This window comes from Devosia sp. MDV22-iso42 (assembly GCF_058629155.1).
On the sequence record NZ_JBZVWR010000013.1, the window covers coordinates 1 to 110747 of the forward strand.

The window sequence follows — 110747 nt, forward strand, 5'->3', positions numbered from 1 at the left end:
AGTCCGGAGCCGTTCGGCGCCGCGCCCTGAAGCGATGACCGGGTTATAGGGGCGGCCCTTTTGCCTGTAAACCCCTCAAAACGACAAAACCGTCATTTTCTGATTTGCCGGTCCTGGCCATGTGGAAAACCGGGCTGAACCGCCCGCAATACGGGAGTCGGCGGACGGCGCACACTGGCTGGCGGCAAAGAGCCCTTTGCCGGCAACCGCCGGTTTAGACCCGGCGCCGGCACCAATGGGGTGTTCCCTCGCCTCCTGCCCGGCCGGTCCTGCAGCCCCCGCCCTCGCCGCACACGCAGTTTTGCCGCATTTTCCTTAGATATGAACCGGCCGGTTGATATAGACTCCGCGCACATACGTGAGCGCGAGCGACACCAGGGGCATGAGCCGGCACCAGACCGGCAAGGGGGATCTGCATGACAGACCAAAGGATGGGGCGTTGAACGCAGCGCAGAGAAACCGCCATGCCGCCCTGCTCAAGGCCACCGGCTTTGAAGACAGTCCGGCACTGACGGTGCAATCGACCGACGGTGAAATTCCCCATGGCCGCGAGCTGAGCTTTGCCTGGCTGACGGGCACCGTGATGACCGGGCTGACCAGCGTCATGCTGATGGGCGCCGCACTCTATGTGTCCTTCCAGGGCCAGGGCACCTTTTCCACGGCCTATGAGGCCCTGCAGCTGTCGCGTCCCAAGCTCGAGGGTCAGGCCGTCACCGACATGCTGGCCAAGTCCTCCCGCATCCGGCCGGTCGCCGCGACCCGCTCCGACCTCGAAATCATCGAGGCCTCGATCCGCGAAACCGTCGACGGCCGCGACATGATCCGCAACCAGCCCTTCATGCGTATCCGGGCGACGCTGGCCACGGCCGCCACCTCGCTGTCGGACGGCATTGCCGAATATGATCCGGTCGCCATTCTCAATGCCACCCAGCCCATTGCTGCCGCCGCCGACGCCGTCGCGGTCAATACCGACGTCTATGGCGCCGAGGTCGAAGGCGAGGTCGCCGTCCACCTGGCCGACATGCCGGCCGCTTTCGTGCCCCTCCCATCCATCACCGACCAGTCTGCCGCCGAATTCGTCCGCCGGCTGATCGAATCCGACACTTCCATCGATGGCGGCGCGCCGGCCCTGGCCTATGCTGCGCTCGGCCCGACGGTGCGCGACCTCGGGCGCCTCGCCGATGGCAGCACCATTGGCGGCGTTGCTGAAAACGTGACCGTTATACCCAAGACCACCACGGCCTCCGAAGCCGGGCTGGGCCGCTCCGAACGCTTCCTGACCCTGCGCGACGCCGCTTCCCTGCCCGACGTGCTGGGCCGGAACGGCTTTTCCGCCAATCAGTCGGCCCTGGTGATCGACGCGCTGCGCAATGTACTGCGCACCACCGACCTGCCGGCCAAGACGCGGCTGCGCATTCTCTATGGGCCGCTCAGCCGCGAGGCGACTAGCCTCGTGCCTTATCGCATGAGTCTCTACGAGCCCCGCGAGGATGGCAGCTACACCTACCAGGCCACTGTCGCCCTGACCGATACCGGTCAATATGTGCTGGGAATCGAGCCCGATTTCGTTGAATTCCCCGCCGAGGATACCGAAGAAATCAACGTCGCCAACCTGCCCACTGTCTATCGCTCGATCTGGGAGACCGGCCGCAAGCACGATCTGGACGACGCCACCATCGAGCGCATCATCGGCATGTATGCCTATGACGTCGACATGACCAAGCGGATCACGGCCGGCGACGGCATCGAGATCCTGGAGACCGTGCCCGAGGCCGGTCGGCCGGCCGAACTGCTCTATGTTGCGCTCACCCTGGGAAGCACCACCCGCAAGCTCTACCGCTTCGGCACCGAAGACGGCGTCATCGATTTCTATGATCCGGACGGCGAAACCGGCAAGCGCTTCCTGACGCGCCGGCCGCTCGAAGGCGGCGGCGTGTTGCGTTCGCGCTTCGGCTATCGCATCCACCCCATCTTCAAGACCCGCCGGCTGCATACCGGTGTCGATCTGGCGGCCCGTTCGGGCACGCCGATCTATGCCGCTGGCGATGGCGTGATCGACTATTACAAATGGCAGTCCGGCTATGGCAACAAGGTCGAGATCAAGCACGTCAACGGCTATGAAACCGCCTATGGCCACATGTCGCGCTATGTCGACGGGCTGTCGGTGGGCAGCCGGGTGCGCCAGGGCCAGATCATCGGCTATGTCGGTTCGACCGGCCAGTCCACCGGACCGCATCTGCATTTCGAGATCAAGATCAACGGCAATCTGGTCGATCCGCTCAGCGTCAAGCTGCCCAAGGACAACATCCTGGCCCAGCAATATCAGGGCGAATTCGCCCGGACCATGGCGCAGATGGACGATCTGATGCAGCGCGAGGCAGCCCCGGTCGCCGTCGCCCAGGCCAATTAGCCTGGGCCGGCGTTTTCGGACGCGTCAGCCGCGTCCTAGCCGCGGCTGATCCAGACAGCCAGCTCATTGCCGCCCGGTTCGCGGAAATGAAACCGCCGGCCGCCGGGAAAGTCGAACTGCCCCTGCGTCATCACCCCGCCCGCCGCCAGGACGCGACGCTCGGCATCATCGAGGTCATCGGTGCGCACGATGGCCATTGTGGTGGCAACCCTGCCCTCGGCCTGATCGACCCCGCCATCAATGCCGGCGCCTTCCAGCCCGTCATAGTCGGCCCCATAGCCGACCCGACCCCAGCCAAAGGCACTGGCGAAGAACGCGCTGGTGGCCGCCCGGTCACTGGAGGGAAATTCGATATAGTCGATCTGTTCAACCATGCGCCGCTCCTTGTTCGTCTTTTGTTCTAATCAGCCATCGGCAGACTGACAAGAAAAAAGGCCGGTCTTTCGACCGGCCTTGCTTGGTCAGGCAGCCTGGTTGGCCAGGCCGCCGGGATGCAGCACGATCCCCGCATCATTGGCATCGACCACCACCCGGCTGCCATCGCTGACCCGGCCGGCGAGGATTTCGTCGGCCAGCCCATCCTGCACTTCGCGCTGGATGACCCGCTTGAGCGGCCTGGCGCCATAGGCGGGATCATAGCCCTCATTGGCCAGCCAGGCGCGCGCTGCCGGTGTCAGCTCGAGGCCGATATCGCGTTCCTTGAGCAGTTCCTGCAGCCGCCCGAACTGGATGTCGACAATGGCGCCCATATGCTCGCGACCCAGGCGATGGAACAGCAAGATCTCGTCGACCCGGTTGAGGAATTCCGGTCGGAACGCCGCCTTGACCATGTCGAGCACCTTGCCGCGCACCAGCTCGACCGATTCGCCGTCCTTGAGATCGACCAGATACTCGCTCCCCAGATTGGAGGTGAGGATGATCACGGTATTGCGGAAGTCCACCGTACGCCCCTGCCCGTCCGTCAGGCGGCCGTCATCGAGCACCTGCAGCAGCACATTGAACACGTCCGGATGCGCCTTCTCGATCTCGTCGAACAGCACGACCTGATAGGGCCGGCGGCGTACCGCTTCGGTCAGCGCCCCGCCTTCCTCGTAACCGACATAGCCGGGAGGCGCCCCGATCAGCCGGGCCACCGAGTGCTTTTCCATATATTCGCTCATGTCGAGCCGCACCATGGCGGTCTCGTCATCGAACAGGAACTGCGCCAGGCTCTTGGTCAGTTCGGTCTTGCCCACACCGGTTGGTCCGAGGAACATGAACGAGCCGATCGGCCGGTTCGGATCCTGCAGCCCGGCGCGCGAGCGCCGCACGGCACGGGCGACGGCAGCCACGGCCTCGGCCTGGCCGATCACCCTGGCGCCCAGCGAGGCTTCCATATGCAGCAGCTTCTCGCGCTCGCCCTCCAGCATCCGGTCGACCGGGATGCCGGTCCAGCGGCTGACCACCTGGGCGATATCGCTGGGCGTCACCACTTCGGCGGCCATCAGCGCATCGGGCTTGCCGTCGCCATTGCTGTCTTCGGCCGTGGCGATGCGCTTTTCGAGGCCGGGAATGACGCCATAGGCGAGCTCCCCGGCCTTGGCGAGGTCGCCCTGGCGCTGCGCGATTTCGAGCTGGCTGCGCGCGGCATCGAGCTCTTCCTTGAGCTTCTGGCTGCCCTGCAGGCGTTCCTTTTCCGCCAGCCACTTGGCCGACAGACCCTGGGCCTGCTCCTCGAGCCCGCCCAGTTCGGTTTCCAGCCGCTCCAGCCGCAGCCGCGAGCCGTCATCGTCTTCCTTGCGCAGCGCCTCGCGCTCGATCTTGAGCTGCATGATGCGCCGATCAAGCTCGTCCAGCGCCTCGGGCTTGCTGTCCACGGCCATGCGCAGGCGCGCCGCCGCCTCATCCATCAGGTCGATAGCCTTGTCGGGCAGGAATCGGTCGGCAATGTAGCGGCTGGACAGCGTCGCCGCGCTGACCAGCGCGGAGTCCGAAATGCGAATGCCGTGGTGCAGCTCGTACTTTTCCTTGAGCCCGCGCAGGATCGAGATGGTGTCTTCCACCGTCGGTTCATCCACGAAGACGGGCTGGAAGCGCCGGGCCAGAGCCGGATCCTTTTCCACATGCTTGCGATATTCGTCGAGCGTCGTGGCGCCGACGCAGTGCAGTTCGCCCCGCGCCAGAGCCGGCTTGAGCAGGTTGGACGCATCCATGGCGCCATCGGACTTGCCCGCGCCCACCAGCGTGTGCATTTCGTCGATGAAAAGGATGATCTGACCGTCCGAGGAGGTGACCTCGTTCAGCACGGCCTTGAGGCGTTCCTCGAACTCGCCGCGATATTTTGCGCCGGCAATCAGCGCGCCCATGTCGAGCGACAGCAGCGACTTGTTCTTGAGCGATTCAGGCACGTCGCCATTGACGATGCGGATGGCGAGGCCCTCGGCGATAGCCGTCTTGCCCACGCCGGGCTCGCCGATCAGCACCGGATTGTTCTTGGTGCGGCGGCTCAGCACCTGGATGGTGCGACGGATTTCCTCGTCGCGGCCGATCACCGGGTCAAGCTTGCCTTCGCGCACATCCTGCGTCAGGTCGCGCGCATATTTCTTGAGCGCATCATAGCTGTTCTCGGCAGTCGCCGAATCGGCACTGCGGCCCTTGCGGATTTCCTCGATGGCGGTGTTGAGCCCCTGCGGCGTCACCCCGGCGGACGCCAGAATCTTGCCGGCATCGGTGTCTTTTTCGACCACCAGGGCCAGCAGCAGCCGTTCGACCGTGACATAGCTGTCGCCGGCCTTCTGCGCCGCGCTCTCGGCGGTGTCGAACACCCGCGCCAGTTCGCGCCCGAGATAGAGCTGACCGGCATCGCCGGAAACGGTCGGGATCTTGGCAATGCCGGCCTCGACGCCGGCCCGTGCCGCCTTGGCGTCGCCGCCGGCGCGCCCGATCAGGCCATTGGCCATGCCCTGATCGTCGTCGAGCAGCACCTTAAGCAGGTGGATCGGCGAAAACTGCTGGTGGCCCTTGCCCAGCGCCATGGTCTGGGCACTCTGGATGAACCCGCGGGCCCGTTCGGTATACTTTTCGATATTCATGCAACCATCCTTTAGCCGCGCGCGAGGCCGTCTCTAAAGCACGTCACTCACGCCGAAAGTGTTCCCTGTTCCCGCCCGATCAATATCAGCACGAGACTGGTTGCTCATGATGTAGGTCAAAATTTGCCAAGGAAAAGGGCGCCAAGCGAAGTTGCAGGTCTTTGCTGCCGACACAGCCGCAAGGGCAAACAAAAAGGCCGGACATTGCTGCCCGGCCGTTTTGAAACTCTTCGTTGCCCTATTCGGCTGCCGTGGTCGAACCGGCCGTCAGAAAGGCCGGCAATTCGCCGATATCGGGCTGGTCGGCACTGGCCGGGTCGGCACCGCCATCACCACCGGCGGGACGGCGGCGACGGGGCCGGCGCTCGCGCGGCTTGCGGACCTCGCCATCGTCGGCAGCAGCCTCGACGGCAGGCGCATCCTCGTCCTGGCCGGCACTCTGCCTTGCGGCAGGCGCCTCGTTCTCGCCCGCAGCAGCGGCAGGACGGTCACGATCGGGCCGCTCGCGATCCGGGCGGGGCCGGCTGCGGTCAGGCCGCGGGGCGCGTTCGGCCTCGGGACGCTCCTGGCGCGGCTGGCGCTGTTCGCCATCGCCCTGCTCATCGCTATCGGGCGACTGCGGCTGCGGTTGCGGCTGGGGCGAAGCGAAGCGCGAGTTCATCTCGGGCATATCGTCGTCAAAATCGCCATCGTCCTGGCCGTCGGGGCGGATGCCGTTCTGGGCCTGCTGGGCGCTCGAAACGATGCGGAAATAGTGCTCCGCATGCTGGAGATAATTCTCCGCCATCACCGAGTCGCCGCTCGACTGCGCGTCGCGCGCCAGCTGCAGATATTTCTCGGCGACATGGGCCGCGTTGCCGCGCACCTTCACATCCGGACCATTGCTCTCGAAATTGCGGGACAACGGATTGACGTGCTTGCGTCCGCCGTTCCGGCCACGCTGCCGGTTTTTGTTGTTCTGGTTATTGGGTCTCATCTGGTCGCTTTATCTAACTCTAGAAAAATAAGCGTCACACTGCTGGCGGACCGGCATCTTGCCTGATCGGGCAGCTCCCCGCGAAGGCCGAAGCCTGCAGTCGTAGGGCTCTAATTGGCTTCATGAAGACCGAAACCGTCTGACGGCGTTTCCAGAGCCGTCCTGCGTTATTCCAGCCTCTGCTGGAACCGCGCTGCCGCTTGCAGCATCCGGACGTTTCGGGTGGCATGTCGCCGTGGCGCTCATGAAGCGCCTTTGACAGCACGGGCAAACTATCGTGTTCGGGTTCGCTTTGCCAGCATTAATTGCGGGTCGCTCTCAACCCGGCCTGACGATGTCGTTAACATGGTGCGCCACCACCACCCGATCAAGCCCGGCCAGATCCCGATGCACGCTGACTTCCTCAAAACCGGCCTCCAGAAACAGCTCACTCACGGCCGCCCCCTGGTCATGCCCGATCTCCAGCACTATGCGTCCACCCTCGGTCAGCCAGGCATCGGCTTGCGCGGCAAGGATACGATAGGGCGCCAGCCCGTCGGGCCCGCCATCGAGCGCCAGTCGCGGGTCGAAATCCTTCACCTCCGGCGCCAGCGTCTCGACCACGGCCGAGGTGATATAGGGCGGATTGGAGACGATGATATCGAACCGCTGCGGCGCAAGCGGCTCAAACCAGCTGCCTGCCAGCAGGGTGAGCCGATCCGCCACGCCGTGGCGGGCCGCATTGCAGCCCGCCGCCTCGAGTGCCAGCGCGCTGAGATCGACCGCCACCGCGCTGATATCGTCCATGTTGGCCAGCATGGCGATGGGAATGCAGCCCGTCCCGGTACCCAGATCAAGCAGCCGCCCGCCTGCCGTCATCATGCCCAGGGCCAGGTCGACCAGCAGTTCGGTATCCGGCCGCGGTTCCAGCGTCGCCGCATTGAGGCTGAACGCCAGGCCATAGAACTCCCGTTCGCCGATGATCCGCGCCACCGATTCCCCGGTCAGCCGCCGCTGCAGAAGGGCCGCGACGCGCTCGGCACCCGCCGGATCGACGATCTGGTTTTCGCGTGTCGCCAGGTCCAGCGCATTCAGGCCCAGCCCGTGCTGGGTGAGCAACTTGGCGTCCAGCGCCGCAGTCTCAAAGCCCAGCCGGCTCAGCACATCGCGCCAGCTGCGCCACAGCGCACCGATGGTGGGCGGATGGCTCAGTTGGGCTGCTCCATGGCGGAGAGCTGGGCCGCCTGATTTTCGGTGATCAGCGCCTCGATCAGCTCATCCAGCGCTTCCCCGGTAATGACCTTGTCCAGCTTGTAGAGCGTCAGATTGATGCGATGGTCGGTGACCCGACCCTGGGGGAAATTATAGGTGCGGATGCGTTCGGAGCGGTCGCCTGAGCCCACCTGCCCCTTGCGCTCGGCCGAACGGGCAGAATCGCGCTCCTCGCGCTGCATGTCATAGAGCCGCGAGCGCAGCACCTGCATGGCCAGCGCCCGGTTCTGGTGCTGGCTCTTCATCGCCGAGGTGACGACGATGCCCGAGGGAATATGGGTGATGCGCACCGCCGAATCGGTGGTGTTGACGTGCTGGCCTCCGGCGCCCGAGGCGCGCATCGTATCGATGCGGATGTCTTCGGTGCGAATTTCGATGTCGATGTCCTCCACCTCGGGCAGCACGGCCACGGTCGCTGCCGAGGTATGGATGCGGCCCGAACCTTCGGTGGCCGGCACGCGCTGCACACGATGCACGCCGCTTTCGAATTTCATGCGTGCATAGACGCCCTTGCCCGAGACATTGGCGATGATTTCCTTGAAGCCCCCCATTTCCCCCGGACTCTCTTCCATCACGGTGACCTTCCAGCCGTGATTGACGGCATAGCGCTCATACATGCGAAACAGGTCCCCGGCGAACAAGGCCGCCTCGTCGCCGCCCGTGCCGCCGCGGATTTCGAGGATAATCGACTTTTCGTCGGCCTCGTCCTTGGGCAGCAGCAGCACCCGCACCGCCTGGAAAAGCTCTTCGATGCGTTCGTCCAGTTCCTCGATCTCGGCCTGGGCCATCTCGGCCATTTCCTTGTCGCCGCCCTTGAGCAGCGCCTCGGCCTCCTTGCGGTCCTTGAGGGCCTTGGAATAGGCGCGGATCTGCTCCACGATCGGCGCCAGTTCGGCATGTTCCTTGGAGAACTTGACGAACTCATCGGGACCGGCACCACCCGACAGCGCCGCTTCAACATATTGAAACCGCGTCTCGAGGGCGTCGAGCTTGTCCTGGGGAAGGGAGGCCATGGTTGTAAAAATCCTGTGCGGGCAACGCACCGCGCTGTCAAAAACTCGGTGTCATCCCGGCGCAGACCAGGCTCCATCCTGAGAGCGCACTGTCGGCGCAAGATCGGGGCACCGGCAGCGACATCTCAGGATGGCCCCCGGCTTTCGCCGGGTGACACCGTGCCTGTAATGGCCATGACGATCAACTTCAAGCGCCGCCCTACATGGGCAGGTTTTGTTTCTCTATCCATTCCTGCAGCAATTGCCGGATCGTGATCCCCTGCGCGCCATCGCTGAGCGCCGCACCCACCGATTGCTGGATCGGCTTGAGGTCCAGATTGAGCACCAGTTCCTTGATCGGCCCGATCGATGCCGGCCCCATGGAGAGCCGGGTCATGCCCACCGCCATCAGCGCCAGCGCCTCGAGCGGCTTGCCGGCCAGCTCGCCGCACATGGTGATGGGGATGTTGTAGCGCCGTGCGGCGTCCACGACGAGCCTGATGGCGCGCAGCCGCGGCATGCCGATCGGATCGTAGTTCTTGGCGACGCGCGGATTGGCGCGGTCCGATGCCGTCAGGAACTGCACCAGATCATTGGAGCCGATGGAGACGAAATCGGCCAGCGGCAGCAGCTGGTCGAGCTCGAACAGCAGCGAGGGCACTTCCACCATCACCCCCAGTTCGAGCCGGCTCGGGACCGGCGTGCCGGCGCGGCGCAGGCGCGCCACTTCCTTGTCGACGACCTTGCGGGTCTGCACGAATTCGAACGTTTCGGTGACCATCGGCACCAGGATCTTGAGTGGCCGGCCATTGGCCGCCAGCAGCAGCGCCCGGATCTGCGTGCGCAGCAGCCCCGGCCGCTCGAGGCCAAGGCGAATGGACCGAAACCCCATGGCCGGGTTTTCCTCGGCCATGGAGCGCTGATAGGGCAAGACCTTGTCGCCGCCGATGTCGAGCAGCCGGAATACCACGGGCCGCTCGCCGGCAATGGCCATGGCCTCGGCATAGAGCTCGGTCTGCTCACCCAGCTTGGGCAGCTTGCTGGCAATCATGAACTGCAGTTCGGTGCGGAACAGCCCCACCCCGGCGGCGCCGGTATCGTCGAGCATGGGCAGGTCTGCCACCAGCCCCGAATTGTGCAGCAGGGTGATGGCCACCCCGTCCCTGGTGATGCTTGGCTTGTCCTTGAGCGCGGCATAATGCGCCCGACGCCTGGCCGAGACCTTGACCTTGTCGGCATAGGCCTGAACGATGTCCGGCGTCGGCCGCAGATGGACGAGCCCTGCCGTGCCATCGAGAATGATGTCGTCGCCGCTTTCGCACATCGAGACGATCGATTGCGCCTGCCCCACCGCCACCATGCCCAGCGAGCGCGCCACGATGGCGACATGCGCCGTCGTCCCGCCCTCTTCGAGCACGATGCCGCGCAGCTTGGTCCGGTCGTATTCAAGCAGCTCGGCCGGGCCCATATTGCGGGCCACGAGAATCGCATTGTCCGGCAGTGCCTTGTGCGCGAGCGCATGGCCGTCCCCGGTCAGCACCCGCAGCAGCCGGTTGGCCAGGTCGTCGAGGTCATGCAGCCGGTCGCGGATATAGGGATCGGTCTGGCGCAGCATGCGGGCCCGGGTATCGTTCTGCACCCGCTCCACGGCTGCTTCGGCGCTGAGCCCATTCTCGATCGCCTCGGTCAGCCGGTGCACCCAGCCCCGGTCATTGGCGAACATGCGATAGGTTTCGAGAATCTCGCGATGATCCGTCGGGCCGGCCATGTCGCCATGGTCCAGCATGGCATCGATCGAGACCCGCATGGTCTCGAGCGCCGTCTCCAGCCGCACCTTTTCGAGGTCGGTATCTTCGGCGATGAAGTTGGAGACCACCACACGCGGATCATGCAGAACGACCGTGCCCAGGGCGATGCCGTCGGTAAAACTGACGCCGGTAAACATGCGGGGTCGCCTGAGATCGATATCGGACCCCGGCTTGATCAGATTGTCAAAATCGGAGGTGGCGATCATCTCGGCCAGAATTGTGGCCGTAGTCAGCATCGCCTCGGTTTCGTCTTCGCCGTAGTGGCGCCGCTCGGCATTCTGTACCACCAGCACGCCCAGCGTCTGGCCGGCCCGCAATACCGGCACGCCCAGAAAGGCATTGTAGCGCTCTTCGCCGGTTTCCGGACGATAGGCAAAGGCAGGGTGGCTGGTGGCGTCGTCGAGGCTGAGCGGCTCGGCCTCTGCTGCAATCAGCCCGACCAGGCCTTCGCCCAGCCGCAGCGTCGTCATGTGCACCGATTCGGCGGCTAGGCCCTTGGAGGCAAACAGCTCGAGCGCACCGTCGTCGCGCAGCACGTAAAACGAGCACACATCGGCATGCATATTGTCGGCGATCAGGCCGACGATCTTGTCGAGCCGCGCCTGCGAAGCCAGCGGCTCCGCCATTGTCTCGCGCAATTGCCTGAGCAGCACGCGTGGGCCGCCTGTGGTCGTGACCATCTAACCCTTAGGCGGCCCGCAAAGCCGCCCCCCTTTGGTGGACGCGGCTCAACCCCCTCGAGCGAGCTTATGCGTCCTTCTTGTCCAACCCGTAATAAGTATGCAGGGCCCGAACCGCAAGCTCGGCATATTGCTCGTCGATCAGCACCGAGGTCTTGATCTCGGATGTGGTGATCAGCTGGATATTGATGCCCTTGTCCGCCAGGGCCTTGAACATCGAGGAGGCTACACCGGCATGACTGCGCATGCCCACGCCGACCACCGAGACCTTGGCCCCGCCCTTGGAGCCCGAAATGCGGGCATATTCGATACGGTCGCCGGCGTCTTTTAGGGTCTTGATGGCCTTATCATACTCGCTGTCGGGCACCGTAAAGGTAATGTCGGTGGTGGCCCCGTCATCGGCGATATTCTGCACGATCATGTCCACGATAATGCCTTGGTCCGCAAGCGTACCAAAGATCGCGGCCGCCACGCCCGGATTGTCCTTGACGTCGCGCAGGGTGATCTTGGCCTCGGCCTTGGCGAGCGTCACGCCCGAAACGATCTGCTTTTCCATGATCTCATCCTCATCGCATACGAGCGTGCCGGGAACCCCGGGGGAACCATCGGGCGCCAGCTGCGGCGCATCCGGATCGTCAAAACTGGAGCGGACCAGCAGCCGCACCTTATAGGCCATGGCCATCTCGACCGAGCGGATCATGAGCACCTTGGCGCCCAGCGAGGCCATTTCCAGCATTTCCTCGAAGGAAATTTTGGTCAGCCGCTGCGCCTTGGGCACGATGCGCGGGTCAGTCGTGTAAACGCCGTCCACATCGGTGTAGATATCGCAGCGATCCGCCTTGATCGCCGCCGCCACCGCCACCGCCGAGGTGTCCGAACCGCCACGACCCAAAGTTGTGACGCGACCATGCGGCGAGATGCCCTGAAAGCCGGTAATCACCGGCACCCAGCCATCGCGCAGGCGCTTGTCGAGTTCGGTCGGATCAATGTCGGTAATACGCGCCGCGCCATGCGCGTCATCGGTATGGATGGGCACCTGCCAGCCGGCAAAGGAACGCGACTGGATACCCATTTCGCTCAGCACGATGGCCATCAGCCCGGCCGTGACCTGCTCGCCCGAGGCGACCACGGCATCATACTCGCGTGCATCATGCAGGGCGCTGGCCTCATTGACCCAGCCGACCAGCTCATTGGTCTTGCCACTCATGGCCGAAACCACCACGGCAACCTCGTGACCGGCATCGACCTCGCGCTTGACGTGCCGCGCGGCCTGGCGAATACGCTCAACGGTAGCCACTGACGTGCCACCAAACTTGACGACTATACGGGCCAAGACCCTACCCCGTTCCTCCGGCCGAACCCGCCGGTACGCTCTATTTGGCGCCGGACATACGACAATCCATGCGGCCGATCAACTCTGATCCGCCGCCCGCGACGCCACGTACCTTGCCTGTGCCACACCGACTGGGTCATATGGCGCCACAAGGAGTGCCACGCCATGACCGAGACCACCATCAATGATGCCGAGATCGCCAAGTTCACCGCGATGGCCGAGCAGTGGTGGGATCCCAAGGGCAAATTCAAGCCGCTGCACAAGTTCAATCCGGTGCGCCTGACCTATATCCGCGAGCACCTGCTGGCCCATTTCGGCCTCGACGGCGCCGCCATGCGGCCCTTTGCCGGCCTCAGCATCCTTGACGTCGGTTGCGGCGGCGGCCTGCTCTGCGAGCCGCTGGCGCGCCTGGGCGCGACCGTTACCGGCATCGACGCGGCCGAGCGCAACATCACCATTGCCCGGCTGCACGCCGAAAAGTCCGGCCTCGCCATCGACTACCAGGCCACGACCAGCGAGGCCCTGGCGGCCCAGGGCAAGACCTTTGATCTGGTGCTCAACATGGAAGTGGTCGAGCATGTCGACAACGTGCCGCTCTACATGAAAAGCTGCGCCGACCTGGTCAAGCCGGGCGGGCTGATGCTGACCGCCACGCTCAACCGCACGGCGCGCGCCTATGCCCTGGCGGTCTTTGGCGCCGAACGCGTCCTGCGCTGGCTTCCGGTCGGCACGCATGACTGGAACAAGTTCCTCACCCCCGACGAGATCAAGACCTTGATCACCCGCAACGGCCTGACGGTGACCGCGGAAACGGGTGTGGTATATCACCCGCTGGCCGACGAATGGCGCCAGTCGCGGGACATGGCGATCAACTATATGGTGATGGCCGAGCGCCCTGCCGCCTGATCACCCAACTTAACCGCTACAGCCATTCCCTGATGGGCTATGTCTGCCATCCTCACCCCGCCGGAGCCAGCATGCGCCATACCGTTTTTGCCATCACTCTCACTGTCGCCCTGGCTCTTGCAGGCCCTGTCCTCGCCCAGAGCGAAGAGGACGTCATGGCCAGCATCGAGAACATCCACGGCAATGTGGATGGCTTCAACGAGGTTTTCGCACTGATTCAGGACGCCTTCCTGTTCGATAACCCAACCGCCATTGCCGATCTCGGGCTCTACCCCATGACGGTCAATGCCAATGGCGAGGTCTATGACATCTTCGAGGCGCGGGATCTGGTCGACAATTTCGACAGCCTGCTGACCGAGGAGACACAGGATGCCCTGGCCGGCCAGGACTATGCCGATCTCATTGTCACCAGCGAAGGCGTTGGCTTGGCCAATGGTGCCCTCTGGATAACCAATATCTGCCTGGACGACGATTGCGCCGACACGCAGTGGGGCATTTTGAGCATCAATAACTAGGCGTCGCGCTCGGCTTCGATGCCGGCGGCCAGGGTGTAGCTCTCGTCGGGCGACAGCCCGGCCGCGCTGATGTCGCCGATCGGCTCCTTGTCGATGGGCGCGCTGCGCAGCCCGCCCCAGCTCTCGTCCCAGTCGAGGCCTTCCTGCAGCACCACCACAACCTCGCGAAAGCCATGCAGTGCCCGCGCGGCCTCTGCAGCGGCGAACGCTGCGTCCAGGTCAGCATATTCCGCCTCGTCGCCATCGATATCGGCAACCGACTCCCACCATACCGCCGCCTTGTGCCCGCCTTGGTCATCGCGCTCGATGCCGACGGTGACCGCCAGCGGATTCTTGCTGCCCACCGCGACCTGCCGGTAACTCTTGCGTGTCTCGTCCATCACTGCCTCCGGGCTGTTCGGCTTACAACGCCCCATCCGCAGCTTAGATGCAAGGCTCCACTCTTGCCTCGACCGACGCTTGCCGTACCGTACGGTACGGTTCTGCATTGATCGCCGTCTGGAATGGGTCTAAACACAGGGTAATCGCGCCAGTATGCAGGCGCACACGCTTACCGAGGACAACCATGCCTGTTTATCGCTCCCGTACCACCACTCATGGCCGCAACATGGCCGGCGCCCGTGGCCTCTGGCGCGCCACCGGCATGAAGGACGGCGATTTCGGCAAGCCCATCATCGCCGTGGTCAATTCCTTCACCCAGTTCGTGCCCGGCCATGTCCATCTCAAGGATCTTGGCCAGCTGGTGGCCCGCCAGATCGAGGCCGCCGGCGGCGTGGCCAAGGAGTTCAACACCATCGCGGTCGATGACGGCATCGCCATGGGCCATGACGGCATGCTCTATTCGCTGCCCAGCCGCGACCTGATCGCCGACTCGGTGGAATATATGGTCAACGCCCACTGCGCCGACGCCATGGTCTGCATCTCCAACTGCGACAAGATCACCCCCGGCATGCTCAACGCCGCCATGCGCATCAATATCCCGGTGATCTTCGTCTCGGGCGGCCCGATGGAAGCCGGCAAGGCCATGCTTAAGGGCAAGTTGCAGGCCCTCGACCTGGTCGATGCCATGGTGATGGCCGCCGACGACCAGTATAGCGACGAGGAAGTCCAGGCCGTCGAAGAAGCCGCCTGCCCCACCTGCGGCTCATGCTCGGGCATGTTCACTGCCAATTCGATGAACTGCCTGACCGAAGCCCTCGGCCTCAGCCTGCCCGGCAATGGTTCGACCCTGGCCACCCATTCAGATCGCAAGCACCTGTTCGAGGAAGCCGGTCGAGTCATCGTCGAGATCACCAAACGCTGGTACGAGCAGGACGATGCCTCCGTGCTGCCCCGCTCGATCGCCACCAAGGCCGCTTTCGAAAACGCCATGACCCTCGACATCGCCATGGGCGGCTCGACCAATACCGTGCTGCATATCCTGGCGGCCGCCCATGAGGGCGGCGTCGATTTCACCATGGATGACATCGACCAGCTCAGCCGCCGCGTGCCGGTGCTGTCCAAGGTCGCCCCGGCCAAGGCCGACGTGCATATGGAAGACGTGCATCGTGCCGGTGGCATCATGTCCATCCTGGGCCAGCTCGACCGCGCCGGTCTGATCAATCGCAACGAGCCCACTGTCCACATCGCCACTATCGGCGATGCCCTCGACAAATGGGACATCTCCCGCACCAACTCCGAGAGTGTCCGCCAGTTCTATATGGCCGCACCCGGCGGCGTGCGCACCACCCAGGCCTTCAGCCAGTCCAACCGCTGGACCGAGCTCGACCTCGACCGCAAGGACGGCGTCATCCGCTCGGCCGAACATGCCTTCTCCAAGGATGGCGGTCTGGCCGTGCTCAAGGGCAATATCGCCATTGACGGCTGCATCGTCAAAACCGCCGGCGTCGACGAATCCATTCTCAAATTCTCCGGCCCGGCCCGGGTGTTCGAGAGCCAGGACGACACCGTCAAGGCGATCCTGACCAACCAGATCAAGGAAGGCGACGTGCTCGTCATCCGCTATGAGGGCCCGCGCGGCGGCCCCGGCATGCAGGAAATGCTCTATCCGACGAGCTATCTCAAATCCAAGGGCATGGGCAAAGCCTGCGCCCTGCTGACCGATGGCCGCTTTTCGGGCGGCACCTCGGGCCTCTCCATCGGCCATGTCTCGCCGGAGGCCGCCGAAGGCGGCACCATCGGCCTGGTGCGCGAAGGCGATATCATCGAGATCGATATCCCCAACCGCTCGATCACCCTGCTGGTGACCGATGACGAACTGGTGCAGCGCCGCCACGATCAGGACCAGCTCGGCTGGAAGCCCGCCCAGCCGCGCAAGCGCAATGTCACCACCTCGCTCAAGGCCTATGCTGCCTTTGCCACCTCCGCAGCCCGCGGCGCCGTGCGCGACCGGGAGGCCATCGACAAGCTCTGGAGCTGAAGCAAGACCCTGCACCCGGCCGCGCCAAGGCGCGACCGGGCGGGGATAGCGCGCGGTGGCCTGGTCCGATTGCCCGGATTGAGGGCAGACGCAAATAGGTCGGCTCCCCCCGATTCAATCACGACAAACGCGTGACAAGCCCATCAGCCGGTGCTAGACGCTCGCTCAGCCGAAGGCGGTCTGCCAAGATTGCCCGCTGGTTAGGTTCGATGGCGGGGATTCCACCCTCCCCATCGAGCCGACCTACCCCCCCCCAGACATCGATATCGACTGACCCGGCGCAAAAGCGAAGGCCGGCAACGCTGTACGCCGCCGGCCCTGGTCAGTTCACGGGCAGAAGGTCAGGCCGTCTTGCCGATCTTGTCGAGCGTCGCGAAATCGTCGTCGCTGAGCCTGATCGCGGCGGCTGCCACATTGTCTTCCAGGTGCTTGACCTTGCCGGTGCCCGGAATGGGCAGCATGACGGGCGAGCGCTTGAGCATCCAGGCCAGGGCGATCTGGCTGGCCGAGGCCGCGTGCTTGTCCATGATGGCCTTGAATTCGGCACTGGTGGATTCCAGATTGCCGCCATCGATCGGACGCCAGGGGATGAAGCCGATAGTGTTGGCTTCGCAGAATTCCAATACGGCTTCCGCCTTGCGGCTGACCAGATTGTACATGTTCTGCACCGTGGTCACCTTGAAGTACTGCTGCGCTTCCTTGATGTCCTCGACGCTGACTTCACTCAGACCCACATGGCGGATCAGCCCGGCCTTCTGCATGTCGGCAATGGCGCCGAACTGGTCGGCGCGCGGCACCTTGGCGTCGATGCGGTGCAACTGCCAGAGATCGATCACCTCACGCTTGAGCCGCCTCAGGCTGGTGGCCACCAGCCCTGGCGCAGGAATTCGGGCCGCGCCAGCTGATGCCATTCGTCCGGCCCGGTGCGCGTGAGCCCGCTCTTGGTGGCGACAATGGTGCCCTTGCCATAGGGCGCCAGTGCCTCCCCGATCAGCTGCTCGCTGACATAGGGCCCATAGCTTTCCGCCGTATCGATGAAATTGACATTGAGTTCAGGCAGGCGGCGCAGCGTCGCCTTGGCCTGCTCGGGATCCTCCGGCGGACCCCAGATACCCTTGCCGGTAATGCGCATGGCGCCAAAGCCCAGGCGATTGACCGTGAGGTCACCACCAATGGCAAAGGTGCCCGAAAGGGCTGCGTCGAGTGTGCTCAAGATGTTTCTCCGTTTGACTGCGCCGGGAATGGCGCGCGGAATCGGAACCGGGCCTGCCGGTTCGGAACTGGATCAGTTGTGTTCTTCGGGCAGGTCCGGCAGCGGCATGAAGTCGATGCCCTCTTCGGCCAGCGCCATCACGTCGTCGCGGCTGGCCTCGCCATAGATGCCGTGTGGTGCCACTTCCTCGAAATGGATCTTGCGGGCCTCTTCGGCAAAGCGGTCGCCGACATAATCGGCCTCGCTGATCACCTTCTGCCGATAGGCCCGCAGCATCTGGCGGATCTGGGCAGCATCGGGCTGCCCGGCGCTGAGCGAAGCCTGGCCCTTGCCGCTGCGCGCCACCGCCGGGGCCATCAAGGCCTTTTGCACGCGGGCATCGCCACACACCGCGCAACTGACAATGCCGCGCGCCTGCTGCTCCTCGAACGCGGCGGCGTTCTTGAACCAGGCGTCGTAGTGATGGCCATTTGAACAGTACAGGGCGTATTGAATCACGAGGCGTCTCTGGAGCCCGATGGCTCGTTGTCACTACCGATATAGGTCAATGCACTAGCCCTGCAACGGCAGCGGGGCGGCAAAGTTGCGGGCATTGGCCAGCGCCGGAATGCGGCTGCGGGCCTCGGTGACCTGGTCGGGCGCGATCTCGGCCAGCAGCACGCCGGGTTGGTCGTGATCGAGTTCGGCCACAATGCGACCCCAGGGGTCGATGATGATGGAGTGGCCATAGGTCGCCCGGCCATTGGCATGTTGGCCGCCCTGGGCCGCAGCGATCACATAGGAGCCCGTCTCGATGGCGCGGGCGCGCAGCAGCACATGCCAGTGCGCCTGCCCCGTGGGCACGGTGAAGGCGGCCGGCACCGCAATCAGCCCGGCCCCGGCCCTCGCCAGCGCGTTGAACAGCGGCGGAAAACGCATGTCGTAGCAGATCGCCATGCCGAGGATAAATTCGCCCAGCGGCGCCGTTACCGCACGATCCCCGCCCCGATAGGTCTCGCTTTCGCGATAGGCATTGAGCCCGGCAACATCGGCGTCAAACAGATGGATCTTGTCGTAATGGTCGATGATGGCGCCATCGGGCCCGAACAGTACCGAGCGATTGGCGAAGCGGCCATCCGCCAGCGGCACGGCCAGGGAGCCGATATGGATATGGATGCCATAGTGCCGGGCCAGTTCACCAACCCGCTGCAGCTGCGGATGATTGTCATAGGGCGCAGCGACAGCCACCAGGCCGGCGCGGTTTTCCGCAAAGGCCATGGTCACTTCAGGCGTCAGCACATAGCCTGCCCCGGCCTCCGCCGCCTTGGCCAGCAGCGGCTCCAGGGCGGCCAGATTGGCGACCGGGTCTGGGCCCGAGCGCAACTGGATGGCGGCAATTTTCACCCTGTGGCCTAGCGCGCCAGCAGTGGATCGAGACCACCGCGACGATCCAGCGCCGCCATGTCGTCATACCCCCCGATATGGGCGTCATCGATGAAGATCTGCGGCACGGTGCGGCGGCCATGGGCGCGCTGCGTCATCGTCTCTCGCAATGCCGGGTCGAGCACGGTGATCTCGGTATAATCAGCGCCCTTGTCGGCCAGCAGCGTCTTGGCGGCATGGCAATAGGGGCAGGTCGGGGTGGTATAGATCTCGATAGTGGCCAAGAAAATTCTCCCATCATTACGGGTGTTTGTACTTATATGGGTAAGTCATCGCCAATGACAACGCGGGCAAAAGTCACGACATCGACACTCTTGACCCCGGCCCTGATCAAAGCGCGGGTGACCGCCTTGGTCGTGGCGCCGGTGGTAAAGACATCATCGACCAGCACCACCCGCTTCCCCGCCGCGCGCGCCAGGACATGCGGGGAAACGGCAAAGGCACCCGCCACGTTCCGCTGCCTTCCATCGCCGCTTAGCCCAACCTGCTGGCGCGTCTTGCGAATGCGCTGCACCAGGCCCGCATCGACGGACAGGCCGGTAAAGCGGCCCAGCATGACGGCCAGTTCATGGGATTGATTGTAGCGCCGTGCCCGCTGTCGCGCGCGATGCAATGGCACCGGTACCAGAACCGGCTTTTCCGCCCAAAGCTCATGGCCGGCCCCCGCCATCAGCCGCGCACAGAACCGCGCCAGTTCGGGCCGGTCGCCATATTTGAGCCGGGACACGACGGCGCTGGCCACCGGACCATAGACCACGGCCGCGCGGGCGCGCCCGAAGGGGGGCGGATCGGCCAAGGCCTCGGCCGAGAGCACATCATCGCCCATCCAGACGGCAAAGGGCAGACCGAGCCGCGGACAGAGCGGCGCGGTGATCGGCCGCAACCGGGCAAAACACGCCGCACACAGCGTATCGGGCGTTGCCACCGGCGCGTCACAATGCAGGCAGACCGGGGGATAGAGCAGATCGAGCAGGCCGCGACCCAGCCCCCGCGCCCCCTCCGCCAGGCCGCGGCGCCACATCCCGCTTTTGACAAGCCCTTCGGCGCTCTCCATAACGCGGGCCATAGTGCCATTTCCACAACCGGCCGCAAGTCACCATGAGCCAGCCACCGTCCATCTTCGATACCGCCCTGGTCGCCCGGCATCTGGCGCGGCGCCCCGGCGGCGGCGACTTCGTCACCGATCTGGTGCTGGCCGACCTTGAGGATCGCCTCGCTGCGCTGATCCGGGCCTTTCCCCGCGCCGCCATCATCGGTCCTGACGTCGACAAACTCCCCGCATTCGGCCAGACCGCCAGCACCCGCTTCCCCTTCGAGCGCCACGCGGCCTTTGCGGGCAATGATGACATGCCGGGGCTGGCCGGGGATAATTATGACCTGATCGTCTCGCTGCTGCACCTGCAGGCCGTCAATGATGTGCCCGGCTATCTGGCGCGCCTGCGGGCGCGCCTCGCGCCCGATGGTCTGCTGCTGGTGGCCGCTTTGGGCGGCGAGACGCTGACCGAGCTGCGCGAGGCCTTTCTGGCTGCCGATTCCACGGTTTCCGGCGGCGCCTCGGCCCGCGTCGCCCCCATGCTGCAGGTGCGCGATGGCGGCGCCCTGCTGCAGCGGGCGGGCCTGGCGCTGCCCGTCGCCGATGTCGAGACCCATATGGTGCGCTACCCCACGCCCTTTGCCCTGATGGCCGAACTCAAGGCACTCGGCGCCGCCAATCCCCTGGCCGACCGCTCGCGCCGCCCGGCCACCAGGGCCCTGCTGGCCGCCGCGGCGCAGAGCTATGCCGAGCGTGACGCCGACCCCGATGGTCGCGTCCGCGCCACGCTCGAAATTGTCTGGCTTTCCGGCTGGGCGCCCCATGAAAGCCAGCAGCAGCCGCTCAAGCCGGGCAGCGCCACCACGCGCCTGGGCGATGCCCTGGCCCGCCATGGCGGCAGCGAAAAGGACTAGCTCCCGACGCGAAAATGCGCGCAGACTGCCCGCCTCGACAGGCGCAACTTGGGGAGCAGCAGATGGCGCAGTGCAGGGTTATCCGCGGGGGCGCGGGCTTTCACGGCAAGCAGGGGATGGACTATTTCGCCGGCATATCGGCCGAAAGTGCCGGGTCCACCGGCATCTGCATGCACATGCTGGTGCTGCCGCCGGGCGGCAAGGCCAAGCCGCATTTCCACGAAAGCCACGAAACCGCGATCTTCCAGCTCGAAGGCTCGACCTCGTTCTACCACGGGCCCAATCTCGAATTTCTCGATCAGGTCGAGGAGGGGGATTACGTCTATATCCCGGCCGGCGTGCCGCACCAGCCGTTCAACCCGACTGACCGCCCGGCCCGGGCGCTGATCGCCCACACCGACCCCAATGAACAGGAAAGCGTGGTGCTGCTGCCCGAGGCCATGAGCCGGCTCTAGCCGTCACACCCCATTCGATCGCTCGTCCCCTTTTGCGCCAAAATGCTATCAGACTGCTAACCGGGCAGGTCACCTTTTGGGCAAACAAAAGGGCCGGTGTGTCCACCGGCCCTTGCACTTTTGGAACATGGAAGAGCGCCTTAGGCGGCAGCTTCCTCGTCGCTGTCGGCGGCGGCATCCTTGCTGCGCTTGGGCGACTTGGCGAGGTTCTTTTCGATCAGCTGCACGGCTTCGGTCAGCGTCAGGCGATTGACGACGCCGATCTCGCGGCTCATGCGATCCATGGCCTGCTCGAACAGCTGGCGTTCCGAATAGGACTGCTCGGGCTGCTCGTCGGAGCGATAGAGATCACGCACGACTTCGGAGATGGCGATCAGATCGCCCGAATTGATCTTGGCTTCATATTCCTGGGCCCGACGCGACCACATGGTACGCTTGACGCGGGCGCGGCCGGTCACGGTGGTCAGGGCCTGCACGACCATGTCTTCTTCAGCCAGCTTGCGCATGCCGACGGACTTGATCTTGGCGACGGGGACGCGAAGCGTCAGCTTGTCCTGCTCGAAGCTGATGACGAACAACTCAAGGACCAGACCGGCAACTTCCTGTTCTTCGATCGAGACGATCACGCCGACGCCATGCGCCGGGTAAACAACATATTCGCCCGTCTTGAACCCAAGCCGCTGCTGTGTCTTCTTGGCTACCATATTCACGGCACTCCTTGTTAACGCCCCAAATGGACAGTTCCCGGCGGATAGGACCGTCCACTCCTACTTGTTGGCGTTCAAACGGAACGCCGCGCGCAAACAAACCCCACGAGCACCAGGTCCGCTTCTTCCCGGTGTGCGTGCATCCTGCGATGTTGTCAAAAAAATCGTGCCTTGGGGCACGGGCTGGGTGACGGGCTTAACTGCATTGATCAAGACCATAGCACAAAAATACAGCAAAATCAAAAACTACGAATCAGTGACCGATCCGCCACTATCGCCGCCGGGATTCACTGTGGCCATGCTGTGGCGCTGCCTGTGCGCGCTCACTCGGCCAGGGCAAATTCGAGCAGCAGGCTGCGCTGCCAGTCGTTGAAATTATTGTCCGAACCGATGAGAATCCGCGTCTCCCCGCCGGGCGCGGTATGCACCGCCAGGGCCTCCATATTGTCGATGGCATTGCCGCTGGCCGACAGCAGCAGGCCACCTTCCATCACCTGGCCGGGCCGCACCTCGGCCGCCGGGACCAGCCGCACGGCCATGTTGAAGGTCAGCATGGACAGGCCGCGCTCCAGCACCAGCAGGTCGCCATTGGGCAGGAAGGCGCAATCGGTGGGATAGACCCCGGCATGCGCCTGATAGCTCAGCGCGCCCTTGTCGTTCTGCCCCAGCAGCCAGGCGCTGTGATTGCCGGCGCCGTCATCGCGGTCCTCGGCCAGCAAGAGCGTCGAGCCGGCAATGGGCGAGGCGGGCGGGGCAATGCACACCGATTCGAGCGAGGCATTGGTGCGCAGCTCGCTCAGCCAGTCCGGCAGCGCCACCTCGCGGGCCGGGCCGCCCGGAATGCCGGCGCTGAGGTCGAAATCGGCCACCCGCGTCAGGTGCTCGAAGGCCACCCGCACCGCCACTGCTTCGCCATTGCGGTAGATGGTGTCGATACCCTCGGCATCCTTGGCATATTGCCGCGGCAGGGCCGCGCCCTTGGAATTCTGCATCGGCTCGACCGTGACCCCGATCAGGCCGAACAGCCGGTTGGCATCGTCATAGGCCAGGTGCCCGGTGACGAAGCTGCCGCGATCGGAAACGAAGCTGACCTGCTGGTTGCGGCCGGTAAAGGCCATGCCCGAAAGGCCGCCAAAGGTGTCGTCCTGCGCCACCAGCGCCACCCCGCCGCGAAACACCAGCCCGCCGACCGGGGCATCGAGGGCCACCTCGCCGAAGGAGGGCAATTGCGTGGCGGTGACCGCCACCTCGGCCGCCTGGAGGGGCTGCCACCCCGCCAGCAGGACCAAGGCAAGCGTGGCCGGCCGCCGAGTCATCACCGTCCGCGGCGACGTGTCTGGGCGGGCAGTTCCTCGTCGAACAATGCCGCCAGCTCGTCGGTCAGCGCCCCCGCCAGTTCCTCGGCATCGAGCAGCGTCACGGCACGGCGATAATAGCGCGTCACGTCATGGCCGATGCCGACGGCGACCAGCTGGATCGGCGAGCGCGTTTCGATATCCTCGATCACCTGGCGCAGATGGGCTTCCAGATAATTGCCGGCATTGACCGACTGCGTGCTGTCATCGACCGGCGCGCCATCGGAAATCACCATCAGGATGCGCCGGGCTTCCGGGCGCGCCATCAGCCGCTTGCGCGCCCATTCGAGCGCCTCGCCGTCGATGTTTTCCTTGAGCAGGCCTTCGCGCATCATCAGGCCCAGATTGCGCCGCGCATGTCGCCAGGGTTCCTCGGCCGCCTTGTAGATGATGTGGCGCACATCGTTGACGCGGCCGGGATTGGCCGGCCGGCCGGCCTCGAGCCAGGCTTCCCGGCTCTTGCCGCCCTTCCAGGCGCGGGTGGTAAAGCCCAGGATTTCCACCTTGACGCCGCAGCGCTCCAGCGTGCGGGCGAGAATGTCGCCGCAAATGGCGGCAATCGTAATAGGTCTGCCGCGCATCGAGCCGGAATTGTCGATCAGCAGCGTCACCACGGTGTCGCGGAAATCGGTATCGTTCTCGACCTTAAAGCTGAGCGCCTGCATCGGATCGGTGACCACACGGGTCAGCCGCGCCGTATCGAGCAGGCCCTCTTCGAGGTCGAACTGCCAGCTGCGGTTCTGCTTGGCCATCAGCCGCCGCTGCAGCTTGTTGGCCAGCCGCGCCACGGCGCCAGCGAGGTTTTCCAGCTGCTTGTCGAGCAAAGCCCGCAACTGGTCGAGCTCGTCGGGCGGGCACAGCTCGCTTGCCTTGACGATCTCGTCGAACTTGTTGGTGAAGACCTTGTAGTTGAACTGGTTGGAGAGCTCGGTGCCGCCATCCTTGCCGGGGGGCGGCATGGGTGCATCCTCGCCGGCATCGGCCGCAGCGTCGTCATCGGTATCGGCCATGTCCGATTCCATGCCGTCGACATCGCCGGTTTCCTCGCTGTCGCCGGTCTGCTCGTCCTGCTCGCTGTCCTGGCTGTCGTTCTCGCCCTCGCCCTGTTCGGGCGCCTGGTCGGACGCATCACCCTGGTCGGGCTGCTGATCGTCGCCATCGTCCTCGTCGGCATCGTCGGGATCGTTGAGCTCGCTTTCGGGCACCAGGTTGAGGTCGCGCAGCAGCGCCTTGGCGGCGCGCGAAAACTCGTCCTGGTCCTCATAGCGGGTCAGCAGCGCGTCGAGCGACTTGCCGCCCTTGTCCTCGATCTCCTTGCGCCAGAGCTCGACCAGCGCATGGCCCGAGGGCGGAATGGGGACACCAGCCAGCTTTTCGCGCAGCAGCAGGCCCAGGGCCTCGGCAATGGGGGCGTCGCCCCTGTCATCGACCTCGGCGAAATTGGCGCGGAAGAGACGATCCTCCAACATTTCCCCGATATTGCCCACCATGCCGGGCATGCGTACGCAGCCCAGGGCCTCGACACGCGCCTGCTCGAGCGCATCGAAGGCGGCGCGGGCCGTGGCATCCATCGGCGCCCGCTTGCGATGGGCCTCCGGATCGTGGCTGGCCAGACGCATGGCCATGGCATCGCCCTGGCCGCGGGCAATGGCAATGTCGCGCCGCGTCGGCAGCCGCGGCAGATTGGCCAGCCGGGCCTTGTCGGAGGTCAGCAATGGCCGATCGGCGGTGAAGGTGACCTCGAGATCGGGCTTGGCCCCGATGGCGCGCACCGTTGCCCCCATGGCGGATTTGAACACCTGGGTCTGGTCGGGCTTGTTGGCTTTGCTGCGCGGTGGTTGTGCCATGGTCTACCGGTTCAGTGCCCGCGACCCCATGGTTCGACAAGCTCACCATGAGGTCTACGGAACATCGCAGAATTCACAGTAGGCCTCGTGGTGAGCTTGTCGAACCACAAGGCCGTGCGGGCGGTGCCTGGAGCGTCTCACCGTTTCGCTGAACGGCGAAACACTCCAGGTCCCTGGTTTGTCGCGTTTTCGAACCGCAAAAGTGAATGCACTTTTGCTGAAAACGCTCTAGGCCGTGACGGCCAGGTTGGCCGAGCTTTCCGGCAGATCTTCGCCGAACACGCGCTGATAGAACTCGGCCACCACGGGACGTTCCAGTTCGTCGCACTTGTTGAGGAAGGTCAGGCGGAAGGCAAAGCCGATATCGCCGCCAAAGATCGTGGCGTTTTCCGCCCAGGTGATCACCGCACGCGGGCTCATCACCGTCGAGAGGTCGCCATTCATGAAGGCCGAGCGCGTCAGATCGGCCAGCCGCACCATGTTGGAGACCAGCTTGCGGCCCTTTTCGGTCTCGGCATAGGCCTTGTTCTTGGCCAGCACGATGCCGACTTCCTTGTCATGCGGCAGGTAGTTGAGCGTCGTCACCAGGCTCCAGCGGTCCATCTGGCCCTGGTTGATCTGCTGGGTGCCGTGATAGAGCCCGGACGTATCGCCCAGGCCGATCGTATTGGTGGTCGAGAACAGGCGGAACGCCGGATGCGGCACGATCACGCGGTTCTGGTCGAGCAGGGTCAGGCGACCGGCGACTTCAAGCACGCGCTGGATCACGAACATCACGTCGGGGCGACCCGCGTCATATTCGTCGAACACCAGCGCGACATTGTTCTGCACCGCCCAGGGGAGAATGCCGTCGCGGAATTCGGTGATCTGCTTGCCGTCCTTGAGCACGATCGCGTCCTTGCCGACCAGATCGATGCGGCTGACATGGCTGTCGAGGTTGACGCGCACCAGCGGCCAGTTCAGCCGGGCCGCGACCTGCTCGATATGGGTCGACTTGCCGGTGCCGTGATAGCCCTGCACCATGACACGGCGATTGAAGGCAAAGCCGGCCAGGATGGCCAGCGTGGTATTGCGATCGAACAGATAGTCAGGATCGATCGGCGGCACATGGCTGTTGGGCACCGCGTAACCCATCACCTTCATGTCGGTATCGATGCCGAACAGCTCCCGGGCCGAATATTCGGTGTCGGGCAGATTGGTGTACTCGGTCATGGCAGGACTCTTGGCGAAAAAACGAGGCGGGAAGGGCAGAAAGCTCGGCGGCTCTATAGCAGCATTGTGATGGCTGTGGTAGCCACCGCTCCGGCAAGCCTAGGTGCCGACAAAGCCCATTTTCTTGAGGTGGCTATAGGCCGCGATGATGGTGCGCAGCCGTTCTTCGGAGCTCTTGTCGCCGCCATTGGCATCGGGATGGTGGATCTTGACCAGCGTCTTGTAGGCGCTCTTGATCTGCTCGGTCTTGGCCGGCCCGATAATGCCCAGCGTTTCGAGCGCCCTGCGGTCGTTCTCGTTGAGCGGCTTGACCCGCTCCTCGGCCGGCTTCTGCGCCTGGCGATGCCGGTATTTGGCGAACACGCCGAACGGATCGCCATAGCGGTCGCCCGGGCGCATGCCGGCCGTGGCCGCGGCGCGTGGCCGCACCCCGGGATTGCCGGTGGCAAAGCTCGAACGGCTCTCGGCTTTGGGCGGCTGGGTCAGCGCCACGTCGAGCTCGTCCTTTTCCATGCCGGCAAAGAAGTTGAAGGCCGTATTGTAATGGCGCACATGTTCCAGGCAGAACCGGTGATATTCACCCTCGGTCCGCTTGGCCTCGCGGCTCTTGCCCTTGGGCGCCTTGTACTCGCCGGCCTTGTTGCAGCCTTCCCACTCGCACATGTGCTCGATGGGCGCGGGCTTTTCCTCGCGGCGCGGCCGGATGCGGATGGTATCGAAGATCTTGGATTGCGGTTTCATTGCGCCTAATTACTTGCCTCAGATCATTCAGAAAGTGCCCGACCGATGTCCGTCAAAGACACCATGACCGCCAAGCTCTCCAGCAGGTTTGCCCCCGCTTTCCTCGATGTGATCGACGAATCGATGCTCCATCATGGCCATGCCGGCTGGCGCGAAGGGGGTGAAACCCATTTTCGTGTCAGAATCGCGACCGCCCATTTTGACGGGCTCAGCCGCATCGCGCAACACCGCGCGGTCATGGAAACCCTTGATGCCGAACTCAAGGACCGGGTGCATGCCCTGGCCATCGACGTCTTGCCGTCGGCAGGGCCATATGACTTAGCAGACCGCGCTTAGCCATGTCGCTCAAAATCATGCAACGGCGGCCAGCAGTCTGCATTGGCGGTTGCACGGCTGAAGGCTGAGCGGAAGCGCTAGGCGCCGGACGGGGCCGGCCTCAGGGGGCGAATCAGCACCCGGGCGACTCTTTGCCGGTCGCGCTCGAGCACCTTGAAGTGGAAATCGTGGGCGATGATTTCCTGCCCCTCAAGCGGGATCATCTTGGCGGCATCGATCACCACACCGGCCACGGTATGGGCCCGGTTGTCGGGCAACTGCCAGCCCAGCGCGCGATTGACGTCGCGCACCGACAGGCTGGCATCAAGGATGAAGCCGCCGCCGGGCAGCCGGCTTATGCCGCTCATCAGCTCGTCTTCCGGCTCGTCATGCTCGTCCGACATCTCGCCGACGATTTCCTCGATAATGTCCTCGAGCGTCACCAGGCCTTCCACCGCGCCATATTCGCTGAGCACGATGGCCATATGCTCGTGGCGCTTGCGGAACTGGGCCAGCTGGGAATGCACCGAGGTCGACTGCGGCACGAACCAGGGCTTGTAGACGATCGCCTTGACGTCCACCGCCGAGACATCGCCAAGGCTCTTGGCCATGGCCCGCAGCACATCCTTGGCATGCAGCACGCCCACGATATTGTCCGGGCTGCCCTCATAGATGGGAATGCGCGTATAGGCGCTGGCCAGCACCTGCTCGACCAGTTCCGCCGGCGGCAGGGCGCTGTCCAGCGTCAGCATCTGCATGCGATGCACCATGACGTCGGCCACCTTGAGGTCGCGCAGGTCGAGAATGCCGCCCAGCATGTCGGCATCGTGCTTGATCACATCGCCTTCGGCCCGCAGCAGATCGACCGTGCCCCGCAACTCGTCATGGCCGGAGCGGCCGTCATCGGCATCGGTATCGACCCCGACAAGACGCAGCATGCCCGCCACCAGCCATTGCACGGCCAGGGTCACCGGCGAAAACACCAGCACGATGATATTGATGACCGGCGCGACAAAGAGCGCAAAGCTGTCCGGCCGCGACAAGGCCAGCGTCTTGGGCATCACTTCGGAAAACACCACCACCGCCGCCGTCATGGCGAGCGTGGCATAGACAATGCCGGCCTCGCCGAAGATCTGGATCAGCAGGCTTGCGGCCAGGGTCGAGGCCAGGATGTTGACGACATTGTTGCCCAGCAGGATGGCGCCGATCAGCCGTTCCTTGTCGGCAATGAGCTTTTCCACCGTCAGCGCCCGCTTGTCGCCACTGCGGGCCAGCTGGTGGATGCGCGCCCGGGAGGCCGCGGTCAGGGCTGTCTCGGAACCGGAAAAGAAAAAACTCATCGCCAGCAGGGCGACGATGGCAAGCGCAGTCAACAGCATGGGTTAGGCAGACCTCTGGTGATCAAGGAATGCTCGCACCGCTTCGGGCGCGACATTCTTCTCGATGAACGCCCGGCCGATGCCCCGCGTCAGGATGAAGGTAAGCGCGCCGCGCACGACCTTCTTGTCCTGGGCGATGGCCGCCATCAGATTGTCGGTCGAACCCAGCGCACCCGGAATCTCCCCCAAAGTGGTGGGCAGACCAGCCTTTTGCAAGTGCGCCACAATGCGGCCGGTATCCTGTCCGGGCGCCAGCCCCATTCTGGTGGAAAAGCCATGCGCCAGCACCATGCCGATGGCCACGCCCTCGCCATGCAGCAGGCGGTCGGAAAAGCCGGTATCCTTTTCCAGCGCATGCCCGAAGGTATGGCCCAGATTGAGCAGGGCCCGCACGCCCTGTTCGGTCTCGTCCTCGATCACCACCCGCGCCTTGTGCGCGCAGCAGCGGGCAATGGCTTCGCCCCTTGCCGGCCCGCCGGCAAAGATCTCGGCCTGGTTGGCCTCGAGCCAGTAGAAGAACTCGGCGTCGTCGATCAGCCCATATTTGACCACCTCGGCATAGCCGGCGGCGAACTGGCGCGGCGCCAGCGTATCGAGGGTGGAAAGATCGGCCAGTACCAGTCTTGGCTGATGGAAGGCGCCGATCAGGTTCTTGCCAAAAGGCGAATTGATCCCGGTCTTGCCGCCCACCGACGAGTCGACCTGGGCCAGCAGCGAGGTGGGCATCTGCACAAAGCCCATGCCCCGCCGGACGATCGCGGCGGCAAAGCCGGCCAGGTCGCCGATGACCCCGCCGCCCAGCGCGATGACCAGGTCGCCGCGCTCCAGCCGGGCCGCCAGAATGCCCTCCACCGCCTGCCCCAGATGGGCCCAGGACTTGGTGGCTTCCCCCGCCGGCAGGATGATTTCGCTATGCGCAAGCCCCGCCGCATCCAGCGAGGCCAGCAGCCGCGGCAATTGCGCCAGGGCGACATTGTCATCGGTGATGATGCCATAGCGCCGCCCGGGAAAGCGTTCGGCGAGGATGGCGCCGGCATCGTCGAGCAGGTGCGGGCCGATCAGGATGTCATAGGCGCGATCACCCAGGGCGACGTGAACTTTGTGCGCAATGGCGGTCATCACTTGTCCTGCTGCTTGAGAAAGGCCAGCACCGCATCGACCACGTCGGCGGCCACCGCGTCCTGCGGCACGTCGCGGCTGATCACCGTCACATCGGCCTCGGCATAGATCGGGTAGCGGTCATCGATCAGCTTTTGCAGCGTGGCGCGCGGATTGGCCGTCTTGAGCAGCGGCCGGTTGGAACGGCGCGAGACGCGCTCGAACAGGATATCGATCTCGGCCTTGAGCCAGACCGAAATCGCCTCCTCCTTGACCAGCGCCCTGGTCTCGGGATGCACGAAGGCCCCGCCGCCGGTGGCCAGCACCACATTCTGCGTCTTGAGCACGCGGGCAATCACGCGGGTCTCGCCGGCGCGGAATTCGGGCTCGCCGCGCTGCTCGAAAATTTCCGGAATGCTCATCTGCGCCGCCTTCTCGATCTCCTCGTCGCTGTCGAGAAACGGGCGATTGAGCCGGGCGGCGAGGCGGCGGCCCACAGTGGTCTTGCCGGCGCCCATCATGCCCACAAGCACCAGGGGCCGACCGGCCAGGCGCTCGGCAAGGTCCTCGGCGCGGGCCTTCCGCAATGCCGGATCGGGTCGGGTCACAAAGGGACACTCCTCATATGGGGGCTATCAACCCGCCCCCGCGGTTCCTGTCAAGAACTTGCGCGTCCTTGCCTAATCCCTACGGAAATGAAACCATTTGCCCCCATGTTTGAAGCAAATGCTGCAATGCCCATGCCCACTGGTGGACCCTGATGCCGACCCTGATCCGACTCATCATTACCCTGGCCTTCCTGGCGGGGCTTGTTTACGTCGGCATGTTCGCTCTGGTTGCCTTTGTCGAACCCACCCCCGAGCCGGTGACCATCCGCATCCCCACCCGCGACCTGCTGGGCGGCGGCGCGCCGGCTTTGCCCGGCAGCACGCCGGCAGCACCGGCCACAACCGAGGCCACCCCCGCGAGCGCACCGCAATGAGCGCCAGCCATCTGGTCGGCGCCTTTCTTGAAATGATGAGCGCCGAGCGCGGTGCCGCCAAGAACACCATTGATGCCTATCGCCGCGACCTGACCGACTATGCCGATTTTCTGGCGCGTCGTGGCCAGACCGCCCTCAATGCCGACCGGCAGGACGTCACCACCTATCTCGACGGGCTTTATGCCCAGGGCCTGGCGGCCAGTTCGAGCGCCAGGCGCCTGTCGGCCATCCGCCAGTTCCACCAGTTCCTCTGCGCCGACAACCTGCGCGGCGACGACCCCACCCGCATCGTCGCCAGCCCCAAGAGCCGCCGCGCTTTGCCCAAGGTGCTCTCGGTGGCCGAGGTGGAAAAGCTGCTGACCAGCGCCGAGGCCGCGGCCAATGCCGAAGGCACGCCGGGCGAAGAGGCCGGCGCCCTGCGGCTTTATGTGCTGCTCGAACTGCTCTACGCCACCGGCATGCGCGTCTCCGAGCTGGTGAGCCTGCGCCGCGCCGCGGTGATGCGCGACACCAGCTTCATCACCGTCACCGGCAAGGGCAACAAGGAGCGCATCGTGCCGCTCAATGACCGGGCCCGCGACGCCATCAAGACCTATCTGAAAACCCTCGAGCCGGGCCCGTTCCTGTTCCCCGCCTCAGGCGCGGCCGGCTATCTCAGCCGCCAGGTTTTTGCCCGCGACCTCAAGGGCCTGGCCGGGCGGGCCGGCATCAGTGCGGCGCGCGTTGCGCCTCATGTTCTCCGGCATGCCTTTGCCAGTCATCTCCTGGCCGGCGGCGCCGATCTGCGCGTCGTGCAGATGCTGCTCGGCCATGCCGATATCTCGACAACGCAGATCTATACCCATGTGCTCGACGAGAAGCTGCGCACGCTGGTGGAGACCCACCACCCGCTCAACCAGCCCTAGCAGACACCCCCAATTCGGTGAGCAGACTGTTAGCATTGACACCCACTAACAGGGTTTCGCGGTGACTCCGCTTGACTTGCCATTGCGCCATCGTCACTTTCCGGCCACTTTAGGGCGCAACAGCAGCGACCTGATGCACGGGTCCAGCAATGCGACCCCTAACGGGCAGGTGCAATGCAGTCTTATCTCGATTTCGAAAAGCCGGTAGCCGATCTTGAAGGCAAGATCGCCGAGCTCAAGTCCATGGCCGCGGCCGACCAGGCCGTCAGCATTGACGAGGAGGTCTCCCGGCTGTCCAGCCGCGCCGATGAGGCGCTGGTCGAAATCTACAAGCGCCTGACGCCCTGGCAGAAGACGCAGGTGGCGCGCCATCCGCAGCGCCCGCACTTCTCCGACTATATCAAGACGCTGATCACCGAATGGCGACCCATGGCCGGCGACCGCAAGTTTGCCGAAGACCCTGCCATCCAGGCCGGCTTTGGCCGCTTCAATGGCCAGCCCGTCGCCGTGATCGGCCAGGAAAAGGGCAATTCCACCGAAACCCGGCTCAAGCACAATTTCGGCATGGCCCGCCCCGAGGGCTATCGCAAGGCCGTCCGCATCATGGAAATGGCCGACCGCTTCAATATTCCGGTGATCTCGCTGGTCGATACCGCCGGCGCCTATCCCGGCATCGGCGCTGAAGAGCGCGGCCAGGCCGAGGCCATTGCCCGCTCCACCGAGAAGTCGCTTGAACTGGGCGTGCCCAATATCGCCATCGTCATCGGCGAAGGCGGCTCGGGCGGCGCCATCGCCATTGCTACCGCCAGCCGCGTGCTGATGCTCGAACACGCCATCTATTCGGTGATTTCCCCCGAAGGCGGCGCCACGATCCTCTGGCGCGACGCGGCCCGGGCCCAGGATGCGGCCACCAATATGAAGATCACCTCGGCCGACCTGCTCGGCTTTGGCGTGATCGACGGCATCATCCCCGAGCCCACCGGCGGCGCCCACCGCCACCCCGAGACGGTGATGAACGCCACCCGCGACGCGCTGGCCAAGTTCCTCGCCGACTTTGCCGGCAAGAGCCGCCTCGAGGTCCGCGAAATGCGCCGCGAGAAGTTCATGGCCATCGGCACCGCGCTCTAGCCTCCCGGACCAGGCCTTGGCGACGATCCCCTGCGGCGGGCAGGTCACACATCTGTGTGATATTTGCCCGCTGGAAGGCGATTTATCGCCATGGTAACACTTCGTTCACCAGCCATTCTCATGCTTGGGTAACCACTGGTGCATCAGTGGATCAGCGTCTGTTCCTGCAAGTGGGCCGCCCCTCGTGACCGCCATCGTTCTGCGCAAACTGTGTTCCGCGATCATCCTGCTCTGGGTCGTGTTCGGCTTGGTCGCCTGTGGCGGCTTTCTCCCCAAATCCAACAGCAACCGGCACAACCAGCCCTTGCAGAGCGGCGTCGTCGCCGCCCTCAAGGCCATGGGCTCCTCGCCCGGCGAGGCCATGGTGGTGCGCATCTTCAAACAGGAAGAGATGCTCGAAGTCTGGAAGCGCACCGCCGGTGGCCAGTTCAAGCTGTTCAAGACCTACGAGATCTGCGCCTTTTCCGGCGATCTGGGCCCCAAGATCAAGGAAGGCGACCGGCAGAGCCCGGAAGGCTTCTATACCATCACCCCGGGCCTGATGAACCCGAAGTCCAACTATTACCTGGCCTTCAATACCGGCTTTCCCAACAAGTTCGACCGCGTCATGGGCCGCACCGGCTCCCAGCTGATGGTGCATGGCGACTGCTCCTCGCGCGGCTGCTACGCCATGACCGACGAGGGCATTGCCGAAATCTATGCCCTGGCCCGCGAAAGCTTCAAGGGCGGCAATGCCAGCTTCCAGCTGCAGATCTTCCCCTTCCGGATGACCCCGGCCAACCTGGCCAAGCAGGCCTCCAGCCAGCACCTGCCCTTCTGGAAGGACATCAAGGAAGGCTATGACCTGTTCGACCTGAACAAGCAGCCGGCCACCTGGGATGTCTGCGAACGGCAATATATCTTCAATGCCGGCGGCGCCGGGGCGCTCAACCCCATGGGACCCTGCCCGGCGGTAATCCAGACCGCAGCTTTGGTGGAAAAGCAGGCGGCGGACGAAAAGGCCTTTGCCAATAGCCTGGCCGCCGAGGAGCGCAAGGTGGCCGAGGCCGCGGCCATCAAGGCGCGCGGCGAAGCGGTGAGCGGCGTGGCCAGCAATCTGCTGGGTGGGCTGGGCAGTCTCTTCGGTGGCGGCGAGCAGGTGACCATGGTGATGAGCGGCAAGACCGCGCCGGTGCCGTTTACCCGGCCCAGGGGCTAGACCCGGCCGGCCCGGGCGATCAGCAGCTGACCCGCACCTCGGCAAAGCCGCTGAGGCCATCGCCCTCGCTGGGCATGACGCCGAGCATGCACTGCGTTCCCGGCAGGCCCACCGTGCCGCCCTGGGCGATGATGGTGCCATCCGAGAGCGTCACATAGCCATTGTCGACCGCGGCAATGGCCACCGTGCCGGTGGTGCCGCAGACCGGATAGCTGTCGCCGGCCGCCATCATGAAGCGCGTGCCCACCGGCAGGCAGTCATCACCCGTGGCGACGGCGCCGCCGCCTGCCGCATCGCCGACCGGTAGGGCCGGCAGGCTGGTGGCTGCCGATATCGCGCTGGCCTGATTGGCCTCGAGCAAAGCCAGCCGGTTGGCCAGCGCCTGCAGTTCATCGGCGCTGCTGTCGCTGCTGGTATCCACCGCAGCGCCGCCGGCAGAAGCCTGCTGCTGGCCAAAAAGCTCAAGGCTGAGCCTTATCTGCGCAATATCGGTCGAGACGCGTTTGATCTCGCGCTGCGTCTCGGCATAGAGCCAGGCCGTGGCCCCCAGCGATATCAGGGCAATGACCCCGGCGGCGATGCTGAAAAAGCTGGTGCGCGCCCGTGGCGGCGCAGAACCGGCAAAGGCAGGCGGCGCAAAGGCCAGCGGCGCGTCGCCGTCCGGCACCGGGCGGTCATCGGCCCGCGACACGCCCTTGAGAGTCCAGTTGTCTGCCACGGCACGCGTCTCCATTGTCCCGGTTCTAGCACGGACCCATGCTGGCTTGGCCGCAGAATGCGGCCCCGGTGTGATCGCTCAGGCGGGAAAGCGCCGCTCCAGCCAGTCCACCGCAAAATCCACCATGGCCGGCGCCTCGACCAGCACGGATGGCGCCTGCCCGATCAGCCCGCGCCGTCCGCGTCCGGTGGCGAGGAAACCCTCGACCAGAATGTCGAAATAATCATCATCGAGCCCGGCGACAACGGGGTTGGCGGTGTCGAATTCCTCGAACCGGCGCCAGACCACCTGCCCATCGACCAGGATGGGCGTCTCGTAGCGGCGGACGCGCTTGCTGGCGATATCGGCCAGGTGCTCGGCATGGTGCAGCAGCGTCATGGTGTCGAGCGGCGCCCCCAGCATCAGCACCTTGCCGCCGGCTTCCACCAGCTTGCCAAAGGGCGATTGCGGGCCATAACCATAGTCGAGGGCGTGGTCGGCGACGAACCAGTCGGCCTTGCCGCCCAGGGCGGCGCAGGAGGCACCCGGGCTGGCACTGCGGCGCGCGCCGGGCGTGGTGCGCAGCAATTCGGGAAAGGCGCCATTGTCGCGGGTTGCACGGGAGGCCTGCGGATCAAAGGGCGGCACATGGACCCGCAGGGCCGGATCGGGCAGATCGCGGTCGTCATAGTTCCAGTCGCAATAGGCCAGGATGGTGCCGTCCGGCCCGATGGCGTCACGCAGGGAGCCGATCAGCGCATCGGGGCCGCCCAGCAGGGGGCCGACCGAGCGCAGCCCGGCATGCACCAGCACCGCGTCGCCGGGCACGAGGCCAAGCGCGGTGCAGTGCTGCGCCAGCGCCTGCCGCGTCCACATGGCCTAGCTGCCGACATAGGCGACCTTGCGCGGCTCGGCCGCTGCCGCCACCGCTTCGCTGCGCGCGTCATAGATGGCACGGGCATCCATGATCGAGCTGTGATTTTCCGAGGACCAGTCCCACAGCGCGCTGATCGGCTGCTGCAGCGTCTTGCCCAGTTCGGTCAGGCCATATTCGACGCGCGGCGGCACTTCGGGATAGATGGTGCGGGTGACCAGGCCATCGCGCTCGAGATTGCGCAGCGTCAGGGTCAGCATGCGCTGGCTGACGCCATTGATCAGCCGCTTGAGCTCGTTGAAGCGCAGCGTGCCCTGGCGGCCCAGCATGCCCACCACCATGACGCTCCACTTGTCGCCGATGCGGTTGAGCACATCGGACATGGCGGTGCAGTTGGAATGGTTGGAGGTGTCTTGCAATGACATTTCTGTGCCTTATCGTCGGGTACTCAGGCACTAATATAGACGTAGTTCCCTTCTGTGCCTAGGGGGCGATCGTCGAGACCCTCTGCACCGACCCGACCGCCGCGGCATTTTCGGTCCGCCGCGCCGCCAAACGGAATTGACAGCACCCCGGCGGGCCTGTCTTTGGGCGGCACATCTGGCGCATCGAGGACCCTGCCCATGACCGATACCCTTGCCGACCGCATCGACCAGCTTGCCGATCAGATGACGCTGGAGGAGCAGGTGAGCCTGCTGTCGGGCCAGGATTTCTGGTCGGTTGCCGCGATTGACCGGCTCGGCATCGGCACGCTGCGCGTCACCGACGGACCCAATGGCGCGCGCGGCGGCGGCTCGCTGATCGGCGGCGTCAAATCGGCCTGCTTTCCCGCCGGCATCGCTTTGGGCGCCACCTGGAATGTCAGCCTGCTCGGTGACATCGGCGTGGCACTGGCCGAGGAGGTCAAGTCCAAGAGCGCCCATATGCTGCTGGCGCCGACGGTCAATATCCACCGCTCGGTGACCAATGGCCGCAATTTCGAATGCTATGCCGAGGACCCGATCCTCTCTGCCGAACTGGCCAGCGCCTATATTACCGGCCTGCAGAGCCAGGGCATTGGCGCCACCATCAAGCATTTCGTCGGCAATGAATCCGAGATCGAACGCACCACCATGTCGAGCGAGATCGACGAGCGGGCGCTGCGCGAAATCTACCTCATCCCCTTTGAATGGGCAGTGAAGAAGGCCGGCACCTGGGGCGTGATGAGCTCCTATAATCGCCTCAACGGCACTTATACCAGCGAGCATGACTGGCTGCTGGGCACCGTGCTGCGCCAGGAATGGGGCTATGACGGCATTGTCATGTCGGACTGGTTCGGCTCGCACTCTACCGCCGAGACCGTCAATGCCGGGCTCGACCTCGAAATGCCCGGACCGACGCGCGATCGCGGGCAGAAGCTGGTCGACGCAGTCAAGGCCGGCACCGTCAGCCGCGACACCCTGCGCCAGCGCGTCATTGCCATGCTGCGGCTGATGCAGCGGGTCGGCTCGCTCGACGATCACCGCCCCTTTACAGAGCAGGCCAATGACCGGCCCGAGCACCGCGCCCTGATCCGCAAGGCCGGCGCCGAGGCCGCCGTGCTGCTGAAAAACAACGGCGTGCTGCCGCTCAAGGGCGATGGCAGCATTGCCGTGATCGGCCCCAATGCAAAGACCGCCCAGATCATGGGCGGCGGCAGCGCCCAGCTCAACGCGCATTACCGCATCTCGCCCTGGCAGGGCCTGGTGACGGCGCTGGGCGAGGACCGGTTGCGCTACGCGCCCGGCTGCACCAATCACCGCTTCGAGCCGGTGCTCAAGGGCGGCTTCCGCGTCGACTATTTCGCCAATGAGACGCTGGAAGGCGAGCCGGTCCATAGCGCCAGCCAGGACGAGGCGCAGGCCTTCTGGATCGGCAATGTCGCCGACGGCAAGGTCGATCCGCTGCATTTTTCCGCCCGCATCAGCGGCAGCTTCAGCCCGGAGGCCAGCGGCAGCCACCGCGTCGGCATCTACTCTGCCGGCTTTGCCCGGGTCTATGTCGATGGCCAGCTGATCGCTGACGCCTGGAGCCACTGGACCAAGGGCCGCACCTTTTTTGAAGAAGGCTGCGACGAGGTAGTCGGCATGGTGGCGCTCGAGGCGGGCCGCGCCCATGACGTGGTCGTGGAATTTGCCACCAAGGACTTTGCCACTTTGGGCCTGGCCGCTTTTGCCGCCGGCATCGGCCTGCCGCTGGGCGACGAGGCTATCGCCGAGGCCGTGAGCCTGGCGCGCAATGCCGATACCGCCATTGTCTGCATCGGTCGCAATGGCGAATGGGACACCGAGGGCAGCGACCTGGCCAGTATCGCTCTGCCCGGTCGCCAGGCCGAACTGGTCGCCGCGGTGGCCTATGCCAATCCCAACACCATTGTCGTGCTACAGACCGGCGGGCCGGTGGAAATGGACTGGATCGGCTCGGTCGCCGCGCTGGTCCAGGCCTGGTATCCGGGCCAGGAGGCCGGCAATGCCATTGCCGACGTGCTGACCGGCGCCGTCGAGCCCTCGGGCCGCCTGCCCCAGACCTTTCCCGCCCGCTGGGCCGACAACCCGGCGCATAGCCAGGACGCCGAGGTCTATCCCGGCTTTGAGGGCAAGGTGCGCTATGAGGAGGGCATCTTTGTCGGCTATCGCCACTATGACCGGCTCGGCCTGACCCCGCTTTTCCCCTTCGGCTTTGGCCTGAGCTATACCAGCTTTGCCCTGGCCGATCTGACGATCGACGAAACCAGTTTCGAGGCCGATGGCGCGGTCAGTGTCAGCGTGACGCTGACCAATACCGGCGCCCGCGACGGCGCCGCTGTGGTCCAGCTCTATGTCAGCGACGACCTGTCATCCGATCCGCGCCCGGCCAAGGAGCTCAAGGCCTTCGACAAGGTCTGGCTCAAGGCCGGCGCCAGCGCCCCGGTCACCATGACGCTGGACGCCCGCGCCTTCGCCTTCTTCCGCCCCAAGGCTCACCACTGGCTGGTCGAGCACGGCAGCTTCACCCTGCGCGTCGGCCTCTCCTCGGCCGACCTGCCGCTGACCGCCACGGTGACGCGCAGCACGACGCTGATGCTGCCGGTCTAGGCCGGGCAGCAGACTAGGCCGGCAGGGGCTCGCCCTGCCGGTCCACTGCCGCCGGTGGCGGAAAGGCCAGCGCCAGCGCTGCGGCGGCCAGGCCAATGGCGGCAGAGCTGATATAGAGCCACTGGTAATCCCCGAAGCTGTCAAAGATCCAGCCACCGCCCACCGGGCCGAAGGCCATGCCGATGGCCGAGGTCATGGTAATGCCGCCCAGCACCGCCCCCATCACCTGGGGCGGGAAATAGTCGCGCGCCAGCACGGCATAGAGCGGCATCACCCCGCCATAGGCCATGCCCAGCACAGCGGCCAGCATGTAGAAATCGCGCAGCTGGGTGACATAGATATAGGCAAAGATCCCCGCTGCCTGCAGGAGCAGGCCGGCAATGATCACCCGCTTGACGCCGAGCCGGTCTGCCGAGAGGCCAAACAGCAGCCGCCCGAACAGGCCCGCCACGCCCTCGACGCTATAGATGCTGGCCGCCGCCAGCGCCGAGGCGCCGCAGATCATGGCATAGCTGACGGTGTGAAAGATCGGCCCGGAATGGGCGGCGCAGCACAAAAAGAACGTGCCGGCCAAAACGATGAACTGCGGCGTGCGGACAATGGCGCCGATGCGGCTGGGCTGGGACTCTGCTGTCGCTGCGCCGCCCGCCCTGCTCGTGCTGGCGGCCGCAACCGGCGCCTGCCGCAGCAGCAGCGCCACCGGCACGATGATGGCCACCGCGCCCACCGCGATCATCCCCATGGCGCTGCGCCAGCCATGCATCTCGATCAGCACGCTGGCCAAAGGCGTCACCACCATGGGCGCCACGCCGCCGCCGATCGAGACCAGCGAGACGGCCAGACTCCGATTGGCATCGAACCAGCCGATCACATTGGCCATCAGCGGCGCAAAGAACGCGCCCGCCGCCGCCCCGATCAGCACGCCATAGCTGAGCTGGAACATGACAAGGCTGCTGGCCTGGCTGGCCAGCAGCAGGCCCAGCCCGAGCATCGCCGTGGCGATCAGCACCACCGGTCGTGCCCCGATGCGATCGCTGAGACTCCCCCAGAAGAACCCGGCCACGCCCATGACCAGAAAGCCCAGCGTCATCGCCCCGGAAATCCCGGCCCGGCCCCAGCCGGTTTCCTCGGCAATGGGTTGCAGATAGACCGGCAGCGCGAACATCGACCCTGCCGCCACGCAGGAGATTACCGCCCCCGCCGCCACGATGACCCAACCATAATGCCTGCTCATGTTTCGCCCTCCCGGCGCCCAAATCATAGCCACGACGGGCCGGCAGGAGAAGGATCGACAAGGCGGCAACAATATCGGTTGAATTCGTCGGCTCAGGCGGCCCGGTGCTCGGCGGCATACAGGCCGAGATAAAACGCCAGGTTGTCGTCGTGCCGCCCCAGACTCGCCATCACTGCGGCCATGAAGCTGACCGGCGCCGTGCCGGGGGCGGTGACCACGCCGCCATCGCTGACAGCGGCCGGCACCTGCTGATAGAGCGCCGCCCCGGCATAACCGGTGGCTGTCAGCGCATCGGGACCATTGCCGGTATGGCGGACCTGGTCGAGCAGTCCGGCCCGCGCCAGCGCCAGCGTGCCGTCGCAGATGGCCGCCACCAGCCCGCCCGCCGCCCGGACGGCCCGCGGCAGGTCGCCCAGTTCGGGGGCATCTGGCGCAGTCCAGGCCGTGCCGCCATTGAGCACCAGGGCATCCACGGCACCCGGGTCAATGTCAGCAATGGCGAGGTCGGGCGTGACCCGCAGGCCGCCGGCCGAGATGACCGGTCGGCCGCCCGGCGTGGCAAACAGCGTATCGACCTCGTAATATTGCCGCGCCACGGCATTGAGCAGCGCGGTTTCCCAATCGGCATAGCCGGGGGTCAGAAGGGTGACGATGGTGGTCATGACAATGTCTCCGGTGCGCTGATGCCCCAGACTGGCCAAGAGCCGCGTCAGTTCCTGTCAGCACGCCTTTGGCCGGAGCCGGCAGTGGCGGCGCCAGGGCTGTCAGGCGCGCCGCCGGCCCGGCCGGCCGGCGGATACGAACGATAAGGGTTGAGCTGGGCCCGCTGACCACCTAGCCTGCCCTCTTTGGAGGGTTAGGCGACATGGACCAGTTACGACTTCTATTCAGCCTGATCGAGGACTTCACCTGGGGTTGGTCGCTCATACCCATCCTGGTGATTTTCGGCTGCTTCATCACCGTCATGAGCGGCTTCGTCCAGTTCGAATATTTCGGCCGCATGTTCCGGGTCCTCTCCTCCAAGAACCTGAGCAGCGACCCCAATGCCATCAGCGCCCGCGAGGCGCTGCTGGTCTCTGTGGGGGGCCGGGTGGGCGGCGGCAATATTGCCGGCGTCGCCGTGGCGATTACCCTGGGCGGTCCCGGCGCGGTATTCTGGATGTGGGCGGTGGCGCTGATCGGCATGGCCACCAGCCTGGTCGAGGCCTCGCTGGCCCAGCTCTACAAGCGCTCCAATGGCGACGGCACCTATCGCGGCGGGCCCGCTGCCTACATCATCCATGGGCTGGGCGCGCAATATCGCTGGCTGGCGGTGGTCTATGCCATCTGCCTGCTGGCCGCCTTCGGCTTTGGCTTCAACGCCTTCCAGGGCAATACCTTTGCCGGCGCCGCCCAGGACAGCCTGGGCATCGACCGCGTCTGGAGCGGCATCTTCCTGGCCATCATCACCGGCTTCATCGTCTATGGCGGTATCCGCCGCATCGCCAAGGCGGCCGATATCATCATCCCGGTCATGGCCTTTGTCTATATCGGCATGGCCCTGCTGGTGATCCTGCTGAACCTGACCGCCCTGCCCGGCATGCTCTGGTCGATCATTGCCAATGCCTTTGGTCTGGAGGAGGTCGTTGGCGGCGGCATCGGCGCCGCCCTGGCCCAGGGCCTGCGGCGCGGCCTGTTTTCGAACGAGGCCGGGCTCGGTTCGGCCCCCAATATCGCGGCCACCGCCGAAGTGCGCCATCCGATCAGCCAGGGCATCACCCAGTCGTTTTCCGTGTTCATCGACACCATCGTGGTCTGCTCCTGCACGGCTTTCATCATTCTGCTCAGCCCGGTCTATGTCCCCGGCGCCGAGGGCATTGATGGCGTCGTGCTGACGCAACAATCCCTGGTCAGCCATCTGGGCAGCTGGTCGCAATATTTCCTGACCTTTGCCATCCTGCTGTTTGCCTTCAGCTCCATCATCTACAATTATTACCTCGGCGAGACGGCGCTCAAGGTCATGACCAAGAGCAATGCGGCGCTGCATGGCCTGCGCATCGCCATTGTCGCCGTGGTCTTTCTGGGCGCCTCGGCGCCCGGCGCCACGGCGGTGTTCTTCTTCTCCGACCCGGTCATGGGCGTGCTCGCTCTGGTCAACCTGATGGCCATCATGATGCTGTTTCCGGTGGCGCTGCGGGTGCTCAGCGACTTCCGCGCCCAGCTCAGGCGGGGCGTCGCGCGGCCGGTTTTCGAGCCCGCCCGGTTCAGCGATCTCGACATCGATCCAACCGCCTGGCCCTATGCCACCAGCCCCGAGCACCGGGCCAGCAGCGCCCAGGCGCCGCCGACCTGACGCGGCGCCGGCATGCAGAACTCAGCAGGGACCCTTGCAGCGCGGTGCGGCGCAATGAGGGTTCCACTGGCTCGGCGCATTTGCTATTCGATCAGGCGTGGTCTCGTAGCTCAGTTGGATAGAGCACAGGATTCCTAATCCTGGGGTCGTGGGTTCGAATCCCGCCGAGATCACCACCTGCCCCTCGATTGTGTCGCTCCAAATCATAACTGAATCGATTCCAAAAAATTCTGAGTCGACTCCAAGGATGGTTGAGTCGATCAACCCGCTGGAAAATCTTGCCTTCCCTTGAAAATGGCAAGATTTTTCCACAGCCTGTAGCTCCACGTCTCGACCCGAAAACACCGGAATCCGACGTCAAAAACAACCCTTGCACACGCAGCTACAGCAAATTCCCGTTCGTTAGCTTCTGGGTAACCCGACTCGTTCAAATCGCGCGCGTTTCAAGTCGTAACGCGAGATGCCGATGCCCAAGCCTGCCCTGACACCCCGCATGATCTCGGATTATTGCAGCCTGCGCCTAGCGAAAGTACTCGAAGCCAACGAGCGTCAGGCGATAGCCCGGTATCTGGTGGATCTTCTCGAGTTGATGGCCTTCCCGCCATATCGCGGGAAATGGGTGGAATGGGCAGATGTCGCGGTGGCCTCGGGCGTGGAGAAGGACCGGCTGATCGGTGCGAAGCACCAGCTTCAGCCCGTATTCGACGCGGTTTCCCGTGCCGTCGCCATGCAGGAGGCTTCGCCACCTCCGCCAGTCAAGGCAGCCCTCGGGCGCAAGCCGGCGGATAGGCCCGTGGTGGCGACCGGCAAGAAGCGCGGACCGAAGCCAAAAGCCATCGTGGAGTTTCCGGCGCCCCTGTGGACGGAATGGGAAGAGCCCGCAACCCTCTCCGAGGCCCTGGTGCTGCACATGCGTCGCCATGGGGATAGCGTGCGGCACCTGTTTCTGGCGCTCGAGGCTTCCGGCAGTGCCCAGGACCACCGGACGCTGATGAAATGGTGCACCGGCCAGCTCTTGCCGCGAACGGTCCAGAGCTTTGGAGTATTGGCGGCGATCGAGCGGAGGTATGGATTGCCAGCCGGATACTTCAAATCCATGGTCCCGAGCGGCGCCAAGGCCACGTACGGGTTCCAGCTCGATGGCATTCCCACCGCGGAACGCCGCCGGCTGGCTTGGCATCTGCCAGATGATTTCATGAGCCGCTCGAAAGCCGAGCAGGACGAGATCCTGGCATGGGTACGCCGCGTGATCATCTCCGGGTCGACCGATTACCGCCGCTACCAGGCCGAGGCCATGAAGCAGCGCTATGCTGTCCGCTTCACTGCATTCCAGGGCCGCCCACGCAAGGCTTCCGCTGCAGCCAACGACCACGATCATGATGGCGAGCTCGACGCCGAACTCGAGACGGGAGTTGTCGACGCGCCGGCGGCGCTGGACCGCGAGATGAACGAGCTGCTCCGCTTCAAGACCGCGACGTTGACCGCTTTCGGCTTCCAGCGGAATGGGGTCTGGAACGGCGAGACCGCTTCCCAGAAGGTCGAACATCTCGGGCTGATGTTCGGTGCCCTGGCATCCGATCCGCGCAGCACCGTGAAAGGCTGCGGTGTCCCTCTCGATAGCCTGTGCTTCGCCATGCTGGTCTTCCCTGCCGTCTGGGACTGGTATCTGCAATGGCGGGAGCGGCGCCGCGGCTTCTATACCAAGTGGGAAGTCGACATGCTCAGCGTTGTCCTGAGCATGACGCGAGCCGATACCGGATGGATACGGCAGACGCGGGCACTGGCCGATCGCCTTCGACCCATCCCTGGCTTGGTTTCGGAACAGGACATCGCCGGTGCCCGCGATGACTGGAATGCAGCATGCGATTCCTTCCACAAGCATGCGCGCCACCGGATCAAGGAGATCCAGCGTGTCGCGCGCATCCACCGCGACCCGTTCGAACCGATCCTGCCGGTACTGGAATCCGCGAGCCCGGTCGGCGAGTACCGCAAGATCACCGAGGAGATCGTGCGCCTGATGCCGGACGAGCGCCGGTATCCCCGGGCTGCCGCCGAGGCCGTCAGGTCGTTCCTGCTGCTACGTTTGGGCATGCACCTGGGCCTACGCCAGCGGAACCTGCGGGAACTCCTGGTGTGCCCCCGTGGTCGCTTGCCGACCTCCGAGAGGCACCTCGAGGACAGGAAGCGCGGCGAACTGCGCTGGAGCGACCGCGATCAGGGCTGGGAAGTCCTGATCCCATCGGTCGCCTTCAAGAACTCGACGTCGTCGTTCTTCGGGTCGAAGCCGTTCCGGCTGGTCCTGCCCGACCTGGCCGGTCTCTATGACATGATCGAGGCCTACCTCGACCGCCACCGGGCGCGCCTCATCGGCAATGCCGCCGACCCCGGTACGTTTTTCGTGAAATCCGTCAAGAAGACCAGCGCGGACGCCTCCTACAACCAGAACACGTTCTATGAAGCCTGGCGCCTGACCATCCAGCGCTACGGCATCTACAACCCCTACACCGGGCGCGGGGTCATCCGGGGCTTGCTGCCCCACGGCCCGCATAACGTCCGTGACGTGCTGGCCACCCACATCCTCAAGCAGACCGGCTCATACGAGCAGGCCAGCTACGCCATCCAGGACACGCCCGACATGGTCGCCAAGCATTACGGGCGCTTCCTGCCGCAAGACAAGGCAGCGATCGCGGCGAAGATACTCAATCAGGTGTGGGAGGCGGCGTAAGGACGAAAGCGAATGTTGGAGCTATGTGCAGGGCGTTGCCGAAAATACCGAGCCACTCAGCACTTGCTCAACATCTGACTTGTTTACCGCTGATCCCGGCGTAACCCCGACGAGGTCAATTCGTCCGTAGGGGCCGGCAGCGTTCAGCGGAAAATCGTAGAACGAGTGATTTCCCTGTTTAATCCAGGGCCCTCCAAAATTCTCAAACCGCTTGATGAGGAGCCGCACCTCACCCTCGGTGCGGTATTCCTCAGGTAAGTAGAAGGCGATCATCCTCGATAAGCCACTCAGGGTCTGCGCATAGATGCGGTTGGAGTCGGCCTGCTTCGGATCGAAGGAATTCCGGGTCTGGTCCCAGTCGTCCTCCGCCGGCGTCGGGATCTGGTAGCCGTCCTTCTTGTTCCGGACGAAGAGCTCCTTCTCCAGTTGCGCGAGCGCCTCGCGGACCTCGCTCAAACGGGAGTCGGCGTCGACGCTCTCATGCAAGGCCGCGGCGATGTTCTCGGCGGACCGGTGGACGCTCTTTACGAACTGCAGCAGGCATACGACCTTGGCCACAGCCGGTGCCAACGGATGGTTTACCTTGGAGGGGATCGAGGCGATCTTGGCTCGAATGTCCGAGGCGATATTGCCCTCGACCAAGTCATATATCTGATCCAAGCGGACCAAAGCGCCGACTTCGGCATCAGCAATCCGGGTCTGAGGGTGGATCAGCAACTGCTGGGCCAGCTTGATGATCGTCCGGTTGGCGCCGCCAACGTGCTTGCTGGCGCCACCTTGGGTTCGCAACCCCGACACGATCTGGATGATCAGATCGATCTGGTAAGGCAACAACGGATATAGGTCGATAAACGACTGGCGGTCGATTTCCGGCAACGTGATGTCCGCACTCAGCCTGGTATGCTGCACCATCCGACCGCGATTGGCTTCGAAGAGATCTCCGAGCAACTTCTCTGCGACACCATTTTTCAACAGCACGCGCCTGCTAGTCACCTCCGAGATGTCTGATGGCTCCAGATGCACCTGAAGGGGAAACCGATCCATAAGGCGCGCAAGTTCGATTTTCGAGCTGTCCAGACCGCTGACCAGCTCGTCCAGGCGCTCTTGAGACGTAACCGTGATCCAATGCTTGCCTCGTCCTTTGACACCAAGCTGCTGCACGACTGCTTGGAGATCCAGCATCTTCTGCACATCTCGGGCGACGAACTGGCCGACTTCGTCTACCACGAACATCAGCGACTGGCCGGGTTTGTGGCGGGCCATGAGCTCGACGATGCGATCCGCCAGCTTCCCCGGGGAGATGTCGTTGCGGTTGTTCGCGACCTTGGCGAAACTGTCCGCCGCGGGGAAAGTCGCGGGGGTCATGCTGTGCAGCGTCCGGCTCGCTTCGTTCAAGGCGAACATCACGCTGCGCTTGCGATCGTCCCACTCCCGTCCGGTCTCGGCCTTGAAGGCGGCCTTGAAGCCTTCGAACGAGCCTTCCTGCTCGAGCGTGATTTCGAGCTCCGAGAGGTCGAGATCCTCTGAATAGCCCAGGCTCTTGAGGAAGAGCTTGTACATGATCTCGCTGAGCATCTGGTTGCCGCTGCGGATGCCACGGTCGGTGGAGACGTCGAAGATCACGGTGTGCGTCGGGATGTGCTCGTTGATGGCCTTCAACACCACCGACAGCTTGTCGTCGCGAGCGCGTTCGAGGAAGCGGTCGGCTATCGATGATGATCCAACTCGCCGAAGGTTTGGCACATTGCCACACCAGGGGCTTGGTTCATCAAGACCTGAAGCCAGAAAACATATTCGTCCGTGATCTGCGTTCGAGCTTTTCCCTGCCACCGACCGATTTATGGTTGCGCCCCTTGGTTGCAGATTTCGGCAGCGTGAATCTTGCCTCCGAAGCTGGCGAGTATACAGGTTCCCGCCCGTACATGGCACCTGAGCAATGGCATCAGGATGAGCTTGGCGAATGGACTAGTGTTTTCGTCCTCGGAATTATGCTCCACGAAATAATGTCACGTGGAGTTCACCCCATGGGGGAGCGTAGCAACGACTGGCATCGCAAGATTAATCCTGGCTTCAACCGCTGGCAGCAGAACAAGCGATGGCGCAGCTGGGTGAACGCCGGTTGCCCGATCTTGCATCCGCTACCTGATACCGATCTCGCTCGACTGGTCGAGACTTGCTTGGCGATAGCCCCAGGACAACGCCCATCGTTGCGCGATTTTCAGACAAAGCTATTCGACCTGTTGAACCACCGTTCGGCTGAAGCGGCGCGGCAGGTCGGCCTGTTTCTACAAACGGCCCAGAGCCAAAGCGCAGCAGAGGAATGGCTATACCTTCAAAGAAACATCGAGGGTCTAGAGCGAGCCATTGGCGAGCACTATCCATCGACCGTTACATGATTTTTCAGGCACAGCTGACAAAGACATATGCTCGATCTATTCGATCGAACTCACCGACTCAGAAATCCTTGTTTCCGCGCGAAATCGACTCAGAACTCCTTGGCGAACCGACTCAGTGTTTTTTGGCTGATTACGTGATATCAAAGGGTTAGCCGACTCAGGTTTTCTTGGTCCCGACAGATTGCGTGTGGATAATTTCCGCTCCCGATGTCCCGCCCGGTGCAGCGGTGACGGGAAAGCTGCGCGTGCAGGATTTAAATCCGCCGCGCAAGGATCGATGTTGGGATCGGTACGTTTGTGTATTTGCGTCGCATGACAACAAGGAGCGATGCCATGACAGACACCATCTCCGTCCTGATCGTTGAAGATGACCGTCTCATTCTCTGGGATATCGCCGACCGGATCGAGGCTGAAGGCTACAAGGTGTACCAGGCGCCCGATGCGGACGCCGCCATCGCCTTGCTCAGCCACCACCACGACATCCGCCTGGTCTTCACCGATATCGACATGCCGGGGCCGATGAACGGTCTCGAGCTGGCAGCCTCGGTGCATGACCGCTGGCCACCGGTCAAGATCATCGTCACCTCCGGACAGCACCGTGCCGACATTGCCGACCTGCCCGATGGCAGCATGTTCTTCAGCAAGCCCTATGCCCATGTCGCCGTGCTCGGCTCCATGCGGCAAATGCTGGCCGCCTAGAGCATTTCACCGTTTCGTTGAAACGGCGCAATGGCTCTAGCTCTTTGATTCGTCGCGTTTTCGAATCGCAAAAGTGGAGCCACTTTTGCTGAAAACGCTCTGGCCGTACCCCTGCCTGTCGCCGCCTGCCGATGACCCAGTTCGCCTAGACCTGCGGCTCCAGCGACTTGAGATAGGCCACGATGGCGGCGGCCTGTTGCGGGTCGAACTCGAATTGCGGCATATCGGGATGGGCGGTGACAATGCCCTCGACCAGCGCCTCGCTGAGGAACTCGACGTCATAACGCCAATAGAGCTCGCGAAAGCGCGGCGCCGGCGGCAACGGGCTGTCGCCCGTCGCCCCCACCGCGTGACAGTCGGCGCAATACATCGTCACCAAGGCCTGCCCGTCCGCCACCGGATCGTAATCCTGCGCCAGCACCAGCCCGCCGGCAGCCAGCGGACCGAGCCAGCCCGCCAGCGCCAGAGCCATGCTCAGGAGGGTCTTCATGCGCCCCGGATCGCGGTTTCGACATCGCCGACGGCGTGGCCGGTCAGATCCTTGGCGATTTCACCCAGCAGCTTGGCCGAGAGGGCCTTGTGATAATGCTTGCGCATCTCGCCCAGCGCCCGCGGCGCGGCAATGACGACCAGGCCATGGATCTTGCCATCCAGCACGCCCTTGTTGAGCAGGTCCACGATGCCGGCCGAAAAGCCGTCTTCGCTGACCTGGCCGGGATCGGGATTGCCGGAGGTGGTCTGGCGCGAGCCATGGGCCTCATGGACCTGGCCGTGGTCGGCCGGGGTCAGCTTCAGCTCGGCCTCGTCGCCCGCATTGCGGAACAGGTTGAGCTTTTCGCCATCGGCGACCGCGACTGTCGTGCCCTTGGGTAGCATCATTGGAAGTCTCTCCGAATTCATGTGCAAAAAAGCGACGGCACCATCGCGCAGCAGGACATGCCCGCGCTGCGGCCAAAAGTACTCGTCGGCCACAATTGTGCGCGCCAAGCACGGCGCCATTAAGGTGATGCCGGTTACGCGCCCTCATTCTGGCAAGCACCAGTCTAGGGCCAGCGGCCTCCAGCGCCTTGACCCAAATCAACGCCGATCACCTTTAGGCTATCGCGCCGAGGCGCCATCCCGGCATTAAGGGCACGGCAGGAGACAATGGTGTAAGAGCGGGCAGCACCATGATTTGGCCTTGCTGGCACCCTAAGCGGCCCGCCAGAAGCTTTTTTGACCAGGATTGCCCCATGACCGTCTTGCGCCGTATCCAGCCCGCTCTGCTGCCCCTCGCCGCCCTGGCTGCCGCCGTCAGCCTGGCCGCCTGCTCCATGGGCGGCTTCGGTGGTGGCAGCAGCGCCAGCATCCCGCTGGCCGCCGGGCTTTCCGCCCGCATGGACCAGCCGGGGGCGAGCCTCGACCGCGCCCAGGCCGTTGCCATGATCAATGCCTATCGCGCCACCAATGGCCTGCCCGCCCTCACGCCCGACTCAGGCCTCGACGGCACGGCGCAGGCCCTGGCCGACCAGTATGCCCGCACCGGCACGCCGCCCGCCACGCCCCAGGGCCTGGCCGGCATGAAGCTGAGCGCCGGCTACGCCACCTTCGCCGAGACCTTTTCCGGCTGGCGCAACAACCCGGCCGATGCCGCCGGCATGACCACCAATGCCAGCCGGGCCGGCATTGCCGTCAGCTTCAATGCCAGCTCGACCTATGGCACCCATTGGGTGCTCGTCCTTGGTCAGTGACGGCATCGACGCCAGGGGGCTCAAATGCCCCCTGCCGGTGCTGAAAATGGAAAAGCGGCTTGAATCGATGGCGGCGGGCAGCACCCTGACGGTGCTGGCCACCGACCCCATGGCCCGCATCGACATTCCGCTCTATTGCCGCCAGCGCGGCCATGCCTGCACGCTCACCGCCGAGGGCGAGACCCTGAGCTTCACCATCGTCAAGGGCTGAGCCCTGATCCCAGCCTAGAGGCTGCCCGGCCGGGCAAGCGGCATCGGCACGCCATTGCCCGAAACGTCCAGCCCCGGGCGCAGCTCCACCGCCAGCGCGGCTTCGCTGCTGGGCGGGGTGAACCGGGGCAGGTGGGCCGGCCGCGGCCGCGGCAGGTTGACCCCCACCGCGATGCGGCCGAGATCGGTGGCCACATAGGCGCGCGGCGCCACCACGTCATTGAGATAGCTCGGCTGGCCCTTGAGCCCCATGGGAAAGGCGGCCTGCGCCGCCGCGGCATAGGCCTTGGCATCCTTGCCGCAGATCTGCGCCCGCATGTCGACCGGCGGCGCGCCAGGATTATTGCCCAGGGTCAGCACCGTGGCGCCGGTGGGCTGGGCCGAGCCGGACAGGCCCTTGAGGATCAGCTCAGCCGCCCGTTCATTGCGCTCGCGCGCCGACTGGCCGCCCAGCACCACGGCCAGCATCCGGCGGCCATTGCGCTCCACCGTCGCCACCATGTTGAGCCCGGAGGCACAGACATAGCCGGTCTTCATGCCGGTGGTGCCGGCAAAGCTGGTCAGCAATTCATTCTGCGATTCGAGCGTCACCTTGCCCAGCTTGACCGCCTCGGTGCCGAACATCGGCATATATTGCGGGAAGCTCTGCTCGATATAGAGCGCCAGCAGCGCCAGATCGCGCGCCGAGGTATATTGCGCCGGGTCGTGCAGCCCGTTGGGATTGGTGAAATGGCTGGCCGTCATGCCCATGCGGGCGGCCACGTCGTTCATCTTGGCGACAAAGCCCGCCTCGCTGCCACCCACCGTTTCGGCGATCGCCATGGCCACGTCATTGGCCGACTTGACCACCATCACATAGAGCGCATCCTGCAGGGTCAGCGCACTGCCCACCGGCAGGCCGGAACGCGATGGCGCCTGCGCCAAGGCATGCTTGGACAGCACGACGGGCGTGTCGAGACTGATCGTGCCCTTGGCAATTTCCTCGAAGGCCACATAGGCCGTCATCATCTTGGTCAGCGACGCCGGGTGCCAGGGCTGCCCGGCCTCCTCGGCGTAGAGCACGTCGAGCGTTTCCATATCGACCAGCAGCATCGGATTGGCCTCGGCACGACCCAGGCTGAGCAGGGCAAACAGGGCGGCGAGGGCGAATTGACGGACAAGCGACAAGGGAAAAAAGCTCCGGAGGGGGCAGGCAAGGACGGCCCCTCTTACCAGTGCCACCCCGCCTTCTCAAGGAAGCGGCGGCCCTGCTGACAGTCTTTTGACCGGATCAACCATCGGTAATGATTTTTTGCCGCATTTGCGTGCATGGTGAAGCCATTGTTTCCGGGGCCTGATTTGCGCACCTCCAGTCTTGTTCAACTTGCCGCCCTGGCCGCGCTCTCGTCCGTCTCGACTGCGGCCCTGGCCTGCCCCGACCTGGCCATGGTGCCCGGTGGCCTGGTCGTGCAGGTCACCGACGGCGATACCGTGGTGCTCGATGACGGCCGCGTGGTGCGGCTGATCGGCACCCAGGCGCCCAAGCTGCCGCTGGGCCGCGAGGGCTATGAGAGCTGGCCGCTGGCGCCCGAGGCCAAGCTGGCGCTGCAAGCCCTGCTGCTCGACAAGCCGGTGCAGCTTGGCTATGGCGGCGAGCGGGTCGACCGCTATGACCGCCAGCTCGCCCATGTCTTTCTCGATTCCGCCGATGGCCCCGTCTGGGCGCAGCAGGTCATGGTCGCGCAGGGCCTGGCGCGGGTCTATTCCTTCCCCGACAATCGGCAATGTCTCGATTTATTGTTCGCCGCCGAAGGACGGGCCCGGCTCTCCGGCCTTGGCATCTGGCGTGATCCCTATTACAGCGTGCGTGCGGCGGACGCGCCAGGGGAATTGCTCGCCCGGGCCGGCCATTATGAACTTGTTGAAGGCAGGATCCTGCTGGCCGAGGAACGCGGCGGGCGGATCTATCTCAATTTCGGCCGGTTCTGGAAACAGGACTTCACCGCCGTGATCGAGGCGCCGGCCCGCAGGCTGTTTGTGGCAGCGGGCATCGACCCCCTGGTGCTCGACGGCGCCCTGGTACGTGTACGCGGATGGGTGGACGACCGGGATGGTCCACGCATCGAAATTACCCATCCCGAGCAGCTTGAGGTCTTGGCGATACGATGACGGGCAAGGGGCATATCGCGCAGGGTTTGCGCATTGGCGTGCTGGCGACCATCTTGCTGGCCCTGTCGGCCTGCACGACGCTGACCAGTTCCAATATCGCGGTCAGCCAGACCGGCGACCGGCCGGCGCCTGCCGTGGTGCCCGAAGGCACCGATCCCGATGATGCGGTGATCGGCAGCCGCGAGCATCCGCGCATCGTCGCCGCCTATGGCGGCATCTATTCCGATCGCCCGGCCGAGATCATGGTCGCCCGCATTGTCGGCCGCCTGCTCGCCGCCGCCGACCAGCCCAATGCCCAGTTCCAGGTGACGATCCTCGACACCTCCGAGGTCAATGCCTTTGCCCTGCCGGGGGGCTATATCTATGTGACGCGCGGCATCCTGGCCCTGGCCAGCGACACCAGCGAGCTGGCCGCGGTGCTGGCACACGAGATCGCCCACGTCACCCTGCGCCATGCCCGGGCCCGCACCGACCGCACCCGCACCACCGCCATCGTCGATCGCGTCATCACCTCGGTGTTTGGCGGCGATACCTCGAGCGACGCCACCGCCAGCCGGACCCGCGAATCCCTGGCCGCCTTCGGGCAGAACCAGGAACTCGAGGCCGATCGCGAAGGCATCAAATATTCCGGCAAGGCCGGTTATGATCCGCAGGCAGCTGCGCGCTTCCTGGGCGTGATGAGCCGCTTTGCCCGTTTCTCGGCCGGCACGGGCCAGGGCACGGAGGGGTTCCTCTCCTCCCATCCCTCCACCCCCGCCCGCATCCAGAAAGCCATCGACACCGCCAGCACCATGTTCGGCAAGGCCGGCCTGGGCGAAGTCGACCGCGACGGCTATCTGAGCTCGATTGCCGGCCTGACCTTTGGCGACAGCCCCGCCCAGGGCTCCATTGTCGGCCGCCGCTTCCTCAATCCGGCCTCCAAGTTCACCTTCACCGTGCCCACCGGCTATACGCTGCAGAATTCCCCCAGCGCCGTGGTCGGGGTAGCCGGCGATGGCGAAGCCGTGCGCTTTGACAGCGCCGACGTGCAGCCCAGCATGGCGCTGGCCGATTATCTGAAGTCGGGCTGGATCGCCGGGCTCAAGACCGACAGCGTCACCAGCGACACCCGCAATGGCATCGAAATGGCCACCGGCCTTGCCCAGACCGACCAGTGGTTCTTCCGCGTCTCGGTGATGCGGCTGGACGGCCAGGTCTATCGCTTCATCTTTGCCGCCAAGGCCGACAGCCCCCGCTTTGCCCAGGGCGCCGACGCCACACTGGCCAGCTTCCGCCGCACCACCGAAAGCGACCTGTCCGCCATCCGCAAGGTGGCCGTCCGCGTGGTCACGGCCAAGGCCGGCGACACGGCCGACAGGCTGGCCGCCCAGATGAACGCGCTGACGCGCGGCACTGAACTGTTCTACATCATCAATGACCTCTATCCCGGCGACCCGGTGCAGGTCGGCGAGCAGTACAAGATCGTCACGCTGCAATAGCTAGTCTATCTTGGCGGTCTGGTCGGTCAGGGTGCCGGCGGTGCCATTGTTGAACAGGCCATTGACGCTGTTGCCCAGCACGCTGAAGGTGCCGATGATGGCCACGGCGATCAGCGCCGCCAGCAGGCCATATTCAATGGCGGTGGCGCCGCTTTCATCGACAACAAACATACGGATCTTCGTGGCCGTCATGCATATTCCCCAAGGTCGAACGCGCTTGCCTAGAGCAGATCGCACAAGGCGGCGATCAGCGGCAGGTCTGCCGGCGGCATGGCATAGTCGCGCAGCGCCTGCGGTCGCACCCATTTAAGGGCCATGTGTTCCCGCGGCGCCGGCATGCCCTGCCACTTTCGGCACACATAAAGTGGCATCAACAGGTGAAATTTCTCGTAAGAGTGACTGGCAAAACTGACCGGTGCCAGGCAGGCCGTCTGCGTGGTGACGCCCAGCTCTTCCTCGAGCTCGCGGATCAGCGCCGCCTCGGGCGTTTCCCCCGGCTCGATCTTGCCGCCGGGAAATTCCCACAGTCCCGCCATGGCCTTGCCTTCCGGCCGCTGGGCGATCAGCACGCGGCGGTCGGCATCGACCAGGGCGCCGGCGACGACAAGAAGGATCGACTGGCTCATGGCGTCTCCGGAACCCGGTAGTGATAGTCATATTGCCGTGCATAGCCGAGCCCGCGATAGAGCGCCTGGGCGCCGGCATTGTCGGCCTGCACATTGAGCGCGGCGATCCGCGCCCCGGCGGCATGGGCCCAGGCATGGCCGGTGCGCATCATGGCAGCGGCGTGGCCCTGACGGCGCCGGCTGGCATCGGTCACCACATTGCCGGTGACGACAATGCCATCGGCAATGGCCATCAGCGCGGTGGCGACCGGCGCGCCATCATCATCATGCAGCACCACGCCGCAGGCCTGCACCTGCATGGCGGCCAGCAGCGCATCGAGCTTGCCGAGCCGTTCATCGCTATAGCCGGCCAGGCGCTGCTGCACCGCCAGAAAGGCCGGATCGCGCACCGCATGGATCCGCCCGCGCGCATCGGCCTCGACCGGGTCCAGCGCCATGGCAAACTGATAGCTGGCGTCAATGCTGCGCCAGCCCAGCCGGTCCAGCGCCGCGGCGAGGTGCGGGCCGGCCAGCGGCGTCATGCGGAAGACCGGGGGCAGGTCGCGGGCCGTGAACCAGGCCACGGCCTGGGCAATGCGGGCCTCGACATCCCCGTCATCGGTCGGGTCGAGGCACTGCACCGAATTGGCCCGCTTGGTATAGCCGCCGGCCGCCCGGCGCACCCAGCCGCCATCCCAGTCAACCTCGATGCCGGGCCAGGCGGCAAGGCCGCCCCGCTCGAAAACCGCCGCGTCAGGCAGGGTCATGGCTAACTCCGGTAATCGCCATTGATGGTGATATAGCCATGCGTCAGGTCGCAGGTATAAACCGTCGCCCGGCCCTCGCCGAGCCCCAGGCTCACGGTGAGTTCGAGATCCTCGCCCTTCATATAGGCGCTGGTGGCGGCCTCGTCATAGATCGGGGCGCGTTCGCCATCCTTGGCCACCAGCAGGTCGCCGAAGCGGATCGACAGCTTGTCGCGATCGGCCGGCTCGCCCGCCTTGCCCACGGCCATCACCACGCGGCCCCAATTGGCGTCCTCGCCGGCAATGGCGGTCTTGACCAAAGGCGAGTCGGCGATCGACTTGGCAATGCGGAAGGCCGAGGCGTCGGACGTGGCGCCCTCGACATGCACCGAGACCTGCTTGGTGGCGCCTTCGCCATCGCGCACCACCTGGATGGCCAGGTCGAACAGCACGTCGCGCAGCGCCTCGCCAAAGATCTCGGCGCGCGGATCATCGAGGCTCTCGATCGGCTCGACCGCCGCCTTGCCGGTGGCAAAGGCCAGCAGCGTATCGGAGGTGGAGGTGTCGCTGTCCACGGTAATGGCGTTAAAGCTCGTGGCCACATGCCGGCTCAGCAGCGCCTGCAGCACCGGGGCGGCAATCGGCATGTCGGTGACGACAAAGCTGAGCATGGTGGCCATGTCCGGCGCGATCATGCCCGATCCCTTGGCAATGCCGTTGATGCGCACCTCGACGCCGTCGATATCGAGCGTCGCGCCAAACAGCTTGGGAAAGGTATCGGTGGTCATGATGGCCTTGGCCGGGTCCATCCAGGGCGTGTCACCCAGCCGGGTCGCCATCGCGTCGAGCACGCCGGCAAACTTGTTGGCGTCGAGCGGCTCGCCGATCACCCCGGTCGAGGCGAGGAAGATTTCGGCAGTGGCGCAGCCCAGCGCCTTGGCGGCCAGTTCGGCCGTCAGCTGCACGCTGGCCTGGCCCTTGGCGCCGGTAAAGGCATTGGCATTGCCCGAATTGACCACCAGGCCCCGCGCCAGCCCGCCGGGCAGGTTGGCCTTGCACCAGTCGACCGCCGCCGAGGAGCATTTTGACTTGGTGACCACGCCCGCCGCGGTCGTGCCCGCGTCAAAGGCCATCAGCAGCACGTCGGTGCGGTTCTTGTACTTGATGCCCGCTTCGGCCGTGGCAAAGCGCACCCCGGCGATGGCCGGCAGTTCCGGATAGGATTTGGGGGCGAGCGGGGAAACCGGGTGGGCCATCGGACGAACTTTCCTGGGGAGCGGACAGGCCTTGGGTTTGCCCGAAACAGGCGCCATTCGCAAGCGGTCAGCCGCATCCGCAGGCGGGTCGCCGGGCCACCAGTACCGTCATCCGGCTGGGCGATGAGGCCGGGGGCTGCTGGCCCCCGGCGCCTGATCGGTCTACTGCGCGGCGGGCGGGGCCGTCTCGCTCTGGCCGGCAACGGCAGCGGCCAGCGCGGCATCGGGGATGTCGACAGCAACCCCTTCCATCAGCTTGGCGACAGTCTCGTCAAAGGTGGTCATCAGCAGCTGCTGTTGCAGCTGCGGCGCCACCTGCTCGAATTCTGGCGGCGCGGATTCGCGCTTTTCTTCCAGGCGGATCACATGCCAGCCGAACTGGGATTCCACCGGCTCGGAAACCTGGCCGATATCGGTCAGGGCAAAGGCTGCCGCTTCAAACGGGGCCACCATGCTGCCGGCGCCGAAAAAGCCCAGATCGCCGCCATTGGCCGCGCCTGGATCGATCGACTTTTCCTTGGCCAGGGTGGCAAAATCGGCGCCGCCATCGAGCTGGGCCTTGACCGCCTTGGCCTCTTCCTCGGTTGGCACCAGAATATGGCTGGCGCGGATTTCCGGCGCGGGCGTGAAGCCGGCAACGAATGTGTCATATTCTGCGCGCACCGCTTCTTCGGTGACGCCGGCGGCAATCTGCTCGGCAAAATAGGCGCGGCGCAGGCTGCGATCCTTGAGATATTCGAGACGCTGCTGGAACAGCGGCGTATCGGCCATGCCGGCAGCGGCGCCGGCCTGGGCCATCACCTTCATGTCGATCAGCACGCGCAGCAGGAAGGGCTTGCGCTGGTCGGGCGGCATCTGCTGCAGTTCCTGCGACAGGTCCTCGGCGGCAAAGCTGAGATCGGCTTCGGTAATGGGCGAACCGGCCACGGTGGCGATCACGGTTTCGGGCAGGACCGCAGCCACGGGCGCGGCGGCGGCCGGCGCGGCATCCTGGGCCAGAGCGGGCGTCAGCGCCGTCGCGGCCAGCATGGCGGCCAGCAGGCCGGCAGTGCGCACGAAGCGCCGGGGGAAAAACGTCATCGTATCGATCTCCTTGGCCGATGCTGCCTGACGGCAGCCGGCGAATTGGTGGCGGGCAATTGCGGGCCACAGATTTCTGACTGGCTGGCTGACACGATAACGGGGCAAAAATGCGCCGGGCCGTCCTGCGTCACCAACCAAAGGGCATTGGCCCCATTTCTGCCCGGATTCCGGCAGCTCACGGCAGGTGTCGCCGATTTCGCTGGCGTTGACAAGACAAGGCCTCGCTCTTACATCTCACGCGCTTTTCCGTCGCTCGGCGGAGATACATACATTCAAAGCCCGAAAGGCTTTCTCATCGCGCTGACGATGGCCTGCGGGGCTCGACCCGCCCCCCAAACTGCGCCCGATGAGTCATCGAAGGACCTGACATATGGCACTTGCTGCACTCGCCCGGCGGATTTTCGGGTCGACATCCGACCGGCACGTCAAGCGGTATCAGGGCAAGGTCGCCGCCATCAATGCGCTCGAGAGCGAGCTCGAGCAGCTCAGCGACGCCGCACTGCAGGCCCGCACCGCCGAATTCAAGGCGCAGCTGCAAAACGGCGCCGATCTCGATGATTTGATCGTCCCCGCCTTTGCGACCGTGCGCGAGGCATCCAAGCGCGTGCTGGGCATGCGCCACTTCGACGTGCAGCTGATCGGCGGCATGGTGATGAATGAGCGCGGCATTGCCGAAATGCGCACCGGCGAGGGCAAGACCCTGGTGGCGACGCTGCCCATGTATCTCAATGCCCTGACCGGCAGGGGCACCCATCTGGTAACCGTCAACGACTACCTGGTGCGCCGCGACGCCGCCTGGATGGGCCAGGTCTACAATTTCCTCGGCCTGACCACCGGCATCATCGTGCACGGCATGAGCGATATCGAGCGCAAGGCCGCCTATGCCGCCGACATCACCTACGGCACCAATAACGAGCTCGGCTTCGACTATCTGCGCGACAACATGAAATATACCCGCGAGCAGATGGTGCAGCGGGGCCATGCCTTTGCCATTGTCGACGAAGTCGACTCCATCCTGATCGACGAGGCACGCACGCCGCTGATCATTTCGGGTCCTTCCGAAGACCGCACCACGCTCTACACCACCATCGACGCGCTGATGCCCATCATCGAGGAGGGCGACTTCGAGCTCGACGAGAAGCAGCGCTCGGCCACCTTTACCGATGCCGGCATCGAAAAGCTCGAGGCCCGGCTGGCCGCCGACGGCCTGCTCAAGTCCGAGTCCATGTATGACGTGGAAAACGTCGCCCTGGTGCACCACGCCAATTCGGCTCTGCGTGCCCATAAGCTCTTCCGCAAGGACAAGGACTACATCGTCCGCCAGACCCCCGAGGGCGGCGAAGTAGTGATCATCGACGAGTTCAGTGGTCGCATGATGCCGGGCCGCCGCTATTCGGAAGGCCTGCACCAGGCGCTCGAAGCCAAGGAACACGTCAAGATCCAGCCGGAAAACCAGACCCTGGCCTCGATCACCTTCCAGAACTATTTCCGCCTCTATGAGAAGCTGGCCGGCATGACCGGTACGGCCGCCACCGAGGCCGAGGAATTCGCCGACATCTACAAGCTCGACGTGGTGACCATTCCCACCAACCTGCCGGTGATGCGCGTCGATGACGAGGACGCCATTTTCCGCACGGCCGAGGAAAAGTTCAACGCCATCGCCGATCTGATCAAGCAGTGCCAGGACCGCGGCCAGCCCGTGCTGGTGGGTACCACCTCGATCGAAAAATCCGAAATGCTGGCCGAGCTGCTGCGGGCCAAGAATGTCGGCTCCATGAACGTGCTCAATGCCCGCCATCACGAGCAGGAAGCCTTCATCGTCGCCGATGCCGGCCTGCCCGGCGCCATCACGATTGCCACCAACATGGCCGGCCGCGGCACCGACATCCAGCTCGGCGGTAATCTCGAAATGCGCATCGAAAAGGAGGCCGCCGGCCTCGAAGGCGAAGCGCGCGACGCCAAGATCGCCGAGATCAAACGCACCATTGCCGAGGACAAGGCCAAGGCGCTGGCCGCCGGCGGCCTGATGGTGATCGGCACCGAGCGCCATGAAAGCCGCCGCATCGACAACCAGCTGCGCGGCCGTTCCGGCCGTCAGGGCGATCCGGGCCATTCGGCCTTCTTCCTGAGCCTGCAGGACGACCTGATGCGCATCTTCCCCGTCGACAGCATGGATTCCATGCTCGGCAAGCTGGGCCTCGAACAGGGCGAATCCATCACCCATCCCTGGGTGTCCAAGGCCATCGAACGGGCCCAGGGCAAGGTCGAGGCGCGCAATTTCGACATCCGCAAGAACATCCTGAAATACGACGACGTGATGAACGATCAGCGCAAGGTGATCTTCGAACAGCGCCTCGAAATGATGGATGCCGAAGACATTTCCGAGATCGTCGGCGACATGCGGCGCGATGTGGTGGAAACCATCGTCACCAAGGCCATTCCGCCACGCGCCTATCCCGAGCAGTGGAAGACCGAGCAGCTGCAGGCTGCTGCCAAGACCTATCTCAATATCGACGTGCCGGTGCAGGAATGGGCCGACGAGGAGGGCATCGACGCCGAGATCGTCACCCAGCGCCTGATCGACGCCGCCGACGCCCATGCCGCCGCCAAGGAAGCCCGCACCATTGCCGCCATGGCAGCAGCCGGGTCGGCCAACCCAACGGTGATGCGCCAGGTGGAAAAATCCATCGTGCTGCAATCGATCGACGGGCTGTGGCGCGAGCACCTGGTGACGCTCGATCACCTGTCCAAGGTGGTTGGCTGGCGCGGCATTGCCCAGCGCGATCCGCTCAACGAATACAAGCAGGAAGCCTATGAGCTGTTCCATAGCCTGCTGGAAAACCTGCGCGAACTGGTGACCACCCAGCTCAGCCATGTCGAGCTGCAGCCGCGCCCGGTGGCGCCGCCGCAGCCCGATCTCAGCGCCCTGCGCGAAACCCATATCGACCCGCTGACCGGCGAGAACGATGCCGATGGCGGCGACACCATTGCCGACTCGCTGGGCGCCACCGGCAGCGATCCCTCGCTGCGCCCCATCGATCCCAAGCTGCTGGTCGGCGTGGCCCGCAACGCCCCCTGCCCCTGTGGCTCGGGCAAGAAGTTCAAGCACTGCCACGGCCAGTTCTAGACAGCTCAGCAGGCCTTGACCCCAAACAAAAGCCCCGGACCGCGGTCCGGGGCTTTTGCGTTTCGGGGGGAGGCTGACGCCGGCTCAGACCAGCGCCACAATAGTCTTCTTGCGCCATACCAGCAGGTACCAGGCGCCCTGCAGCACCAGCATCATGGTAAATCCGGCCGCCATGGCCACCCAGATGCCGCTCAGGCCCAGGCTGGTCTGGCTGAGCACAATCGCGCCGGGCAGCTCAATGCCCAGGATGCAGAACAGCGACAGCACCATCGGCGCGATCACCGTGCCGCTCGAGCGCATGACGCCGGAAAACACCACGCTGCCGCCAAAGGCGACGATGCTCCACAGCACCACATGCAGCAGCGTCTCGGCCATGTCGACCACCGCCGGATCGGTGATGAACAGCGCCACCAGATGCTGGCTGAACAGATAGGCCAGCAGCACCAGCGAGCCGGTGATGATCACGTTGAGCACCAGCCCGGTGCGGGTAATGGCGCCGAGCTGGTCGATCTTGCCGGCGCCGATCGCCTGGGCCCCGAAGATCGAGGCGGCAATGCCGATCGACATGGCCGGGAACTGCACATAGCTCATCACCTGGCCCAGCGCCCCATAGGCCGCCGTGGCATCCGAGCCGAAGCGGTTGACCAGCCCCACCACCACAATGCCTGAGACGGACGACACCACCATCTGCAGCCCGGCCGGCAGGCCCAGGCGCAGGATCAGGCCGAGCAGCCTGAAATCGGGATGCAGCATGGCGGCCAGCAGCTTGGCATCGGGCGCCAGCGGCAGGCTTCGGGCCCGCAGATAGACAAACAGGAACACCAGCACGGTCAAAAAGCCGGAGATGGAGGCCGCCGCGGCCGCATTGACGCCCAACTGCGGCAGGCCGAACCAGCCCTGGATCAGCGCTGGCGTCACCAGCGCAGTGACGGCCAGCGACAGGATCAGCGAGAACAGCGGCGTCATGGTATCGCCCACCCCGCGCAGCACCGACGTGGCCACGATGAACAGGAAAAAGCCGGGCATGCTGGCCAGCATGATGCGCGCATAGCTGGCGGTGATCGGCGCAATATCGGCCGGCACGCCCAGCACGCTCAGGATCTGCTCGGTCCAGGTCACCCCGACCACCGCCACCACCACGCCCATGACAAAGGCCGTCATCAGCGTGGTGCCGGCCACCTGCTTGACCTTGTCGATATTGCGCGCGCCCCAGGCCTGGCCGATCAGCACGGTTGAGCCCGACGACAGCCCGATGAGGAAGCTGAGCAGGAAGAACAGGATGGGAAAGAAGGTCGCCGTGGCCGCCAGCGCATCCACGCCGATCATCTGTCCGACATAGATCGCGCTGACCGTGCCCGACAGCGCCTGCAGGATATTGGCCGCCATCAGCGGCAGCAGGAAAATCACGAACCGCTGCCAGAGCGGGCGGGACTGCAAAATCATTTAAAAAACTCCAAGCATTCAACCGACGCGTCACGTCACGGCCCCAAAATGCATGAGGTCAGCAAGATTGTCGGACCGCTGCGGGGACCTGTTCACACCCCCATCAAGGGGGATGCCGGCTGGACGGGCGCTGGTGGCGTGGCAATGACGCGCCCGTCTCTACGCCCGGCGCACCGGGGCGTCAACGCCGAGCGACGCGGCGATCATCGCCGGTCATGACCCCGATCACTACTTGTCATGACCCAGAGCAACTTTGCCGATGCGCCAGGCCTGCCGGCCCGCTATCTCTTGGTCATGACCACCGATTCCACCCGGCCCCGTGATCTTGCCGCCCCGTTTCTCGCCGGCGCCCGCGCCTGCCTGCCCGTGGTCATCTCGGTGGGCGCCTATGGCCTGGTCTGGGGCGTGCTGGCGCGCGGCGCCGGCCTGACCACGCTCGACGTGCTGCTGATGAGCGGCCTGGTCTTTGCCGGCTCGGCCCAGTTCGTCGCGCTCGACCTGTGGCACGCCACGCCCGCCAGCCTGCCCATCGGCCCGCTGATCATCGCCGCGCTCATCATCAACCTGCGCTACCTGCTGCTGACCGCGACGCTGCGCCCGCTGTTTCCCCCCGGAAGCGTCGGTCGCAGCGCCGGATTGATGTTCTTCGTCTCCGACGAGAACTGGGCCATCACCATGCTGGCCATGCAGCGCGGCACCGGCAGCGTCGCCTTCCTGCTCGGCGGCGGCGTGCTGACCTATACCGTCTGGATGGCGACCACCCTGCTCGGCCACCAGCTCGGCTCGGCCATCGATGATCCGGCTCGCTACGGCCTCGACTTCGCCTTTACCGCCGCCTTCCTGGCGCTGCTGCTGGGCATGTGGAAGGGCCGGGCCGACCTGCTCCCCTGGACCGTCGCCGCGCTCAGCGCCATCCTGGCCGCCAGACTGATCGAGGGCAGCTGGTATATCCTGATCGGCGGCATCACCGGCAGCCTTGCCGGTGCCTTTGCCGACAGGGCACGCCATGTGGACTAGCCCCGAAGCGCTGCTGGCCATTGCCGGCATGGCCCTGGTGACGCTGGCCACCAAGGCCTGCGGCTTGCTGCTGGCCAATCGGCTGCCGCGGCACGGCTTTGCCGCCGCCTGGCTCCGCCACGTACCCGGCGCGGTGCTGGCGGCCCTGGTGGCGCCGGCCCTGGTCGGTGGCAGCCTCGCCGACATCATCGCCGCCGCAACCACGACGCTGGCCTATTGGCTGACCAAAAACCTCCTTGCCGCCATGGCCATGGGCGTACTCACCGTCTATCTGGCCCGCCTGGCACTGGCTGGCTGAGCCACCGCAAAACCCCGTTGCAGACCAACCCATCCTGGTTTAGAGACCATGCCGTGCCCCTCTGGCGGAATGGTAGACGCAGAGGACTCAAAATCTTGGAGAGATACTGCCACTTAGTTGCAGACTCCGGGTTTTGTCTATGTGCCACAGATGCTTACACCATACATCATCATCGCCATTCCGTTAGCTGTGTGGGGCATCCTCGCCGTTGTGGTGCGACTGCTTCCACCACCAGCAACACACCTTCCTGAGACCACCGACAGCCCCGACCGGCAGCTCGACAAGATGGGCGCCACGAGGACCCGCCTTGACCGTGGGCGTGATGGGTCTTGGACCAAGGTTGAGACCTTCAAGTGCCCGAAGACGGCAGCCACCTACAAGCGCACAACACGAGGCTGAGACCCATGAACTACCTACTCGACGCACCCAACCAGTGAGCAGACACTTGCCGAGGCCGAGGGCATGACCTTCGCTGAAGCCGACAAGAAGTCCGCCGAGGGCTAGGCCCCAAGGGTTGACGTTGGGAAACAATTCCTACAAAAGAGAACGGAGGGGGAACATCTCCCTCCATTCACCAAAGCCGGGGGCGGCACTGAAAGAGGAGTATCAGCGTCATGTTCGACAGCATTTATCTCGAAAGATGGAACCACTCGGCACACTGTCTTGACATAACACAGTGGCAGATGGGATATGAGCGCAGCCCACAGGGGGACCATAAGGTCTGGTTCGGCCCGTTCTTCCTGTCTATCCATCCAAGAGATAAGCAGAGCAGAGAGCATGAGCCAGACCAGCGAGCGCCGCCAACTTCGGAAAGTGTTCGAGGTAAACCGCATATTCATCACGATACAGCAGGAAATTAACGCCCCCATTATGAATACATTCCTCGGAGTGTGTTTGTGGGGCGAGGACCAGAAGGGTGAGACGGAAATCTCCATCACCGAGCTGGCACATCACGTAGGGCTTGCCGAGACTACCGTGTCCCGTCATCTCCGCTACTTGGGGACACAACGTCGAATTGGCGTAGAGGGCATGGGTCTTGTAGGCACCCGCGTCCATCCCATCGACCGCCGCCGCAAGATCGTCTTCCTGACACGCCAAGGCCGCAACCTCCGCGACCAACTGAACTTCACCGTAGGGGATACCAATGTCGATCCGAGCACGAGGACCAAGCTGGCAGATTGAGGTCTACTACTCCAAGGCCCTGCCAGGCTTCCAGCGTGTGCGTCAGACATTCAAGGGCACCAAAGCTGCCGCCGAGTCCCGCGAAGCGGAGATACTCCAGGCCCTTGAGGTCTACGGCAAGTACCCCGTGCAGACAGGTGACACCAAGGTCAGCGACACCAAGCGGGGCACCCTCCGCATCGCCGCCAAGCTGGCCATGGACACCCACTACAAGGAGCTGGCTCACGGGGACAAGGCCTATGCCAGCGTCTTGGTGGACATCGAGTTCCTTGAGAAGCGCGGCAAGTTCAGCTTCGAGGACATCACCTCCGAGGACATCGACGCCCTCGTGAAGTTCCACCAGGTGGAGCGCGGTAACTCGAACAACACCATCAACCACCACATCTCATACCTCTCCACCGTGAACACCGTTGCCCTTGAGCGCGACCCTCCGCTGACCAAGAAGCAGATCGTCCTGAAGCGCCTCCCCGTGAAGGTGCAGGAGAAGTGGTGGCTCACACCGGAGGACCTGGAGCGATGCACCCAGTGGCTCGAAGGCCGGCAAGACCCATTGTTCGCTGACGTGATCCGCATGGTGGCCTTCCAAGGGTTCCGCGTTGAAGAAGCGCTCCGTCTGGATCCGAAGTGGAAGCTATACGTCTACGCCCTGTCCTTCTCCGCATCGTGGCGGACGATAGTGGGTGGTGCCCTCCGCCGGACTCGAACCGGCACACCTCTCGATAACTGATTTTGAGTCAGTCGCGTCTACCATTCCGCCAGGAGGGCACGGCGGCAGGGACTACCAGAAGCCCCAGCCCAAGGCAATCAAGAACTAGAACGTGGTGGTATAGTGCCATGTGGTGCTAAATTACCCAAGCAATTACAAAGCCTTACCACAAATACGAGGAGACTCAAAATCCTCCGCCGCGAGGCGTGCCGGTTCGAGTCCGGCGGGGGGCACCAGTTCCATGACATTGCTGCTCGGCCGATCCGCTTCTGCGGGGCCGCGCGCCTGCACAGCCAAAGCCTTGCACCCAACGCATAAAAGTGAACGCCAGCCATGCGCTACGGCATGGCGTTAACCTTGTTCCTTACCGAGGTATTAACGGATCGCGTCGCATTTTAGGGGAAAGTTCACGACGCCCATTCAGACGAGGTTTTCCATGAAGCGCCAGGCCCTTTCCCTTGCTGCCCTGCTGCTGTTGTCCACCGCCGCCCATGCTGCCGATCTCGGCTGGAACAGCGGCACGAGCCCTATGTATTCGGCCGCGCCGGCATCGAGCTGGGAAGGCTTTTATGCCGGCATCAATGCCGGCTATGGCTGGGGCACGCTGACCCGCCAGCCTTCCGTTGGCGGCGCCAAGGCCGACTACAATTCCTCCGGCTGGCAGTTCGGCGGCCAGGCCGGCTACAATATGGATATGGGCGGCGTCGTGCTGGGCGGCGAGGCCGACATCCAGATGTCCTCGATCGGCTACGAGCAGGACATGGGCGCCACCGGCAAGTTCAAGTCCGGCACGGACGTCTATGGTACCATTCGCGGCCGCGCCGGCATGACCTTTGGCGCGGTGATGCCCTATGTGACGGCCGGCTTTGCCGCCGGTCGCGGCTCGGCCAGCCTGACCGATACCGCCAATGTGGTGACCTCGCAGTCGGCCAACCATGTCGGCTGGACCATCGGCGCGGGCCTTGAAGCCCAGGCCAGCGAGCAGATCTCGCTCAAGGCCGAATTCCTTTATGTCGACCTGGGCACCCAGACCTATAACGGCCTGCCCATCGGCAGCCAGGACATCACCCAGCGCTTCGGCGTCGTCCGCGCCGGCCTCAACTACCGCTTCTAGCCGACAGAAGAGATCCGACAACCTTGGTGGACGCGCAAGACCGTGGCCACCCGGCCGCCTATCGGGGACCCGGACTGCCACAGACTCCAGCACACAGGCCGGAGGCTTGGGGCGATCCGGGCCCCGATTGTCTTGAACACGGCGGCGCGCTCAGGCGCGGTCGCTTTCGCCGGCCACCAGTTCCATCGGCCAGATGCGCCGTACGATGCCCTGGGGGTAGATGTCGGCATAGGCCGGCATCGAGGCCAGCAGCGCCTCGCCCAGCGCAATGCCCAGCTCACGTAGCGACAGCCTGAAACAGGTCAGCGTCGGCGCCAGAAAGCGTGAGGCCGGCCCCTCGCGAAAGCCGATGACCGCCAGATCCCGGCCGGGCGTGAGCCCCGATTCCCCCAGCCGGCGATAGAGCCCCAGCGCCAGCAGTTCATAATTGAGCACCACCGCGCTGGGCCGATCGCCCATGGCGCAGATGTCATGCCCCAGCTGGTAACCGCCCTGCTCGGAGGACGGCACCCGGAACACCAGCGCGGGATCGAAGGTCAGGCCATTGGCCGTCAGCGCGCTCTTGTAGCTGTCGAGAAAGACAAAACCCAGATTGATGTCATTGCTGGGCACGGCCACCGCGATGCGGCGATGTCCGGCGGCGGCGAGCCGGTCCACCGCCCGCCGGGCGACTCCGGCAAAATCGAGATCGATCCAGGGATGTTCGCCCTCGGTGGCCGAGCGGCCCAGCGTGATGAAGGGTAGGCGCGCCGCCTGCAGCACGTCGATGCGCGTATCCCGGCGATGGGTGGCCGAGATGATCATGGCATCGACCAGATGCCGCGCGATCATGCGCTGCACATATTGCGTCGGGTCCTCGTCGGTGGCGCAGGGCAGCACGACAAGGTCGAGATGGTGTCGCGCCAGAGCCGACTGCACGCCGTCGAACACGCCCAGAAAGAAATTGTCGTTATTGCTGCCCGCGTCCGAGCCCAGCTCGATCATGAAGCCGACCGCATTGGTATTGCCCTGGCGCAGGCTGCGCCCCGCCTGGTTGGGCGCATAGCCCATCGCCGCCGCGGCCTCGATGACCCGGCGCCGCGTCTCCTCGCTGACATCGGTGCGGCCATTGAGCGCCCGCGACACCGTGCCGATCGAAATGTCGAGCTGCTGCGCCAGCCTGCGAATGCCCTTCATTGGTGCTGCCACCCTGTTCCAACGCGATCTAGCCAAAAACGTTTACGGTGCACTCTTGACATGCTTTGGCCGCCGATTGTAGCGTCGTAAACGTTTACGGGAACATGCAGGCAGGCCGCTCAAGACGGCTGCTGCGCTGTTCGGGAGGATTGCTGGTGCCGTTGAAAGCCGTGCTCGTGGGTTGCGGAGCCATGTCCAGGGGCTGGCTGTCCGCCCTGGCCGACAGTCCCCTGCTCAAGGGGCAGGTCGAGGTCGTCGGCCTGGTCGATATCGACGCGGCGACGGCTGCGGCCCGGGCCGCCGAATTCGGCCTGTCGGGCGCCATTATCGGCACTGACCTCGACGCCGTGCTGTCCCAGACCCGCGCCGACCTGCTGTTCGATGTCGCCGTGCCGTCGGCGCGCCCGCATGTCGTGGCCACCGGCCTCCGCCATGGTTGCCACGTGCTGACCGAAAAGCCGATGGCGCCGGCGCTGGAGGATGCACAGGCGATGCTGGCCCAGGCCCGGGCGGCGGGACGCATCCATGCTGTGGTGCAGAACCGGCGCTTCGTCGCCGGCATTCGCCGCATCCGCCAGGTCATCGAAAGCGGCGCGCTCGGCCAGCTCACCGCCCTGCATTGCGATTTCTTCGTCGGCGCCCATTTCGGCGGCTTCCGCGAGCAGATGGACAATGTGCTGCTGCTCGACATGGCCATCCATACCCTCGACGCAGCGCGTTTCATGGCGGGGACGGCGCCCCTGGCGGTCTATTGCCTTGAGACCAATCCGCCCGGCTCCTGGTATGCCCATGGCGCTGCTGCCAATGCCATTTTCGAATTTGCCGGCGATATCGTCTTCAACTATCGCGGCTCTTGGTGCGCCGAAGGCGCCAATACCAGCTGGGAAGGCGCCTGGCGCATCATTGGCACCAGGGGGACGCTGCTCTGGGATGGGCTTGAGCACTTCGAGGCCCATCAGGTGGCCGGCGAGACCGGCTTCTTCCGCGACCTGGTCCCGCTGGCTGTCCCAGAGGCCGCCGACGCCGCCCTGACCGAGGGCCATGCCAGCGTCATCGCCGAATTTCTCGCTTCCATTGCCGCGGGGCGCCAGCCGGAAACTGCCGGCAGCGACAATATCAAGAGCCTGGCCATGGTCTTTGGCGCCATCCAAAGCGCCCGCAGCCGCCAGCGCGTCCTCATCCAAGCCCAGGAAACCGCACCGTGACCAATCCCGCCAAGTCGATCCGCATCGGCACCATGATCCAGGCCAGCGCCGGCCAGGCCGCCGAGAATATCGCCGCCATTGCCGATCTGGGCTTTGAGAGCTTCGAGCCCTTCTTCTGGCAGACCACCAATGGCCAGGACCTGGCCGAACTGGGCAAGCGCAGCCTGGACGCCATCGGCGCCCGCGATATCACCATCTCGACGCTGGGCATGTTCGGCAATCCGCTCGAAGACCAGGAGATGGACCGCCAGACCCTGCAGGGCTGGAAGGACTGCATCGACAATGCCCACCATTTCGGCGCCACCTGCGTCGCCGGCTTTACCGGCCGCCTCCGCAACCAGGTGCTGACCGACAGCCTGCCGCGCTACAGGCAAGTGTGGAGCGAGCTGGCCAGGCGGGCGGCCGACAAGGGCGTCAAGATCGCCTTTGAAAACTGCGCCATGGATGGCAATTGGGCCACAGGCGACTGGAACATCGCCCACAATCCCGATGCCTGGGAGCTGATGTTCAACGAGACGCCGGACGACAATATCGGCCTTGAATGGGAGCCCTGCCACCAGCTGGTCTACTTGATTGATCCGCTGCCCCAGATCCGCAAATGGGCGCACAAGTTCTTCCATGTGCACGGCAAGGACGCCACCGTGCGCTGGGAGGTGATCCGCGAACACGGCATTTTCGGCAAGGAGAAGTTCGTCTTCATGCGCACCCCCGGCTTTGGCGACAGCAACTGGACCGACGTGATCTCCGAGCTGCGCCTGGCCGGCTATACCGGCTCAATCGACATCGAGGGCTGGCACGACCCCGTCTATCGCGACGCCTTGGAAATGACCGGCCAGGTGCATGCCCTCAACCATCTCAAGACCGCCCGAGGCGGCGAATATGTATCCGCCGGCTCATAAGTATGACTATTGACGTATTGTGAGAAACCGTTTTACCTAAGGTGAGAAAAGGGTTTTCCTTTGAGGTATAAGGACGTGGTCAAGGCAGAACGGATACGCATCTATGACGTCGCCCGCGTTGCCGGCGTCAGCGTTGCCACGGCCTCCAAGGCGCTCAACGATACCGGCCGCATGACCGAGGCGACCCGCACCCGGGTCAAGCAGACGGCGGCTGCGCTGGGCTTCCGTCCCAATGCCATGGCCCGCGCCTTGACCCAGCAGCGCAGTTTCACCATTGGCCTGCTCACCAACGATACCTATGGCCGCTTCACCCTGCCGGTCATGGCCGGCATCAATGCGGCGCTGGTCGACCGGGGCGTGTCGGTCTTTCTCTGCGGCATCGAGGATGATGCCGCCCTGGGCAAGATCCATGTCGATGCCATGCTCGACAAGCAGGTCGATGGCATCATCGCCACCGGCAAGCGCATCGATCGCCGCCTGCCGGTCGACCTGTCCGACCTGCCGGTGCCGGTGGTCTATGCCTTTACCCAGGGCCCGGAGGACGCGGTAACGCTGGTCTCCGACGATGCGCAGGGCGCGCGCCTGGCGACGCAATGGCTGCTCGGGCTCGGGCGCCAGCGGCTGGTGCATGTGACCGGGCCGGAAAGCTTTGCCTCGGTGGCCGCCCGGGCCGGCGCCTTCCGGGCGGCTGCGGGCGCAGAGGCCCCGGTGCTGCACGGCAGCTGGTCGGAAGCCTGGGGCCACGCGGCGGTGGCCCGGCTGTGGCAGGAAGAACTGCCCCCCGACGCCATCTTCTGTGGCAATGACCAGATCGCGCGCGGGGTCGTGGACGCGCTGCGCGAACGCGGTGTCGCCGTGCCGGCCGACGTCTCAGTCATCGGCTTTGACAATTGGGAAATCGTCGCTGCCGCGACGCGACCGCCGCTGACCACGGTGGACATGAATCTCATCGAACTCGGCCGCGTGGCCGGCCGCCTGATCCTCGACCTTGCCGAAGGCAAGCCGGTCGAGCCGGGCATCCGCACGCTGCCATGCCATCTCGTGGTGCGCCAATCCTGCGGCGGCGATGCACTCGCCCATGCCAACAGGCAAGAGGTGCTTCAGGAGGTTTGAGGAGTGCTGCCACAGGCGTTGCAACCGCCCGTGGCAGCGAGGAAAGCCGCAAGGGAAGAGGAACCCGAGCGGTATGCAGCGCGGCCGAGGCCGCAAGGGAGGATATAATGCACTTGTCTAAACTGGGTCTACTGGCCGGCTTGGCCGTCGGCGCTTTGGTCGCAGCCACACCGGCTTTCGCGCAGGTAAAGCTGACGGTCTGGTCCATTGACGGCGTCGACCGGCCGGGCATCGCGGACACCTATTCCAAGGAGTTCGACGACGCCAATGAGGATATCGTGGTCGAGTATCGCGGCATCCCGTTTGACGAGATCGTCAACGAAACGCTGCGCGCCTTCGCCACCGGCAATGCGCCCGACATCGTCTCGTTCGACAATCCCGATTTCGCGCTGTTCTCGTCGCGCGGCGCCATGCTCGACATCACCGACCGCGTCGCCGGCTCCGAGATCGTCAGCAAGGCGGAATATTTCGAAGGGCCGCTCAATTCGGTGACCTGGGACGGCAAGCTGTTCGGCCTGCCCAAATATACCGACACCATCGGCATCTTCTACAACAAGGACCTGTTCGCCGCGGCCGGCCTGACCGAGCCACCCCAGACCTGGGCCCAGGTTGCTGAATATGCCGAAAAGCTCACCGATCCGGCCAACAATGTCTATGGCATCACCTTCTCGGCCCGTGCCGGTGAAGAGGGCACGTTCCAGTTCCTGCCGGTGATCCAGATGTCGGGCGGTGGCGCCGACAAGGTCAATACCGAGGGCGCAGCCAAGGTGCTCGATATCTGGAAGGGCCTGATCGACAGCGGCTATGCCTCGCGCGACGTGCTGAGCCTCGGCCAGTGGGACTCCACCGGCGTCTTCAATTCCGGCAATGCCGCCATGGCCATTTCCGGCCCCTGGGAAATCGACCGCATGGTCGAGGACGCCAAGTTCGACTGGGGCGTGGCGCTGCTGCCCACCATCGAGGATGGCGATGAGCGCTCCTCGGCCCTGGGTGGCTTCAACTGGGGCATCATGGCCAATACGGCCCATCCCGACGAGGCCTTCCGCCTGCTCGAATATTTCGTGAGCCAGGAAGATCGCATCTTCCCCGAATTCGGCAACCTGCCCGCGCGCGGCGATATCCCGCTGCCCGTGACCGGCATCGAAAAGAAGGATGCCGCCCTCAAGGTCTTCCAGGAGCAGCTGCAATATGCCCAGCCACGCGGGCCGCATCCGGAATGGCAGAAGATTTCCAAGGCCATCTACGATGCCGAACAGCAGGCCCTGACCGGTCAGATGTCGTCAATGGACGCCCTGAACCAGGCCCAGACCACCATCGACGGCATTTTCAACTAGTCCTCCCGACTGGGCCGGCCGGAGCATGCTCTGGCCGGCATTTTCTGTTCAGCTCCCTTGGAGGATATGGTGTCGCGATTTTTCAGCTGGCTGCGGGACGGGGTGGGGTTTGATATCCTGCTGGTCGGCGCCGCCCTGCTTTTCCTGCTCGCTCTGGCCGGCGCCCCCCTGGTCTACAATGTGCTGATGAGCTTCCAGCAGGTGGACATGTTCACCCTGGGTGAGCTGTTCCGCCCCTTTGTCGGCTTCGACAATTACGTCGCCGTGGTGCAGCAGCCCGAATTCTGGCTGGTGACGCGCAATACAATGGTCTTTGTCTTCGGCTCGATGACCGGCCAGTTCGTGCTCGGCTTCGCACTGGCCCTGTTCTTCGCGCAGGACTTTCCGGGAGCATCGACCATTCGCGGCCTGTTCCTGGTCTCCTGGGTCATGCCGGGCCTCGTGGTCGGCGGCATCTGGAGCTTCATCCTGGCCGGCGACTATGGCGTGCTCAACGTCATCCTCAAGGCGCTCGGCATCATCGATGCCAACGTGTTCTGGAAATCGGACCCGAACTTTTCCATCTGGGCCGTGATCATCGCCAATATCTGGCTCGGCCTCGCCTTCAACATGCTGCTGCTCTCGGTCGGGCTGGCCGCCATTTCGCGCGACCTCTACGAAGCAGCAGAGCTTGACGGCGCCAATGCCCTGCAACGCTTCTGGACCATCACCCTGCCCCTGATGCGCCCGACCATCGGCGCCGTGCTGTCGCTGGGCCTGATCGGCACGCTGCAGCAGTTCGACCTGTTCCCCGCGCTCACCGAGGGCGGGCCGGCCAATACCTCAAACGTCGCCGGCTACTGGTCCTGGCAGCTCAGTTTCCAGCTCTATGATTTCGCCAAGGGCGCCACGGTATCGGTGATGATGTTCCTGCTCGTGCTGTTTGCCTCGGTCGTCTATGTGCGCTCCACCCGCCACGAGGTGCGCGGATGACCCGGACCTATACGCCCTGGATCCTGCTCACCGTCGCCCTGGCGCTGGCCGCGGTCTACCTGTTTCCGCTCTACTGGATGTATGTCACCAGCCTCAAGACCGGCTCGGAGATGTTCGCCAATCCGCCTACCTTCTGGCCCAACAATCCCAATCCCGGCATCTATCCCGAGGTGTGGGCCCGGCGCGCCATGCCCACCTATCTGTGGAACTCGGTGCTGATCGCCAGCGGCGTCACCGCCATCACCGTGGTGCTGGGCACCGGCTGCGCCTATGTGCTGGCCCGCTATCGCAACAACTGGATCGATGTCGGCCTGTTCTTCGTGCTGATGCTGCAGGTGCTGCCGGCATCGGTGATGATCACGCCGCTCTTTGTCGGCTTCAACCAGGTCGGCCTGCTCAGCTATCCGCGTACCGCGGTCGTGCTGGCGGCGGCAGCCAAGGCCATGCCGTTCTTCGTGGTGCTGGTCCGCGCCACCTTCATGAGCGTGCCGCGCGAACTCGAGGAAGCCGCTTTGGTCGACGGCAATTCGCGCGTCGGCGCCTTCTTCTTCATCGTGCTGCCGCTGGCCCGCAACGGCATCCTGGTCTGCGCCATCCTCACCTTCATGAGCGCCTTTGGCGAATATATCTATTCCAAGTCCATCATCCAGAGCCCTGCTCTGCAGCCGGCCAGCGTTGGTCTCTCCGGCTTTCTTGGCCCCAACTCGACCGACTGGAGCGCCATCATGGCCTATTCGGCGATCTATGTGACGCCGATCCTTGTCGCCTTTGTCATCCTGCAGCGCCGTATCGTATCCGGCCTCACCTCGGGAGCCCTCAAATGACCGCTCAGATCGAAATGCGCGATATCCAGAAGCATTATGGGATTTTCCACGCGCTCAAGGGCATTTCCCTGACCATCGACAAGGGCAGTTTCGTCGCCCTGGTAGGCCCCTCCGGTTGCGGCAAGTCCACCCTGCTGCGCGCCATTGCCGGGCTCGAATCCATCAGCTCGGGGGAGCTGCGCATTGCCGGCAAGGCGATGAACGGCGTGCCGCCGCGGCACCGCGACATCGCCATGGTGTTCCAGTCCTATGCGCTCTACCCGCACATGACGGTGGAGGAGAACCTCACCTATTCCCTGCGCCTACATGGCGTGGGCAAGGCTGACGCCAGGCAGAAGGCGGCCGAGGTTGCGGCCACGACCGGACTGACCAGCCTCCTGGGTCGCTACCCGCGCCAGCTCTCGGGCGGTCAGCGCCAGCGCGTCGCCATGGGCCGCGCCATCATCCGCAATCCCAAGGCTTTTCTGTTCGACGAACCGCTGAGCAATCTGGACGCCTCGCTGCGCGTGCAGATGCGCAAGGAAATCCGCGCTTTGCACGACCGGCTCGGCGCCACCTCGGTCTATGTCACCCATGACCAGATCGAGGCCATGACCATGGCCGACTGGGTCGTGGTCATGCGCGATGGCATCATCGAGCAGCAGGGCCGCCCGCTCGATCTCTATGACAGACCGGTCAACCGCTTCGTGGCCGGCTTCATCGGCTCGCCGGCCATGAACTTCCTTTCTGGTCACATTGCCGAATCCGGCACTGGCGTCGTGCTGGCCGATGGCGCCGGCACCCTGCCGCTCCATCGCCAGCTGCAGCCGGGCACGGCGGTGATCGCCGGCATTCGCCCCGAACATCTCGACGTGGCGGAGGACGACGCAACCTTCCACCTCGATATCGGCGTGGTCGAATCGACCGGATCGGCCACCTATCTCACCTCGCCCGACGGCAATTTCCAGCTCGTCCAGTCCGAGCGGACCAGCCTGGCCGCAGGCGACCGCCTTGGTCTGCGCATCCACCCCGCCAAGATCCACCTCTTTGATCCCCAGACCGGCATCGCGCTTTAAGGAACTGTCATGTCCCGCTACACTTCCGTGCCATTCCCCCAGGTCAAGCTCGAGGGCCAGTTCTGGCACGAGCGCCTCGACACCGTGCTCGACCGCACCGTGCCCAGCCAGCACAGGAAGCTGGGCGAATATGGCATCCTCGACTCCCTCAAACTCCCCGATCCGCCGCCGCCGCTGCGCTTTCCGCGCCATGCCAATGGCTTCACCGTCCAGGTGTTCTGGGACAGCGATGTCGGCAAATGGATCGAAGCGGCCAGCTACGCCCTGGCGCATCGTCGCAATACCGATATCGAAGCCAAGATCGAGGCTGCGATCGACGACCTGGAGAAGGCCCAGGCCGAGGATGGCTATCTCAACTGCTGGTATCTCGGCCACGAGCCGGACAAGCGCTGGACCAATCTGCGCGACAACCACGAAATGTATAATGCCGGCCACCTGCTTGAGGGCGCCGTCGCCTATTTCCAGGTGACCGGCCGAAGGCGCTTCCTCGACATCATGGAGCGCTATCTCGAGCACATCTATGCCAGTTTCGGCACCGGGCCGAACCAGCGCCGCGGCTATGACGGGCACGAGGAAATCGAGCTGGCGCTGATGAAGCTCTATTATCTCACCGGCGCCAAGAAGCACCTCGACTTTGCCGCCTATCTCATCAACGAGCGCGGAAGGCAGCCGCCGCATTATTTCGATGTCGAACGCGAAAAGCGCGAGGGCGGCGACAGCCGGCAGCCCTATGTCTTCGCCAATTACGAATATTCGCAGAGCCACAGACCGGTGCGCGAGCAGGACAAGGTCGTCGGCCACGCCGTAAGGGCCATGTATCTCTATACCGCCATGGCGGATCTGGCGGCCGAGCTCGATGATGCCGGCCTCAAGCATGCATGCGAGGTGCTGTGGGACGACGTCATGGAGACCAAGATGTATGTGACGGCGGGCCTGGGGCCCTCGGCGCAGAACGAGGGCTTCACCCATGATTTCGACCTGCCCAACCAGACCGCCTATGCGGAAACCTGCGCCTCGGTGGCGCTGATCTTCTGGGCGCAGCGCATGCTGCATCTCGATCTCGACGGCAAATATGCCGACATTCTCGAGCTGGCCATGTTCAACGGCGCCCTCAGCGGTCTCAGCCGCGACGGCGAACACTATTTCTACGCCAATCCGCTCGAAAGCGACGGCACCCCGACCCGCTGGGACTGGCATACCTGCCCCTGCTGCACCATGAATGTCAGCCGGCTGGTAGCCTCGGTGGGCGGCTATTTCCTGTCGACGGCAGCGGACGGGGTGGCCTTCCACCTCTATGGCGGCATTGACACCGAGGTCGAGATTGCCGGCACCATGGTGGGCCTGCGCGAGATCTCGACCTATCCCTGGAACGGGGACATCCGCATCGAAGTCGAACCGGCGGTGCCGACCACGTTTGACCTCAAGCTGCGCATTCCCGGATGGAGCCAGGGCGCCCGGGTGGCGGTCAATGGCGTGGCGGTCGACATCGCCGAGGCGGTCAACGGCTACCTCACCATTCATCGCGACTGGTTCGCTGGCGATGTGGTGACCCTCGACCTGCCCATGCCGCCGGTGCGGCTCTATGCCCATCCCGGCGTGATCATGGATGCCGGCCGCGTGGCCCTCAAGCGCGGTCCGCTGGTCTATTGTCTCGAGGAGGTCGACAATCCCGGCGGAAGGGTGCAGCGGCTCAAGCTGCCCCGCAAGGCCGAGCTGATGGCCGAAACCCGCGCCGACCTGTTTGACGGCATCGTCGTCCTCACCGCCCAGGCTTCCGCCATCGACGAGCATGACTGGAAGACACTCTACCGCACCACCCCGGCGCAGGAGACGCCGGCAAAGCTGACCGCCATCCCCTATTACCTGTGGTCCAATCGAGGACAGGGCTCCATGATGGTCTGGGTGCCAGAGCAACAGGGCTGAGGCACCGCTCGCCTGGCCACACCGCCAGGCGCCTCAGGGACGAACCGATGGAAACATAAGGCGAAACAGGGCAGTTTGGGCAGGCGGTGATAGCGGCTGGTCGGCGATTCAGACCATGGCCAGCATCCTGGTCCCGGGACGGTGGGGCGACGGAGGTGAATGATGGGTAAGCAGGGTATCGCGCGGACCGGCACGGCCGGCTGGGTCTTTGCCCCCTGGCGCAGCACCTTTTATCCCGAGGGCCTCGTGCAGAAGAACGAGCTGGCCTTTGCCAGCTCGCGCCTGACCAGTATTGAGATCAACGCCACCTTCCGCGCCAACCAGAGACCGGCCAGCTTTGCCAAATGGGCCGGCGAGGCCGGTGCCGGCTTCGTGTTTGCCGTCAAGGGCCCGCAGTTGGTCACCCATATCAAGCGGCTCAAGAACTGCGCGGTCGAACTCGCCAATTTCTTTGCCTCTGGCCCGCTGGCTTTGGGCGACAAGCTCGGCCCTTTCATCTGGCAGCTGCCGCCCAACCTGGTGTTTGATGCTGCGGTCTTGGAGGCCTTCCTCGACCTGCTGCCCAAGACCGCGGCCGATTACGTAGCGCTGGCCCAAGAGACCGATGCGCGGCTCAAGAGCCAGCCCTTTCTCGACGCCGTCGGCATTGGCCCGCTGCGCCACGCCATCGAGCTGCGCCATCCCAGTTTTGATGATCCCGCCGTCAACGCTCTTTTGGCCCGCTACAATGTGGCGCGCGTCATCGCCGACACGGCGCAGAGCCCGCAACGCGACCTCACCGCCGATTTTGCCTATTGCCGGCTGCAGGGCCCGGCGCGGGCCGACGCGACCGGCTACGAACCGGCCGATATCGCCGACTGGGCCAAGACCATTGCCGGCTGGACCAGCGCCGGCACCGATGTCTTTGCCTATTTCGTGCATGAGGACAAACTGCACGCCCCCGCCAATGCCATCGCCCTGCGCCAGGCGCTGGGCCTGCGCCTACCGGGCGATTGATCAAAAACCTGTTGCTCTCTGGCCATGCTGAAAACGGCAGGCTAAGCACTGTCCAAGCGTCACCCTGAAAGCTTCACCATGCCCGCATCGATCTTTCGCCCGCTCGACAAGAAAGCGGCCGGCCTCGCCTTCGTGCTGGGCCTGGCCACCATTGCTGCTGCCTGGGGCAGCCAGCTCATTGGCGGGCTTTACCCCTGCGAGCTCTGCCTCGAGCAACGCATGGCCTATTATTATGGCCTGCCGCTGCTGGCCGCCGTGCTGATCACCTGGAACCGCCTGCCGCTTATGGTCTGGTACATCGCCATGGCCATCGTAACGGCGATTTTCGCCTGGGGCGTCTATATGGGCAGCTACCATGCCGGCGTCGAATGGGGCTTCTGGCCCGGCCCGACCGCCTGTACCGGCATTGGCGAGGCTATGAGTTTCGACGCGCTGAGCAATATGGCCCCGGTCATCGGCTGCGACGTGGTGCAGTTCCGCTTTCTCGGGATTTCCCTGGCCGGCTATAATGCACTGATCTCGCTGGCCATCGTGGCACTGCTTGGAATAGCGATCTGGGCTCAGGCGCGGCGGCACAAACGGGGTTAGTCGCCGAGCGCCGGGTTCAGATCCATGGCAGCATGAAGGACTCGGACGACAGTGATCCGTTCGTCTTCGACCAGGTAGATGATTGAATAGGGGCCGTAGGGGCGGCGGCGATATCCCTGCGCCTCATAGCCCACCATGAGTGCGAAACGGAGCGGCTGTTCCGCAAGAGCTGCACTGGCTGACTGCAGTTCGGCAAGGAACGTCCGCGCGCGGGCCGGGCTGTCGGCTCCAATAAATGTGGTGATCGAGCGCAGATCGCTGCGAGACAGCGCGGAAAAGACGACCCGCATCACGACGCCTTCTTGGCAATCTGCTCAATCAGCTCGCTTAACTCGGCAAACACTTCGTGGGCGGGATAGACCCGCCCGGCGTCGATATCATCCTGACCTGCCTGCAGCTTGGCCGCCAGTTCCTGAAACCGCGCCTCGCGCTCCTGCACCAGGCGTACGCCTTCACGCAGCACTTCGCTTTTGGAATTGTAGCGGCCCGTGGCGACGAGGTCGTTGACCGCCTGTTCGAGGGCCTCGCCCAGTTCTGCACTGATCGCCATGGTGTGATGCTCCGCTTGTCGACAGTCAATAATAGTTATTGGCCGCGCTGCGGACAAGAGGCGCGCCTAGGGCTCGAGCTCGATATCCCAGTAGAGATAATCCAGCCAGCTCTGGTGCAGGTGGTTGGGCGGAAAGGCCCGGCCATTATTGTGCAGGTCATGCACCGTGGGGTGGTAGGGCGCCTGGTGCGGGAACATCTTGATCTCGCTGGGCATCCGGTTGGCTTTTTTGAGATTGCACGGCGCGCAGGCAGCAACGACGTTTTCCCAGGTGGTCTGGCCACCCTTGGAACGGGGAATGACGTGATCGAAGGTCAGGTCGTCGCGCGTGCCGCAATATTGGCAGGTGAAGCGATCGCGCAGGAAGACATTGAAGCGGGTAAAGGCGGGATTGCGCGCCGGCTTGATATAATCACGCAGCGACACCACGCTGGGCAGCCGCATCTCGAAGCTGGGGGAATGAATGACCGTGTCATACTGGCTGACGATATTGACCCGGTCCAGGCACACAGCCTTGATCGCGTCCTGCCAGGACCAGAGCGACAACGGGTAGTAGCTGAGCGGCCGGAAGTCGGCGTTCAACACCAGAGCGGGACAGGCCTCAGGCGACACGTGGATGGTCACTAGAGTCTCCCGGAAAGGGAATCGAGTAAGTCCATAGCCCCCTTATACTAGGCCCTTTGTGTCAGCCCTGTGAAGCGGGGAGCACGAGCTTATTTTACGGCGACGCGGGCGATGAAGGCGCTGGCAAATTCCAGTCCGTCGGGGGCAATCCCATGCCCGACACCGGGGCTCACATGATAGGCCACGTCATAGCCGGCCAGACGCAGGGCGACTTCGGCATCGGCGCTGCGCTCGGGATCGACCATGGTGTCGGCATCGCCATGCACCAGGCATACCGGCGGGCGGCCAAAGTCGTCCGCACCAAATCCCTCGGGCGGCAGCAGCGCCCCGGCAAAGGCGACAATGCCCATCAGCGACTGCGGCAGCGACAGGCCGACATGCAGCGCCATCATGGCACCCTGGCTGAACCCCACCAGCAGGGTCTGCTCGGGCGCGATGCCGGTCTGCGCCCAGAGATCGGTGAGGAATTCGAGCAGCACCGGTCTTGCCGCCACGCAGCCCAGCTGCCGGCTGGCCAGCCGATCGCCGTCAAAACTGACATCGAACCATTTGAAGCCTTCGGCCAGTCCTTCGCAATGTTGCGGCGCATTGGGCGAGATGAACACGGCATCGGGCAGGATATCCTGCCAGTAGGGCGCCAGTCCGATCAGGTCGGCGCCATTGGAACCATAGCCATGCAGCAGCACCACCGCCTGCTGGGGCACGCCGCCCGATTTGGGAGGCAGCATGGGGCCGGAGAGCTTGGTCACAACAAAATACCTTCCCGGTCACGCATGACCGCAAAATAGCGCCAGAACAACAGGGCCGCCGCCGAGCGATAGGGGGCCCAGGCGGCAGCGATGCCGATCATGTCCTTGATGGCGGGCCGAGCGTCAAGTCCGAGCCCGTGCTGCACCGCCTTGAGCAAAGCCAGATCGCCGGCCGGAAACACGTCGGGATGGCCGGCGCAGAACATCAGATAGACCTCGGCCGTCCACGGCCCGATGCCCTTGTGAGCCACAAGATAGCGCACGGCGTCCGCGGCCGGCAGCGTCTCGAGATGATCGAAATCGAGCGCGCCCGCCACCATGGCTTCGGCAATGGCGCGCACGGTGCGGAACTTGCCGCCGGAAAAGCCGGTGGCGCGCACCGCCTCCTCGCTGAGGCTGAGATAGCTTACCGGATCGAGTGCGCCGGGCAGCTGTGCGAATCGGCCCCAGATCGCCGCCGCGCTGGTGACCGACAATTGCTGGCCGGTAATCACCTTGGCCATCCCGGCAAAGCCCGGCGGATTGATGCGCGGCGCCACCGGCCCGGCAAAATCGCGCACCGCCGCAAGGCGTCGATCCATGCCCACCAGCACCTCGATATGGCCGGCAATCGTCTCGATACTGTCGATACGCGGTGACGGCGGCAATGGGCTCATGTAGAAAACCCCGGTGTCGCAAAAACGCTCAAAACCACTCCTTCGCTTTGCCCCCAGCCCCAATGGAAGGCTGCATCTCGGTCACGCCTTTTCGGCGCTTTACACGTGGCAGGCCGCAGCCGCGCTCGATGGCACCGCCCTGCTTCGCATCGAAGACATCGACAGCGAGCGCTGTAAACCCGAATTCACCGCAGCCATCTATGAAGATCTGGCCTGGCTGGGCCTGGACTGGCCAAAGCCGGTCATGCAGCAGTCCGAGCGCCTCGATGCCTATGCCGAGGCCGGCAATACGCTGCGCGACCAGCACCTGCTCTATCCGTGCTTTTGCAGCCGCACCGAGATTGCCGCCCTAGCCACCGACACCGATCCCGACGGCGCCCCGCTCTATCCGGGCACCTGTCGCCACCTGCACCGCGGCGAACAGATCGAGCGGCTGCAGCGCGGCGATCCGGTGCAGTTCCGGCTGGACAATGCAGCAGCCCAGGCGCGCGCCGGCCTGCTGACCTTTTCGGTGGTGGGCCCGCTGGTCACCGATCGGCCGCAGATCCGTTATGCCAGGCCCGGCCGCTGGGGCGATGTGGTGCTGCAGCGCAAGGGCAGCCCGGCCAGCTACCATCTCAGCGTCGTGGTCGATGACGCGGCCCAGGCCATTACCCATGTGACGCGCGGCCGCGACATGGAGGCGGCGACTGACCTGCACATATTGCTGCAAATGCTGCTCGGCCTGCCCACCCCGATCTATCACTTCCACCGCCTGATCCTGGGCGATGACGGCAGGAAACTGGCCAAATCCAAGGGCTCGCCATCCCTGGCGAGCCTGCGCGCGGACGGCTGGACCCCCCAGGACATCCGCCGCGCGGTCGGCCTGGGCGGCTGATGGGCCGCTCGCCTGGGACGGATGCAATCAGGCCGCGACGCTCTCGACCAGAAAGGGTCTGACCGTCTCGGCCACGGCAAGCTCGAACGGCGTCGCAAAACCGGCGCCGAGCAGGGCATCGAGCCGGGGATCCACCAGTTCCATCGGGTTATTCCACAGATAGCGCATCTTGATCACTTCCCGCATGACGCCATTGGCCAGCGCCATGGCCTGCAGCACGATCCAGGGCAGAGGCACCACCTTGAGCGGGCCCGGCGCGGCCTTGCCGATGGCCGCCATCAGCGCCCCATGCGTCACGTAATGGCCGGCAAAGTGGAAGGTCTCGAAGGCGCCAAACTGCGCGCGCTGCTCGCCCAGGGTCGCGAAGGCGCGGCCCAGATCGGGCAGATAGGCCCAGGCATGCGCCAGATCGAGGTCGGCCATATGGTGGATCTTGCCCTTCTTGGCGTCCATCATGATGGCCTGGTCGTACCAGTCGCCCACTGTACCCGGGCCATAAAAATCCCCGGCTCGCAGGATGATGGTCTGGAACTTGCCGGCCCTTGAGGCGGCGGCGAGCTTGTCCTCTTGCCGCACCCTGATGGCGCCGCGCGGCGTTTGCGGGTGCTGCGGCGTCGCCGGCGTGATGCGCCTGTCCAATGCGGAATAATTGTAGATATTGCCCGGAAACATCAGCGTCTTGCCGCTATCGCCCATGGCCGCGATGACCAAAGCCAGCTGCGCCTCGGCGCGGCCCTTGTCCCATTTGTCATAGGGCAGGTTCAACGCATTGACCACGATATCGGCCCCGTCAATGACCGCCGTCAGATCGTTGAGGCTGGCGGCATCGCCCTGCACGAACCGCACGCCCGCCAGGGGCTGGCGGTTCGACCGGCCGAAGCCGGTGACCGAAAATCCGGCCTGCTGAAATGCCGCCGCGGCGTGGTGGCCGATATGGCCGTTGATACCCAGAACCGTCACGCTACCCTTGCTCATTGCCGTCTCCTTGGCTGCTGGACACGACTATGGTTCATTCAATATCGTGGTGAAATTGACAGATCTTGCAGCTAGGGCATTCAGAAATGAATAGAGAGCCGGATTGGGCCCTGTGGCGCAGCTTCGCCGCCGTCGTTGCCAATGGCTCGCTTTCGGCTGCCGCCCGCGAACTGGGGATCAGCCAGCCGACGGTGGGCCGGCATATCGAGACGCTGGAAGCCGATCTGGGGCTGCCGCTGTTCGAGCGCACGCTGAGTGGGCTCAAGCCCAACAGCACCGCCTTGCGGCTCTATGAGCCGGTCGGCAAGGCGCAGGCGGCCCTGGCCGAGGCCGCCATCATAGCCGACGGCGCCCAGGATGATCTGGGCGGCACGGTGCGCATCACCGCCAGCGCCGTGATTTCCAGCTATGTCCTGCCGGACCTGCTGGTGCCGATCCGCGAGCGTTTTCCCCGCATCGCACTCGAACTGGTGCCCTCCGATTCGGCCGAGAACCTGCTGCTGCGCGAGGCCGACATTGCCATCCGCATGTTCCGCCCCACCCAGCTCGAACTGGTGACCAGGCGCCTGGGCGACCTGCCCATCGTGCCGGCAGCCCATCAAAGCTATCTGGATCGACGGGGCCTGCCCGCTTCGGTCGAGGCGCTGTTCGGGCACGACATGATCGGCCTGGACCGTTCGGACGCGATCATCGCCCATGCCCAAAAACTCGGCCTGCCCCTGCGCCGCGAGCATTTCGCGCTGCGCTCGGACGACCAGACCCAGATGTGGGAACTGATGAAAGCCGGTCTGGGCATCGGCTTTGCCCAGGCCAATCTGGTGCGGCGCACGCCCGGCATGGTGGCGCTGGCCGTCGATCTGGCGATACCCACGCTTGAGGTCTGGCTGACCACGCACAGGGAATTGTTCACCTCGCACCGAATTCGTGCCATCTATGATGCTCTGGCCGACGGTCTCGTTGCGTATATCAATAGCTAGACAGTTTCAGTAGGACACCATGCAGACCGCCCTCAATCTTGCCATCGCCCTCGCCCTGATCTTTGTCGTCGCCGTGCTCGGCATGGGCCTGTGGAACATGCTCAAAGCCGGTCCCGGCAATACCAGCCAGCGCCTGATGCGCCTGCGCGTCATGGGCCAGGCCGTCGCGCTCATCCTGCTGATGGGCGCGCTGTTCTTCTTTGGCGGCGGTCGGGGCTAGGTCTGATGGTCAAACTCAACCGCATCTATACCAAGACCGGCGATGACGGCAGCACCGGCCTGGTCCGCGGCCCGCGCCGGCCCAAATATGACCTGCGGGTCGAGGCCTATGGCACCATCGACGAGGCCAATGCCTGTATCGGCATGGCGCGCCTGCATTCTGCCGCCCAGCCCAAGATCGACAATCTGCTCGGCCGCATCCAGAACGATCTTTTCGATGTCGGCTCCGACCTGGCAACGCCCGGGGCTGACGCTGCCGACGCCGAATATCCCAGCCTGCGCATCCGCCCGGTGCAGACCGAGGCGCTGGAAAAGCAGATCGACCAGTATAACGAGGCGCTCGAACCGCTGAGCAGCTTTGTGCTGCCGGGCGGCTCGCCCCTGGCGGCGGCCCTCCATGTCGCCCGCACCGTGACCCGGCGCGCCGAGCGCATCACGGTAGAGCTTGCCGCCCATGAGCCCGATACCAGTCCGGAAGCCATCCGCTACCTCAACCGGCTGTCGGACCTGCTCTTCGTGCTGTCGCGCGTGGCCAATGGCAATGGCGCCAAGGACGTGCTCTGGGTGCCGGGCAATCACGGCGATCTGAAAAAGCCCTGATCGCCGCCGCGCCCGGCGTAACCGGTCAGGCCGCGTGCGGCTTGTCCCGGCTCTGGCGCCGCTCGACAAAGGGTCGGGGTGGTTCGATCACCACCAGATTGTCCGTACTCAGCGGCGCTTCGCCCGCGAAGACGACCCGATTGCGGCCGGCATGCTTGGCGGTATAGAGCGCCGCATCGGCCTGCGCGAACAGCTCGGCCATCGGCAGCGTGCCGGGGGCCGTGGCCACGCCGAAACTGGCGGTGACATGGATGATCTGGCCCTCCCAGAGGATCTCCATCTCGTCGATGGCGCGCCGCAGGCGCTCGCCGATCAGCCGCGCCAGCGCCGCGTCGGTTTCAGGCAGCAGCACGGCCAGTTCTTCCCCGCCCAGGCGCGACAGCAGGTCGCGGTTGCGCAGGGCGCCGCGCAGGACCAGCGAGACCTTCTGCAGCACATGGTCGCCAGCGGCATGACCATGGGTATCGTTGACGGTTTTGAAGTGATCGAGATCGATGGCCATCAGCGCCGATGATGTCTCCGGCGTCCGCAACCCCTCCATGCCGCGCTCGAAACCGCGCCGATTGGGCAGGCCGGTCAGCGGATCGGTCAAGGCGTGCATCTGCCACTGCTGCTCGCGGTCGATCTGGCGCAGTTCGCGTTCGACAAACAGGCCCAGCAGCACCGCGCCGACCACCGAGGTGGACACCATATAGGGGCCGATCAGGCTGAGCAGCGCCCATAGACTGGCATAGCCCATGCCCAGGCCGGTGAGCAGGTAGCACGAGACGACGAGGCCCAGCACGACAAGATGACGGGCCCGGACGCGGGTTTTGGGCCGCAGAAAGTAGCGCCAGCTCAGCCCCAGTACACCGGCCAGCACGATGCCCGCCGCGCCGGGCATGGCCCCCATGCCGCCCAGCCAGAGGCGGTAGCCACCCGCGATGACGATGGCAACCACGGCGGCCGGCCAGCCGCCAAAGGCGGCGGCAAAGCCGATGATGATGCCGCGCGCATCCACCATCACGCCGACGCCCAGATGGGCCGGCGCCATGATCGCGGCGATCGCGCCGACGCCAAAGATAACCCCCTGCAGGCATGAGCGCAGGTAGCGCGGCCAGTTCTGCCGCTCCACCACGCCAAAGGCGATCGCCATCATCGCCAGCAGGCTGATACCCTGCATCAGCGCAATGAACATGTCTTGTGCGAACATCGCGTCCCCCGATGGCCCCTATTGCCACCATCTGAGCGCCCATGTGTAAGCTTTGCGTGAAAGCAGCAGCGCCCGAACGCCATAGGGTTAGCGGCGGGTTAAGCAGACCGACCCAAAGATCGGGACACCTGTCTGGCCGCCAGCAGGCTTTGTTTACCCCTGCGCCCTATGATCGGAGCTTGAACCACTATTGGAAAGGAGGTCCGCCATGAATACCGACCTCTCGACGCAGATGCTGGCCATGAATACCGTCAAGACGCAGAACAGCATCCAGATCGCGGTGTTCAAGAAGCAGAATGACATGCAGAACGAACTGCTCACCACCCTGACCCAGGCCGCGCTGTCACCAGCCCCTGCCGGCCAGGGCACCAAGTTCGACCGACAGGCCTGATTCGGGAACCCTCCTGATGAGCAATGACCTGACCGTCAGCCCCACAGTCATGATCAACCGCATCGTCGCGCGCGAAGCCACGCCCCAGGGCGCCGGACTGGCCCGGGTTGCCGACCTGCGCTTGCGCCTCGAGCATGCCCAGACCGAGCAGCAGGTTCGCGCCGCTCAGTTCGACCCCGACGCCGTCGTTGCGCCGGTGACCACCGGCGCGGAAGTCGATCGCCTGGTCTAGAACAATTCACCGCGTCGTTGACGCGGTGAATTGTTCTAAGTTCTTGTTGGTCGCGTTTTCGAACCGGAAAACCGGTATCCACTTTTCCTGAAAACGCTCTAGCCGCCCAGCGCGATCAGCGCCGCGACCACCGCCTCGCCATCGGGCGTGTGCCACTCCGCCGGCCCCTGCAGCACCGCCAGTTCACAGCCATTCTCGTCCAACACCAACGTCGCCGGCAGCCCCACCGCAACGGCCTGCTGCTTGAGGCGATCAAAGGCGGCAAAGGTATTGTCGGCATAGAGCGGCAGATTGGCAAAACCGTTCGCATCGAGAAAGGCCTGGGCCTTTTCCAGCCCGCCCGCGCCGATATCGAGATTGATCGGCAGCACCATGAAACGGTCCGAATTATATTTGGTGGCCAGGGCGTCCAGCGCCGGCATTTCCTCGCGGCAGGGCACGCACCAGCTGGCCCAGAAATTGACCAGCAGCGCCTTGCCCTTGAAGTCGGCAATGGTCATCTCGGCGCCCGCCGCATCCTTGAAGGCCAGGCTGGCATAGCCACGCCCCTCGCCGGTGCCGTTGAGGGCCGCCAGCTCGCCGACGGCGGCCGCATCAATGGCTGCAGCGGCCTCTTCCTGTACCGGGCATTCCCGGGCCTGCCCGGCATTGCCGAGCCACACCCACGCCGCTATAGCTACCGCCAATCCCGTCACCCCCAGCGCGAGCAGCAGTCGAACCCGGCTGGAAGCGCCGGGGCGAGGCGCGGGCAAATCGGTCATAACAGGTCTCCGAGGTATTCGATGAGCAACAAGATGTGGGGCGGCAGGTTCGCCACCGGCCCCGACGCCATCATGGAGGAAATCAACGCCTCGATCGGCTTTGATCAACGCCTGTTCCGCCAGGATATTGCCGGATCGATCGCCCATGCCACAATGCTCGCCGAGACGGGCATTCTGACGCAGGAGGATCGCGACAGCATTGTTGCCGGTCTAACCGAGGTACTGGCCGAAATCGAGGGTGGAAGTTTCACGTTCTCGCGTGCGCTTGAAGACATCCATATGAATGTGGAAAGCCGGTTGCGCGAGAAGATCGGCGATGCCGCCGGGCGCCTGCACACGGCGCGCTCGCGCAATGACCAGGTGGCCACCGACTTCAAGCTCTATGTGCGCGATACCATCGACACCCTGGTGGTGCAGGTGACGACGCTGCAACTGGCCCTGGTCGACAAAGCCGAACAGGAGGCCGAGACCATCATGCCCGGCTTCACCCATCTGCAGAACGCCCAGCCGGTGACCTTTGGTCACCATATGCTGGCCTATGTCGAAATGCTCGGCCGTGACGTCGGCCGGCTGCTCGACGCCCGCAAGCGGCTCAACGAAAGCCCGCTCGGCTCGGCCGCCCTGGCCGGCACGCCCTACCCGATCGATCGCGACATGACGGCGCAAAAGCTTGGCTTTGACCGGCCCACCGCCAATTCGCTCGATGCCGTTTCGGACCGCGATTTCATTCTCGAAACCCTGGCCGCCGCTTCCATCTGCGCCATGCATCTGAGCCGCTTTGCCGAGGAAATGGTGATCTGGAGCTCGGCCCAGTTCGGCTTCATCCGCCTTTCCGACAAGTTCACCACCGGCAGTTCCATCATGCCGCAAAAGCGCAATCCGGACGCCGCCGAACTGGTGCGCGCCAAGATCGGCCGCATCCTGGGCGCCCTGACCAGCCTGATCGTGGTGATGAAGGGCCTGCCTTTGGCCTATTCCAAGGACATGCAGGAAGACAAGGAAGTCGCCTTTGACGCCCTTGATTCCCTCAGCCTGTCGCTGGCCGCGATGACCGGCATGGTGGCAGACCTCGTCCCCAACCGCGAGCGCATGCGCGCCTCGGCCATGGCCGGCTTTTCCACCGCCACCGACATTGCCGACTGGCTGGTGCGCGAGCTCAACGTGCCCTTCCGCGACGCCCACCACATTACCGGCCAGATCGTCGCCCTGGCCGAGCAGAAACATTGCGGCCTCGAGGGCCTGACCATCGAGGACTTCAAGTTCGTCGACCCGCGCATTGACAGCCGCATCCACAAGGTGCTGACCGTGGAGGCCTCGGTGGCGGCGCGGCAGAGCTATGGCGGCACGGCCCCGGCCAATGTGCTGATCCAGGCGGCGCGCTGGAAGACGGCGCTGACCGGCACCGCGCATGAGCCAAAGCCGCTGGCGCGCAAAAAGCATGGCGGCCATGGCGATGGCGGGGTTGCGTAACGCCGGGGACGCCCTAATTTGGTCACCAGTATGAACGGGTAATGAACCGGATGGCTGCCAAATCGCGACAGATGCGCCTGACCCAGCGTCATGTCGGCTATCTGCAGCCGGTCGAGACCTCCGAACTCATGCCCCCGCCGCCCGAGGGCATGCGCGCCGCGACCCAGGCCGACCATGACGCCACCATTGCCCAGCTGCTCGGCCCCGACCGGGACGGCCGCGAGGTCTGGATCTTTGCCTATGGCTCGCTGATCTGGAAACCGGCCTGCGATTTCGTCGAGATGCGCAATGGCCTGGTGCATGGCTGGCACCGCGCCTTCTGCCTGGGCTGGAATACCCGCTTTCGCGGCTCCGATGAAAATCCCGGCCTGATGCTGGCGCTCGATCGCGGCGGCGCCTGCAATGGCGTGCTCTACCGCCTGCCGCCCGACGCCATCGATGCGGCCATGACCAGCCTGCTGGAACGCGAAATGGGCTGGCTGCCCTCGGCCTTCCCGCCGCGCTGGGTCAATGCCCGCTCCGGCGAGCGCACCATTCGCGCCCTCACCTTCTGCATCGACCGCCAGTCGGGCCGCTATGTCTCGGGCCTCAGCAACGAGGAAATTGCCCTGGTGCTGGCCAGGGCCGTGGGCAATCGCGGCTCGATGGCCGAATATCTGCACGCCACCGTGGCCCATCTTGAGCAGGTCGGCATCCACGACCCCCATCTCTGGCAGCTGCAGGCTTTGGTCGCCGAGCAGATCGAAGCCGCTTATGAGGCGGATCGATAAGTCTTGCTTTCGTTTTTGGGCGCGCTGGCATAGGGAATATTGCGAATTCATCGGCCGTCCAGATGTCATTCCGGCGCCGGCCGAAATCCATCCTGATAGGCTGCCAATTGCCCGATCTCAGGATGGACCCCGGCCTTCGCCGGGGTGACTTCGTGGGTGGTGAACACAGTTGAGGACGACCCCTTGGTCCACCATTTCGAACACCGCGACGGCAGCCTCTATGCCGAAAACGTCAATCTCAACGACCTGGCCGACAAGGTCGGCACGCCCTTCTATGTCTATTCCAGCGCTACGCTGCGCCGGCATGTGCGCGTGGTCAAGGCCGCCTTCGAGGGCATTCCGACGCTGCTCGCCTATGCCATGAAGGCCAATTCCAACCAGGCCGTGCTCCGGCTGATGGCCAGTGAGGGCGCCGGCGCCGATGTGGTGTCGCTGGGTGAGCTGGAGCGCGCTTTGGCCGCCGGTATCAGGCCGGACATGATCGTCTTCTCAGGCGTCGCCAAGACCATTACCGAAATGCGCCGTGGCCTGGCCGTCGGCATCAAGTGCTTCAACCTCGAAAGCGAGCCCGAGCTCGAGCGCCTCTCCATGGTGGCGTCCGAGATGGGCATGACCGCCCGCGTCTCGGTGCGCATCAATCCTGACGTCGATGCCCGTACCCATGCCAAGATTTCGACCGGCAAGGCGGAGAACAAGTTCGGCATTGCCTATGCCCGGGCCCGCGCCGTCTATGCCCGCATTGCCGAACTGCCCAATGTGGTGGCGGTTGGCGTTGACATGCATATCGGCAGCCAGATCACCGACCTAGAACCCTTTGGCAATGCCTTTGGCCTGATGGCCGAGCTGGTGCGCGAACTGCGCGGCGACGGCCACGCCATCGAGCATGTCGATGTCGGCGGGGGCCTGGGCATTCCCTATCACCACGATCAGGAGGCCCCGCCCCATCCCGAGGCCTATGCCGCCATGGTGCGCGACAAGATCGGCCAGCTCGGCTGCAGCCTCGTGATCGAACCGGGGCGCCTGCTGGTCGGCAATGCCGGCATCATGGTCACCAAGGTCGAATATGTGAAGCAGGGCAGCACCAGCTTTGTCATCGTCGACGCGGCGATGAACGACCTGATCCGCCCCACGCTCTACGAGGCCCATCACGACGTGGTGCCGGTCAACTATTCCAACCTGCCCCCGATCACTGCCGATATTGTCGGCCCGGTCTGCGAAACCGGCGACTACCTGGCCAAGGCCCGCACCATGCCCGGCGTCGAGGAGGGTGACCTCCTGGCCATCATGAGCGCCGGCGCCTATGGCGCGGTCATGGCCTCGACCTATAATTCGCGGCCGCTGATCCCCGAAGTGCTGGTCGATGGCGACCGCTTCCACGTCATCCGCCCGCGCAAGTCGCTCGAGGAGCTGATCGCGCTCGATTCGGTGCCCGACTGGGTCTGAGGCAGCCTATTCCTCGCGCGCCTGCCGGCCCAGCGAAACCACCTCGACCGGCTTGCCGGCCAGCGCATCGTCGATCTTGCTCAACAGGTCGGCCAGGGTGAACGGCTTGACGATGACGTCATAGATCAGCGCATCGAGCCCGTGCGCCCGTTCGCGCTGATCGGCAAAGCCGGTCATCAGCACGATGATGATATGGGGATATTTCGCCGCCACATCGAGCGCCAGCGCAATGCCGTCCATGATGGGCATCTTGATATCGCTCAGCAGCAGGTCGAACCTGCCGCCTTCGGCATCGGCGGTTTCGGCGGCCAGGCCACCATCCTCCTCCGCCATCACCTCATGACCCTTCATGGTCAGCGCGCTCACCACGAAGGCGCGCACCGACGGATCATCTTCAGCAACAAGAATGCGGGCCATCAGTTGTGCTCCGGCGTGGCGTGTTCGGGGGTGGCGGTATCGCCATGACTGGGTTCGGCCGTCGCGCCATGCTCCGCCGCGACCGGCGCAGTGGCTTCGGCATGCGCGGGCGCCGCAGGATCGGCATGGGCCGGCGCGGCCCCATCGGTGACGGGCGCCTGCATGGCATGGCCGCCGGCATCGGCGCCCGGACCGGCGGCCGGCGCGGCGGGCTGTGTCGTGCCGGCGCGGAAACCCGAACCGCCGGCAAAGCTCAGCCGGACCCTGGACGCCTCGCCGGGCGGCAGGGTCAGCTGGGTGTCAAAGGTCGAACGCTCGCCCGCCATCAGGTCGGTGACCGTGGGTTGCACGCTCCATTGGTAGACCCCGTTTCCGTCGGCGCCGATCAGCGTCACCACCACGGCCGGCACGGTCACGGGGCTGGGGGACAGGCCCACGATCTGCGCCGAGACGATCAGCACTTCCTTGCCATTGCGCAGGGTTTGCATGGCGCTGACCGCGGCAAAATCGAGGCCCACCACATTGATGCCCATGCCCAGCGCGCCATAGACCCCGGCCATGGCCGGAAAGCGCTGCACTACCTGCACCCGCCCGAGATAGGCAAAGGCCAGCACGCCCACCAGAGCCGTGGCACCGATGAGCCGCAGCGCTAGGCGCAGGCGGGCCAGCGGCACTTCGTCGAGCATGGGCTGATCGGGACGCGAGAAGGCCTTGCGCCGCCTGCGGATCACCGAAGGATCGATCTTGCCGGCCGAAGCCTGGTCGACCGGCTTGCCCGGTTTTTTGGCCTTGGCCTCCTTGGCCTCCTTGGCAGCGCGCTGCTTGTCGAGCTTTGCCGCCTTGGCGGCCTTGTCGGCGGCCGACTTGTCGGAGCGCACGGCGTCAGCCTTGTCCTGGGCGCTCATGGCGTCGTCCAGCCCGTCTTCCTCGATGGCCTGCTCGGCCTTGCGGATTTCGGGCGGCGGCTCGTCCTTGGCGATCGGGGGCTGGTCCCAGGCCTGCTGGCAATGGGCGCACTGCACCTTGCGACCGGCCGAGCCAATGGCCTCGTAGGTCACCTGGTACTTGGTCTGGCAATGCGGACAGGAAATGATCATGGGGCCAGACTGCTGGGACGGACGCAAAACATACTTCAAATTAGCGACAGGGTGTTAAGACTCCTCAAATCCGGCCTGGCGCTCGCCAATTCCACCACATTTGTACCGCTTTATCGCGGCCGGGCACGGGTCGGTGCCGCATCGGCCGGGCGCCGCTGTTATGCTGCCGCCATGGCGTGATTCGCCTGAACCCAAGCCGAGCAACGGGGAGCCTGCACTCTTGATCGAATTCGCCGATGTGGGATTGCGCTATGGCAATGGCCCCGAAGTGCTGCGCGACCTGACCTTCTCGGTCGAGCCCGGCTCCTTCCATTTCCTGACCGGGCCCTCCGGCGCCGGCAAGACCAGCCTGCTGCGCCTGCTGCTGCTGTCGCTCAAGCCGACGCGCGGCCAGGTCACCATGTTCGGCGAAGACGTCAGCACGCTCAGCCAGGATCGGCTGCTGCAGCTGCGCCGCCATATCGGCATCGTCTTCCAGGAATTCCGCCTGCTCGACCATCTGACCACCTTCGAGAATGTGGCCCTGCCCTTGCGCGTCCTGGGCCAGCCCGAAAGCGAATATCGTCCCAATGTCACCGAACTGCTCGAATGGGTGGGGCTGGGCGAGCGCATGAACGCGCCGCCATCCTTGCTGTCGGGTGGCGAAAAGCAGCGCGCCGCCATCGCCCGCGCCGTCATCGCCCGGCCCAAGATCCTGCTAGCCGACGAGCCGACCGGCAATGTCGATCCCGACCTGTCCAGCCGGCTGGTGCACCTGTTTGCCGAACTCAACCGCACGCTGGGCATGACCATCATCCTGGCGACCCACGAATTGCCGCTGCTCGACAAATTCAGCTATCCACGCATGCTGCTGAGCAAAGGGGAGCTGGCCATCCATGATTGAGCGCATTCTGGCTTTGCTGCCGCGCCGCGGCGGCGCCGCCCCCATCGTCCCGGAGAAAAGCGTCGCCGGACGCACGCTGCTGCTGATGATCACCATCATGGGCTTCCTCTCGGCGGTCACCCTGGGCGGGGTGGTGCTGGTGCAGAAATCGGCCATTGCCTGGTCGGCCGATGTCGGCCGCGAGGTGACCATCCAGATCCGCCCGGTGGCGGGCGAGGTCATGGAGTCCAACCTGCGCACCGCCGTCTCGCTGGCCGAAACCACCCCCGGCGTCGCCTCGGCGCGGGCGCTGACCCTTGAGGAGAGCGAGGCCCTGCTCGAACCCTGGCTGGGCGCCGGCCTTGACCTGACGACCATTGAAATTCCGCGTCTTGTCGTGGTGCGCCTCGCCGACCCCGCCGAGGCCGACATCGCCGGTCTGCAGCGCAATCTGGCCGCCGTCAACGGGGCGAGTCTGGACACCCATGCCGCCTGGCGGCAACAGCTCAACACCATGGCTGGCACCATCGTGCTATCGGGTCTGCTGGTGCTGCTGCTGATCGGCGCCGCCACCGTGCTGGCCATCATCTTTGCCACCCGCGGCGCCATGGCGACCAATCGCGAGATCGTCGATGTGCTGCATTATATCGGCGCCTCCAACAAGTTCATTGCCGGAGAGTTCCAGGGCCGCTTCCTGTCCATCGGCCTGCAGGGCGGGCTGCTCGGCGTAACCGCGGCGCTGCTGTTCTTCGTGCTGGTCGGGACGCTGGCGGGCAATATGCTTTCCAGCGAGGCCGGCGCCCAGGTAGGCGTGCTGTTCGGGCGTTTTGCCCTGGGCCTTGACGGACTGGTCGGCCTCGCCACGGTGATCCCGGTGATCGCCGCGCTCACCGCCATCACCTCGCGCCACACCGTGCGCCGCTACCTCGCCCAGACGTCTTGAACCGCGGATGCGTCCGCGGCGCGGCGGGGCAACACCCTCGCCAAAGCCGCAGCACCCCGCTATGACGCTGTCCGGGCAGCCGATCCAGGAGCAAACGACAATGATGGTCTTTCAGGCAATTCGCACGGCGCTGTTCTATGCGCTGTTTATCGGCCAGACCGCCGTCATCGCCATCGTGCTGGGCACCATCGCCCTGATCAGCGGCCGCACCCGGGCCAGCTGGGCCATTGCGGTCTATTGGGGCACCTCCTCGCTGCGCTTTCTGCGCTGGCTGACCGGCGTCAAGACCAAGGTCAGCGGCCTGGAAAACATTCCCGAAGGCGGCTGCATCATTGCTGCCAAGCACCAGAGCGACTGGGATGTGTTTGCCATTTTCCCCTATGCCGGCCGGCCCGCCTACATCATCAAGAAGGAATTGATGAACATTCCCTTCTTCGGCTGGGCCGCCCGCTCGCTCGACTGCATCGAGGTGGACCGCAAGAAGGGCGCCAAGGCCGTGCCGGCCATGATGGCACAGGCCCATGCCGCCATCGCGCGCGGCTGCCGCATCGTCATCTTTCCCGAAGGCACCCGCCGTGCGCCGCTGGCCCCGCCCGATTATCGCCAGGGCATCGTCCGGCTCTATCTCGAACTCAACGTGCCCGTGGTGCCCGTGGCGCTCAATTCCGGCCTGTTCTGGGGACGCAACAGCCCCGTCATCTGGCCCGGCACCGCCGAAGCAAAATTCCTGCCCGCCATCGAAGCGGGCCTGACGGCCGATGTTTTTCTGGAGCGACTCAAAAAAGCCATCGAAACCGAATCCGATACCCTGGCGCTCAAGGCAGAGGCAGAGGGGCTTGCCCGCCCGATCGGCCCCGAGCTGCGCAGCCGCTTTGATGCCCTCAAGCGGCAGCGTTCGAGCGAAGCGTGACCACTATATATTGACGAAAAGGTCAGGCTAACCCATAGATATAGAAATCGGGCACGGCACTGCTTGACATAGAGGACATTTTGTTCTATCTTTGTTCTAATGCAATGCTCGCTTTGGGGATAGCGTGATGGTCGGCAATTACAGCAAAGTCGTGATGCACAGCTTCGGACGGCAGAGCCATTGGCAGGGTCGCTCCGGCCGGGCTTATGACCTGATCGGCGAACCGCTCGAGCATTTTGCCCTGGCCGATACCGAGCTGCATCTGCTGGCCAAGGGCAGCCATGTGCTCTGGGTGGGCGCCACCACCGACCTGGTCAGCGATCCGCTCAGCCGCGCGCGCTTTCGCCTGGCGCTGAGCTGCGCCGACCGCGTCTTCCGCGTGCTGACGCCGGAAAGCCAGGCCGAGCGCCTCGCCACCATTTTCGATCTCGAAGGCGCCGCGCCGCTGGCCGAAGCCCAGGCCGCCTGAAGCGCTTTCAGCAAGAGGGACTTCACTTTTGCGGTTGGAAGACACGACCAACCAAACAGCGAGTGCCGTTTCAGCCAAACGGTGACATGCTCTAGGCAGCGCTGGCTGCCTCGGCCCGCAGAATGTCGGCCAGGGCCTGCAATTGTCGGTCGGCAATGCCCAGCGCCTTGAGGTGGCTGGCCGTATTGAGCACATAGTCCACATTGCGCCCCGACAGCCCGACCCCGGCCCGCACCATGGCCAGCTGCTGCTCCAGGGCCAGCTTGCCGGCAAACTGTTCATGCCGCTCGTCGACCATGAAGGTCAGCGCCCGCACCGTGCGGCCATCCACCAGATGCACCGGCCGGATGACGTCGCGATAGACCGCCGTGACCTGTTCGCGCGCCTCAAGATAGGCCCGCACCACCGACCAGTCGGAATCGGCGACTTCAAAGACCATGCCGCGGCATGAGCCGCCCCGCGCCAGCCCGAAGACCAGACCCGGCCGCTCCACGGTGCCACGATGGTGATGCGATACGATGGACAGGCTCCGATGCGCGCCGCGCAGCAGGCCCTGCTGGGCGCTGACATGGGCAAAGCCGGGATTCCAGATCAGTGAGCCATAGCCGAAGACCCAGTGCGTGTTGTCGCTGATAATTTCTGCCATTGTCATTTCCCGACCCACACATAGGCAAACTTGCCGGCAAGCACCATTGCCGTGCTGCCATAACCGCCTTGCGCAACCCGCACGACCCGGTTTGCACCGGCCAGCACGGCGTCGGCCGATGGCGCTTTTCCGCCCTCGGCGCTAAGAATGCCAGCCATGAAGAAACGAATCATTATCCTGGGCATGGTTGTGCTCGCCGTTGTCGTGCTGTGGAGCGCTGCCTGGCTGGTGCTGTCCGGCATGGTCAGGCAGCAGATTGCGCTGCAGGCCGAGGCCGATGGAATCACATCGCCACAGCTGACCTGCGGCACGCTGACGGTCGGCGGCTTCCCCTTCCGCTTTGACGCCGATTGCAGCCAGGCCCGCATCGTCAGCGGCGATGCGGTGATCGAGCTGCCCGGCCTGCGCGCCAGCGTGCTGGTCTATGCGCCCACCCATCTGCTCGCCTCGGCTTTGGGCCCCATGCAGGTGACCGACACCTTTACCGGTTCGCGCAACCAGCTCGCCTGGTCGGCGCTGGCAGCCAGCATCCGGCTCGCCGACTGGCGCATCGCCCGCGCCTCGATATCTGGCAATGATCTGGTCTGGTCCGATACATTGCTGGGCAGCAGCACGATCGCCCAGGCCCCTTTGGCCGAACTGCACCTGTTCGACATTCCCGAACAGCATGACCCGGCTCGCCAGACCGCCGCCCTGGCGGGCTATCTCCGCGCAGCCGAGCTGGCCTATCCCGGCCTGACGCTGACCGACACCAATGCCGAGATCCAGCTCGAGCTGACCGGCCTGCCCGACGATGTGCGCAACTGGGGCACGCCGGACATGTTGCTGGCGCTGCAGGCGGCCAATGGCCAGCTCAATGTGGTCTCCATCCGCGGCACCGATGCCGATTCGACGCTCGACGCCAGCGGTACGCTGGCGCTCGATCCGGCGGGCCAGCTCGAGGGCCAGATCACCATCACCTCGACCGGCGTCGCCGAACGCATCGGCCCGCTGCTCGAAGAGCCCTGGCGCACCCTGGTGCTGGGCACACCAGGTCCCGATGGCAGCTTTGCCAATCAGCTCAATTTCCGCGCCGGCGGGATTTTCTCCGGCCTCGTGCCCATCGCGACGATCGGCCCGCTTTACTAGGCCTGTTCGTCGGATGGGGGCGCCGGTGGTGCCTCGTGTGGCCGGCCGAAATCGGCCGCTGCAGTTTCCTGGCCGGCCGAGATGATCGAGCGGCGGATGGCGCGGGTGCGGGTGAACATGGCTTCGAGCGCCGGTCCGTCGCCCGTACGCACGGCGCGCTGCAGTACCGACAGATCCTCGGTAAAACGCCCCAGCATTTCGAGCACCGCATCGCGATTGGTCAGGAACACGTCACGCCACATGACCGGGTCGGAGGCAGCAATGCGGGTGAAATCGCGGAAGCCCGAGGCCGAGAACTTGATCACTTCCGACTGCGTCGCAGCTTCAAGATCGGCCACCGTGCCCACGATATTGTAAGCCACCAGATGGGGAATATGGCTGGTAATGGCCAGCACCATGTCGTGGTGGCCCGGCTCCATGCATTCGACCTGGCTGCCCATGGCGCGCCAGAACGCGGCAAGCTTTTCCGTCTCGACCGCATCCACGTCGGGCCCCGGCGTCAGCACGCACCAGCGGCCGGCAAACAGTTCCGGAAAACCCGCCGACGGCCCCGAATGCTCGGTGCCGGCAATGGGATGGGCCGGGATGAGATGGACGCCGGCCGGAATATGCGGCGCCAGCACCTTGACCACATGACCCTTGACCGAGCCGACATCGGAGACGATGGCGCCGGATTCCAGAAAGGGCGCAATGGCCTTGATGACGCTCTCATAAGCGCCCACGGGGGTGCAGAGGATGACCAGGTCGGCGCCGCGCACCGCCTCGGCGGCGTCCAGTGTATAGATATCGCCCAGCCCCAGGTCGCGCGCCTCGTCCAGCGTTTCCTGCTTGCGCGTGGCGATAGCGATGACATCGACCAGGCCCTGCCGGCGGGCGGCCAGGGCAATCGAGGAGCCGATCAGGCCGATGCCGATCAGAGCGAGCTTGCGAAACTGGACACTCATGCGGTTTTGACCAATGCCTTGAGAATGCCGACCACGCCCACCATGGCCTGTTCGGAGCCGATAGAAATGCGCAAGCCATGGTCTATGCCATAGGAGGGCCCGATCTCGCGCACGATCAGCCCGCGTTCCATCAGCGCCGTAAAGGCCATGCGTGCATGCTCGGCATCGGGAAACAGCAGCATGACGAAATTGCCCTGGCTGGGCACGACATGGATGTGGTTGGAATCGAGTTCCTCGGTAATCCAGTCGCGCCACTGCGCATTATGCGCCTTGAGCCGGGCGGTGAATTCGGTGTCGCGCGTTGCCGCCGCCGCGGCCAGCTGGCCGGGCAGGTTGACATTGAACGGCCCGCGCACGCGGTTGATGACGTCGACCAGTTCGGGCGAGCCCACCAGCCAGCCGATGCGCGCCGCCGCCAGCCCCATCTTGGAGAAGGTGCGCACCATCACGACGTTTTTGGCCTCGGCCACCAGCGCCTGGCCGACGGCGAAATCCGCGGCCGTGACATATTCGGCATAGGCATTGTCGATGACCAGCAGGATGTCCGGGCGCAGGCCGGCATGCAGCCGGCGCACTTCCGCATCGCTGAGATAGGTGCCGGTGGGATTGTTCGGATTGGCCAGCCAGACGATCTTGGTGCGGGGCGTCACCGCCGCCAGCAGCAGGTCGACATCGGCCGTGTAATCGACCTCATCGACCATGACGATGCTGGCACCGGCTGCCTTGGTGATGATCGGATAGACCGAAAAACCGTAGCGGTTCATCACCGCCTCGTCGCCTGCGCCCAGATAGCACTGGGCGATCAGGTGCAGCAGGTCATCCGAGCCATTGCCGCAGACGATAAGGTCGGCATCCAGGCCATGCACTTCGGCCAGAGCCGTGCGCAGCAGGCGCGACGTGCCCTCGGGATAGATTTCGAGCTGGCTGGCCGCGGCGGCAAAGGCCTCGATGGCCTTGGGGCTGGCGCCCAAGGGCGATTCATTGGCCGAGAGCTTGACGGCCTTACTGCCGGCCGCGCCGGACTTGCCGGGCAGGTAGGGCGCAATATCGAGAATGCCGGGCTGCGGGATGGGTGCGCTATCGTCTGACATGATGCCATTTCTGGGCTGAAAAACCGCGCGGACCATAGTCAAACTACCCGGGCTTGGCAAAGCGCTTCTCGCTGATTGTACCCCTGCCCGGTGGCGCGGCGCGCCCCCTGCCGATTCCGCGACCGCTGTCCCGCAACAGGACGGTCAACCGGCTTTATCATGAACGTGCCGCGCCTGCCGCCAGCCGGACCGGGCAGGCAAACCACAAGGGCAAAGAAAAATGCGGGCCCGGCGCGTTAACTTTTCCGTCACATTCGCCGCTGGCGCCCGAAAATTCACGCTTTGTTAGGGAAGCTGAACGGATCTGCCGCTTTTTGGGCGGCGATGACAACCGGATGAACCCGCTTGTGCCTGGCGCGGGCAGCAACCCACCACAGCTAGCCGTGAACGAACCGGGATTCTGCGCCGCACGCCGATTCGGTGCTGTTTCGTTCGCGCCCTGTTCTGTTCCCGAACGCCATGGCAAAAAGGTCGCAATGACTGTCCTTTCTTGGGACAATGAAGGCACCCACTCGCAACTGTCGCGATGACGCCCTACATTGACGCCAAATGACCTTTGCGCCCGCCCAATCCGTCAAGGCGATCCTTGGCCCCACCAATACCGGCAAGACCTACTTTGCCATCGAGCGCATGCTGGCCCATCCCACCGGGATGATCGGCCTGCCGCTGCGTTTGCTGGCCCGCGAGGTCTATCAGCGCTGCGTCGAACGGGTCGGTGAACAGGCCGTCGCGCTGATCACCGGCGAAGAGCGCATCGTGCCGGCCAAGCCGCGCTACTGGGTCTGCACGGTCGAGGCCATGCCCACCGATATCCGCGTCGATTGCCTGGCCATCGACGAGATCCAGACCGCCACCGATTTCGACCGCGGCCATGTCTTTACCGACCGCATCCTGCATGCCCGCGGCCTGCACGAGACGCTGCTGCTGGGCGCCGCCACCATGGCGCCGGTGATCCGCAAGCTGCTGCCTGATGCCCAGATCATCGATCGCCCGCGTTTCAGCCAGCTGGTCTATGCCGGCTCCAGAAAAATTTCGCGCCAGCCGCCCCGCTCGGCCATCGTCGCCTTTTCCGGCCGCCAGGTTTACGCCATTGCCGAGCTGATCCGGCGCGAGCGCGGCGGCGCGGCGGTAGTGATGGGGGCGCTCAGCCCGCGCACCCGCAATGCCCAGGTCGAACTCTACCAGAATGGCGACGTCGATTTCCTCGTCGCCACCGACGCCATCGGCATGGGCCTCAACCTCGATATCCACCACGTCGCCTTCGCCGATGACAGCAAGTTCGACGGCCGCACCAGCCGCCCGCTGACCCCCGCCGAGCTCGGCCAGATCGCCGGCCGCGCCGGTCGCCATGCCCGCAACGGCACCTTTGGGGTCACCGCCGGGACCGAGGGATTCGACGAGGAAATGGTGATTGCGCTCGAAACCCACGATTTCGAGCCCATCAAAGTGCTGCAATGGCGCAACAACCGGCTGGATTATTCATCCATCCCGGCTTTGCTCAACAGCCTCGAAATAAGTTCGGACAGCCGCACGCTGACCCGCGTGCCCATCGCCACCGATCAGCGCGCGCTCGAATTTGTCGCCCGCAATGAGGCCGGCAAACTGGCCCGCGGCCTCGATGGCGCCCGACTTTTGTGGGAATGCTGCCAAATCCCTGATTATCAGGGCATTTCGCCGGCCAATCACGGCGAAATCGTTACCCATATTTACGCTGATCTGGTCAAGCGTGGTAAGGTGGACGCAGACTGGATTGCCGAGCAGGTCCGCTTTTGCGACAATGCCAGCGGCGACATCGATACTTTGAGCAACCGGATCAAGCAGATTCGGACATGGACCTTCGTCGCCAACCGCAAAAACTGGCTTGCAGACCCTTCACATTGGCGCGAAAAGACCCGAGACATTGAAGACCGGCTGAGTGATGCGCTGCACGAGCGCCTGACCCAGCGCTTCGTCGACCGGCGCACCAGCGTGTTGCTTCGTCACCTGAAAGACAAACGTATGGCATCTCCCGAGATCAATGAGCGTGGCGAAGTACGGCTGGAAGGCCATCTCATCGGCACGCTTGAAGGCTTCCGCTTTACCCTGGCCCGCAACGACGGCGATGCCGACATCAAGAATCTGCGCTCCGCCGCCGATCAGGTGGTCGCGCCGGAAATCCATCACCGGGCCGAACGCCTGGCGGGGGCGCCCAATGAGGAATTCGTGCTGGCCACCGATGGCCGCATGCGCTGGAAGGGCGACATCGTCGCCGAGCTGATCGAGGGCGATACGCTTTACCGGCCCCGCATCCTGATTCTAGCGGACGAGACGCTGACCGGCACCGACCTCGAACGCGTGCAGGATCGGTTGAGCCTGTGGCTGCGCCATCACGTCAACACCATTCTCGAACCAGTCATGGCGCTCGAAGCCCCACCCGATCTCGATGGCGCCGCGCGCGGCATCGGGTTCCAGCTCTTCGAGCATCTCGGGCTCATCCCGCGCAGCCAGGTGGCTGACGAGGTGAAGAACCTCGACCAGGACGTGCGCGGCAGGATGCGCAAGCTTGGCATCAAGTTCGGCGCCTACCACATCTACCTGCCGCTCTCGCTCAAGCCCGCCCCGCGCGAACTGGCGCTCATCCTGTTTGCGCTCAAGCATGGCGGCGTGCGCCAGCCCGGCGTCACCGACATTCCCCATATCGTGCTGAGCGGCCGCACCAGCTTTGTCGTCGATCCCGAAGTCGACACCAGGCTCTATGAGATTGCCGGCTTCAAAGTGGCCGGCAAGCGCGCCGTCCGCGTCGATATTCTCGAGCGCCTGGCCGACATCATCCGCCCGTTGATCGCGCTCGATCCCACGCGGCACCAGGGCGAACTGCCCGCCGGCGCCGCCGAAGGCAATGGCTTCCGCGTTACCGTGGAAATGACCTCGCTGCTGGGCTGTTCGGGCGAAGACTTCGCCTCGATCCTCAATTCGCTGGGCTATCGCGTCAAGCGCACGCTCAAGACCGTGGTGCCAGCACCCGTTGAACCCGCTGCGCCGACCCCGGCCGAGGCCAGCGCCGAAGCGCCCGCGCTTGAAGAATCGCTGAGCGAAGCACCGGCCACGATCGATGCCGCCGACGAGGCGCCGATCGACGCCATTGTCGCGCCAGCGACACCGGCTGAAGCCATGGCCATGCCCGATACCACCATTGTCGAAGCCTCGCCTGCAACCGAGGCGACGTCGGGCCAGACCGCAGCAGCCGAACCGGCCGCCCCTGCCGTGCCCGAATATGACGAGATCTGGTCGCCCAGCGGCAAGCGCCCCGAGGCCAGGCGGCATGACGGCCGTCGTCGCCCCGAAGGCGAGGCAGCGGCCAAGCGTCCCGAGCGCAATCATCGCCCCACCGCCCCGCGCCGTCCCGAGGGCGAGGTGCAGGACCTGACCAAGGCCCAGCATCTCAACCCCAAGCCGGCCAATACCCGCCCCGCCAATACCCGACCCGCCAATGCGCGGCCGGCCAAGCCCGATGCCCGTCCGCACGGCGAAAACCGCCGCCCGGACAGCCAGAAGGGTGAGCAGGCCAGGTTCCAGCAGCCGCGTGAGGAAAAGCGCGAAAAGGCTTTCGATCCCGATAGCCCCTTCGCCAAGCTGGCCGCCCTGCGCGACGGCAAGGCAAACTAGCAATTGGCAGGGCTTGTCGAGCCCGCCGCCCGCAAGGAGCGGCTCGACAAGTTCCTGTTCTTTGCGCGCGCCATCAAATCGCGCACGCTGGCGCAGAAATACATTGAATCGGGCGCCGTTCGGGTCAATTCCGAACGCACCATCCGCAGCGACCTCAAGGTCGGCGCCGGCGATGTGCTGACCATGGCGCTGCATGAACGCATCCTGGTCTGGCGCATCCTCGATCCGGGCACCCGCCGCGGCCCTGCCAGCGAGGCCCAGACCCTTTACGAGGACCTCTCGCCCCCATCCCTGCCCCGGGCCGAGCGATCCCCCTATGAGGCCGCCATCGCCCCGCGTGACGACGGCGCGGGCCGGCCGACCAAGAAGGAACGCCGGGACACCGACCGTTTTCGCGGTGGGGATGACGAGCACTGACAAATTATGTCTACTGCGCCCTCCCTTGCGCCAAACCCTGCCCCCGGCCAGCCTTGCAGCGCCCGGAGAAAAAGTTTAGCAACGAAGCCGTTGAGACCTGCCGCGCCGCGCCAACCGCGCTGGCCCGCCTTCTGTTCGGGATGCCCGCCTAGATGACCTATATCGTCACCGACAACTGCATTGCCTGCAAGTACACCGATTGCGTGGAAGTCTGTCCGGTGGACTGCTTCTATGAGGGTGAGAACATGCTGGTGATCCACCCCGACGAGTGCATCGACTGTGGCGTCTGCGAACCAGAATGCCCGGCCGAGGCCATCAAGCCCGATACCGAGAGCGGGCTCGACCACTGGCTCGAGATCAATACGAAATTTGCCTCGCTCTGGCCCAACCTGACCGAGCGGCGCGATCCGCTGCCCGAGGCCAAGGAAAAGGACGGCGAGGACGGCAAGTTCGAGAAATACTTCTCCGAGGCGCCCGGCGAAGGCGACTGAGACCTTTCGGCTGCCGCGCCCCACTGCATTGCCCAAAGCCTGAAGACAAAAACCCGACATCTGCCTGAGGCCGATGTCGGGTTTTCAGTCTGTACTTCTGCGCCTAGGCGCGGGCGCCCAGCGGCGGCAGCGGCCGGATACTGCCCATCAGCAGACGATAGGGCGCCAGCAAGAGCAGCGCGGCCAGGAACTTGACCAGGAAATCGCCGCTGGCCAGCGAGGTCCAGAGCGGCACCTCGGGGCCCAGGCCCAGCCAGGGCGCCGGAAAGCCCAGCGACCCATCGGCCAGGCCGAACAGCGCGTCGATCCCCGCCAGCGCCGGCGCGAAGGCCACGGAAAAGAAAATGGCGGTATCGATGAGCGAGCCGAACAGTGAGCCGATCAGGGGGGGCAGGTACCAGGCCCGGGCCGCGCGCAACCGCGAGAAGACGGCAATGTCGAGCAACTGGCCGATCAGGAACGCCGTGGCAGAGGCCATGGCAATGCGCTGCGTGGTCGCCGGACCGCCTTCGGGGTTCCAGGGCAACGGCTGCACGCTCAGATAGAGCGAGACGGCCAGACCCACGGCAAAGCCGACCAGCACGACCAGGCGGGCCATGCGGGGACCGTCAAACCGGTTGGTGAGATCGGTGATCAGAAAGGCAAAGGGGAAGGTGAAGGCGCCCCAGGTCAACAGGTCGGCCAGATTGACCGGGCCGAGCTGGGCCTGCAGCGGATAGAGCACCAGGATATTGGAGGCCGCGACAACCACGACCATGGCGGCAATAGCCGCCAGCAAGCGAGCTAGCATAACAATGCACCTCTAAAAACCCGCCAACCGGCAAAAGACCGGGGCGGAATGCGCCGAGATTGGCACAAAAGAAAAACCGCGTGGAGCTGAACCCCACGCGGTCAATTCGTCACAAGGACAACAAGCTTACGCAGCCAGAGCGGCGCGCACTTCCTTCTTGATGCCCTGGGCCAGCGTCGACAGCGTGTCGTCGCTCTGCTTGAGCAGGAAAGCATCGAGCCCGCCGCGGTGTTCAACCGAACGCAGGGCATAGGCGGTGATGCGCAGCTTGACGGGGCGGTTGAGCGCCTCCGAGATCAGCGTCACGTTCACCAGGTTCGGAAGGAACCGACGACGGGTACGATTGAGAGCGTGCGAAACGTTGTTGCCAACCAAAACGCCCTTGCCGGTAAGTTCACAGCGCCGTGCCATGGTCATCTATCCTGTTGCAAAAGGCCGCTGGTGCAGGGATCATGCCCCGCATTGGGCCTGTAGTGTCTGAAATCTGAGGGCTCTTTAGAGAATATGGGAGGGCCCGTCAAGACAAAGGCCGCCTCAATCCGGCGCGAGCGGCTTGCAGAGGGCCACGGCAGACGGCACTTTCAAAGCTTATCCCGATTCGCCACCCCTTTGCAGAGACGCCCGATCTTGACCCAGCCCCGTTTCGCCGTTCTCGCCGCACTGGCGCTATTCGCCTGCCCGCCTGCGGCCGCGGCCGAGACCGATGCCAGCGCCGGCTATGTGCTGACCCTGGGCGGCATCAACATCGCCACCATGAATGTCGACCTGCGCGATGACGGCGCCCGCTTCGGCCTTGATCTCTCGGCCAATGTGGCCGGGCTCGGCGCGGTGGTTGCCAGTGGCACCGCCAAGGCCAACGCCTCAGGCAGCTCGACCGGTAGCCGGCTGGCCGCCCAGGCCTTTACCCTGCAGACCCGCGCCAATGGCGAGACCTTTGACATCGACGTCACCTTTGCCGGTGGCGATGTCGGCTCCTTCAAGGTCGAGCCGCCCATCATCGACAATTATGACCGGGTGCCGCTCGAGCGCAAGCATCTGACAGGCGTCAGCGATTTCCTCTCCGCCTTCGTGCTCAAGGGCACCGCGCTGGACAAGAGCCTGTGCGACCGCGAGGTCGGCGTCTTTACCGGCGTCGAGCGCTTCAACATTGTCATGCGCTATGCCGGGGATGACAATGCCACCTCGGCCCGCACCGGCTATCAGGGGCCGGTCGTGCTGTGTTCGGTGGACTACAACCCGGTCTCGGGCCATTTCACCAGTTCCGAGATCACCAATTACCTGGCCGACAGCGACCGCATCATCGTCTGGTACGCCCCGCTGGGGACAACGGGCTACTTCATCCCCTATCGCGTGCTGCTCGGCACCAATATGGGCGATCTGTCCATGGTCTTGACCGGCATGCGCTTTTAGCGCGCCCGTCCCGCTCCGGGACGGTCAATCACTGTTTCGCTAATTTTGTCGATTTTTGCGCCCGGCCTGCCTGACTGCGCCGGTTAACGCCCGCGCTGCGACACCATTTGTGTCAGCAAGCTTGTCGCAACACCTGCCCGTTTTGGCCCAATCTTCATCCTTTGGTCACCAGTATGAACGGGTAATGAGCCGGGTTTGCTCAAGCAGGGCCGTCCCCCAGCCGACTAGTGCCTGCTGCGCCTCTGGCCCACCACATGCAGCCGTGAACAAAGCGGCATTCCGCGCAAAGCGCGATTCGCCCTCTGTTCGTTCTCGCTTTGGTTCAAGCCTGAAGCAAGCCGGCCCGGGCGGCGGCAAACTGTGCCGGAGCGGGACGCTCCCAGGGCGGTATCAGCCCTGCCGCGCCGTGGCGGCGCTCATGCCCGGCACCCGGACGAATCGCTCCTCGCGCTTGCGCCGGGGCACGGCCGGAAAGGCCTGCTTGCGGGCGCGCACGCAGATCACCCCGCTCATGGCCGGCCCGAACAGCCGCCCGACCCGCTCGAAGACCCGGGTGGATTTGAGCACCAGTGGATGCTGGAAGGGCGGCAGGAACAGCCCGTCGCGCCAGGCCAGCGGCACGAAGCTGTGGTCGCGCAGCAGCTTGTCGAGCTGGCTGCCGGAATAGGGATTGCCCTGCCCGAACGGGGTATTGTCGCGCTGCGCCCAGATCCCGCGCCGCCGCGGCACGACCAGGATCACCTCGCCATTGGGCGCGGTGATGCGCCAGAGCTCGCGCATCAGCTCCTCGGCATCGGCAACATGCTCCATGGCATGGATGGCAATGGTCAGGTCGATGGCGGCATCGGTCAGCGGCATGTCGAGCGGATCGCATAGCACCGTATGCGACGGCCCCTCGCGCGGCCAGGCCGAGGCCCCCTGCCGCGCCGGCATCAAGGCCAGCACCCGCTCGGCCTTGCCCAGGGCAAATCGCAGATAGGGCGTGGCAAAGCCCAGCCCCAGGACGCGCTTGCCGCTGACATCCTCGGCCAAAGCCACCACCTGCTCGCGCACCAGCGCCCGGCAGATCCGGCCCAGCGGCGAACGATAAAAGGCAATCAGGCGGTGCACGTCAGCGGTCATGGCGCCAACTCTGCCGGTTTCACCACGACTTGTCTAATCGCTGGTTGTCATCGCCACCGCTCATGCCTAGTTTTGCGCCAACAGGTTTGGCAGTTGGAGTAGGGCAATGGCGGCAATTATCGAGGTCTTTGGCGCGCGGGAGGATAATTTTGGCTATCTGGTGCATGACGAGGCCACCGGCCGCACCGCCTCCATCGATGCCCCCGAGGCCGAGGCCATCAAGGCGGCGCTGGCTCGCCGCGGCTGGGACCTGACCGACATCTTCATCACCCACCACCATATCGACCATGTCGAAGCCATTGCCGAACTCAAGGGCGAGTTCGACGCCCGCGTCGTCGGCCCGCGCGCCGAGGCCGACAAGATCGATGGTCTCGACGTACTGGTGAGCGGCGGCGATACCGTGACGCTGGGCGAAACCAGCTTCGATATCTATGACACGCCGGGCCATACGCTGGGCCACATCGTCTTTCACGATCCGGTCGGGCAAAGCCTGTTCAGCGCCGATGCGCTGTTCTCGCTCGGCGTCGGCCGCATGTTCGAGGGCACGCCCGGCCCGATGTGGGAAGGCGTCAAGGCGCTGCGCGCGCTGCCCGACGACACGCTGGTCTATTGCGGCCACGAATATACCGCCAGCAATGCCCGGTTCGCCCTCTCCATCGACCCCGGCAACCTGGCGCTGCAGCGTCGGGCGGCCGAGGTGACCGCCCTGCGCGCCGCCGACCAGCCGACCATTCCCTTCCGCCTGGGCGAGGACAAGGCGGCCAACCCTTTCCTGCGCGCCGACGCGCCCGAACTGGCGGCCCATTATGGCCTTACCGGCGCCGACCCCGCTGCGGTGTTCGCCGCCATCCGCAAGGGCAAGGACAGCTTCTAACGGCGGTAAGCCAACAGCATTTGAGACCATGTGATCGGCGCCCTGCAGGGCGCCGATTGTCGTTTGCGCCTACGGCACGACCACCGGTCACGTCACTTTGATGTTAACTATGTCCGGTTTTCCCATCCAAACTCCTTAACAAATCGTTACCATCTGGCACAGCGTTTGCTCCGAAAGGAGCATAAGGCCAGTTTTCGTGTTTCATTATGAGACAGTCTGGCCCGTTTCGAGACAAACGAGGCGAAGATGGCCGATACTGAAACACCTTTGGAAATGCCGGCACCCGGACTCCCCGTGCTGACCGAACCGGCCCGCCCCCGCCCCTCGCTGGCCCGCAGCCAGGCCGGCGCTGCCTTTGTCAGCCAGTTGCTGGCCGCCCGCGCCAATCTGCAACCCCAGCGCCTGCGCCGCCGGGGCAGCAATGAGGGTGCCATCGGCGCCTATGCCGACAGCGCCCGCGTCGCTGTCAAGCGCATGCCGGCGGGCTTTCGCAAGACGGTGGTGGCGTGAACTGAACGTGGCGGCGGGCAGGTATGGACCGCCTGTGCCACGCCACGATCCAGCGGCCTTGGGCCGTCATGGCTGACGGTGCCAATTGCCATCGTTGCAGCCATAGCGGGGCCCTAATGGGGCTTGATCTGCGTCAAGGACCGGCATCCTCGCCCTGCTAGGGTCGCGCAGTTCACATCAAGCACGAGACCTTAAATGGCCGACATCTCGTCTCCCGCCCCCACCGCGGTTCGCCTGGAAATCGACTATCCCGGGTCGATGGATCGGCTGTCCAGCTTCTTCCGGCCGATCTGGGCCATTCCGATCCTGGTCATCCTCGGCCTGCTGTCGGGCGCCAGTACCAGCCGTTATGTCAATGAAGCGGGTCGGGTCATCGAAACCAGCGCCGGCGGCATCACCGCCGGCCTGTTCGCCGCCACACTGCTGATGCTGCTGTTCCGGCAACGCTATCCGCGCTGGTGGTTTGACTTTGCCCTCGAACTGGGGCGCTTCGGCGCGCGCGTCACCAGCTATCTGCTGCTGCTGACCGACCGCTACCCCTCCACCACCGAGACGCAGTCAGTCCACCTCGATGTCGCCTATCCGGATGCCGAACGCGATCTCAACCGCTGGCTGCCACTGGTCAAATGGCTGCTGGCTTTGCCCCACTATCTCGTGCTGATTGTGCTGGCCGCAGCGGTCGTGCTGGTCACCATCATTGCCTGGTTCGCCATTCTGCTGACCGGGACCTATCCGCGCGGCCTGTTCGACTTCGTCGTCGGTGTCGGGCGCTGGGCAGTGCGGGTCTGGGCCTATGCCTTCCTGCTCGCCACCGATGACTATCCGCCCTTCAGCCTGCAGTAGCGCCAGCGCGGGACGCCGCTAGTTCATCGTCACATCGCGCCCGGCGCTGGTGATCGAGACGGTGAACCCGGCGACCACGTCGATCAATGCCATCACCATGAGCAGGAAGAAGACCGAGCTGGCGGCGGCGCCGGCCAGCAGGAATTCGATGAGGAAGGCGACGAACAGCACCATCGAGAGCATGTGCTCGAGGATGGAATTGCGCCCGCTATTGGTCGATTTCACCACTTCGAAGAACAGCATGATAATGCCGATGACGAGCAGGAAATCGCCTGCGGTAATCGCCCAGGGCGTGCCCGAAACCATGGGAATGAGGAACAGGCCCTGGCTCCAGCCGAGCGGCGAGCCACCATAGAACAGAAACGCGATGATGTTGTAGAGCACGAAGGGCACGACCAGCAGCGGCGGGATGAAGCGCCCGGTCTGGCGCGGCGCGCGGTGGGTCGGCATCATCACGGTTTCGGTCATGGTATTGGCTCCGGTTGCGCGCCTCACCATGCCAGAGGCGCGTGACGGCGTGAAGGGAGCAACGCGGGCCTGCCCCGCCCGTTCCGGCAAAGCAGGCCCGCGTCAGGCTTACGGCTTGAGCTTGAGCGGGCCGACCATCTGCTCGGGCTTGACCTCGGCGTCGAACTCTTCGCCGGTCAGCAGGCCCAGGGCGATAGCCTCCTCGCGCAGCGTCGTGCCGTTCTTGTGCGCCGTCTTGGCGATCTTGGCGGCATTGTCGTAGCCGATTCTGCGGTTGAGCGCGGTCACCAGCATCAGCGACTTGTCGACCAGCTCCTGGATGCGGGCGCGATCGGGCGCGATGCCGACGGCGCAATGGTCGTTGAACGACTTGGCCGCATCGGCCAGCAGGCGCACCGACTGCAGATAGTTGTAGGCGATGACCGGCTTGAACACGTTGAGTTCGAAATTGCCCTGGCTGGCGGCAAAACCGATGGCCGCGTCATTGCCCATCACCTGGGCGACGACCATGGTCATGGCTTCCGACTGAGTCGGATTGACCTTGCCCGGCATGATCGAGCTGCCCGGCTCGTTTTCCGGAATGGTGATCTCGCCCAGGCCAGAGCGCGGGCCCGAAGCCAGCCAGCGCACGTCATTGGCGAT

At 64.6% G+C, this 110747-nt stretch carries 112 protein-coding genes, 2 tRNA genes and 1 pseudogene (1 of these 115 running past the window's edge); 58 read left to right on the top strand and 57 right to left on the bottom strand.

All coding sequences use genetic code 11. The annotated features are described in order from the left end of the window. Positions 1-439: 439 nt before the first annotated feature. The gene (locus tag AC4NN3_RS16365; protein WP_491928162.1) at positions 440-2410 is read left to right on the top strand and encodes a M23 family metallopeptidase; all 1971 of its coding nucleotides are present in this window, start codon (positions 440-442) and stop codon (positions 2408-2410) included. Between the two features lie 35 nt (positions 2411-2445). Here AC4NN3_RS16365 and AC4NN3_RS16370 read toward each other — a convergent pair whose 3' ends face one another. From AC4NN3_RS16370 to AC4NN3_RS16400, 7 genes are all read right to left on the bottom strand, one after another. Next, positions 2446-2784: a VOC family protein gene (locus AC4NN3_RS16370; RefSeq protein WP_491928163.1), complete on the bottom strand. Its 339-nt coding sequence runs from the start codon at positions 2782-2784 to the stop codon at positions 2446-2448. Between the two features lie 87 nt (positions 2785-2871). Beyond that, positions 2872-5481: an ATP-dependent chaperone ClpB gene (clpB, locus tag AC4NN3_RS16375; RefSeq protein ID WP_491928164.1), complete on the bottom strand. Its 2610-nt coding sequence runs from the start codon at positions 5479-5481 to the stop codon at positions 2872-2874. Positions 5482-5719: 238 nt separating this feature from the next. Beyond that, entirely contained in the window at positions 5720-6457 is a 738-nt protein-coding gene (locus AC4NN3_RS16380) for a DUF4167 domain-containing protein (protein ID WP_491928165.1), read from the bottom strand. 318 nt (positions 6458-6775) lie between these two features. Further along, entirely contained in the window at positions 6776-7648 is an 873-nt protein-coding gene (gene prmC, locus AC4NN3_RS16385; protein ID WP_491928291.1) for a peptide chain release factor N(5)-glutamine methyltransferase, read from the bottom strand. Then, a complete protein-coding gene (gene prfA, locus AC4NN3_RS16390) occupies positions 7645-8721 on the bottom strand; it encodes a peptide chain release factor 1 (RefSeq protein WP_491928166.1) in 1077 nt (358 codons plus the stop codon). The genes prmC and prfA overlap by 4 nt, the downstream gene beginning before the upstream one ends. A gap of 199 nt (positions 8722-8920) precedes the next feature. Beyond that, positions 8921-11188, bottom strand: a complete 2268-nt coding sequence (gene ptsP / locus AC4NN3_RS16395; protein ID WP_491928167.1) for a phosphoenolpyruvate--protein phosphotransferase — start codon at positions 11186-11188, stop codon at positions 8921-8923. Between the two features lie 67 nt (positions 11189-11255). Further along, a complete protein-coding gene (locus AC4NN3_RS16400; protein ID WP_491928168.1) occupies positions 11256-12521 on the bottom strand; it encodes an aspartate kinase in 1266 nt (421 codons plus the stop codon). A gap of 165 nt (positions 12522-12686) precedes the next feature. Here AC4NN3_RS16400 and ubiG point away from each other — a divergent pair, with 165 nt between their 5' ends. Both ubiG and AC4NN3_RS16410 read left to right on the top strand, forming a co-directional pair. Then, positions 12687-13427 carry a bifunctional 2-polyprenyl-6-hydroxyphenol methylase/3-demethylubiquinol 3-O-methyltransferase UbiG gene (ubiG, locus tag AC4NN3_RS16405; RefSeq protein WP_491928169.1) on the top strand — a complete coding sequence of 247 codons (741 nt, stop codon included), beginning with the start codon at positions 12687-12689 and terminating at the stop codon, positions 13425-13427. 71 nt (positions 13428-13498) lie between these two features. After that, complete coding sequence (locus tag AC4NN3_RS16410; protein WP_491928170.1) at positions 13499-13942, top strand: hypothetical protein; 444 nt, start codon at positions 13499-13501, stop codon at positions 13940-13942. On the opposite strand, the gene AC4NN3_RS16415 is transcribed toward AC4NN3_RS16410, so the two are convergent. After that, positions 13939-14322, bottom strand: a complete 384-nt coding sequence (locus AC4NN3_RS16415) for a hypothetical protein (protein ID WP_491928171.1) — start codon at positions 14320-14322, stop codon at positions 13939-13941. The two genes, AC4NN3_RS16410 and AC4NN3_RS16415, sit on opposite strands and share 4 nt — an antisense overlap. Positions 14323-14507: 185 nt before the next feature. Between AC4NN3_RS16415 and ilvD the strand changes: the two genes are divergently transcribed. Continuing rightward, entirely contained in the window at positions 14508-16361 is a 1854-nt protein-coding gene (gene ilvD / locus AC4NN3_RS16420; protein ID WP_491928172.1) for a dihydroxy-acid dehydratase, read from the top strand. 341 nt (positions 16362-16702) lie between these two features. Here the strand turns inward: ilvD and AC4NN3_RS16425 are convergent. The 5 genes and pseudogenes from AC4NN3_RS16425 to AC4NN3_RS16445 all read right to left on the bottom strand — a co-directional run bounded on the left by AC4NN3_RS16425 (position 16703) and on the right by AC4NN3_RS16445 (position 20062). After that, positions 16703-17574, bottom strand: a pseudogene (locus tag AC4NN3_RS16425) (aldo/keto reductase). Positions 17575-17646: 72 nt separating this feature from the next. After that, positions 17647-18072 (bottom strand): DUF1178 family protein, encoded by a 426-nt coding sequence (locus AC4NN3_RS16430; protein ID WP_491928173.1) that lies wholly within the window; start codon positions 18070-18072, stop codon positions 17647-17649. Positions 18073-18126: 54 nt separating this feature from the next. After that, a complete protein-coding gene (locus tag AC4NN3_RS16435) occupies positions 18127-18957 on the bottom strand; it encodes a carbon-nitrogen hydrolase family protein (RefSeq protein WP_491928174.1) in 831 nt (276 codons plus the stop codon). 8 nt (positions 18958-18965) lie between these two features. Then, a complete protein-coding gene (gene grxC / locus AC4NN3_RS16440) occupies positions 18966-19220 on the bottom strand; it encodes a glutaredoxin 3 (RefSeq protein ID WP_193334497.1) in 255 nt (84 codons plus the stop codon). A gap of 32 nt (positions 19221-19252) precedes the next feature. Further along, positions 19253-20062 (bottom strand): ComF family protein, encoded by an 810-nt coding sequence (locus AC4NN3_RS16445; RefSeq protein WP_491928175.1) that lies wholly within the window; start codon positions 20060-20062, stop codon positions 19253-19255. Positions 20063-20094: 32 nt separating this feature from the next. On the opposite strand from AC4NN3_RS16445, the gene AC4NN3_RS16450 reads away from it, so the two are divergent. Together AC4NN3_RS16450 and AC4NN3_RS16455 are read left to right on the top strand one after the other, a co-directional pair. Beyond that, positions 20095-20943 carry a class I SAM-dependent methyltransferase gene (locus tag AC4NN3_RS16450; RefSeq protein WP_491928176.1) on the top strand — a complete coding sequence of 283 codons (849 nt, stop codon included), beginning with the start codon at positions 20095-20097 and terminating at the stop codon, positions 20941-20943. 62 nt (positions 20944-21005) lie between these two features. Next, entirely contained in the window at positions 21006-21398 is a 393-nt protein-coding gene (locus AC4NN3_RS16455) for a cupin domain-containing protein (protein ID WP_491928177.1), read from the top strand. A 140-nt stretch (positions 21399-21538) separates the two neighbouring features. On the opposite strand, the gene AC4NN3_RS16460 is transcribed toward AC4NN3_RS16455, so the two are convergent. The 5 genes from AC4NN3_RS16460 to AC4NN3_RS16480 form a co-directional block, all read right to left on the bottom strand. Next, a complete protein-coding gene (locus AC4NN3_RS16460; RefSeq protein ID WP_491928178.1) occupies positions 21539-22102 on the bottom strand; it encodes a CarD family transcriptional regulator in 564 nt (187 codons plus the stop codon). Positions 22103-22428: 326 nt separating this feature from the next. Continuing rightward, positions 22429-23421 (bottom strand): esterase-like activity of phytase family protein, encoded by a 993-nt coding sequence (locus AC4NN3_RS16465; protein ID WP_491928179.1) that lies wholly within the window; start codon positions 23419-23421, stop codon positions 22429-22431. Continuing rightward, positions 23421-25307 carry a cobaltochelatase subunit CobT gene (gene cobT, locus AC4NN3_RS16470; RefSeq protein WP_491928180.1) on the bottom strand — a complete coding sequence of 629 codons (1887 nt, stop codon included), beginning with the start codon at positions 25305-25307 and terminating at the stop codon, positions 23421-23423. The genes AC4NN3_RS16465 and cobT overlap by 1 nt, the downstream gene beginning before the upstream one ends. 228 nt (positions 25308-25535) lie before the next feature. Beyond that, positions 25536-26519 carry a cobaltochelatase subunit CobS gene (cobS, locus tag AC4NN3_RS16475; RefSeq protein ID WP_491928181.1) on the bottom strand — a complete coding sequence of 328 codons (984 nt, stop codon included), beginning with the start codon at positions 26517-26519 and terminating at the stop codon, positions 25536-25538. 99 nt (positions 26520-26618) lie between these two features. Next, positions 26619-27260: a J domain-containing protein gene (locus AC4NN3_RS16480; protein WP_491928182.1), complete on the bottom strand. Its 642-nt coding sequence runs from the start codon at positions 27258-27260 to the stop codon at positions 26619-26621. A gap of 45 nt (positions 27261-27305) precedes the next feature. Between AC4NN3_RS16480 and AC4NN3_RS16485 the strand changes: the two genes are divergently transcribed. After that, positions 27306-27596: a BolA family protein gene (locus AC4NN3_RS16485; protein ID WP_491928183.1), complete on the top strand. Its 291-nt coding sequence runs from the start codon at positions 27306-27308 to the stop codon at positions 27594-27596. A 77-nt stretch (positions 27597-27673) separates the two neighbouring features. Here the strand turns inward: AC4NN3_RS16485 and AC4NN3_RS16490 are convergent, their stop codons facing one another. Genes AC4NN3_RS16490 through AC4NN3_RS16500 form a run of 3 tightly spaced genes read right to left on the bottom strand, consistent with a single transcriptional unit; the run spans position 27674 to position 30660 of the window. Beyond that, positions 27674-28954 (bottom strand): HlyC/CorC family transporter, encoded by a 1281-nt coding sequence (locus tag AC4NN3_RS16490; RefSeq protein WP_491928184.1) that lies wholly within the window; start codon positions 28952-28954, stop codon positions 27674-27676. Positions 28955-28957: 3 nt separating this feature from the next. Continuing rightward, positions 28958-30073, bottom strand: a complete 1116-nt coding sequence (aroB, locus tag AC4NN3_RS16495) for a 3-dehydroquinate synthase (RefSeq protein ID WP_491928185.1) — start codon at positions 30071-30073, stop codon at positions 28958-28960. Beyond that, the gene (locus AC4NN3_RS16500) at positions 30073-30660 is read right to left on the bottom strand and encodes a shikimate kinase (RefSeq protein ID WP_491928186.1); all 588 of its coding nucleotides are present in this window, start codon (positions 30658-30660) and stop codon (positions 30073-30075) included. The genes aroB and AC4NN3_RS16500 overlap by 1 nt, the downstream gene beginning before the upstream one ends. Before the next feature lie 152 nt (positions 30661-30812). On the opposite strand from AC4NN3_RS16500, the gene AC4NN3_RS16505 reads away from it, so the two are divergent. The 4 genes from AC4NN3_RS16505 to AC4NN3_RS16520 all read left to right on the top strand — a co-directional run bounded on the left by AC4NN3_RS16505 (position 30813) and on the right by AC4NN3_RS16520 (position 34265). Continuing rightward, complete coding sequence (locus tag AC4NN3_RS16505; protein ID WP_408639756.1) at positions 30813-31034, top strand: hypothetical protein; 222 nt, start codon at positions 30813-30815, stop codon at positions 31032-31034. Next, on the top strand, positions 31031-31939 hold the full coding sequence (gene xerD, locus AC4NN3_RS16510; RefSeq protein ID WP_491928187.1) for a site-specific tyrosine recombinase XerD: 909 nt from the start codon (positions 31031-31033) through the stop codon (positions 31937-31939). The genes AC4NN3_RS16505 and xerD overlap by 4 nt, the downstream gene beginning before the upstream one ends. Positions 31940-32113: 174 nt before the next feature. Continuing rightward, the gene (locus AC4NN3_RS16515; RefSeq protein ID WP_491928188.1) at positions 32114-33067 is read left to right on the top strand and encodes an acetyl-CoA carboxylase carboxyltransferase subunit alpha; all 954 of its coding nucleotides are present in this window, start codon (positions 32114-32116) and stop codon (positions 33065-33067) included. 184 nt (positions 33068-33251) lie between these two features. Next, positions 33252-34265 (top strand): L,D-transpeptidase family protein, encoded by a 1014-nt coding sequence (locus tag AC4NN3_RS16520; RefSeq protein WP_491928189.1) that lies wholly within the window; start codon positions 33252-33254, stop codon positions 34263-34265. A 19-nt stretch (positions 34266-34284) separates the two neighbouring features. Here AC4NN3_RS16520 and AC4NN3_RS16525 read toward each other — a convergent pair whose 3' ends face one another. The 3 genes from AC4NN3_RS16525 to AC4NN3_RS16535 form a co-directional block, all read right to left on the bottom strand. After that, the gene (locus AC4NN3_RS16525; protein WP_491928190.1) at positions 34285-34983 is read right to left on the bottom strand and encodes a hypothetical protein; all 699 of its coding nucleotides are present in this window, start codon (positions 34981-34983) and stop codon (positions 34285-34287) included. Between the two features lie 78 nt (positions 34984-35061). After that, positions 35062-35838, bottom strand: coding sequence for an aminoglycoside 3-N-acetyltransferase (gene aac(3), locus AC4NN3_RS16530; RefSeq protein ID WP_491928191.1), 777 nt, complete (start codon positions 35836-35838; stop codon positions 35062-35064). Positions 35839-35841: 3 nt separating this feature from the next. After that, positions 35842-36261, bottom strand: coding sequence for a winged helix-turn-helix transcriptional regulator (locus AC4NN3_RS16535; RefSeq protein ID WP_193334480.1), 420 nt, complete (start codon positions 36259-36261; stop codon positions 35842-35844). Between the two features lie 198 nt (positions 36262-36459). On the opposite strand from AC4NN3_RS16535, the gene AC4NN3_RS16540 reads away from it, so the two are divergent. Beyond that, positions 36460-38928, top strand: coding sequence for a beta-glucosidase (locus tag AC4NN3_RS16540; RefSeq protein ID WP_491928192.1), 2469 nt, complete (start codon positions 36460-36462; stop codon positions 38926-38928). A 13-nt stretch (positions 38929-38941) separates the two neighbouring features. Here the strand turns inward: AC4NN3_RS16540 and AC4NN3_RS16545 are convergent, their stop codons facing one another. Both AC4NN3_RS16545 and AC4NN3_RS16550 read right to left on the bottom strand, forming a co-directional pair. Beyond that, positions 38942-40162, bottom strand: coding sequence for an MFS transporter (locus AC4NN3_RS16545; protein ID WP_491928193.1), 1221 nt, complete (start codon positions 40160-40162; stop codon positions 38942-38944). A gap of 92 nt (positions 40163-40254) precedes the next feature. Beyond that, positions 40255-40824 carry a DJ-1/PfpI family protein gene (locus tag AC4NN3_RS16550; RefSeq protein WP_491928194.1) on the bottom strand — a complete coding sequence of 190 codons (570 nt, stop codon included), beginning with the start codon at positions 40822-40824 and terminating at the stop codon, positions 40255-40257. A gap of 203 nt (positions 40825-41027) precedes the next feature. Here AC4NN3_RS16550 and AC4NN3_RS16555 point away from each other — a divergent pair, with 203 nt between their 5' ends. From AC4NN3_RS16555 to AC4NN3_RS16565, 3 genes are all read left to right on the top strand, one after another. Next, positions 41028-42494, top strand: coding sequence for an alanine/glycine:cation symporter family protein (locus tag AC4NN3_RS16555; protein WP_491928195.1), 1467 nt, complete (start codon positions 41028-41030; stop codon positions 42492-42494). Positions 42495-42593: 99 nt separating this feature from the next. Then, a tRNA-Arg gene (locus AC4NN3_RS16560) sits at positions 42594-42670 on the top strand. A gap of 290 nt (positions 42671-42960) precedes the next feature. Next, on the top strand, positions 42961-45219 hold the full coding sequence (locus AC4NN3_RS16565) for a hypothetical protein (protein ID WP_491928196.1): 2259 nt from the start codon (positions 42961-42963) through the stop codon (positions 45217-45219). A gap of 21 nt (positions 45220-45240) precedes the next feature. Here the strand turns inward: AC4NN3_RS16565 and brxC are convergent, their stop codons facing one another. Further along, positions 45241-47049, bottom strand: a complete 1809-nt coding sequence (gene brxC / locus AC4NN3_RS16570) for a BREX system P-loop protein BrxC (RefSeq protein WP_491928197.1) — start codon at positions 47047-47049, stop codon at positions 45241-45243. Here brxC and AC4NN3_RS16575 point away from each other — a divergent pair. Beyond that, entirely contained in the window at positions 46932-47615 is a 684-nt protein-coding gene (locus AC4NN3_RS16575) for a protein kinase domain-containing protein (RefSeq protein ID WP_491928198.1), read from the top strand. The two genes, brxC and AC4NN3_RS16575, sit on opposite strands and share 118 nt — an antisense overlap. A 333-nt stretch (positions 47616-47948) precedes the next feature. Beyond that, positions 47949-48314 (top strand): response regulator, encoded by a 366-nt coding sequence (locus AC4NN3_RS16580; RefSeq protein WP_491928199.1) that lies wholly within the window; start codon positions 47949-47951, stop codon positions 48312-48314. A 145-nt stretch (positions 48315-48459) separates the two neighbouring features. Here AC4NN3_RS16580 and AC4NN3_RS16585 read toward each other — a convergent pair whose 3' ends face one another. Further along, on the bottom strand, positions 48460-48804 hold the full coding sequence (locus AC4NN3_RS16585) for a c-type cytochrome (RefSeq protein ID WP_491928200.1): 345 nt from the start codon (positions 48802-48804) through the stop codon (positions 48460-48462). Then, on the bottom strand, positions 48801-49193 hold the full coding sequence (locus AC4NN3_RS16590; protein ID WP_491928201.1) for a host attachment family protein: 393 nt from the start codon (positions 49191-49193) through the stop codon (positions 48801-48803). Before AC4NN3_RS16590 ends, AC4NN3_RS16585 begins: the two co-directional genes overlap by 4 nt. 353 nt (positions 49194-49546) lie before the next feature. On the opposite strand from AC4NN3_RS16590, the gene AC4NN3_RS16595 reads away from it, so the two are divergent. After that, entirely contained in the window at positions 49547-50044 is a 498-nt protein-coding gene (locus AC4NN3_RS16595; protein ID WP_491928202.1) for a CAP domain-containing protein, read from the top strand. After that, positions 50034-50255: a sulfurtransferase TusA family protein gene (locus AC4NN3_RS16600; protein WP_491928203.1), complete on the top strand. Its 222-nt coding sequence runs from the start codon at positions 50034-50036 to the stop codon at positions 50253-50255. Before AC4NN3_RS16595 ends, AC4NN3_RS16600 begins: the two co-directional genes overlap by 11 nt. 14 nt (positions 50256-50269) lie before the next feature. Here AC4NN3_RS16600 and AC4NN3_RS16605 read toward each other — a convergent pair whose 3' ends face one another. Then, a complete protein-coding gene (locus AC4NN3_RS16605; protein ID WP_491928204.1) occupies positions 50270-51421 on the bottom strand; it encodes a D-alanyl-D-alanine carboxypeptidase family protein in 1152 nt (383 codons plus the stop codon). 171 nt (positions 51422-51592) lie between these two features. Here AC4NN3_RS16605 and AC4NN3_RS16610 point away from each other — a divergent pair, with 171 nt between their 5' ends. After that, on the top strand, positions 51593-52402 hold the full coding sequence (locus tag AC4NN3_RS16610; protein ID WP_491928205.1) for a thermonuclease family protein: 810 nt from the start codon (positions 51593-51595) through the stop codon (positions 52400-52402). Continuing rightward, positions 52399-53880: a M48 family metalloprotease gene (locus AC4NN3_RS16615; RefSeq protein ID WP_491928206.1), complete on the top strand. Its 1482-nt coding sequence runs from the start codon at positions 52399-52401 to the stop codon at positions 53878-53880. Before AC4NN3_RS16610 ends, AC4NN3_RS16615 begins: the two co-directional genes overlap by 4 nt. Here AC4NN3_RS16615 and AC4NN3_RS16620 read toward each other — a convergent pair whose 3' ends face one another. The 5 genes from AC4NN3_RS16620 to AC4NN3_RS16640 all read right to left on the bottom strand — a co-directional run bounded on the left by AC4NN3_RS16620 (position 53881) and on the right by AC4NN3_RS16640 (position 57567). Next, positions 53881-54072 carry a Flp family type IVb pilin gene (locus AC4NN3_RS16620; protein WP_491928207.1) on the bottom strand — a complete coding sequence of 64 codons (192 nt, stop codon included), beginning with the start codon at positions 54070-54072 and terminating at the stop codon, positions 53881-53883. Between the two features lie 29 nt (positions 54073-54101). Further along, entirely contained in the window at positions 54102-54506 is a 405-nt protein-coding gene (locus AC4NN3_RS16625; RefSeq protein WP_491928208.1) for a (deoxy)nucleoside triphosphate pyrophosphohydrolase, read from the bottom strand. Next, positions 54503-55252, bottom strand: a complete 750-nt coding sequence (locus tag AC4NN3_RS16630; RefSeq protein ID WP_491928209.1) for a GNAT family N-acetyltransferase — start codon at positions 55250-55252, stop codon at positions 54503-54505. The genes AC4NN3_RS16625 and AC4NN3_RS16630 overlap by 4 nt, the downstream gene beginning before the upstream one ends. A 2-nt stretch (positions 55253-55254) precedes the next feature. Continuing rightward, on the bottom strand, positions 55255-56487 hold the full coding sequence (gene argJ / locus AC4NN3_RS16635; RefSeq protein WP_491928210.1) for a bifunctional glutamate N-acetyltransferase/amino-acid acetyltransferase ArgJ: 1233 nt from the start codon (positions 56485-56487) through the stop codon (positions 55255-55257). A 162-nt stretch (positions 56488-56649) separates the two neighbouring features. Further along, positions 56650-57567: a peptidylprolyl isomerase gene (locus AC4NN3_RS16640; RefSeq protein WP_491928211.1), complete on the bottom strand. Its 918-nt coding sequence runs from the start codon at positions 57565-57567 to the stop codon at positions 56650-56652. A gap of 373 nt (positions 57568-57940) precedes the next feature. On the opposite strand from AC4NN3_RS16640, the gene secA reads away from it, so the two are divergent. After that, complete coding sequence (gene secA, locus AC4NN3_RS16645) at positions 57941-60697, top strand: preprotein translocase subunit SecA (protein WP_491928212.1); 2757 nt, start codon at positions 57941-57943, stop codon at positions 60695-60697. A gap of 84 nt (positions 60698-60781) precedes the next feature. On the opposite strand, the gene AC4NN3_RS16650 is transcribed toward secA, so the two are convergent. Continuing rightward, complete coding sequence (locus AC4NN3_RS16650; protein ID WP_491928213.1) at positions 60782-62140, bottom strand: MATE family efflux transporter; 1359 nt, start codon at positions 62138-62140, stop codon at positions 60782-60784. A 237-nt stretch (positions 62141-62377) separates the two neighbouring features. Here AC4NN3_RS16650 and AC4NN3_RS16655 point away from each other — a divergent pair, with 237 nt between their 5' ends. From AC4NN3_RS16655 to AC4NN3_RS16665, 3 genes are all read left to right on the top strand, one after another. Continuing rightward, positions 62378-63157 (top strand): AzlC family ABC transporter permease, encoded by a 780-nt coding sequence (locus AC4NN3_RS16655; protein WP_491928214.1) that lies wholly within the window; start codon positions 62378-62380, stop codon positions 63155-63157. Beyond that, positions 63147-63455 carry an AzlD family protein gene (locus AC4NN3_RS16660; protein ID WP_491928215.1) on the top strand — a complete coding sequence of 103 codons (309 nt, stop codon included), beginning with the start codon at positions 63147-63149 and terminating at the stop codon, positions 63453-63455. Before AC4NN3_RS16655 ends, AC4NN3_RS16660 begins: the two co-directional genes overlap by 11 nt. A gap of 777 nt (positions 63456-64232) precedes the next feature. After that, entirely contained in the window at positions 64233-64637 is a 405-nt protein-coding gene (locus tag AC4NN3_RS16665; protein ID WP_491928216.1) for a hypothetical protein, read from the top strand. Between the two features lie 681 nt (positions 64638-65318). On the opposite strand, the gene AC4NN3_RS16670 is transcribed toward AC4NN3_RS16665, so the two are convergent. After that, positions 65319-65402, bottom strand: a tRNA-Leu gene (locus AC4NN3_RS16670). 377 nt (positions 65403-65779) lie between these two features. Here AC4NN3_RS16670 and AC4NN3_RS16675 point away from each other — a divergent pair. Continuing rightward, positions 65780-66457: an outer membrane protein gene (locus AC4NN3_RS16675; RefSeq protein WP_491928217.1), complete on the top strand. Its 678-nt coding sequence runs from the start codon at positions 65780-65782 to the stop codon at positions 66455-66457. Between the two features lie 150 nt (positions 66458-66607). Here the strand turns inward: AC4NN3_RS16675 and AC4NN3_RS16680 are convergent, their stop codons facing one another. Then, complete coding sequence (locus AC4NN3_RS16680; protein ID WP_491928218.1) at positions 66608-67633, bottom strand: LacI family DNA-binding transcriptional regulator; 1026 nt, start codon at positions 67631-67633, stop codon at positions 66608-66610. A gap of 152 nt (positions 67634-67785) precedes the next feature. Here AC4NN3_RS16680 and AC4NN3_RS16685 point away from each other — a divergent pair, with 152 nt between their 5' ends. From AC4NN3_RS16685 to AC4NN3_RS16730, 10 genes are all read left to right on the top strand, one after another. Continuing rightward, positions 67786-68838 carry a Gfo/Idh/MocA family protein gene (locus tag AC4NN3_RS16685; protein ID WP_491928292.1) on the top strand — a complete coding sequence of 351 codons (1053 nt, stop codon included), beginning with the start codon at positions 67786-67788 and terminating at the stop codon, positions 68836-68838. Then, the gene (locus AC4NN3_RS16690; RefSeq protein ID WP_491928219.1) at positions 68835-69737 is read left to right on the top strand and encodes a sugar phosphate isomerase/epimerase family protein; all 903 of its coding nucleotides are present in this window, start codon (positions 68835-68837) and stop codon (positions 69735-69737) included. The genes AC4NN3_RS16685 and AC4NN3_RS16690 overlap by 4 nt, the downstream gene beginning before the upstream one ends. Positions 69738-69812: 75 nt before the next feature. Then, on the top strand, positions 69813-70850 hold the full coding sequence (locus AC4NN3_RS16695) for a LacI family DNA-binding transcriptional regulator (RefSeq protein ID WP_491928220.1): 1038 nt from the start codon (positions 69813-69815) through the stop codon (positions 70848-70850). 107 nt (positions 70851-70957) lie between these two features. Next, a complete protein-coding gene (locus AC4NN3_RS16700; RefSeq protein ID WP_491928221.1) occupies positions 70958-72184 on the top strand; it encodes an ABC transporter substrate-binding protein in 1227 nt (408 codons plus the stop codon). Between the two features lie 69 nt (positions 72185-72253). Then, positions 72254-73156: a carbohydrate ABC transporter permease gene (locus AC4NN3_RS16705; protein ID WP_491928222.1), complete on the top strand. Its 903-nt coding sequence runs from the start codon at positions 72254-72256 to the stop codon at positions 73154-73156. Next, positions 73153-73980, top strand: a complete 828-nt coding sequence (locus AC4NN3_RS16710) for a carbohydrate ABC transporter permease (protein ID WP_193334455.1) — start codon at positions 73153-73155, stop codon at positions 73978-73980. Before AC4NN3_RS16705 ends, AC4NN3_RS16710 begins: the two co-directional genes overlap by 4 nt. Continuing rightward, positions 73977-75035 carry an ABC transporter ATP-binding protein gene (locus AC4NN3_RS16715; protein ID WP_491928223.1) on the top strand — a complete coding sequence of 353 codons (1059 nt, stop codon included), beginning with the start codon at positions 73977-73979 and terminating at the stop codon, positions 75033-75035. Before AC4NN3_RS16710 ends, AC4NN3_RS16715 begins: the two co-directional genes overlap by 4 nt. A gap of 9 nt (positions 75036-75044) precedes the next feature. Beyond that, on the top strand, positions 75045-76958 hold the full coding sequence (locus AC4NN3_RS16720; RefSeq protein WP_491928224.1) for a glycoside hydrolase family 127 protein: 1914 nt from the start codon (positions 75045-75047) through the stop codon (positions 76956-76958). A gap of 162 nt (positions 76959-77120) precedes the next feature. Then, positions 77121-77954 (top strand): DUF72 domain-containing protein, encoded by an 834-nt coding sequence (locus AC4NN3_RS16725; RefSeq protein ID WP_491928225.1) that lies wholly within the window; start codon positions 77121-77123, stop codon positions 77952-77954. Between the two features lie 78 nt (positions 77955-78032). After that, entirely contained in the window at positions 78033-78542 is a 510-nt protein-coding gene (locus AC4NN3_RS16730) for a disulfide bond formation protein B (protein ID WP_491928226.1), read from the top strand. Here the strand turns inward: AC4NN3_RS16730 and AC4NN3_RS16735 are convergent. The 5 genes from AC4NN3_RS16735 to AC4NN3_RS16755 form a co-directional block, all read right to left on the bottom strand. Beyond that, a complete protein-coding gene (locus tag AC4NN3_RS16735; protein ID WP_491928227.1) occupies positions 78539-78832 on the bottom strand; it encodes a type II toxin-antitoxin system RelE/ParE family toxin in 294 nt (97 codons plus the stop codon). The genes AC4NN3_RS16730 and AC4NN3_RS16735 overlap by 4 nt on opposite strands. After that, complete coding sequence (locus AC4NN3_RS16740; protein ID WP_491928228.1) at positions 78832-79092, bottom strand: type II toxin-antitoxin system ParD family antitoxin; 261 nt, start codon at positions 79090-79092, stop codon at positions 78832-78834. Before AC4NN3_RS16740 ends, AC4NN3_RS16735 begins: the two co-directional genes overlap by 1 nt. 66 nt (positions 79093-79158) lie before the next feature. Beyond that, the gene (locus AC4NN3_RS16745; RefSeq protein WP_193334448.1) at positions 79159-79716 is read right to left on the bottom strand and encodes an HNH endonuclease; all 558 of its coding nucleotides are present in this window, start codon (positions 79714-79716) and stop codon (positions 79159-79161) included. An 89-nt stretch (positions 79717-79805) separates the two neighbouring features. Next, complete coding sequence (locus AC4NN3_RS16750) at positions 79806-80465, bottom strand: alpha/beta hydrolase (protein ID WP_491928229.1); 660 nt, start codon at positions 80463-80465, stop codon at positions 79806-79808. Then, the gene (locus tag AC4NN3_RS16755; protein WP_491928230.1) at positions 80462-81121 is read right to left on the bottom strand and encodes a DNA-3-methyladenine glycosylase family protein; all 660 of its coding nucleotides are present in this window, start codon (positions 81119-81121) and stop codon (positions 80462-80464) included. The genes AC4NN3_RS16750 and AC4NN3_RS16755 overlap by 4 nt, the downstream gene beginning before the upstream one ends. Positions 81122-81134: 13 nt before the next feature. Here AC4NN3_RS16755 and gluQRS point away from each other — a divergent pair, with 13 nt between their 5' ends. After that, positions 81135-81998, top strand: coding sequence for a tRNA glutamyl-Q(34) synthetase GluQRS (gene gluQRS, locus AC4NN3_RS16760; protein WP_491928231.1), 864 nt, complete (start codon positions 81135-81137; stop codon positions 81996-81998). 27 nt (positions 81999-82025) lie between these two features. On the opposite strand, the gene AC4NN3_RS16765 is transcribed toward gluQRS, so the two are convergent. Next, positions 82026-82973: an NAD-dependent epimerase/dehydratase family protein gene (locus AC4NN3_RS16765; RefSeq protein ID WP_491928232.1), complete on the bottom strand. Its 948-nt coding sequence runs from the start codon at positions 82971-82973 to the stop codon at positions 82026-82028. Between the two features lie 86 nt (positions 82974-83059). Between AC4NN3_RS16765 and AC4NN3_RS16770 the strand changes: the two genes are divergently transcribed. From AC4NN3_RS16770 to AC4NN3_RS16780, 3 genes are read left to right on the top strand one after another with little or no spacing between them, the layout of a single operon-like run. Beyond that, positions 83060-83950, top strand: coding sequence for a LysR family transcriptional regulator (locus AC4NN3_RS16770; RefSeq protein WP_491928233.1), 891 nt, complete (start codon positions 83060-83062; stop codon positions 83948-83950). Positions 83951-83969: 19 nt separating this feature from the next. Further along, entirely contained in the window at positions 83970-84170 is a 201-nt protein-coding gene (locus AC4NN3_RS16775) for a twin transmembrane helix small protein (protein WP_491928234.1), read from the top strand. A gap of 5 nt (positions 84171-84175) precedes the next feature. Further along, on the top strand, positions 84176-84769 hold the full coding sequence (locus AC4NN3_RS16780) for a cob(I)yrinic acid a,c-diamide adenosyltransferase (RefSeq protein WP_491928235.1): 594 nt from the start codon (positions 84176-84178) through the stop codon (positions 84767-84769). 25 nt (positions 84770-84794) lie between these two features. On the opposite strand, the gene AC4NN3_RS16785 is transcribed toward AC4NN3_RS16780, so the two are convergent. Then, positions 84795-85961, bottom strand: coding sequence for a GGDEF domain-containing protein (locus AC4NN3_RS16785; protein ID WP_491928236.1), 1167 nt, complete (start codon positions 85959-85961; stop codon positions 84795-84797). A 208-nt stretch (positions 85962-86169) separates the two neighbouring features. Between AC4NN3_RS16785 and AC4NN3_RS16790 the strand changes: the two genes are divergently transcribed. Both AC4NN3_RS16790 and AC4NN3_RS16795 read left to right on the top strand, forming a co-directional pair. Next, positions 86170-86352, top strand: coding sequence for a putative motility protein (locus AC4NN3_RS16790; protein WP_193334439.1), 183 nt, complete (start codon positions 86170-86172; stop codon positions 86350-86352). A gap of 16 nt (positions 86353-86368) precedes the next feature. Further along, entirely contained in the window at positions 86369-86584 is a 216-nt protein-coding gene (locus tag AC4NN3_RS16795; RefSeq protein ID WP_491928237.1) for a hypothetical protein, read from the top strand. A 98-nt stretch (positions 86585-86682) separates the two neighbouring features. On the opposite strand, the gene AC4NN3_RS16800 is transcribed toward AC4NN3_RS16795, so the two are convergent. Then, entirely contained in the window at positions 86683-87345 is a 663-nt protein-coding gene (locus AC4NN3_RS16800; protein ID WP_491928238.1) for a TlpA family protein disulfide reductase, read from the bottom strand. Positions 87346-87366: 21 nt separating this feature from the next. On the opposite strand from AC4NN3_RS16800, the gene argH reads away from it, so the two are divergent. The 3 genes from argH (at position 87367) to lysA (ending at position 91028) form a co-directional block, all read left to right on the top strand. Continuing rightward, positions 87367-88815 carry an argininosuccinate lyase gene (argH, locus tag AC4NN3_RS16805; protein WP_491928239.1) on the top strand — a complete coding sequence of 483 codons (1449 nt, stop codon included), beginning with the start codon at positions 87367-87369 and terminating at the stop codon, positions 88813-88815. A gap of 41 nt (positions 88816-88856) precedes the next feature. Beyond that, a complete protein-coding gene (locus AC4NN3_RS16810; RefSeq protein ID WP_491928240.1) occupies positions 88857-89585 on the top strand; it encodes a gamma-glutamylcyclotransferase in 729 nt (242 codons plus the stop codon). Positions 89586-89768: 183 nt separating this feature from the next. Next, positions 89769-91028, top strand: a complete 1260-nt coding sequence (gene lysA, locus AC4NN3_RS16815; protein ID WP_491928241.1) for a diaminopimelate decarboxylase — start codon at positions 89769-89771, stop codon at positions 91026-91028. A gap of 6 nt (positions 91029-91034) precedes the next feature. Here lysA and AC4NN3_RS16820 read toward each other — a convergent pair whose 3' ends face one another. Then, positions 91035-91445 carry a response regulator gene (locus tag AC4NN3_RS16820; protein WP_491928242.1) on the bottom strand — a complete coding sequence of 137 codons (411 nt, stop codon included), beginning with the start codon at positions 91443-91445 and terminating at the stop codon, positions 91035-91037. Continuing rightward, on the bottom strand, positions 91445-92542 hold the full coding sequence (locus tag AC4NN3_RS16825; protein ID WP_491928243.1) for a zinc-ribbon domain-containing protein: 1098 nt from the start codon (positions 92540-92542) through the stop codon (positions 91445-91447). The genes AC4NN3_RS16820 and AC4NN3_RS16825 overlap by 1 nt, the downstream gene beginning before the upstream one ends. A 220-nt stretch (positions 92543-92762) precedes the next feature. Between AC4NN3_RS16825 and ftsE the strand changes: the two genes are divergently transcribed. The 4 genes from ftsE (at position 92763) to AC4NN3_RS16845 (ending at position 95726) form a co-directional block, all read left to right on the top strand. Next, a complete protein-coding gene (gene ftsE, locus AC4NN3_RS16830) occupies positions 92763-93425 on the top strand; it encodes a cell division ATP-binding protein FtsE (RefSeq protein ID WP_193334432.1) in 663 nt (220 codons plus the stop codon). After that, positions 93418-94347 carry a cell division protein FtsX gene (locus AC4NN3_RS16835; RefSeq protein ID WP_491928244.1) on the top strand — a complete coding sequence of 310 codons (930 nt, stop codon included), beginning with the start codon at positions 93418-93420 and terminating at the stop codon, positions 94345-94347. The genes ftsE and AC4NN3_RS16835 overlap by 8 nt, the downstream gene beginning before the upstream one ends. Before the next feature lie 100 nt (positions 94348-94447). Next, a complete protein-coding gene (locus AC4NN3_RS16840; protein WP_491928245.1) occupies positions 94448-95257 on the top strand; it encodes a lysophospholipid acyltransferase family protein in 810 nt (269 codons plus the stop codon). Positions 95258-95384: 127 nt separating this feature from the next. Next, positions 95385-95726 (top strand): hypothetical protein, encoded by a 342-nt coding sequence (locus AC4NN3_RS16845; RefSeq protein WP_491928246.1) that lies wholly within the window; start codon positions 95385-95387, stop codon positions 95724-95726. Between the two features lie 91 nt (positions 95727-95817). Here the strand turns inward: AC4NN3_RS16845 and AC4NN3_RS16850 are convergent, their stop codons facing one another. Together AC4NN3_RS16850 and AC4NN3_RS16855 are read right to left on the bottom strand one after the other, a co-directional pair. Beyond that, positions 95818-96372: a gamma-glutamylcyclotransferase gene (locus tag AC4NN3_RS16850; RefSeq protein ID WP_491928247.1), complete on the bottom strand. Its 555-nt coding sequence runs from the start codon at positions 96370-96372 to the stop codon at positions 95818-95820. 2 nt (positions 96373-96374) lie between these two features. Beyond that, positions 96375-96545, bottom strand: coding sequence for a hypothetical protein (locus AC4NN3_RS16855; RefSeq protein ID WP_491928248.1), 171 nt, complete (start codon positions 96543-96545; stop codon positions 96375-96377). Here AC4NN3_RS16855 and AC4NN3_RS16860 point away from each other — a divergent pair. After that, positions 96529-97500 carry a DUF2125 domain-containing protein gene (locus tag AC4NN3_RS16860; RefSeq protein WP_491928249.1) on the top strand — a complete coding sequence of 324 codons (972 nt, stop codon included), beginning with the start codon at positions 96529-96531 and terminating at the stop codon, positions 97498-97500. The genes AC4NN3_RS16855 and AC4NN3_RS16860 overlap by 17 nt on opposite strands. Here AC4NN3_RS16860 and AC4NN3_RS16865 read toward each other — a convergent pair. Beyond that, positions 97497-98444, bottom strand: a complete 948-nt coding sequence (locus AC4NN3_RS16865) for a prephenate/arogenate dehydrogenase family protein (protein WP_491928250.1) — start codon at positions 98442-98444, stop codon at positions 97497-97499. The genes AC4NN3_RS16860 and AC4NN3_RS16865 overlap by 4 nt on opposite strands. After that, on the bottom strand, positions 98441-99535 hold the full coding sequence (locus AC4NN3_RS16870; RefSeq protein WP_491928251.1) for a pyridoxal phosphate-dependent aminotransferase: 1095 nt from the start codon (positions 99533-99535) through the stop codon (positions 98441-98443). Before AC4NN3_RS16870 ends, AC4NN3_RS16865 begins: the two co-directional genes overlap by 4 nt. A gap of 53 nt (positions 99536-99588) precedes the next feature. On the opposite strand from AC4NN3_RS16870, the gene AC4NN3_RS16875 reads away from it, so the two are divergent. The 4 genes from AC4NN3_RS16875 (at position 99589) to fdxA (ending at position 104088) form a co-directional block, all read left to right on the top strand. After that, the gene (locus tag AC4NN3_RS16875; RefSeq protein WP_491928252.1) at positions 99589-100065 is read left to right on the top strand and encodes a hypothetical protein; all 477 of its coding nucleotides are present in this window, start codon (positions 99589-99591) and stop codon (positions 100063-100065) included. Between the two features lie 19 nt (positions 100066-100084). After that, positions 100085-103180, top strand: a complete 3096-nt coding sequence (locus AC4NN3_RS16880; protein WP_491928253.1) for a helicase-related protein — start codon at positions 100085-100087, stop codon at positions 103178-103180. A gap of 3 nt (positions 103181-103183) precedes the next feature. After that, positions 103184-103597, top strand: a complete 414-nt coding sequence (locus AC4NN3_RS16885; RefSeq protein WP_491928254.1) for an RNA-binding S4 domain-containing protein — start codon at positions 103184-103186, stop codon at positions 103595-103597. Between the two features lie 152 nt (positions 103598-103749). Further along, positions 103750-104088 (top strand): ferredoxin FdxA, encoded by a 339-nt coding sequence (fdxA, locus tag AC4NN3_RS16890; RefSeq protein ID WP_491928255.1) that lies wholly within the window; start codon positions 103750-103752, stop codon positions 104086-104088. 103 nt (positions 104089-104191) lie between these two features. Here fdxA and AC4NN3_RS16895 read toward each other — a convergent pair whose 3' ends face one another. Beyond that, a complete protein-coding gene (locus AC4NN3_RS16895; protein ID WP_491928256.1) occupies positions 104192-104878 on the bottom strand; it encodes a queuosine precursor transporter in 687 nt (228 codons plus the stop codon). 126 nt (positions 104879-105004) lie between these two features. Next, complete coding sequence (gene rpmB / locus AC4NN3_RS16900; RefSeq protein WP_193334420.1) at positions 105005-105289, bottom strand: 50S ribosomal protein L28; 285 nt, start codon at positions 105287-105289, stop codon at positions 105005-105007. 216 nt (positions 105290-105505) lie between these two features. Between rpmB and AC4NN3_RS16905 the strand changes: the two genes are divergently transcribed. Beyond that, on the top strand, positions 105506-106288 hold the full coding sequence (locus AC4NN3_RS16905) for a DUF3108 domain-containing protein (protein ID WP_491928257.1): 783 nt from the start codon (positions 105506-105508) through the stop codon (positions 106286-106288). 390 nt (positions 106289-106678) lie between these two features. Here AC4NN3_RS16905 and AC4NN3_RS16910 read toward each other — a convergent pair whose 3' ends face one another. Beyond that, entirely contained in the window at positions 106679-107410 is a 732-nt protein-coding gene (locus AC4NN3_RS16910) for a class I SAM-dependent methyltransferase (RefSeq protein ID WP_491928258.1), read from the bottom strand. A 106-nt stretch (positions 107411-107516) separates the two neighbouring features. Between AC4NN3_RS16910 and gloB the strand changes: the two genes are divergently transcribed. The 3 genes from gloB to AC4NN3_RS16925 all read left to right on the top strand — a co-directional run bounded on the left by gloB (position 107517) and on the right by AC4NN3_RS16925 (position 109637). Then, entirely contained in the window at positions 107517-108284 is a 768-nt protein-coding gene (gene gloB, locus AC4NN3_RS16915) for a hydroxyacylglutathione hydrolase (protein WP_491928259.1), read from the top strand. Between the two features lie 246 nt (positions 108285-108530). Next, positions 108531-108794, top strand: coding sequence for a hypothetical protein (locus tag AC4NN3_RS16920; RefSeq protein ID WP_491928260.1), 264 nt, complete (start codon positions 108531-108533; stop codon positions 108792-108794). 195 nt (positions 108795-108989) lie between these two features. Continuing rightward, the gene (locus AC4NN3_RS16925; protein WP_491928261.1) at positions 108990-109637 is read left to right on the top strand and encodes a DUF4389 domain-containing protein; all 648 of its coding nucleotides are present in this window, start codon (positions 108990-108992) and stop codon (positions 109635-109637) included. Positions 109638-109655: 18 nt separating this feature from the next. Here the strand turns inward: AC4NN3_RS16925 and AC4NN3_RS16930 are convergent, their stop codons facing one another. Together AC4NN3_RS16930 and fumC are read right to left on the bottom strand one after the other, a co-directional pair. Continuing rightward, positions 109656-110105, bottom strand: coding sequence for a hypothetical protein (locus AC4NN3_RS16930; protein WP_491928262.1), 450 nt, complete (start codon positions 110103-110105; stop codon positions 109656-109658). 108 nt (positions 110106-110213) lie between these two features. After that, a protein-coding gene (fumC, locus tag AC4NN3_RS16935; RefSeq protein ID WP_491928263.1) for a class II fumarate hydratase crosses the window boundary here: on the bottom strand, positions 110214-110747 show its 3' portion. The gene runs 867 nt beyond the window's last position; the window shows 534 of its 1401 coding nt (coding positions 868-1401); its start codon lies beyond the right edge, outside the window — the gene reads right to left on this strand; it ends in the stop codon at positions 110214-110216.

Coding starts and splice junctions, on each gene's coding strand:
- AC4NN3_RS16370 (WP_491928163.1), bottom strand. CDS start 2,784: ATGGTTGAACAGATCGACTATATCGAATTTCCCTCCAGTGACCGGGCG.
- clpB (WP_491928164.1), bottom strand. CDS start 5,481: ATGAATATCGAAAAGTATACCGAACGGGCCCGCGGGTTCATCCAGAGT.
- AC4NN3_RS16380 (WP_491928165.1), bottom strand. CDS start 6,457: ATGAGACCCAATAACCAGAACAACAAAAACCGGCAGCGTGGCCGGAAC.
- prfA (WP_491928166.1), bottom strand. CDS start 8,721: ATGGCCTCCCTTCCCCAGGACAAGCTCGACGCCCTCGAGACGCGGTTT.
- ptsP (WP_491928167.1), bottom strand. CDS start 11,188: ATGGTCACGACCACAGGCGGCCCACGCGTGCTGCTCAGGCAATTGCGC.
- ubiG (WP_491928169.1), top strand. CDS start 12,687: ATGACCGAGACCACCATCAATGATGCCGAGATCGCCAAGTTCACCGCG.
- AC4NN3_RS16410 (WP_491928170.1), top strand. CDS start 13,499: ATGCGCCATACCGTTTTTGCCATCACTCTCACTGTCGCCCTGGCTCTT.
- AC4NN3_RS16415 (WP_491928171.1), bottom strand. CDS start 14,322: ATGGACGAGACACGCAAGAGTTACCGGCAGGTCGCGGTGGGCAGCAAG.
- ilvD (WP_491928172.1), top strand. CDS start 14,508: ATGCCTGTTTATCGCTCCCGTACCACCACTCATGGCCGCAACATGGCC.
- AC4NN3_RS16445 (WP_491928175.1), bottom strand. CDS start 20,062: ATGGCCCGCGTTATGGAGAGCGCCGAAGGGCTTGTCAAAAGCGGGATG.
- AC4NN3_RS16450 (WP_491928176.1), top strand. CDS start 20,095: ATGAGCCAGCCACCGTCCATCTTCGATACCGCCCTGGTCGCCCGGCAT.
- AC4NN3_RS16455 (WP_491928177.1), top strand. CDS start 21,006: ATGGCGCAGTGCAGGGTTATCCGCGGGGGCGCGGGCTTTCACGGCAAG.
- AC4NN3_RS16460 (WP_491928178.1), bottom strand. CDS start 22,102: ATGGTAGCCAAGAAGACACAGCAGCGGCTTGGGTTCAAGACGGGCGAA.
- AC4NN3_RS16465 (WP_491928179.1), bottom strand. CDS start 23,421: ATGACTCGGCGGCCGGCCACGCTTGCCTTGGTCCTGCTGGCGGGGTGG.
- cobT (WP_491928180.1), bottom strand. CDS start 25,307: ATGGCACAACCACCGCGCAGCAAAGCCAACAAGCCCGACCAGACCCAG.
- cobS (WP_491928181.1), bottom strand. CDS start 26,519: ATGACCGAGTACACCAATCTGCCCGACACCGAATATTCGGCCCGGGAG.
- AC4NN3_RS16480 (WP_491928182.1), bottom strand. CDS start 27,260: ATGAAACCGCAATCCAAGATCTTCGATACCATCCGCATCCGGCCGCGC.
- AC4NN3_RS16485 (WP_491928183.1), top strand. CDS start 27,306: ATGTCCGTCAAAGACACCATGACCGCCAAGCTCTCCAGCAGGTTTGCC.
- AC4NN3_RS16490 (WP_491928184.1), bottom strand. CDS start 28,954: ATGCTGTTGACTGCGCTTGCCATCGTCGCCCTGCTGGCGATGAGTTTT.
- aroB (WP_491928185.1), bottom strand. CDS start 30,073: ATGACCGCCATTGCGCACAAAGTTCACGTCGCCCTGGGTGATCGCGCC.
- AC4NN3_RS16505 (WP_408639756.1), top strand. CDS start 30,813: ATGCCGACCCTGATCCGACTCATCATTACCCTGGCCTTCCTGGCGGGG.
- xerD (WP_491928187.1), top strand. CDS start 31,031: ATGAGCGCCAGCCATCTGGTCGGCGCCTTTCTTGAAATGATGAGCGCC.
- AC4NN3_RS16515 (WP_491928188.1), top strand. CDS start 32,114: ATGCAGTCTTATCTCGATTTCGAAAAGCCGGTAGCCGATCTTGAAGGC.
- AC4NN3_RS16535 (WP_193334480.1), bottom strand. CDS start 36,261: ATGTCATTGCAAGACACCTCCAACCATTCCAACTGCACCGCCATGTCC.
- AC4NN3_RS16540 (WP_491928192.1), top strand. CDS start 36,460: ATGACCGATACCCTTGCCGACCGCATCGACCAGCTTGCCGATCAGATG.
- AC4NN3_RS16545 (WP_491928193.1), bottom strand. CDS start 40,162: ATGAGCAGGCATTATGGTTGGGTCATCGTGGCGGCGGGGGCGGTAATC.
- AC4NN3_RS16550 (WP_491928194.1), bottom strand. CDS start 40,824: ATGACCACCATCGTCACCCTTCTGACCCCCGGCTATGCCGATTGGGAA.
- AC4NN3_RS16555 (WP_491928195.1), top strand. CDS start 41,028: ATGGACCAGTTACGACTTCTATTCAGCCTGATCGAGGACTTCACCTGG.
- AC4NN3_RS16565 (WP_491928196.1), top strand. CDS start 42,961: ATGCCCAAGCCTGCCCTGACACCCCGCATGATCTCGGATTATTGCAGC.
- AC4NN3_RS16575 (WP_491928198.1), top strand. CDS start 46,932: ATGATGATCCAACTCGCCGAAGGTTTGGCACATTGCCACACCAGGGGC.
- AC4NN3_RS16580 (WP_491928199.1), top strand. CDS start 47,949: ATGACAGACACCATCTCCGTCCTGATCGTTGAAGATGACCGTCTCATT.
- AC4NN3_RS16585 (WP_491928200.1), bottom strand. CDS start 48,804: ATGAAGACCCTCCTGAGCATGGCTCTGGCGCTGGCGGGCTGGCTCGGT.
- AC4NN3_RS16590 (WP_491928201.1), bottom strand. CDS start 49,193: ATGATGCTACCCAAGGGCACGACAGTCGCGGTCGCCGATGGCGAAAAG.
- AC4NN3_RS16595 (WP_491928202.1), top strand. CDS start 49,547: ATGACCGTCTTGCGCCGTATCCAGCCCGCTCTGCTGCCCCTCGCCGCC.
- AC4NN3_RS16615 (WP_491928206.1), top strand. CDS start 52,399: ATGACGGGCAAGGGGCATATCGCGCAGGGTTTGCGCATTGGCGTGCTG.
- AC4NN3_RS16620 (WP_491928207.1), bottom strand. CDS start 54,072: ATGACGGCCACGAAGATCCGTATGTTTGTTGTCGATGAAAGCGGCGCC.
- AC4NN3_RS16625 (WP_491928208.1), bottom strand. CDS start 54,506: ATGAGCCAGTCGATCCTTCTTGTCGTCGCCGGCGCCCTGGTCGATGCC.
- AC4NN3_RS16630 (WP_491928209.1), bottom strand. CDS start 55,252: ATGACCCTGCCTGACGCGGCGGTTTTCGAGCGGGGCGGCCTTGCCGCC.
- argJ (WP_491928210.1), bottom strand. CDS start 56,487: ATGGCCCACCCGGTTTCCCCGCTCGCCCCCAAATCCTATCCGGAACTG.
- AC4NN3_RS16640 (WP_491928211.1), bottom strand. CDS start 57,567: ATGACGTTTTTCCCCCGGCGCTTCGTGCGCACTGCCGGCCTGCTGGCC.
- secA (WP_491928212.1), top strand. CDS start 57,941: ATGGCACTTGCTGCACTCGCCCGGCGGATTTTCGGGTCGACATCCGAC.
- AC4NN3_RS16650 (WP_491928213.1), bottom strand. CDS start 62,140: ATGATTTTGCAGTCCCGCCCGCTCTGGCAGCGGTTCGTGATTTTCCTG.
- AC4NN3_RS16655 (WP_491928214.1), top strand. CDS start 62,378: ATGACCCAGAGCAACTTTGCCGATGCGCCAGGCCTGCCGGCCCGCTAT.
- AC4NN3_RS16660 (WP_491928215.1), top strand. CDS start 63,147: ATGTGGACTAGCCCCGAAGCGCTGCTGGCCATTGCCGGCATGGCCCTG.
- AC4NN3_RS16665 (WP_491928216.1), top strand. CDS start 64,233: ATGAGCCAGACCAGCGAGCGCCGCCAACTTCGGAAAGTGTTCGAGGTA.
- AC4NN3_RS16675 (WP_491928217.1), top strand. CDS start 65,780: ATGAAGCGCCAGGCCCTTTCCCTTGCTGCCCTGCTGCTGTTGTCCACC.
- AC4NN3_RS16680 (WP_491928218.1), bottom strand. CDS start 67,633: ATGAAGGGCATTCGCAGGCTGGCGCAGCAGCTCGACATTTCGATCGGC.
- AC4NN3_RS16700 (WP_491928221.1), top strand. CDS start 70,958: ATGCACTTGTCTAAACTGGGTCTACTGGCCGGCTTGGCCGTCGGCGCT.
- AC4NN3_RS16710 (WP_193334455.1), top strand. CDS start 73,153: ATGACCCGGACCTATACGCCCTGGATCCTGCTCACCGTCGCCCTGGCG.
- AC4NN3_RS16715 (WP_491928223.1), top strand. CDS start 73,977: ATGACCGCTCAGATCGAAATGCGCGATATCCAGAAGCATTATGGGATT.
- AC4NN3_RS16720 (WP_491928224.1), top strand. CDS start 75,045: ATGTCCCGCTACACTTCCGTGCCATTCCCCCAGGTCAAGCTCGAGGGC.
- AC4NN3_RS16725 (WP_491928225.1), top strand. CDS start 77,121: ATGGGTAAGCAGGGTATCGCGCGGACCGGCACGGCCGGCTGGGTCTTT.
- AC4NN3_RS16730 (WP_491928226.1), top strand. CDS start 78,033: ATGCCCGCATCGATCTTTCGCCCGCTCGACAAGAAAGCGGCCGGCCTC.
- AC4NN3_RS16735 (WP_491928227.1), bottom strand. CDS start 78,832: ATGCGGGTCGTCTTTTCCGCGCTGTCTCGCAGCGATCTGCGCTCGATC.
- AC4NN3_RS16740 (WP_491928228.1), bottom strand. CDS start 79,092: ATGGCGATCAGTGCAGAACTGGGCGAGGCCCTCGAACAGGCGGTCAAC.
- AC4NN3_RS16755 (WP_491928230.1), bottom strand. CDS start 81,121: ATGAGCCCATTGCCGCCGTCACCGCGTATCGACAGTATCGAGACGATT.
- AC4NN3_RS16765 (WP_491928232.1), bottom strand. CDS start 82,973: ATGAGCAAGGGTAGCGTGACGGTTCTGGGTATCAACGGCCATATCGGC.
- AC4NN3_RS16770 (WP_491928233.1), top strand. CDS start 83,060: ATGAATAGAGAGCCGGATTGGGCCCTGTGGCGCAGCTTCGCCGCCGTC.
- AC4NN3_RS16775 (WP_491928234.1), top strand. CDS start 83,970: ATGCAGACCGCCCTCAATCTTGCCATCGCCCTCGCCCTGATCTTTGTC.
- AC4NN3_RS16780 (WP_491928235.1), top strand. CDS start 84,176: ATGGTCAAACTCAACCGCATCTATACCAAGACCGGCGATGACGGCAGC.
- AC4NN3_RS16785 (WP_491928236.1), bottom strand. CDS start 85,961: ATGTTCGCACAAGACATGTTCATTGCGCTGATGCAGGGTATCAGCCTG.
- AC4NN3_RS16790 (WP_193334439.1), top strand. CDS start 86,170: ATGAATACCGACCTCTCGACGCAGATGCTGGCCATGAATACCGTCAAG.
- AC4NN3_RS16795 (WP_491928237.1), top strand. CDS start 86,369: ATGAGCAATGACCTGACCGTCAGCCCCACAGTCATGATCAACCGCATC.
- AC4NN3_RS16800 (WP_491928238.1), bottom strand. CDS start 87,345: ATGACCGATTTGCCCGCGCCTCGCCCCGGCGCTTCCAGCCGGGTTCGA.
- argH (WP_491928239.1), top strand. CDS start 87,367: ATGAGCAACAAGATGTGGGGCGGCAGGTTCGCCACCGGCCCCGACGCC.
- AC4NN3_RS16810 (WP_491928240.1), top strand. CDS start 88,857: ATGAACCGGATGGCTGCCAAATCGCGACAGATGCGCCTGACCCAGCGT.
- AC4NN3_RS16820 (WP_491928242.1), bottom strand. CDS start 91,445: ATGGCCCGCATTCTTGTTGCTGAAGATGATCCGTCGGTGCGCGCCTTC.
- AC4NN3_RS16825 (WP_491928243.1), bottom strand. CDS start 92,542: ATGATCATTTCCTGTCCGCATTGCCAGACCAAGTACCAGGTGACCTAC.
- AC4NN3_RS16835 (WP_491928244.1), top strand. CDS start 93,418: ATGATTGAGCGCATTCTGGCTTTGCTGCCGCGCCGCGGCGGCGCCGCC.
- AC4NN3_RS16840 (WP_491928245.1), top strand. CDS start 94,448: ATGATGGTCTTTCAGGCAATTCGCACGGCGCTGTTCTATGCGCTGTTT.
- AC4NN3_RS16845 (WP_491928246.1), top strand. CDS start 95,385: ATGGTCGGCAATTACAGCAAAGTCGTGATGCACAGCTTCGGACGGCAG.
- AC4NN3_RS16850 (WP_491928247.1), bottom strand. CDS start 96,372: ATGGCAGAAATTATCAGCGACAACACGCACTGGGTCTTCGGCTATGGC.
- AC4NN3_RS16860 (WP_491928249.1), top strand. CDS start 96,529: ATGAAGAAACGAATCATTATCCTGGGCATGGTTGTGCTCGCCGTTGTC.
- AC4NN3_RS16855 (WP_491928248.1), bottom strand. CDS start 96,545: ATGATTCGTTTCTTCATGGCTGGCATTCTTAGCGCCGAGGGCGGAAAA.
- AC4NN3_RS16865 (WP_491928250.1), bottom strand. CDS start 98,444: ATGAGTGTCCAGTTTCGCAAGCTCGCTCTGATCGGCATCGGCCTGATC.
- AC4NN3_RS16870 (WP_491928251.1), bottom strand. CDS start 99,535: ATGTCAGACGATAGCGCACCCATCCCGCAGCCCGGCATTCTCGATATT.
- AC4NN3_RS16880 (WP_491928253.1), top strand. CDS start 100,085: ATGACCTTTGCGCCCGCCCAATCCGTCAAGGCGATCCTTGGCCCCACC.
- fdxA (WP_491928255.1), top strand. CDS start 103,750: ATGACCTATATCGTCACCGACAACTGCATTGCCTGCAAGTACACCGAT.
- AC4NN3_RS16895 (WP_491928256.1), bottom strand. CDS start 104,878: ATGCTAGCTCGCTTGCTGGCGGCTATTGCCGCCATGGTCGTGGTTGTC.
- rpmB (WP_193334420.1), bottom strand. CDS start 105,289: ATGGCACGGCGCTGTGAACTTACCGGCAAGGGCGTTTTGGTTGGCAAC.
- AC4NN3_RS16910 (WP_491928258.1), bottom strand. CDS start 107,410: ATGACCGCTGACGTGCACCGCCTGATTGCCTTTTATCGTTCGCCGCTG.
- gloB (WP_491928259.1), top strand. CDS start 107,517: ATGGCGGCAATTATCGAGGTCTTTGGCGCGCGGGAGGATAATTTTGGC.
- AC4NN3_RS16920 (WP_491928260.1), top strand. CDS start 108,531: ATGGCCGATACTGAAACACCTTTGGAAATGCCGGCACCCGGACTCCCC.
- AC4NN3_RS16925 (WP_491928261.1), top strand. CDS start 108,990: ATGGCCGACATCTCGTCTCCCGCCCCCACCGCGGTTCGCCTGGAAATC.
- AC4NN3_RS16930 (WP_491928262.1), bottom strand. CDS start 110,105: ATGACCGAAACCGTGATGATGCCGACCCACCGCGCGCCGCGCCAGACC.